Raw genomic sequence first — 104,366 nt, forward strand, 5'->3', positions numbered from 1 at the left:
CGGTCTGGGGGGAAAGCCGAAGGTAGGCTAGGGAAAGCCTCACCCCCCCCCCGCAAAAAAGAAGGGAGGGCTGGTTGCACCCCCCACCTCTCCTTTTTTATCGGCGTCTGCGCGTCACGTTAGTCGTGGCGCGGATATTCCGGGGTGTTGATCCAGGCGTGGTCCTCTTCCCAGGTGAACAGCCATTTCCGATCCGGTCCGGCCATGACGTTCAGATAGTAGCTGTCGTAACCGGCAATTGCCGCCACCGGATGGTAACCGCGCGGCACCATCACCACATCGTGGTTATAGGGCGCCATGCAGGCGTCCAGGCTGCGGTCGTCGGTGTAGACCCGCTGGAAGGCAAAGCCCTGCGGCGGATCGAAGCGGTGATAGTAGGTCTCTTCCAGCTGCGTCTCTTTGCCCGGCTGGGCGGTATCGTGCTTATGCGACGGCCACGAGCTGGTGGCCCCTTCGTCGGTGTAGACCTCGACTACCAGCAGGCAATCCGCCTCGGCGCTGTCCGGCAGAATATTATGCACCCGGCGCTGGTTGCGCCCTTTCCCGCGGTGCTCCACGCCGACGTCTTCCGGCCGAATCAGGCGTGCCGGGAAGCTGCCTTTGCCCGGCGCGCTGCACACCGCCAGCTCCAGATCGGAATCGGCGGTCACCTCGACCCGATCCTGCGGCGGCACGTATACCGACCACGGCGGGGTACGTTCAAACGGCGACATCCGTTTACCGAGATTCGGGAAATCGGCCTGCTGCGTTTTCACCGACGCCAGGCCAGCGACCAGCACCAGGCACAGCTCGCGATCGCCGCTCTCCAGCGTCACAGTCTGCCCTTTTTTCAACATCCAGACATCGAAGCCGATATAGCGCCAACCGGCGCTTTGCGGCGTAATGTGCTGGATCTGTCCCTCTTTTCGCGATTTAGCCAGTAACGACATGGCGCTCTCCTTCGCCGATTAACCTAACGTCGGCATGCTGAATTCAGATACGGTCTGCTGCCCTGCCGGCCAGCGTACGGTGGTGGTCTTCATACGCGTGTAGAAGCGCACGCCGTCCGGCCCGTGGACGTTCAGCGCGCCAAACACTGAGCGCTTCCAGCCGCCGAAGCTGTGGAACGCCATCGGCACCGGGACCGGCACGTTCACCCCGACCATCCCCGCCTGCACGTCGTGGACGAATTCACGCGCGGTGTGGCCGTTGCTGGTGAAGACGGCGCTGCCGTTGCCAAACTCGTGGCTGTTAACCAGTTCGAGGGCGCTGTCATAGTCCGCCGCGCGCACAATCCCCAGCACCGGGCCAAAGATCTCTTCGCGCCAGATGGTCATCTCCGGGGTGACGTGATCGAACAGGGTGCCGCCGACATAATAGCCCGCGTCGTAACCCGGCACGCGCAGTTTGCGGCCATCGACCACCAGTTTTGCCCCTTCGCTTTCGCCTTTATCAATATAGCCGAGCACTTTTTTCTGGTGAGTATCAGACACCACCGGCCCCATCTCGTTCTCTTCCTGGCCGCGCATGCAGCCCGGGCCCACTTTCAGCGCTTCCACCAGCGGCTTCAGGCGAGCGATCAGTTTGTCGGCGGTTTCATCTCCCACCGCCACCACCACCGGCAGCGCCATGCAGCGCTCGCCTGCGGAACCGAAGGCGCCGCCCATAATGGCGTTAACGGTGGCGTCGAGATCGGCATCCGGCATCACTATCGCGTGGTTTTTGGCGGCGCCGAAGGCCTGCACGCGCTTGCCGTGGGCGCTGGCGGTCTTATAGATATACTCCGCCACGCCGGAGGAGCCGACGAAGCTCACCGCCGCAATGCGCGGGTCAGTGTACAGCTGCTCGGCATCTTCATTGCTGCAGTGCACGACGTTAAACACGCCGTCCGGCAGACCGGCCTCTTTCAGCAGCTCTGCCAGACGCACGGCGGCCGTCGGCGCCAGCGCCGGCGGCTTGAGGACGAAGCTGTTGCCGCAGGCCAGCGCCAGCGGGAACATCCACATCGGCACCATCGCCGGGAAGTTGAACGGGGTGATCCCGGCCACCACGCCCAGCGGCTGCATCAACGAGTAGCTGTCGACGCCGGTGCCGACGTCAGAGGAGTATTCGCCTTTAATCAGGTGCGGGATCCCGCAGGCGAATTCGACCACTTCCATGCCACGGGTCAGCTCGCCCAGCGCATCCGACCACACTTTGCCGTGCTCGCTGACGATGATCCCCGCCAGCTCTTCCACGTGCTGTTCCAGCAACATTTTAAAGTTGAACAGCACGCGGGCGCGGCGCAGCGGCGTGGTGCGAGACCAGCTGTCAAACGCATCGCGAGCAACCTGAATCGCCTCAGAGACTTCCTGCGCGGTCGATACCGTGACTTCGCGCACCGCTTTGCCCGTCGCCGGATCGTACACCGGCATCGTTTCGTTGCTGCTGCTGATAACGGTTTTCCCGCCAATAAAGTTTCCTGTGATCGTCATGTTCTCGCCTCATAGTGAAGAGGGCCAGCGCACGCCGGCCCGTCGCTGATTCTGCTGTGCTATAACCGTAGTAAAATGAAATTTATATTTCAACATTGTTGTGAAATGAAATTTCATTTTGGTGATAACAGTCGCATTTTGCGCTCACGCATCGCTTACGCGCTTCCCCCATCGAGCCGCGCCGCCTCGCGATACCTGGCTTCCGGTCCCGGTCGCTCCCGCCGCGGCAGCCGGGAATATTTTGCGAGGCAGCTCAAACAATCATCATTTTCATTCTTGCTTATTTTGGAATAAACGTTTTGACTGTTAGCCAATTGAACGAACCCAACCCTCTTCCGTCAGGAGTGTCCTATGGCCATCGCAATGCAACGTTTTTGTATTAACCGCAAAATCGCGCCAGCGCTCAGCATTGAAGCGTTTTTCCGTCTGGTGAACCGTCTGGGCCTGAATAAAGTCGAGCTGCGCAACGATTTACCCAGCGGGAAAGTGACCGACGATCTGAGCCATCAGCAGGTGCGCGAGCTGGCGGCGCGTTACCACATCGAGATCCTGACGATTAACGCGGTCTATCCCTTTAACCGCCGTAGCGAAGAGGTGCGGCAGCTGACCGAGTCGCTGCTGAAAGAGGCCCAGGCCATCGGCGCCAAATCGCTGGTGCTCTGCCCGCTCAACGACGGCAGCGAGGTGCCGGCCAGCGATACCCTGAGCGCCCTGCGCGACCTGGCGCCGCTGTTCGCCTTCTACGGCATCCACGGTCTGGTGGAGCCGCTGGGCTTCCCGCAAAGCTCGCTGCGATCGGCGCACCAGGCGCAGACGCTGATCCATGACGCCCGCGTGCCGTTTAAGCTGCTGATCGACACCTTCCATCACCATCTCTACCCGCAGGCGGCGGACGAGTTCAGCCAGGTGGAGGTGGCGGACATCGGTCTGGTGCACCTCTCCGGGGTGGACGATACCCGTCCGCGCGAGCAGCTCACCGATGCCGAGCGCATCATGCTGACGCCGCAGGATCGCCTCGGCACCTGCGAGCAGGTTAAAGCGCTGGAAGCCCGCGGGTATCAGGGGGTATACGCTTTTGAACCCTTCGCTCCCGAGCTGGCGCAGTGGAGCGAAGCGGATATCGAGCGCGAAATTGAGCAGAGCATTGCGCTTATCCAACGCCACTGCGCCTGAGGCCTCTCGCGACAGCGTGCGCGGCGCGTGACGATTTCCCCAACGCCGGACGACGAGGTTGCCTATAATCGTCGCAGGATAAATGGAGGAATCGATCATGAGCTCACCCCTGTTGATTGCGCGCACGCTGGATAACGCGCTCTATTTGCTGCCCGCGATGGCCAACCGCCATGGGCTGATCACCGGTGCGACCGGCACCGGTAAAACCGTCACCCTGCAAAAGCTGGCTGAGTCGTTCTCGGAAATTGGCGTGCCGGTATTTATGGCGGACGTCAAGGGCGACCTGACCGGCATTGCCGCCGCGGGGCAGAGCTCAGAGAAACTGCAGGCGCGGCTGGAGAAGATCGGCGCCAGCGACTGGGAGCCGCACGCCAACCCGGTGGTGCTCTGGGATATCTTTGGCGAGAAGGGCCACCCGGTTCGGGCGACGGTCTCCGATCTTGGCCCCCTGCTGCTGGCGCGCCTGCTCAATCTCAATGAGGTGCAGAGCGGCGTGCTGAACATTATTTTCCGCATCGCGGACGACCGCGGTCTGCTGCTGCTTGACTTCAAAGACCTCCGCGCCATCACCCAGTTTATCGGCGACAACGCCAAATCTTTCCAGAACCAGTATGGCAATATCAGCAGCGCCTCGGTCGGCGCCATCCAGCGCGGACTGTTGACCCTGGAGCAACAGGGCGCCGGGCACTTCTTCGGCGAGCCGATGCTGGATATTGCCGACTGGATGCGCGTCGATGCCAGCGGCAAAGGGATAATCAATATCCTCAGCGCCGAAAAGCTCTACCAGATGCCGAAGCTCTACGCCGCCAGCCTGCTGTGGATGCTCTCCGAGCTGTACGAGCGTCTGCCGGAGGCGGGCGATCTCGACAAGCCCAAACTGGTATTCTTCTTCGATGAGGCGCATCTGCTGTTCAACGACGCGCCGCAGGTGCTGCTGGATAAAATCGAACAGGTGATCCGTCTTATTCGCTCCAAGGGCGTCGGCGTCTATTTTGTCTCGCAGAACCCGGCGGATATACCCGACGCCGTGCTCGGCCAGCTGGGCAACCGCGTACAGCACGCGCTGCGCGCCTTTACGCCGAAGGATCAGAAAGCGGTGAAAACCGCCGCCCAGACCATGCGCGCCAACCCAGCCTTCAGTACCGAGCAGGCGATCCAGGAGCTGGGCACCGGCGAGGCGCTGATCTCCTTCCTCGATGAGAAAGGCAGCCCCTCGGTGGTCGAGCGGGCGATGGTTATCGCCCCCTGCTCGCGAATGGGGCCGGTCAGCGATGATGAGCGCAATGGCCTGCTGAATCACTCGCCGCTGTACGGCAAGTATGAAGAAGAGGTGGACCGCGAGTCGGCCTTCGAAATGCTGCAGCAAGGGGTGCAGGTCACTACCGAGCAGCAGTCGGCTCCGCCGGCGAAGGGTCAGCAGAGCGGGGATGACGATGGGCTGCTCGGCGGCCTGAAAGAAATCCTGTTCGGCAGCACCGGCCCGCGCGGCGGCAAACGCGACGGTATCGTGCAGACCGCGGCGAAAAGCGCGGTTCGCCAGGTCACCAATCAGATCGTCCGCGGCATGCTGGGCAGTCTGCTGGGCGGCCGCAAGCGCTAAAAAAAAGCCCCCTCATCGTTGAGGGGGCTTACGTTCCGTAGCCGGGTCCGCTAGGCCTTGCGCATCATCAGCCAGAGGCTTATCAGGAAGAAGCTGGCGCTTGGCAACAGGGCGCCGATGATCGGCGGTATGCCGTACACCAGGGTCAGCGGGCCGAAAATCTGATCCAGCACGTAGAAGATAAAGCCGAAGCTAATCCCGGTCACCACCCTGACGCCCATCGGCACGCTACGCAGCGGGCCAAAGATAAACGACAGCGCCATCAGCATCATCACCGCCACCGACAGCGGCTGGAAGATTTTGCTCCACATATTGAGCTGGTAGCGTCCCGGATCCTGGCCGCTGGACTTCAGGTATTTCACATAGTTGTGCAGCCCGCTGATCGACAGCGCGTCCGGATCCAGGGCTACCACGCCGAGCTTGTCCGGCGTCAGGTTGGTTTTCCAGGTGCCGCTCACCATCTGCGACCCGGTCACCTGCTTCGGATCGGTCAGATCGGATTCATCCACCTGCGACAGGCGCCACACTTTATTCTCGCTATCGAATTTTGCCGAGGCGGCATAGCGCACCGACTGTAAACGACGCTCCGGGTTGAAGGCATAAATGCTGACGCCCCCCAGCTCATCGTTACCTTTTACCCGTTCGATATAGACAAAGTTATGGCCATCTTTCGCCCACAGCCCCTGCTGGGTGGAAAGCAGCGAACCGCCGTACATCTGCTGAGCGCGGTAGTTGCGCGCCATCTGTTCGCCCTGCGGCGCCACCCACTCGCCGATCGCCATGGTCAACAGCACCAGCGGGATCGCGGTTTTCATCACCGCCAGCGCCACCTGCAGCCGGGTGAAACCGGACGCCTGCATCACCACCAGCTCGCTGCGCTGGGCCAGCATCCCCAGCCCCAGCAGCGCGCCAAGCAGCGCGGCCATCGGGAAGAAGATCTGGATGTCTTTCGGCACGCTGAGGATGGTGTAGAGGCCAGCGCCCAGCGCATCGTAACTACCCTGCCCGGACTTTTTCAGCTGATCGACAAACTTGATAATGCCGGAGAGCGACACCAGCATGAACAGGGTCATCATGATGGTGTTGAAAATCGTCTTACCGATATAACGGTCAAGTACGCCAAACGCCTGCATCAGGCCGCTCCTTTATTAAAACGGGCGCGGAAGCGGCGCATCGGCACCGTGTCCCACAGGTTTAACAGCACCGCCAGCGCAAAATAGAGCAGGTTAATCGCCCACATCCAGATAGCCGGGTCCATTTTGCCTTTGCCGCCGTTCGACTTAATCGAGGTCTGCAGCAGGAAGAACACCAGGTAGAGCAGCATCGCCGGCAGCATCGACAGCACGCGGCCCTGGCGCGGGTTGACCACGCTGAGCGGCACCACCATCAGCGCCATAATGAAGACGGTCGCCACCAGCGTGAAGCGCCAGTGCAGTTCGGCGCGCGCACGATCGGTGTGGGTCTGCCACAGGGTGCGCATATCCATCTGTTCGGTGTCGTCCGGATCGGCGGCCACCGCCTGGTGGCCGATAATGGCCTGATAGTTATTGAAGTCGGTGATGCGGAAGTCGCGCAGCATCGCGGTGCCTTCAAAGCGGGTGCCCTTATTGAGGGTCACCACCTGCGAACCGTCTTTCTGCTGCGACAGCTCGCCGGAATCCGCCACCACCACGGAGGGGCGCGCGTTGCCTTTCGGGCGCAGCTGGGCAAGGAAGACGTCATGGAAGCGGTTGCCGTTCACGCTCTCGATAAACATGACCGCGTTACCATCGCTGGCCTGCTGGAACTGGCCCTGGGCCAGCGCGGCCATGCCGGGGTTGGCCTTGGCTTCCGCCAGCACTTCATCCTGATGGCGCGACGACCACGGCCCCGCCCACATCACGTTGACCGCCGCCACCGCGCCGGTGAACAGCGCGAGGATCATCGCCGCCTTGATCAATACGGCTTTACTCAGGCCGCAGGCGTGCATCACCGTAATTTCGCTTTCGGTGTACAGCTTGCCGAGGGTCATCAGCAGGCCAAGGAACAGACTTAACGGCAGGATAAGCTGCGCCATCTCCGGGATGCCGAGCCCCAGCAGCGAGAGCACCAGATTGGTTGGGATATCGCCATCCACCGCAGCGCCGAGGATCCTGACTAATTTCTGGCAAAAGAAAATCAGTAACAGGATGAATAGGATCGCCAACTGGCTTTTCAGCGTCTCACGAACCAGATATCTTATGATTATCACTATAAATACGCCCGTAAAAACCCGTTTTAGTGCAGGAAAATTGCTTGTTTCATGGCTTAAACGTCATTTATTCTCTTTGGTCGTCGAAAACGTCGCTAAGATTAAATGACTCATCGGTTCTGCATGTCAGGATCTTTTCTGACGAACCCAGGCCTTATTAACGTTAAGATTAACACGAAGTCACCGCAACAGCGGACATGAGTTACGAAAGCTTGCAATTATATACTCAATGGATTTCGAGTTGTAAGAAGGCAGCAGGGCTGTGGCCCCTGGCGCGCACAATGTGCCACGTCAGGGTAAGCAGGCGCAGCCGGCGCATCTGCAACTTGAAAGGCGACGAGTATAGCCGTAGCCACCACTGTTGTCTTTAAGATTCAGGAGCATAGTGCATGGAGTTCAGTGTAAAAAGCGGTAGCCCGGAGAAGCAGCGGAGCGCCTGTATCGTGGTCGGCGTTTTTGAACCACGTCGCCTCTCCCCCATCGCCGAACAACTCGATAAAATCAGCGACGGCTACATCAGTGCCCTGCTGCGTCGCGGCGAGCTGGAAGGCAAACCTGGCCAGACGTTATTGCTGCACCATGTGCCGAACATTCTGTCTGAGCGCATTCTGCTGATTGGCTGCGGCAAAGAGCGCGAACTGGATGAGCGTCAGTACAAGCAGGTCATCCAGAAAACCATCAATACCCTGAATGATACCGGTTCAATGGAGGCAGTCTGCTTCCTGACCGAGCTGCACGTCAAGGGTCGTAACAACTACTGGAAAGTTCGCCAGGCGGTGGAAACCGCCAAAGAGACGCTGTACAGCTTCGACCAGCTGAAGACCAACAAAAGCGAGCCGCGTCGCCCGCTGCGTAAAATGGTCTTTAACGTGCCGACCCGTCGCGAGCTGACCAGCGGCGAACGCGCCATTCAGCACGGGCTGGCGATCGCCGCCGGCATCAAAGCGGCGAAAGATCTCGGCAACATGCCGCCGAACATCTGTAACGCCGCCTATCTGGCCTCCCAGGCGCGCCAGCTGGCCGATACCTATAGCAAAAACGTTATCACCCGGGTGATCGGCGAACAGCAGATGCGCGAGCTGGGAATGAACGCCTACCTCGCCGTCGGCAACGGTTCGCAGAACGAGTCGCTGATGTCGGTCATCGAGTATAAAGGCAACCCGTCGGAAGACGCGCGCCCTATCGTGCTGGTCGGTAAAGGCCTGACCTTCGATTCCGGCGGTATCTCCATCAAGCCGGCCGAAGGCATGGACGAGATGAAGTACGACATGTGCGGCGCCGCGGCGGTGTACGGCGTGATGCGGATGGTTGCTGAGCTGCAGCTGCCGCTGAACGTGATCGGCGTGCTGGCGGGCTGTGAAAACATGCCTGGCGGTCGCGCTTATCGCCCGGGCGATGTTCTGACCACCATGTCCGGCCAGACGGTGGAAGTGCTCAACACCGACGCCGAAGGCCGTCTGGTGCTGTGCGACGTGCTGACCTACGTTGAGCGCTTCGAGCCGGAAGCGGTTATCGATGTCGCGACGCTGACCGGCGCCTGCGTGATTGCCCTCGGCCATCACATCACCGGCCTGATGTCGAACCATAACCCGCTGGCCCATGAGCTGATCGGCGCCTCTGAACTGGCGGGCGACCGCGCATGGCGTCTGCCGCTGGCCGACGAGTTCCAGGATCAGCTGGAATCCAACTTTGCCGATATGGCGAATATTGGCGGCCGTCCTGGCGGCGCGATCACCGCCGGCTGCTTCCTGTCGCGCTTCACCCGCAAGTACAACTGGGCGCACCTCGACATCGCCGGCACCGCCTGGCGTTCCGGTAAGGCCAAAGGCGCCACCGGTCGTCCGGTCGCGCTGCTGTCGCAGTTCCTGCTCAATCGCGCGGGTTTTAACGGCGAAGAGTGATTGCCGTCTGATGCCCGGTGGCGCTACGCTTACCGGGCCTACGGAAAGATGCCGTTTGTAAGCCGGGTAAGCGTAGCGCCGCCCGGCTTTACATTTAAATCCACAACAAGAAGCCCCATATATGAAAAACGCAACGTTCTATCTTCTGGACAACGAAGACACCGTCGATGGCCTGAGCGCCGTCGAGCAGCTGGTGTGTGACATTGCCGCAGAACGTTGGCGCAACGGCAAGCGCGTCCTGATCGCCTGTGAAGATGAGCAGCAGGCGATTCGTCTCGATGAGGCGCTGTGGTCGCGACCACCGGAGAGCTTTGTGCCGCACAATCTGGCGGGCGAAGGCCCGCGAGGCGGCGCGCCGGTAGAGATTGCCTGGCCGCAAAAGCGCAACAGCAGCCCGCGGGATATTCTGATCAGCCTGCGGCTTAACTTTGCAGATTTTGCCACCGCTTTCACAGAAGTGATAGACTTTGTCCCTTACGAAGAAAATCTGAAACAACTGGCGCGCGAACGCTATAAGGCGTACCGCATGGCTGGTTTCAACCTGAACACGGCAACCTGGAAATAATGGAAAAGACATACAACCCACAAGATATCGAACAGCCGCTTTACGAGCACTGGGAAAAGCAGGGCTATTTCAAACCGAATGGTGATGAAAGCCAGGAGAGCTTCTGCATCATGATCCCGCCGCCGAACGTCACCGGCAGTTTGCATATGGGTCATGCCTTCCAGCAAACCATCATGGATACCATGATTCGCTACCAGCGCATGCAGGGCAAAAACACCCTGTGGCAGGCGGGGACCGACCACGCGGGTATCGCTACCCAGATGGTGGTTGAGCGTAAGATTGCCGCTGAAGAAGGGAAAACCCGTCACGACTACGGCCGCGATGCCTTTATCGACAAAATCTGGCAGTGGAAAGCGGAATCCGGCGGCACCATTACCCGTCAGATGCGCCGTCTCGGCAACTCCGTTGACTGGGAGCGCGAGCGCTTCACCATGGACGAAGGCCTTTCCAATGCCGTGAAAGAAGTCTTCGTTCGCCTGTACAAGGAAGACCTGATCTACCGCGGCAAACGCCTGGTTAACTGGGACCCGAAACTGCGCACCGCCATTTCCGACCTCGAAGTGGAAAACCGCGAATCGAAAGGCTCCATGTGGCATATCCGCTACCCGCTGGCCGATGGCGCGAAAACCGCTGACGGTAAAGACTACCTGGTGGTCGCCACCACCCGTCCGGAAACCCTGCTGGGCGATACCGGCGTGGCCGTTAACCCGGAAGATCCGCGCTACAAAGATCTGATTGGCAAATTCGTGGTGCTGCCGCTGGTTAACCGCCGCATCCCGATCGTGGGCGACGAACACGCCGACATGGAGAAAGGCACCGGCTGCGTGAAGATCACCCCGGCGCACGACTTTAACGACTACGAAGTGGGTCGTCGTCACCAGCTGCCGATGATCAACATCCTGACCTTTGACGGCGACATCCGCGAAAGCGCGGAAGTGTACGATACCAAAGGCAATGAATCCGACGTCTACTCCAGCGATATCCCGGCGGAGTTCCAGAAACTGGAACGCTTCGCGGCGCGTAAAGCCGTCGTTGCGGCGGTTGACGCCCTCGGCCTGCTGGAAGAGATCAAACCGCACGACCTGACCGTCCCTTACGGCGACCGCGGCGGCGTGGTTATCGAACCGATGCTGACCGACCAGTGGTACGTGCGCGCGGACGTGCTGGCCAAGCCGGCGGTGGAAGCCGTTGAAAACGGCGACATTCAGTTCGTGCCGAAGCAGTACGAAAACATGTACTTCTCCTGGATGCGCGACATTCAGGACTGGTGTATCTCCCGTCAGCTGTGGTGGGGTCACCGCATCCCGGCATGGTATGACAACGACGGCAACGTTTACGTGGGCCGCACCGAAGACGAAGTACGCCAGGAAAATAACCTCGGCGCCGACGTGGCGCTGCGCCAGGACGAAGACGTGCTGGATACCTGGTTCTCCTCCGCGCTGTGGACCTTCTCCACTCTCGGCTGGCCGGAAAACACCGACGCCCTGCGTCAGTTCCACCCGACCAGCGTGATGGTCTCCGGCTTCGACATCATCTTCTTCTGGATCGCCCGCATGATCATGATGACCATGCACTTCATCAAAGATGAAAACGGTAAACCGCAGGTGCCGTTTAAGACCGTCTACATGACCGGTCTGATCCGCGATGACGAAGGCCAGAAGATGTCCAAATCCAAGGGTAACGTTATCGACCCGCTGGATATGGTTGACGGCATCACCCTGCCGGAGCTGCTGGAGAAACGTACCGGCAACATGATGCAGCCGCAGCTGGCGGAGAAAATCCGTAAGCGCACCGAGAAACAGTTCCCGAACGGCATCGAGCCGCACGGCACCGACGCCCTGCGCTTCACCCTGGCGGCGCTGGCCTCTACCGGCCGCGACATCAACTGGGATATGAAGCGTCTGGAAGGTTACCGTAACTTCTGTAACAAACTGTGGAACGCCAGCCGCTTCGTGCTGATGAACACCGAAGATCAGGATTGCGGCTTCAACGGCGGTGAAAGGGTGCTCTCTCTGGCCGACCGCTGGATCCTCGCGGAATTCAACCACACCGTCAAAGCGTATCGCGAAGCGCTGGATAACTTCCGCTTCGATATCGCCGCCGGCATCCTGTACGAGTTCACCTGGAACCAGTTCTGCGACTGGTACCTGGAACTGACCAAGCCGGTGATGAACGGCGGCAGCGAAGCGGAACTGCGCGGCACTCGCCATACGCTGGTGACCGTGCTGGAAGGTCTGCTGCGCCTGGCGCATCCGATCATTCCGTTCATCACCGAGACCATCTGGCAGCGCGTGAAGGTCATCTGCGGGATCACCGCCGACACCATCATGCTGCAGCCGTTCCCGCAGTATGATGCCTCTCAGGTGGATGACGCGGCGCTGGCCGACACCGAATGGCTGAAGCAGGCGATCGTCGCCGTACGTAACATCCGTGCGGAAATGAACATCGCCCCGGGCAAACCGCTGGAACTGCTGCTGCGCGGCTGCAGCAAAGAGGCCGAGCGTCGCGTGAACGACAACCGCAGCTTCCTGCTGAATCTGGCGCGTCTGGAAAGCATTACCGTGCTGCCTGCCGATGATAAAGGTCCGGTCTCCGTGACCAAGATCGTCGACGGCGCCGAGCTGCTGATCCCGATGGCGGGCCTCATCAACAAAGAAGATGAGCTGGCGCGTCTGGCGAAAGAAGTGGCCAAAATCGAAGGCGAAATTGGCCGCATCGAAAGCAAGCTGGCTAACGAAGGCTTTGTCGCCCGCGCGCCGGAAGCGGTGATCGCCAAAGAGCGCGAGAAGCTTGAAGGCTACGCGGAAGCGAAAGCGAAGCTGATTGAGCAGCAGGCGGTGATCGCCGCGCTGTAATTGCTCGCGATAGAAAAAAGGCCGGAGCTTGCTCCGGCCTTTTTACATTACAGGAACGGCAGCATCGGAAAAAAACCGCCGCATAGTTTGTCAGATACCGTCGGCTGCGGTGGTGCCGCCGGCTGCAGATCGAGCGAATCGAACTCACCGACCATCGTCGTGTTTTCAGCAATATAGCGTAGCAAATCAATCTTGAACCAGGGATAGGCCAGCCCCAGCGTCAGCGGCGTGAGAAACGTCAACGCCAGTAAACGCGGAGCAAGACCGAAAAACGTCAGGGTGGAACGAAAATGAACGCTGTCCCCCAGCACCAGGTTATTCATCGCGTGATTACGTAAAGCCACACGAAGGTATGCCATGGATAACACGATACCGATAGTGAGGAATATATATCCCCCTAATATCGCCCCAAGATGCCGCAATGCCATAAACAGTGCCGAACCTTCACTGCACAGACCAAACATACAGCCCGTCAGCAGTTGAGCGAATGCGGAAAATAAAAAGCCAATAAAAATGACGATAAACGGCAACAAAATCGCCGTTGCCCATAAAAAAATCACCACACAACGCTTAGTACTCACATAAATATTAAATTTATTTTTGCCAAAGGTTGCGCCTTTGCCGATGAGATCAAGCCAGTGGCTGTAAACCACACCGCTGGTTATTGCCATAATAACTAGCGCCAGCAAAAGCAGAACAACGATCCCCAGCAGCATGCTATTTAGGCCATTGTAAAAGAGCCGACTTCCCAGCATGGCGAACACCACCGCTGTTAGCACGTATATCAGCAAAGGTAAGCCGAGCATAATCCACCATCCGCGCAGCAGATGACACTGAACCCCAAAGCGAATATTCGCGAAAGAGGTCATCGTCGCATGGTAGCTTAACCCCTTAATTATCATTACCGGCAGCAGGATAAGAAATGCCAGCGTCTCCAGCCCTTCGCTACCGGGAGAGAAAATGGCAAGCGCTAAGCTGAGTAAAACCAGCACGACAAATATCAATAGCCAGCTGAGTAAAATCGTGATACCGCGCCCGTGATAGGCAAAGCGGGCGCCATTAACCTCCATATTCTCACAAAGATAACGGCGACTCCGTACCCATGCCCATGGAATAAATAACCCACAAGTTATTACAGAAAAAATAATATTAACCAGACAAATAATAAAATAGCGCCCGGCCTGACCATGAAAAATAAAAGAATGGCCAGAACGCTGCAATTGCCCTGAAATCATACTCATAAAAAAGTCGTCCTTGTACTTTAAATCATATATAAAAATAATAAATAATGCGCATCGGCATTAAGAGAGCAGAATATATTATTTTGAATTTTCCCGGCAATACATTTCACGCGCACCTTGCGCCTGTAAACGAATAATGGTATTAAAGAAATATATGGTTATTTAAGCTAAAATTGAGTGATTCTATGAATCTTGCCGCGCCACAGACCTTTACTTTACGCCGTATCGCGGTACAGGATAACGCTGCGATAGCGGCCGTCATCCGCCAGGTATCCGCAGAATATGGCCTGACCGCCGATAAAGGCTATACGGTCGCCGACCCGAATCTCGATGAACTGTATGAGCTGTACAGCCAGCCAGGCTCGGCCTACTGGGTGGTGGAGAAAGAGGGAGAAGTGGTTGGCGGCGGCGGCGTCGCGCCGCTCGCCTGCAGCGAGCCGGATATCTGCGAGCTGCAGAAAATGTATTTCATGACCAGCGCCCGCGGCCAGGGGCTGGCGAAGAAGCTGGCGCTGCTGGCGCTGGACTACGCCCGCGAGCAAGGGTTTAAACGCTGCTATCTGGAAACCACCGCCTTCCTGACGGAGGCGATCGGCTTATATGAGCATCTTGGCTTCGAACATATTGACGGTCCGCTGGGCTGCACCGGCCACGTGGACTGCGAAGTGCGGATGTTGAAAATGCTGTAACGCCTCGATATCGCAGGCGTCCCCGGTAGCGCTACGCTTACCGGGGCTACAGTTCGGTAGCCCGGCTAAGCGTAGCGCGAGCCGGGGTATGTCCCGGATGGCACCGCTAGCACCTTACCCGTGCTCGCGGTGCCGTTTTTTTGTCGGGTGGCGGCTAACGCCTTACCCGACCTACGGCCCGTACCATGGCGAGCTGAAGCTCTCAACGCTATCTCTCTCCCCATGGCTACTGAGACTGCCGGCGTGAGTGGCGACCGGGGCGACGGGAGCCGAACAGCGTGGGCTACGCCGCCGCCGGCACGCCGCTGTGAAAGCGGAACTCGGCCTCCGGACGGAGGATCAGCGCCGCTTCCGCCTCGCCGAGCTGGCGGACCCGTTCGCTGATATCTTCTCCGGCAATCTTCTGCGCCAGATCCAGGTAGTCCTGATAGTGACGCGCTTCCGAGCGCAGCAGCGACAGATAGAACTTCTGCAGATCGTCGTCCAGCCACGGCGCCAGCGCCGCAAAGCGCTCGCAGGAGCGGGCCTCGATATAGGCGCCGCAGATAAGCTTATCGATCAGCATCACCGGCTCATGTGAGCGCACCTCCCGTCGCATGCCGCGGGCATAGTTGCTGGCGGTGATTTTGACGTAGGGGATATCGCGCGCCAGCATCATCTCCCGCACCTGCCAGAAGTGATGCAGCTCCTCTTTAATCAGCAAAATCATGCTGTCCAGCAACTGACGGCCCCACGGGTCGTCGGTCTGCGGCATGGCGCTTTTGTTGATCCGCTTATGCAGAGCGACAAAATCCGGCTCTGGCCCCCGGCGGTAGGTGAAGTCTTCATACGGCTTCAGGCAGGCCAGCAGCTCGTCGGCGTCGGCTTTATCCGCGACGTAGCGACGCACCAGCAGCATGGCGTTCTGCGCCGCTTTCAGTTCGCACACCATATGGTCGGTCAGCAGCAGCGGCAGGTTTTCCGGCTTGCGGGCTTCGTCAATCCACGCCTGCGGCGTCGGGCAGTGCAGGAAGTTGATAATCGGGGAGAGTATCTGCGGGTAATCCATGGAGGTTCCTTGCTATACGGCGGCTGGCGCCGCCGTATCATCTACATCTTCTGCGACTTAGTGACGAACACCATCGTCGTCTTCATCGACAAAATCTTCGTCATCCTCGCCGTCTTCTTCACCGTTCGGGTCCTCATAGTAGGTGCCCCAACCGTCATACTCGACGTCAAATTTTTCTGCCAGCGTCATCAGCTGTTCCACCTGGGCATCGATCAGTTCTGCGTTCAGGGCGCATTCGCTCAGAATATCGCAGCAGATGACCACTTCACCCTCTTCCACTTCCAGCTCTTCGGGCTCGGTCACTTCGTAGCCCAGCTTAAACGCTTCCACCGCCACTTTCTCCAGGGTTTCGAAATCGTCTGCAGAGAGGTGATGCTCAATCGTGTACAGTGCGTCCGGATCGCTGCCATCTTCCAGCAGCTCTTCGATAATCAGACGCGTCTCTTCACGCTGTTCTTCCAGGTGTTCCGGGTTTGCCATGGCTCGTTCCTCATAATGTGCGGCAGTTATCCCTATTGTCACATACCGCCGTCATTGCCTCCACTTCTCAGTGAAAGATTTCGATCACAGACTTGCAAATGAATATTCATACATATAAATTGAATTTTAATTCAATTAGTGGCCTATGCCAGGTGAGGGAACCATGTCTGCGTTTTACCAGAAGCATTTTTTAAAGTTACTCGATTTTACGCCTGCAGAAATCACCGCCCTGCTCGAGCTGGCGGCAAAGCTGAAAGCCGATAAGAAAAACGGTATCGAAGTCCAGAAACTGGCAGGGAAAAACATCGCGCTCATCTTCGAAAAAGACTCAACCCGTACACGATGCTCTTTCGAAGTTGCCGCATACGATCAGGGCGCCCGCGTGACCTACCTGGGGCCCAGCGGCAGCCAGATTGGCCATAAAGAGTCGATCAAGGACACCGCCCGCGTGCTCGGACGGATGTACGACGGCATTCAGTACCGCGGCCACGGCCAGGAAGTGGTGGAGACCCTGGCGCAATACGCCGGCGTGCCGGTGTGGAACGGCCTCACCAACGAGTTCCACCCTACCCAGCTGCTGGCGGACCTGCTGACCATGAAAGAGCACCTGCCGGGCAAAGCCTTTAACCAGATGACGCTGGTCTACGCCGGCGACGCGCGCAACAACATGGGTAATTCGATGCTGGAAGCCGCGGCGCTGACCGGTCTGGATCTGCGCCTGGTGGCGCCCTCGGCCTGCTGGCCGGAGGCCGCGCTGGTGGAAACCTGTACCGCGCTGGCGAAACAGCAGGGCGGCAACATCACCCTGACGGAAGATATCGCCGCGGGGGTGCAAGGCGCCGATTTTATCTATACCGACGTCTGGGTCTCAATGGGCGAGGCGAAGGAAAAATGGGCCGAACGTATCGCCCTGCTGCGCGACTATCAGGTTAACAGTGCGATGCTGGCGCTGACCGGCAACCCGCAGGTCAAATTCCTCCACTGCCTGCCGGCGTTCCACGACGACCAGACCACGCTGGGCAAACAGATGGCTGCCGATTACGGCCTGCACGGCGGCATGGAGGTGACTGACGAGGTGTTTGAGTCGGCGGCAAGCGTGGTCTTCGACCAGGCGGAAAACCGGATGCACACCATCAAAGCGGTGATGGTGGCGACGCTGAGCAAATAGTCTACGCTCGCCGTCAAATCCCGGATCGCTCGGCGCGTATCCGGGATACCGCTCGTCAGGGCGCTTTGTCACGCCATCAGCATCTTCACCACCGCTTTGCGCACCTTCGCCGGGGCGCCCGCGGCGCACAGCGGTTTATGCACTTCGCCGGGATAAAACACCACAAAGTCCCCTTCGTTAAGGATCACCGTTTGCTCCTGCGCCCCCTCCGCCAGGAAAGCGATGTCTTTCTCCGCCAGCCAGTCGGTCTGCGGCTCTCCAGCCGGCAGGGTGCTGAAGGTCATCCCCTCGCTGCCGCGGAGCACAATCTGGATATCGAGATAGCGGGCATGGTATTCCGCGCGGCGCGCGGCCTGCGGCTCGGTGGTGTCTTCGGAAATCAGATAAAACAGGTTGTTGCCGTCGATATCATGTTTACCCAGCGGCGTCGCCTCGCTGACATGGGCGATAACGTGTTCGATAGCCTCGCGCAGCGCGGCAGGCAGCCATGGCTGCAGATGGTGGATATTGCCAATAATCATCGCTTACCTCAAATATAAAACAACATTTCATTTTTGCGTTTTATACCCCCATCGTCGCTGCCATACCAGTGCAGTTTCACGGTTCTTTGCGCTGGCGCACTTTTCTGCAGGCAAACGATTACCTGTTTGTGAATGAATCGCTTGATCGCCATAACGGTCTGCGTATAATGCCAGTCGTTTTGCCGGGAGGAAGCATGGCCAATTGCGTACGACATTCTGTCTTAGCGCGTCTCAATGCAGACGCTGGCCTGCCGTTTTTCTTTCCGTTGCTCATTGGATTCCCGAAGCCCCTTATTTAAGGGGCTTTTTTTTTGCCCAGGCGTCAGGAGATAAGCATGGCTAACCCGCTATATCAAAAACATATCATTTCCATAAACGATCTCAGCCGCGAAGACCTCGAACTGGTGCTGGCGACGGCGGCAAAGCTGAAAGCTAATCCACAACCCGAGCTGCTGAAGCATAAGGTTATCGCCAGCTGTTTCTTTGAAGCCTCGACCCGCACCCGCCTCTCTTTTGAAACCTCGATGCACCGCCTGGGGGCCAGCGTGGTCGGCTTCTCCGACAGCGCCAACACCTCGCTGGGCAAAAAAGGGGAAACGCTGGCGGATACCATCTCCGTCATCAGCACCTACGTTGACGCCATCGTGATGCGTCATCCGCAGGAGGGCGCCGCCCGTCTGGCGACCGAATTCTCCGGCGGCGTGCCGGTACTGAACGCCGGCGACGGCGCCAACCAGCACCCGACCCAGACCCTGCTCGACCTGTTCACCATTCAGGAGACCCAGGGCCGCCTCGAAAACCTCAACGTGGCGATGGTCGGCGATCTGAAGTATGGCCGTACCGTCCACTCCCTGACCCAGGCGCTGGCCAAATTCAGCGGCAACCGCTTCTACTTTATCGCCCCGGACGCGCTGGCCATGCCGCAGTACATCCTCGATATGCTGGATGAAAAAGGTATCGCCTGGAGCCTGCATAGCGCCATCGACGACGTGATGGCGGAAGTGGATATTCTCTACATGACCCGCGTGCAGAAAGAGCGTCTGGATCCGTCGGAATACGCCAACGTCAAAGCGCAGTTCGTCCTGCGCGCCGCCGACCTCGAAGGGGCGCGCGCCAATATGAAGGTGCTGCACCCGCTGCCGCGCATTGACGAAATCACCACCGATGTCGATAAAACGCCGCACGCCTGGTACTTCCAGCAGGCCGGTAACGGCATCTTCGCCCGCCAGGCGTTACTGGCACTGGTACTGAATAGCGAGCTGGCACTGTAAGGGGAAATGAGAGATGACACACGACAATAAACTGCAGGTAGAAGCGATCAAACGCGGCACCGTGATCGACCACATTCCGGCGCAGGTCGGCTTTAAGCTGCTCACCCTGTTCAAACTGACCGAAACCGACCAGCGCATCACCATCGGCCTGAACCTGCCCTCCGGCGAGATGGGCCGCAAGGATTTGATTAAAATCGAGAACACCTTCCTGACCGACGAGCAGGTTAACCAGCTGTCGCTGTACGCCCCGCAGGCGACGGTAAACCGCATTGATGATTACGAAGTGGTGGGCAAATCCCGCCCGAGCCTGCCGGATCGCATCGACAGCGTGCTGGTCTGCCCGAACAGCAACTGTATCAGCCACGCCGAACCGGTTTCTTCCAGTTTTGCAGTGAAAAAACGCGCTGATGACATCGCACTCAAATGTAAATACTGCGAAAAAGAGTTTTCTCATTATGTGGTGCTGGCCAACTAAATGCGGTTGGTATTGGTGGTAGGCCTCCCTATAATGGCTACCACCCTACGCTTCGTCCTTCAGGCGGCGTCTGCGCCCGGCGACACAGCGCTTACCGCCTGGCGGCCACCTGAATGATTTTGCGTAACATTACTCAGTTCATCTGGAGATAACATGAGCAAAACTATTGCGACGGAAAATGCACCAGCAGCGATTGGCCCCTACGTTCAGGGCGTTGACCTGGGCAGCATGATCATCACCTCTGGCCAGATCCCGGTCGACCCGAAAACCGGCAGCGTTCCGGAAGACGTATCCGCGCAGGCGCGCCAGTCGCTGAACAACGTGAAAGCCATCGTTGAAGCCGCAGGCCTCACCGTCGGCGACATCGTCAAGACCACCGTTTTCGTCAAAGATCTCAACGATTTCGCTACCGTTAACGCCACATACGAAGCGTTCTTCACCGAGCACAACGCCACCTTCCCGGCGCGCTCCTGCGTTGAAGTGGCGCGTCTGCCGAAAGACGTGAAGATCGAGATCGAAGCCATCGCCGTGCGTCGCTGATCGCGAACTCCGGCATGAAAAAAGGCAGCCCGCAGGCTGCCTTTTTTACGGGGGTCATCCGCAAACCTTCCCCTCACTGCCAGCCGTAGCGGCGGCTGTAGAAGCCTTTGACCGTTTGGGTCAGCACCATATAGCCCGCCAGGATCGCCACCAGCCATGGGAAGTAGCTCAGCGGCAGGGCCTGTAGCTGCAGATAGCCCGCCAGCGGCGAGAACGGCAGCGCGATCCCCACCGCCATCACCACCAGGGTCATGGCGAACAGCGGCCAGGCGGCGCGGCTCTGGACGAACGGAATGCGCCGGGTGCGGATCATGTGCACGATCAGCGTTTGCGACAGCAGCCCTTCAATAAACCAGCCGGACTGGAACAGGGTCTGCATCTCCACGGTATTGGCGTGGAACACCCACCACATCAGGCCGAAGGTGAGGATGTCGAAAATCGAGCTGATCGGGCCGAAGAAGACCATAAAGCGTCCGAGGTCGGCCGGGTTCCAGCGCTGCGGCTTGCGGATCTGTTCATCGTCGACATTATCGAACGGGATCGCCACCTGGGAGACATCGTACAGCAGGTTCTGAATCAACAGGTGCAGCGGCAGCATCGGCAGAAACGGCAGGAAGGCGCTGGCCACCAGCACGCTGAAGACATTGCCGAAGTTGGAGCTGGCGGTCATTTTGATGTACTTAAGCATGTTGGCGAAAGTGCGGCGGCCTTCGATCACCCCCTCCTCCAGCACCATCAGGCTTTTCTCCAGCAGAATGATATCCGCCGCCTCGCGGGCGATATCCACCGCGCCGTCGACCGAGATGCCGATGTCCGCCGCGCGCAGCGCCGGGGCGTCGTTGATGCCGTCGCCCATAAAGCCCACCACGTGGCCTTCGCGTTTCAGCAGCGTCACGATGCGCTCCTTATGCAGCGGCGCCAGGCGGGCGAAGAGCGTGGTGCGTTTCGCCAGCGCCGCCAGCTCGTCGTCGCTCATGGCTTCAATCTGGCTGCCAATCACCACTTCGCCGGCATCCAGCCCCACTTCATGGCACACCTTCGCCGCCACCAGCTCGCTGTCGCCGGTGAGGATCTTCACCGTGATGCCGCTGGCTTTTAACGCTTTCAGCGCCGGGGCGGTGGTCTCTTTCGGCGGATCGAGGAAGGCGATGTAGCCTTCAAGGATCAGGTCCGACTCATCGGCGCGCTGGTAGTTGCCTTCGCGGGCCGGCAGGTACCTGGTCGCCACCGCCACCACCCGCAGCCCCTGTCGGTTGAGGGTGTCAGTGACCCGGCGGATGCGGCGCAGCATGGTGTCGTCCAGCGGCACGATATCGCCGTTGTAGCGCACCTGGGTTGAGACGTTGAGGATCTCCTGCAGCGCCCCTTTGCAGATCAGCTGATGCGCGGCGTCCTCCTCTTTCACCACCACCGACATGCGGCGGCGTTCGAAATCGAAGGGGATCTCATCCACTTTCTGCCAGCGCGCCGCCAGCCCGCGGGCGGCCTCCAGCTCAACGCCCTCCAGCACCGCGGTGTCGAGCAGATTTTTCAACCCGGTCTGGTAGTGGCTGTTCAGCCAGGCGGCATGCAGTACGCGCTCGCTGACCTTGCCGGAGACGTCGGTATGGTTCTCCAGCACAATCTTATCCTGAGTCAGGGTGCCGGTTTTATCGGTGCAGAGGATGTCCATCGCGCCAAAGTTCTGAATGGCGTCGAGGTGCTTCACGATGACCTTTTGCTTCGACAGCTTTACCGCCCCGCGCGCCAGCGTCGAGGTGACGATCATCGGCAGCATCTCCGGCGTCAGGCCGACCGCCACCGACAGCGCGAACAGCGCCGCCTCCCACCAGTCGCCTTTGGTGTAGCCATTGATCAGCAGCACCACCGGGGCCATCACCAGCATAAAGCGGATCAGCAGCATACTCACCCGGCTGATGCCTTTCTGGAAGGCGTTCGGCTCGCTCTCCTGTTCGCTGACGCGGCCGGCCAGTTGACCAAACCAGGTGTGGCCGCCGGTGGCGAAGACGATGGCCTGCGCCGAACCGCTCACCACATTGGTGCCCATAAAGCACAGGGTGTCGCACTCCAGCGGGTTCTGCTGCAGCGGATCGCGGCTGCGGGCCACTTTCTCCACCGGCAGCGATTCGCCGGTCAGCGAGGCCTGGGCGACGAACAGATCCCGCGCCTGCAGGATACGCAGGTCCGCCGGGATCATGTCCCCCGCCGACAGCCGGATGATGTCGCCCGGCACCAGCTGGTCGATAGGCAGCTCCAGCCAGCGGCTCTCCCCCTGTTCGTTGACCACCCGCAGCACGGTGGCGGTATTGCTCACCATCGCCTTCAGCGCATCCGCCGCTTTGGTCGAGCGCGCCTCCTGGATGAAGTTGAGCAGCGTCGAGATCCCAACCATCAGGGCGATCACCCCGGCGGCGAACAGATCTTCGGTGGAATAGGAGACGATGCCCAGCACCGTCAGCAGCAGATTGAACGGGTTGCGGTAGCAGGTCCACAGATGCACCCACCACGGCGAGGGCTTCTGCGCCGGGATCTGGTTGTCGCCGTGTTTAAGGATTTTCGCCGCCACTTCGCCTTCATTGAGCCCTTCAGGGTGGCTGTCAAACGCGCGCCAGATCTCCTGGTCGTCCATCGCCGCCACGTCCAGGCACTGTTTGCCCAGCGACTCAGGAATGGGGCCGCTCGCCAGATGGCGGGCGTCCGGCAGCGGATCGCGCTGGACTAAACGGCGTGGCAGATGGCGGCTAAGCTGTGCGAACAGCTGCCGGGTATAATTTTTCAGCATAAACAGTCCCTCCGCGCTCGCGCAAGCGAACGCAGCGTTGCCGACGGGCGTAGCAAAACCTACCTGTCAGGCATGTTATTTTTATGGCAGGGACATCAAGGACGTCACTGCTTTACGCTTTCCGGTAAAGCAGTGTTAAACAGGCTTACCGGAAAGAAAGGTTGCTCCATCGAGGATGAGGAGTGGGATCGGGGTCCATAACTATCTCCGGTAAGTGAATTTAAACGGCGCGGATTATAGCGCCCTCGTTGAGGATTGTGTGGCAATAATGGCGATGATAAACCCGCGCAACTAAACCGAACGTAAACCAGACTTTGCTCATTGCGGTTTGGTTGAGTAGCATTAGGCTCACTTCTACCCACCCTGACGAGAATTCCGCATGCAGAACCGGCTGACCATCAAAGATATCGCGCGCTTAAGCGGCGTAGGGAAATCAACGGTATCCCGCGTCCTCAACAACGAGAGCGGGGTCAGCGAACGGACCCGCGAGCGCGTCGAAGCGGTGATGCAGCAGCACGGTTTCTCGCCCTCCCGCTCCGCCCGCGCCATGCGCGGCCAGAGCGATAAAGTGGTGGCGATTATCGTCACCCGTCTCGATTCGCTGTCGGAAAACCTCGCCGTGCAGACCATGCTGCCCGCCTTTTATGAGCAGGGTTACGACCCGATTATGATGGAGAGTCAGTTCTCCCCTGGGCTGGTGGAGGAGCATCTCGGCATGCTCGCCCGGCGTAATATTGACGGCGTGGTGCTGTTCGGTTTTACCGGCATCGACGAGGCGATGCTCGCTCCCTGGCGCGACACCCTGGTGCTGATGGCCCGCGACGCCCCCGGCTTCGCCTCGGTGTGCTATGACGACGAGGGGGCCATCACGCTGCTGATGCAGCGGCTCTACGAGCGCGGACATCGCCACATCAGCTTCCTTGGCGTACCGCACAGCGACGTCACCACCGGCGAACGCCGCCATCTCGCCTACCTCGCCTTCTGTAAAAAGCATCGCCTGACGCCCACCGCCGCCCTGCCGGGGCTGGGCATGAAGCAGGGGTATGACACCGTCGCCAGCGTGCTGACGGCCGAGACCAGCGCCCTGGTCTGCGCCACCGATACCCTCGCCCTCGGCGCCAGCAAATATCTCCAGCAGCAGGGCCGCGATGCGCTGCAGCTCGCCAGCGTCGGCAGCACGCCGCTGATGAAGTTTCTCCACCCGGAAATATTGACCGTCGATCCTGGCTATGCCGAGTCCGGACGCCGGGCCGCCCGGCAGTTGATCGAGCAGATCGCCGGCAGCGTCGATCCCCGCCAGATCATCATTCCCGCCGCCCTCAATTAATCTCGTTCGGGCAATTTATGTGATCGTCGCCGGGTTTCGGGAACGTTCCCATTTTGCAAATCAAGCGGAACGGTTAGGATGCCCTCAAGGTAAAAACGGCATCTCTCCCCTCTGTTTTTGAGGCTTCATCATGAGCAAAGTAAACCAGCAGGACATCGATAAACTGATCGAACTGGTGGGCGGGCGCGGCAATATCGCCACCGTCAGCCACTGTATTACCCGTTTGCGCTTTGTGCTGAACGACCCGGCCATCGCCAGACCAAAAGAGATTGAGCAGCTGCGCATGGTGAAGGGATGCTTCACTAACGCCGGTCAGTTCCAGGTGGTCATCGGCACCGAGGTGGGTGATTACTACAAGGCCCTGCTGGCGACCACCGGTCAGACTTCCGCCGATAAAGAGCAGGTCAAACAGGCCGCGCGGCAAAATATGAAGTGGCATGAACAGCTGATCTCGCACTTCGCCGAGATCTTCTTCCCGCTGCTGCCGGCGCTGATCAGCGGCGGTCTGATCCTCGGTTTCCGCAACGTCATCGGCGACTTACCCATGAGCAATGGCCAGACGCTGGCCCAGATGCACCCGTCGCTGAAAACCATCTATGACTTCCTGTGGCTGATTGGCGAGGCGATCTTCTTCTATCTGCCGGTGGGGATCTGCTGGTCGGCGGTGAAGAAGATGGGCGGTACGCCGATCCTCGGTATCGTCCTGGGCGTGACCCTGGTGTCCCCGCAGCTGATGAACGCCTATCTCCTCGGCCAGCAGGTGCCGGAGGTGTGGAACTTCGGCCTGTTTACCATTGCTAAAGTCGGCTACCAGGCGCAGGTCATCCCGGCCCTGCTGGCGGGCCTGACCTTAGGCTTTATCGAGACGCGCCTCAAGCGCATTGTGCCTGACTACCTCTATCTGGTCATTGTGCCGGTCTGCTCGCTGATCCTCGCGGTATTCCTCGCGCACGCCATTATCGGTCCGTTCGGCCGCCTGATCGGCGACGGCGTAGCCTTCGCAGTGCGCCATCTGTTAACCGGCAGCTTCGCGCCGATCGGCGCCGCGCTGTTTGGCTTCCTCTACGCGCCGCTGGTGATTACCGGCGTCCATCAGACCACCCTCGCCATCGATATGCAGATGATCCAGAGCATGGGCGGGACCCCGGTGTGGCCGCTGATTGCGCTGTCCAACATTGCCCAGGCGTCGGCGGTGGTCGGCATCATCATCGCCAGCCGCAAGCAGAATGAACGTGAAATCTCAGTACCGGCGGCGATCTCCGCCTATCTCGGGGTCACCGAGCCGGCAATGTACGGTATCAACCTGAAGTACCGCTTCCCGATGCTGTGCGCAATGATCGGCTCCGGCCTCGCCGGCCTGCTGTGCGGCCTGAACGGCGTGCTGGCGAACGGCATCGGCGTCGGCGGCCTGCCGGGGATCCTCTCCATCCAGCCGAGCTACTGGCAGGTGTACGCCATGGCGATGGCCATCGCGGTGGTGGTGCCGATTATCCTCACCACCGTGGTGTATCAGCGCAAGTACCGTCAGGGCACCTTGCAGATTGTCTAACTTCTTCTTTCGGGGCGCCTTTGGCGCCCCTCGTTGCAGCAGGAAAGTACTATGAATCATCTCCCCCACTGGTGGCAAAACGGCGTTATTTATCAAATCTATCCGAAGAGTTTTCAGGATACCACCGGCAGCGGCACCGGCGACCTGCGCGGCGTCACCTCCCGCCTCGACTATCTGCAAAAGCTTGGGGTCGACGCCATCTGGCTGACGCCGTTCTACGTTTCACCGCAGGTGGATAACGGCTACGACGTGGCAAACTACACCGCCATCGATCCCTCCTACGGCACGATGGACGATTTTGACGCCCTGGTGGCGGAAGCGAAGGCCCGCGGGATCCGCATCGTGCTGGATATGGTGCTGAACCATACCTCGACCGAGCACGAGTGGTTCCGTCAGTCGCTGAATAAGGAGAGCCCCTACCGTCAGTTCTATATCTGGCGCGACGGCGAACCGGACGCCCTGCCGAACAACTGGCGCTCCAAGTTTGGCGGCAACGCCTGGCAGTGGCATGCCGACAGCGGCCAGTATTATCTGCACCTGTTCGCCATTGAGCAGGCGGATCTCAACTGGGAGAACCCGGCGGTGCGCGCCGAGCTGAAAAAGGTCTGCGAATTCTGGGCCGACCGCGGCGTCGACGGCCTGCGCCTCGACGTGGTCAACCTGATCTCGAAAGATCAGGCCTTTCCCGGCGATGCGGACGGGGATGGTCGCCGCTTCTACACCGACGGCCCGCGGGTGCATGAGTTCCTGCAGGAGATGAGCCGCGATGTCTTCACGCCACGTCATCTGATGACCGTCGGCGAGATGTCTTCCACTTCGCTGGAACACTGCCAGCAGTACGCCGCGCTGGACGGCCGCGAGCTGTCGATGACCTTTAACTTCCACCATTTAAAAGTCGATTATCCCGGTGGGGAGAAGTGGACCCTCGCCCGCCCGGACTATGTGGCGCTGAAGGCGCTGTTCCGCCACTGGCAGCAGGGGATGCACAACCGGGCGTGGAACGCGCTGTTCTGGTGTAATCACGATCAGCCGCGCATCGTCTCGCGCTTTGGCGACGAAGGCGAGTACCGGGTGCCGGCGGCGAAGATGCTGGCGATGGTGCTGCACGGCATGCAGGGCACGCCCTATATTTATCAGGGCGAAGAGATCGGTATGACCAATCCGCACTTCAACAGCATCAGCGATTATCGCGACGTCGAGAGCCACAATATGTTTATCGAACGCGCGGCGCAGGGGCAAAGTCCGGACGAACTGCTGGCGATCCTTGCCAGCAAGTCGCGCGACAACAGCCGCACGCCGATGCCGTGGCATGGTGGCGAGAACGGTGGCTTTAGCGATGGCGAACCGTGGATCGGCCTTGGCGATAACTACCGGGAGATCAACGTCGAGGCGGCGCTGGCGGACCCTGATTCGGTGTTTTATGCCTATCAGCAGCTGATTACGCTGCGTAAAACCCTGCCGCTGCTGACCTGGGGCGATTATCAGGATCTCCTGCCTGACCATCCGTCGCTGTGGTGCTATCGCCGTCAGTGGCAGGGACAAACGCTGGTGGTCGCCGCCAACCTGAGCCGCGACCTGCAGGCCTGGCAGCCTGAGGACGCCCCGGGCGAGTGGAAGATGATCATCAGCAACTATGCCGAGACCACGCCCCGCCCAACCGGGCTGACGCTGCGGCCGTTCGAAGCGGTATGGTGGCTGCAGGCGTAAGGTACTTCTTGCCCGACAGAAACCGGAGCGTAATGCCTGGCATCGGAGGTGGATGCCAGGCATTTTTGCTTATTTTCCAGCCAGATAAATTTACATTTATCGCCAGCGCCCATCATCCGTACTCTCACCTTTTTACCTTGTTCTGGGTCAATAAAATCGCAAACATCTTTGATGCAAATCACTACATATAGAACTTAAAATGCGTCCCGGCCCTACATGTTGTATTAATCGTCTATTATGTCACCATATCTTGTCGATGTCTGGCGGTGATGAGATGTGGATAAAACGGGCCGGATCTGAAGGCAAACAGCACGAGCCGTAGCGTACAGCGCCTTCGGGATAACCTCCGCCTCTGTGGATAACCTGTTCTATATATGGAGTGATCATGACACCGCATGTGATGAAACGTGATGGCTGTAAAGTGCCGTTCAAGTCAGAGCGCATTCAGGAAGCAATTCTGCGTGCAGCTAAAGCAGCGGGAGTCGATGACGCAGACTATTGCGCCACCGTCGCAGAAGTCGTTAGCCAACAAATGCAGGGCCGCGCCCAGGTCGACATCAACGAGATCCAGACCGCCGTGGAAAACCAGCTGATGTCCGGCCCCTATAAGCAGCTGGCGCGCGCCTACATTGAGTATCGCCATGACCGCGATAGCCAGCGTGAGAAGCGCGGCCGCCTCAATCAGGAGATCCGCGGCCTCGTCGAGCAGACCAACTCCGCGCTGCTCAACGAAAACGCCAACAAGGATAGTAAAGTCATCCCGACCCAGCGCGACCTGCTGGCCGGTATCGTCGCCAAGCACTACGCCCGACAGCACCTGCTGCCTCACGATGTGGTGATGGCCCACGAACGCGGCATGATCCACTATCATGACCTCGATTACTCGCCCTTCTTCCCGATGTTTAACTGCATGCTGATCGACCTGAAAGGCATGCTGACCCAGGGCTTTAAGATGGGCAACGCGGAGATCGAGCCGCCGAAATCTATCTCTACCGCCACCGCGGTGACCGCGCAGATCATCGCCCAGGTCGCCAGCCATATTTACGGCGGCACCACCATCAACCGTATCGATGAAGTGCTGGCGCCGTTCGTCAGCGAAAGCTTTAACAAGCATCGTAAAATCGCTGAAGAGTGGCAGATCCCGGATGCCGAAGGCTATGCCCGCGCCCGTACCGAAAAAGAGTGCTACGACGCCTTCCAGTCGCTGGAGTATGAGGTTAACACGCTGCATACCGCCAACGGCCAGACGCCGTTCGTCACCTTCGGGTTCGGTCTCGGCACCAGCTGGGAATCGCGGCTGATCCAGCAGTCGATTCTGCGCAACCGCATTGCCGGCCTCGGTAAAAACCGTAAGACCGCGGTGTTCCCGAAACTGGTGTTCGCGATCCGTGACGGCCTGAACCATAAGTTCGGCGACCCGAACTACGACATCAAACAGCTGGCGCTGGAGTGCGCCAGCAAGCGCATGTACCCGGATATCCTCAACTACGACCAGGTGGTGAAGGTTACCGGGTCGTTCAAAACGCCGATGGGCTGCCGCAGCTTCCTCGGGGTGTGGGAAAACGAGAACGGCGAGCAGGTGCACGATGGGCGCAATAACCTCGGCGTCATCAGCCTCAACCTGCCGCGCATCGCCCTGGAAGCGAAAGGCGACGAAGCCGCCTTCTGGGCGCTGCTGGACGAGCGCCTGCAGCTGGCGCGCAAAGCGCTGATGACCCGCATTGCCCGACTGGAAGGGGTAAAAGCGCGCGTGGCGCCGATCCTCTATATGGAAGGGGCCTGCGGCGTGCGGCTGAAAGCCGACGACGACGTCTCCGAGATCTTTAAAAACGGCCGGGCGTCGATTTCGCTGGGCTATATCGGTATCCATGAAACTATCAATGCGCTGTACGGCAACCAGCATATGTACGACAGCGAGGCGCTGCGCGAGAAGGGTGTGGCCATCGTCCAGCGCCTGCGCGACGCCGTCGATTTGTGGAAAGAAGAGACCGGCTACGGCTTTAGCCTGTACAGCACGCCGAGCGAAAACCTGTGCGACCGCTTCTGCCGTCTCGACACCGCCGAGTTTGGCGTGGTGGAGGGCGTGACCGACAAAGGTTACTACACCAACAGCTTCCACCTCGACGTGGAGAAGAAGGTCAACCCGTACGACAAGATCGATTTTGAAGCGCCGTATCCGCCGCTGGCTAACGGGGGCTTCATTTGCTACGGCGAATACCCAAACATCCAGCACAACCTGAAGGCGCTGGAAGACGTATGGGATTACAGCTATCAGCATGTGCCGTACTACGGCACTAACACGCCGATCGATGAGTGCTACGAGTGCGGTTTCACCGGCGAGTTCGAGTGCACCAGCAAGGGCTTTACCTGCCCGAAATGCGGTAACCACGACGCCTCCCGCGTTTCCGTTACCCGCCGGGTGTGCGGCTACCTCGGCAGTCCGGACGCGCGTCCGTTCAACGCCGGCAAGCAGGAAGAAGTGAAGCGCCGCGTGAAGCACCTGGGCAACGGGCAGATCGGTTAATTCCAGCTGGTTTAGCCCCTCCCCCTCTCCCCAACGGGGAGAGGGAACCGGCCCCGTAGCCGTTTGGCCACTAAGGCGCCGTTCCCGGATCGCGGCGCAAAGCGCCTTATCCGGGCTACAACCGCGTATGCGGCTTTTCGTAGCCCGGGCGAGCGCAGCGACGCCGGGAGCCGTTCCCTTTACAAATGCACAGCACCTCCGTTTTCGCAAAGCCATTAGCGTCAGAGCAAGGCGGCAAACGAGGGAATCCCAAACAGCCAGGTGGGTTTCCTCAAATCAGTTGGCGTTGTAGCAAGGCGGCAAACGAGTAAGTCCCGGGGAGCTTACTGGAGTAAGTGACCCGGGCGAGCGAGCGCAGCCAACGCCGCTACATCGGCAAATGAGAAGAGGAAACAATGAATTACCATCAGTACTACCCGGTAGATATTGTCAACGGCCCCGGCACCCGCTGCACCCTGTTTGTCTCTGGCTGCGTCCATGAGTGCCCCGGCTGCTACAACAAAAGCACCTGGCGGGTGAACTCCGGCATGCCGTTTACCGCTGAGATGGCCAACCGCATCATTGCCGATCTCAACGATACCCGCATCAAACGCCAGGGGATTTCACTCTCCGGCGGCGATCCGCTGCATCCGCAGAACGTCGCGGAGATCCTCAAACTGGTTCAGCGCGTGCGTGCCGAATGCCCCGGCAAAGATATCTGGGTCTGGACCGGCTATAAACTGGATGAGCTGAATGAGGCGCAGATGCAGGTGGTGAACCTGATCAACGTGCTGGTCGACGGTAAGTTTGTGCAGGATTTAAAAGACCCGGCGCTGATCTGGCGCGGCAGCAGCAACCAGGTGGTACATCATTTGCGATAGCGTTTAGAGCCGTTTATTCGCCTGATGATAAACGGCCGCTTTCTCTCTTTAGCCAATGGCAATAACGTAAACCACCACCACACTATCCCGTACTTGATACACCAACCGATAACCTGACGCCTTAAGCTTGATTTTGTAGCAATCCGGTAAATCACTCAGACTGGCCGATGCAATTCGCGGATTCTGCACAACCTGCTGGAGCTTATTTTTGAACTGTTTTTTGATCGTCTCGCCAAGCTTCTGCCATTCGCGCCAGGCACGCGGATCAAACGCCAGTTCATAGGTCATCCAGACTCACCTTCACCTCCGGCTGCGGGTTTTCCAGCCGCTCGCGGACGGTGCGTAATAATGCCGCTTCGCTATCGCTGATAGTCATACTTTTCACTGGCATGCGGCCATTTTCCGCAATGTATTGAAACAGCAGGCGCACCGCCTCCGTTGGCGTCATATCGAGTTTCTCCAGCACGGCATAAGCCTCTTTTTTGAGTTTAGCGTCCAGTCGAACGTTGAGCGTGGCCATTATGCCTCCAGAAAGGGATATTTTGTAATGCATTATAGCATTACATTTACATTACACTCGAATCTGGAAAACGCCTCTCAAAACCGGCTGACGCACTCCATCGCCACCGTTTTAAACTCATCGAAGCTGCGGGTCGCGGCGAGGCGGCTCATGGCGCGCTCGCGAAGGAAAGTCACGAAAATATCGTAGATCGCCATCGCCTCTTCATACTCGCGCTTGCTGATAGCGAGCAGGAAGATGATATGGGCGGTTTCATCACCCCAGGCGATGCCCTGCGGGGCAATGACGGTATAGACCACCGTCTTTTTCGCCAGTAGCCCCAGGGAGTGCGGCAGCGCAATGCCATCGCCGAGCATGGTGCTGACAATCGCTTCACGCTCCACCACCGAAGCATGAAACTCGGCGTCAACAAAGCCTTCCTCCAGCAGCTGCTGGCACAGCTCGGCGAACAGCGTTTGCTGATCCATCGGCGTATCGACCACCCGGAAGTGGGCGGCATCGAAGTACTTATTCAGCATCCATGGACGGGTACGGTCCACCAGCACCAGCTTGCCGATCTGATCCAGTTGATAGTCAGTGGGGAACGGCGCGATGGTCACTACCGGCTTGTCTTTTTCGCTGATCCGCACCGTGGAGATAACAAAATCCGCCTCGATCGCGTCCCGCTGTTCGTATTCGCGCTGGGAAATGGTGGCGGCGATCTCCAGCTGCGGATATTTGCGCTGCAGGATCGCCTCGATCATCCGCACCATCGCATTGCTGGTATCGCACACCAGCAGCACCTGCGGCTGACGCTGGTAGCCGATGTTGTAGTGGCGCTCCAGCCCGACGCCGATATGCAGCACCAGAAAGCCGATTTCGTTTTCGCTGATGGTGTACGGAGTATATTTGCCCCAGCTGGAGACCGCGGCGAGGGTCATATCCCAGGCCATCGGGTAGTGCTGTTTGATGTTATCCAGCAGCGGATTGGGGATCATGATCTGGTAGCGTACGCGGGTGATCATGGTCTTTATGTGGGTCAGCAGATCGGCGTGCAGCTGGGCATCGTCCAGCAGGTTGTAGTTATACTGGCTGTTGATGTAGCGCAGGATGTAGTTGACCAGCGCTTCGTCATCGTCGGCGCTGATGGTTTCCGGGTCCACGTCCTGTACCTGACGGGCGGCGATATGCACGCACAGCCACTCTTCTTCCGCGGGCGATAAAGGTTTACCGGCCAGCCGCTGCAGTTCGCCCGCCAGATCGCGCGCGGCATCGCGGACGTTCTGCGCCACATCTTCAGCACTAAAATCCGCCAGCGGGTAGCCTTCGCTGACGCGACGCACCACCACCGCCCCGTACAGGCAGATAAAGCGCTCGCCGACGTCGGTGAGACGAATATGGTGGCGCGTGAGCGTCTCCTGCAGCACCGGCTCCAGCAGCGCAGGCACCTCCTCTGCAAAGGCCTCGGCGCCGATCGGCGGCGCGATACCGCCCTGCTGGGTTAGCTCCCACAGCAGGTCGGTGAGGCAGGCGCGAACCGATACCTCGCTACCGAACAGCTTCATGCCGTGGCGCGGGCGGGTTTCAAGGGTTAGCTGATAGCGCTGGAAGCGCTCGCGCACCTCGACCATATCGTTTTGCAGCGTGGCGCGGCTGACGAACCACTCATCCGCCAGGTCTTCCAGCTTGATCGAGAACGCCGACGTCAGAAAACGCACCAGCAGGAAAGTGATGCGATCCTGGGCGGTACGCGGGACATGCTGCGCCTTCGGCGCCGTCTCCTCCAGCGCCTGAAAGCTCGCCGGGTTATCAATTTTCAGCTGATAACCGCTGCCGCGGTTAAGGATAAACTGCGCGCCATACTGCGCCAGTAGCGCATTCAGGGCGGTAATATCGGCGCGCACGGTACGAGTGGAAACCGACAGGCGTTGCGCCAGCTCATCCTGCGGCAGCGTTTCATTCCGCAGCAGGGTGAAGAGTTGCGCTAAGCGTTGGTTGGGAAATCGCATGTCAGTTCCTTGTGGTTACGGCTCAGGGTTGGGCGGAAATCACCATCTGCGATGGACTGCCGACCGGCGTGTAGTCTGAGACAAAGGTCAATTTGCCATCCTTCGGCGCCACGCTGAAGCGGGTAATATTATCGCTACGCTGGTTCATGACGTACAGCCACTGCCCCTGATTATCCAGGGTCAGCGTGCGGGGGTAATCTCCGCGCGTCCAGATATCCTCCTGGTGGCGCAGGCGGCCGTCGGCCTGCACCGTAAAGTGGGCGATGCTGTTATGCAGACGGTTGGCGACGTACAGCTGTTTGCCGTCGTTGCTCAGCGCCAGGCCGGCGGCAAAGCTGGTGCCCTTATACTCTTTCGGCAGCGCGGAGACGGTTTTGCCTTCGCGCAGCAGGCCGCTTTGCTGATCCAGATGATAGAAGGTCAGCGTCGACGCTTCCTCGTTAATCAGCCACAGACCGTCGCCCTTTGGCGTGAAGACGAAGTGGCGCGGGCCGGCTCCCGGCGACGAGGCGGCGATAAACGGCGGATCGTTCGGCGTCAACTTGCCGCTGGCGCTATCCAGCCGATATTGATAGATCCGATCCAGCCCCAGATCGGTGGAGTAAACAAATTTCCCGCTGGGATCGGCGGCGATCATATGGGCGTGCGGGCCATTGTGATCGCTGATGGCGAAGCTGCCCTCGACGGCCGCCGCCGGGCGTTCGGCCCCTGCCGGGCCTTCATCCTGATGCCTGTCCACCGCCTCACCCAGGCTACCGTCTTCTTTCACCGGTAGCACGGCGATGCTGCCGCTGACGTAGTTGGCCACCAGCAGCTGTTTACCGTTCGGCGTCAGGGAGAGATAAACCGGACCGGCGCCGCCGGAGGCGACCTGATTGAGTGCGGTCAGCTCGCCGTTCTTCTCAATGCGCCACGCCTGCACCACGCCTTTCTCCACTTCGCTGGCGGCATACAGCGTCTTGCCATCGCGCGAGACGGTCAGCTGCGCGGCGTTCGGCAACGAGCTCACCAGCGTCCTGTCACGTAGCGCGCCGGTTTGGCTATCAACGGTAAAGCGGTACAGACCTTCGCCATTGGGATTATAGGTGCCTACCCAGGCATAGTGAGTTTGCGCGGCGGCGGCGGCGGCAAACAGGGACAGTGAAGCGACAAGCAGATGACGAGCGACAGGCATAGCAACTCCTTGATGGTTCAGTGGGATAAGCTGCCCCTCACCCTTTGAGGGTGAGGGGCAAGGGCACTACTTCACTAACTGTTTGGTCATCTCCAGCAGCTGGCGAACATCGGCCGGGCGGGTGTTGCCGCTGGCCTTATCGATAATCGAGCTGTAGATATGCGGGATGATTTTGCTCACCCCGGCATCGAGGGCGATCTTCAGGATCGCGCTGTAGTTTTCCAGATCGATACCGCCGGTCGGCTCCAGCCAGAAATCGTGCGCGGCGCAGGCTTTGGCCACCGCCTCGAACTCGTTGCGGTGCTTCAGGCCGCCCATCGGGAAGTATTTGATGGAGCTGCCGCCCATATCTTTTAACAGCGCGATGGCGGTTTCCAGCGGCACAATCCCATCCGCCGCGCCGCTGCTCAGCGGGCCGGTGGAGATCTTCACCATACCCGGGGTGCCGGTGGGCGAGACCAGGCCGTTGACCACCGTTTCGTTCTGCCCGAGCAGCGCGCGGCTGGTGGCCACGCCGGTGAAGACCTGATTGACGTGCTGCGGCTGCACCTGGCGCGAAATCTCGCTTACCATCGCCGACTGATTCGGATCCCCTGCGCCCAGCCCGACGGAGAGGGCGTTATCAATCAGCTTCGCGTAGTCGCGCATATCGGCCACCGCGCTGGCGACGTCCGGGTAGTTTTTGGAGAGCACGCCGACCAGGACATGACCTTCCGCCGCGTCGTAGATTTCCCGGGCGTTGTCTTTGCTACCCGCCAGGACGTTCAGGCACACGCGGTCACGGTAAAAGTTTGGGGTCAGTTTCATGCTTGTTTCTCCTTGTTCAGAACTTCCGCGATACGGCGGGCGACTACCGCCAGCTGCTGGGCGTCAACGCTGCGGACATCGGCTTCGATAATGCCTTCATTCGCTTTATAGCCGCGGAAGTAGATGGCGTATTCGCCCTGCTTCAGCGCGTTAACCAGATCGCCGGTCTTCACGCCGGTCACCGCTTCGTCGAATTTGATTTCGGCGCGGGCGATATCGCGGCCGGCGCTGTCCCATACCACGCGGGCAGTGACGCCGTTGAGGGTATTGAGCTGTTCGATAAACGGCGTCATCTTCGCCACCATCTCTTCACCGCTCTCTTTGCTTGCCGTCAGGTAGTGTTCAATGGCGCAGGTCAGGCCGAGGATCCCCTCTTTACCCACTTTCATCGCCCGGCCAATCCCCATCGACTGGCGTTTAACCCACTCGACGTACTGCGTTTTGCCGATCACCAGCCCGCTGGTCGGCCCTTCAATCGCTTTCGCGCCGCTGTAGATCACCAGGTCGGCGCCCATGCGGTAGTAGCCCTGCAGATCTTCCTCCGCCGCCGCGTCGACGATCAGCGGTAAATGATGCTGACGCGCCACTTCCGCGGCCTGCGCCACGTTGAGCATGCTTTTCTGCACGCAGTGGTGGGATTTGATGTAGAGGATCGCCGCGGTGCGCGGGGTGATCGCCGCCGCCAGCTGTTCGGCAGAGCATTCGTTGGCGTAGCCCGCTTCCACCAGCCTGCCGCCGCCCAGCGCCACCATGGTGCCGACCGGCGCGCCGAAGTTGACGTTGTGGCCCTTCGGCAGGACGATTTCGTTATGCTCTATCGGCGTGACGTGCAGGTTCTCCAGCAGCCAGTCGCTGTCTTTCACCAGCACCGCCGCCACCGACTGGGCAATCCCTGCCGAGGCGCAGGAGACCACGGTCGCCCCTTCCACGTCCAACAGCCTGGCGATGTACTCGCCGGTTTTATTCACCAGATCTTTCATTTCAAAGTACTGGTTCATGCCGGCCATCGCGGCGTCCACCACTTCCGGACGCGGCGTGGAAACGCCCAGCGCCGTCATCCGGCCGGAAGTGTTTATAACTTGTTTTAAATGGTATTTTTCAAAAATCGAAGGCATGTTCCGCGCTCCCTTGTTCGGTCAGATAGCCTTTGCCCGCGCGGATCGCGGCCAGCGGCACCAGAATGTTGTCTGCCTGGAGGCTCTCTTTTTCGGCATCCACCAGCAGCGTTGGCTGGCGCTCCAGGCGAAATAGCGTGAGATCGGCGTCGAAACCCACTTCCAGCCGCCCTTTATGCGACAGGCGCAGCCCCTCGGCAGCGCTGACGGTCACGCAGGCAATCACCTGCGGCAGGGTCATGCCAATGGCGAGAAATTTCGACATCACCAGCGCCAGCGAACGCACCGGGCCGTCGATGCGGTTACGGCAGTAAATATCCGAGCTGATGGTGTGCGGCAGAATGCCCAGCGCAATCGCCCGGCGCGCCACTTCAAAGCTGAAGCTGGCGGTACCGTGGCCGACGTCGAGGCGCACGCCGCGCTGCAGGGCGCGAGTAATCGAACTGCGCAGTTCGCCGGCAGGATTCAGAATGCGGTTCGGTTTGCCGTTATAGCAGTGGGTAATGATGTCGCCGCGGCTCAGCAGATCGGCGATTTCATCGAGGTTCGGCGGATTGTTGCCAATGTGCACCATCAGCGGCAGATCGCCGTTTTCCTGCTGAATCGCCTTGGCGCGCGCCAGCGGCGTAATGCCGTTTTCTCCCACCACGCTGCTGCTCATCCGCGCCTTCAGACCAACGATAAAATCGGGATGACGCTGCACCGCCTGCTTCACCGCCTCGGCGTCAATATTGGTCATATTGGCCAGCTCATTCTGGGCAATCAGCCCGACGCGGGAGATATTGAGCAGGGCATAGACTTCCGTCGCCGCTTTACGGGTCAGTTGATAGAACTCATCGACATCGTCGGCGCCGGTGCTGCCGGCATCAATCACGGTGGTGACGCCGGTGGCGATACCGACGCTGTCCGGCTCATCGTGATAAATTGGCGAATTCGGGTAGCAGTGAACGTGGGAGTCAATCCAGCCGGCGCTGACGTAGCTGTTGCCCTGCAGATCGAGGGTTTTGCGGGAGGGCGCGCTAATCTCGCCCAGCGCCGCGATTTTCCCGTCCTGAATGGCGATATCAGTCAGGGTATCGTCGACGAGGCGCGCGCGGCGCAGGAGTAAATCAAACATAGCTATCTCCTGATGAAAGAGTGTATCTGTTGCCGGATGGCGGCGTACCGCCTTATCCGGCCTACCAATCGCGCTGACGTGTAGGCCCGATAAGCGCCGCGCCATCGGGCGATTAGCTAATCGCCACCGGGAAAATGGAGCCGAGGATCATCGCGCCGAGGATGGCGCCGCCGGTGATCGGTTTCTGCCAGATGTAGAACAGCAGGGCGCCAACCAGCGAGCCGATCCCGATAGGAATCGAGGCGGTCATTGCGCTGAGGATGATCAAGGGGCCGAGGAAGCGGCCGGAGGCATTACCGGCCCCCATCATCACGTCGGCGCCGTAGGTGGAGTCGCTCTGGTTGATGGTGAACTTACGCGCCAGAATGATGATGTAGCCCACCGCCAGGCCGAGGATCAGGCCGGTTGCCAGCGAGGCGGCGAAGTTCGCCACCGGGAAGACAAAGCCTGCGCCGAGCAGCAGCGCCGGGACGCCAAGACCGATCCCGGTCTGAATAGCGCCGCCGATATCGAGGATCCCCACCAGCGACCCTTCGATGATGCGGGCGAACAGGAAGCTGGCGCCAAACGCCGCCACCGCGCCGTAAACGCCGGTATCAATCCCCGACTTCAGCATCGCCACGAAGGCGACTTCGTTAAAGGCGCCGATGCCGTACAGGTAGTACATGTGGGTCCCGGCGAAGACGCCGGAGGAGAGCAGGCCAACGAAGATCGGGAACGACCAGTCGGCATACCAAAAACCTTTATTCTGTTCCATTATCAGGCTCCCGTTACTTGCCGCTGAGTGAGTTGTGGATCATGTCCAGCCAGTTCGGCACGGTCAGATGGAAGGATTCGATCATCTTCATGTCGAAGCCGCGGAAGAAGCCGCTGAGGACGAACAGGGCGACAATGGCCACCATCATCACTTTGGTGACCCGGTTCCAGCCGCTCTCTTCAACGCCTTTGCCGATCAGGATGCCCAGCACCAGCCCCGGTACGGCGTTGCCCATAATCAGCTGCGCCGCGCCGCCGAAGATGGTCGCCCAGAAGCCTGATTTTTTACCGGCGTCGATCGCCGCCAGCCAGAAGATCACCGGCATCACGGTGTTCACCAGCAGGTTTGCCGCCGGGACCAGTACCTTAACCGCGGTCACCTGCAGCGCTTCCGGTACGGACGAGGCGGTGAGGTTAAGGAAGGCGACGACGATCATGCCGATGATGCCGCAGGAGATGGCCATTTTTTTCGGATCGTGCAGCGTTTCGCCGACGTTACGATTTTTCAGCATCAGCGCCGCCGCGCCCCAGTTGGGGATAATGCGGTGGTCAACATCCTGGGTGAAGGAGCCTGCTGCAACGGAAGAGGCCCAGGCGTTAAAGAAGAAACCGAGGCCAAAGGAGAAGTGGGAAGCCGGATCGCCCTCACAGGAGTTCAGCTCGCCCAGGGTTCGAAACGCCCCCATCCCCTGGGTGGTAGGGGCATGAAACATGCGTGCCGCTCCGGCGCCCACGCCGACGCCGACCAGGCCGCCGATGATAAGCGATTTTATTAATATTATCAGGAACATAGTCAGACCCTTTGCTAACAATCAGGTTTGCGTGACGAAATCCACTTTATCGAGATCGATGGCGGTCACGTTGACGGTGACGTCCAGCTCCACGCTGTAGGTCCGTCGTTCACGGCGCAAAAAGAAAAACAGGAAGGCCTCTTTTCGTACCGCTTCGCGCGCATGAACAACCGTCACGTCCTGTGGCTCAATACGCAGCAGAATGTGCGATGACGTTTTCATCACCGCAGCCTGCACATGGTTCAGGGCATCGGCGAAGGCCCGTGATTTGCTTTCGCCTTTGCCGGCAACCCTCACCGTGGTGGTGAATTGCTCTTTCATACTTATGCGCCGTATTTCTTTTTCCAGGCCTCTACCAGCCGCTCGCCCAGCTCTTCTTTATCCATAAAGCCGAAGCCCAGCACGTTGCAGCCTTCGTTGATGGCGGTGACGCCCTCTTCCACGGAACGCATGCCGTATTTCGCTTTGTAGCCGTGTTTGGTCTGGGCGGTGATGGCGCCGGCGCCGCCGCTGCCGCAGAAGGAGATGCCGAAGGTGGCGTTTTCCGCTTTCATCATGTCGCCAAGCTTCATGTCGGCAGCAACGCCAGGGACGACCACTGCACGTGCGCCGGCTTTCTCTGCGCCTGCGGCGACTTTTTGGCCTTTACCCAGACGGTCGCCAATAACTACGGTGATTTGTTCCATGTTTTGCTCCTTACAGGTTTTCTTTTGCGACTTCGAAATGGACGGAGAGCAGCCAGGCCTCTTCATCAGGCAGGTTGCCGAACTGCGCGACCACTTCGCGGGCCAACGTCATTGAATCTGGTGAAATCTCTTCGAACAGGCTGGCATCCACTTCCGGCAGCGGTTCCCCGCTGATTGACCGGTGGGCCATCGCCCGCACGTGGGAGGTCAGCATTTGCTCCTGAACGTCGTTAGGGACGATGCCGTGACGGCTTAACAGGGCAAAAACCTGCTGCAGCATCTTGTCAGCCAGGCGTTCGGTCTGCGCTGCCTGCTCCCCTACGTCGTGTATTACCGCTCCGTTATTCACTTCTGATACCCCGCTGATGTCTCTGGGAATCAAAGTAGCGCCGGGGGATGGGAGTTTGTAGCGAGTTGTTTTCCACTTCGAAGTGGAAAGGGAGACGGCAGGCGTGATCGACCCCACACATTCACTGGAAAAATGAAAAAACAGCAATTATGGCGTGAGACGTATCACAACAATGCGCGTGAATGCGCAGCCCGCGGCTGCGGAAAGGCCGGAAAAAGAGATCGAAAAGTGTGATATCGGTAGGCTTTGAGGCGGGAGACATCGGCTGAGGCCTCCCGAAAACGGCAGTTAGCGGTACTTCTTATGGTAGGTGTTGCGGGTGGTTTTAAACTCCTCCGCGGCGGCCTGCGCCTCTTTCACCTTGCCTTCATTCGCCAGCTTCAGCGCGCCGTCGATCTGGCCGATCAGAATATCCAGACCGTGACGGTAATCTTTCATCTCAGCGCTGTCGGCCGCTTTGCCTTCCAGCTTCGGCGGCGTCTCTTTCTGGGCATCAACCGCGGCGGTACGCATCTTATTCAGCGCCGCTTTCAGTTCGCCGGCGTCGGAGGTTTTCTGTACCACTTGCAGATTTTCTGCCAGAGTGTCCATGTCTTCGCCCAGGTCGGCAAAGGCCGAGGCTGAACCGAGCGCAAAAGCAGAGACAGCCAGCATCGCTAACAGTTTTTTACGCATTGCTCACTTCCTTTTTATTATTTAAGCAAACAGGTGTTATTGCCCGGCGATTTTCATCTCCGGCAGCAGCACAGAACCGCACTGAATGTTGCTGCGCGTTTCAATATCATCGCCGATGGTCACGATATTACGCCACATTTCTTTCAGATTTCCTGCAATGGTGATCTCACTGACAGGATATTGAATTTCGCCATTTTCTACCCAGAAGCCGGATGCGCCGCGTGAGTAGTCGCCAGTGACGCCACTGACACCCTGCCCCATCAGTTCGGTAACCACAAGACCGGTGCCCATCTCTTTAAGCATCTTTGCAAAACTCAGGCCGCGGCCGTTGATGCGCCAGTTATGGATGCCGCCGGCGTGGCCGGTGCTTTTCATCCCCAGCTTGCGGGCGGAGTAGTTGGTCAGCAGCCACTGGGTCAGCACGCCGTCTTTGACGATATCGCGACGCTCGGTGCGCACGCCTTCGCTGTCGAACGGCGTGGAGGCCAGTCCTTTACGCAGGTGCGGATGCTCTTCAATGGTCAGCCACTCCGGCAAAATTTGTTTGCCCAGCGAATCGAGCAGGAAGGTGGATTTGCGGTATACCGAACCACCGGCAATCGCTCCGACCAGGTGGCCAAACAGCCCGGTCGCCACTTCATTGGCGAAAATCACCGGCGCCTTCATGGTCGATAGCTTACGCGGCGCGAGGCGCGACAGGGTGCGGCGGGCGCACTCTTCCCCGACCCATTCCGGGGACTGCAGATCCTCGATCGCCCGGCCAATGGTATAGGCGTAGTCGCGTTCCATGTCGCCGTCATCTTCCGCGATCACGCAGCTGGAAAGGGAGTGGCGAGTCGAACAGTAGCTCTGCAGCATGCCATGGCTGTTGCCGAACACTTTGATGCCGTAGTGGCTGTTAAAGCTGCCGCCTTCGGTGTTGGTGATGCGTTTATCGGCCTTCAGCGCCGCTTGCTCTGCGCGGGCGGCCAGTTCGATGGCCTCATCCGGGGAGACCTCCGCCGGGTGGAACAGGTCCAGATCCGGGGCGTCAAAGGCCAGCAGCTCTTTATCCGCCACGCCGGCGAAGGGATCCGGGGAGGTGTAGCGGGCGATATCCAGCGCCGCCTGCACGGTGCGGGCGATGGCGTCCGGGCTGAGATCGGTGGAAGAGGCGCTGCCCTTGCGGTTCTGGTGGTAAACCGTGATGCCTAACGCCCCATCGCTATTGAATTCTACATTCTCCACTTCGCCATAGCGGGTGCTGACGCCGATGCCCGTCGTCTTGCTGACGGAGACTTCCGCGCCATCGGATTTACCTGCCGCCAGTTCCAGCGCCGTGGTCACGGCCTCTTCCAGCGTCTTACGTTGCTGGGCAACTTGAGAGATCACTTTCATTGCTAATGCCATAATGTAAGAAGGAGTTAACTGAAGTCTAACAGAGAACCGTTTTTCAGTGCGCGCCTTAACTGGTAACATTAGCCTCTTTTTTTAAGGAGCCTGAGATGACAAAGCAGCCCGAAGACTGGCTCGACGACGTTCCCGGTGATGATATCGAGGATGAAGACGATGAAATTATCTGGGTCAGTAAGAGTGAAATTAAGCGCGACGCGGAAGAACTGAAGCGTCTTGGCGCGGAACTCGTTGACCTGGGGAAAAACGCGCTGGATAAAATTCCGCTGGATACTGACCTGCGCGACGCCATCGAACTCGCCCAGCGAATCAAAAAAGAGGGTCGCCGCCGCCAGCTGCAGCTTATCGGTAAGATGCTGCGCAATCGCGATGTCGATCCGATTCGTCAGGCGCTGGATAAGCTGAAAAACCGCCACAACCAGCAGGTTGCGCTGTTCCACAAGCTGGAGCAGATCCGTGACCGACTGATTGACGACGGGGATGACGCCGTAGCTGAAGTGCTGAACCTGTGGCCAGATGCTGACCGTCAGCAGCTGCGTTCCCTGATCCGCAATGCGAAGAAAGAGAAAGAAGGCAACAAACCGCCGAAATCCGCGCGCCTGATCTTCCAGTATCTGCGTGAACTGGCGGAAAACGAAGGCTAATTCCCGCCGCATTTGCCGCACAAGTCACCCGGATGGCGGCGCGCTGCGCCTTATCCGGGCTACTCCGCTTTGTCTGGGGGTGGCTACGCCTTATCCGGCCTACGGAAGGCTGCTGAACCTGAGTTATCAAACAGTTGCTCAACTCCGCAGGCCCGCGCAAGCGCCGCGCCGCCGGGCAGGCTATATCCAACGCCGTTCCCGTCGTTGTGCCGGATGGCGGCTACGCCTTATCCGGCCTACGGAAGGCTGCTGAACCTGAGTTATCAAACAGTTGTTCAACTCCGCAGGCCCGCGCAAGCGCCTCGCCGCCGGGCAGGCTGTATCCTACGCTATTCCCGTTGTTGTGCCGGATGGCGGCTACGCCTTATCCGGCCCACCTTCCCCTTCTTCAACGCAAGCATCGCGCCAGCAGGGGGTTCCCCTGAACCCCCAAGTCCACACAACGAGACTGTCGTTTATTGCCTTCTCTAAAGCTGAATCGTTAAAGCTAAAAGCAATGCAGATCACATCTTGTGGTGATAATTAAGCATGGTTTATCACAATAATACGACGCCTATCGCATTTAACATCTTAAAAACGGCCACTTTCTCACCAGGTGAGGCGCTTCACATTTTAATCACCCCCATGCCGGTAGATTTCACACGTCAATGACACAATCGATTCAGCAAAAAGGGAATAAAAATGAAAAAGACACTGGTTCTGACGGCTATCGCTCTGCTGGTTTCTGGCTCCGCCGCGGCAAAAACATGGGTGCTGACGAATGCTGAAGAGGGCATGGATAAGGGAAACTGGCAGATCGGCAGCGATCAGCTGAAGGTGAAAGACCATGCGTTCAGCATTGAGCAGAAAGTCCTGCACGGCGGCAAGCAGGAAGGCAGCAAAATCCTCACCATTCGCAGTAAAGACGGCCTGACCATCACCCTCAGCCCGACGCGCGGCATGAACTTGCTGCGAGTGGAAGGCTTCGGCAGCCGGATGGGTTGGGATTCGCCGGTCAAAGAGGTTGTTAACCCGGCCTTTATCAACCTGGAGAGTCGCAACGGGCTCGGCTGGCTGGAAGGGTTCAACGAAATGATGGTCCGCTGCGGCTACGAGTGGACCGGCCATCCGGTGACTGCGGACGGGCAAATTTATACCCTGCACGGCAAGGCAGGCAACACGCCGGCCTCTCTGGTGGAGGTAGAGGTGGCCGACAGCGCGCCGTATGAAATTCGCGTCCGCGGGCTGGTGAAAGAGAGCACCTTCAAAAAAGCCGATCTGCAAACCATGACTGAGCTGCGCTATATCCCGGGCAGCAACAGCTTCAGCCTGCACGATGTCTTAACCAATCACGCCGACTATCCGCATGATTACCAGATCATCTACCACAGCAACTTCGGCACCCCGATCCTGGAAGAAGGCGCGCGTTTCCTCGCCCCGATGTCCAGCATCAGCCCGTTCAATGATTACGCTAAGAGCGGATTAAAAACCTGGCAAACCTATCAGGGGCCGACCAAAGACTTTGACGAGATGGTGTTTAATATTCAGCCGCTGGCCGATGAAAATCACCAGACGCTGGCCGCCGTGGTCAACAAAGCGGGCGATAAAGGAGCCTCCATTCAGTTCGACACCCGCCAGCTGCCGGTCCTGACGCTGTGGAAAAACACCGACACCGTCAAACAGGGCTATGTCACCGGTATCGAGCCGGGGACCAGCTACGCCTATCCGGTGACCATTGAACGCGAGCAAAAACGCGTAAAACAGCTGCAGCCGGGCGCCAGCGCGCAGTTTGATCTGACCTACACCCTGCTGCATGACAGTGCCCAGGTGGCCGCCGTCGAGCAGAAAATCGCGCAGATTCAGGGCGACAATAAAGTGGCGGAGAACGACACGCCGATCGCCAAAGAGTAAACATACCCCAGCCGAACGCCCGGAGCGGTACGCCGCGCCGGGCTACGCCCACCCCATCACCTCGCGCCCGAGATCCCGGGCAAACTGCTGATACTGTCGCTCATCGATCGGCTGCGGGTAGCTCAGCACCAGCAGTTCATGATCCGCGATGCCCTGATGATAGGTCGGATGACGATGCGCCCAGGGGTTAGCGTGGAATCCCATCGACTGATAAAAGCGCAGCCGTTTATGGGCGATCTCGCTGCTCAGCGGATCGATTTCCAGAATGCTCAGCGGCGCGCGCGTCAGGATCTGCGCCAGCAGCTGTTTACCATAGCCGCGGGAGCGCAGCGTATCGTCGATCGCCAAATGTTCGACATAACAGTAGCCGGCAAACTGCCAGCAGCCGCTGAGGCCGATAAATACGTCCTCATCGAACCACGCCTCCAGCGCGTAGTGCGCGTTGCTCAGTGCCTGACGCTTGGCCTCGCTTTCGCGCTGCTCGTGCCAAGGAAAGGCGCGCGCGTAGAGCGCGTCCAGCATGGCGAAATGGGGCGAGTCGGTAGAAAGTACGCTTTCGCGGGTAAGCATCACACCATCCCTGTAGGTAAAAACAAAACTGCCCTCACGCGGAGGGCAGTGACCGGAGGCGGGACGTTACTCTGTCGCGGCCGCTTTTTGCGCCAGTTTATCCAGCAGCTTTTGATGAATGCCGCCGAAGCCGCCGTTGCTCATCACCAGGATATGGTCGCCAGGATGGGCGGTTTTGACCACCATCTCCGCCAGGGTATCGACGTCGGCGCTCCAGTGAGCCGGCTGGACGCAGGCTTCCGCCACTTCCGCCACCTGCCACGGGATATGCTGCGGCTGCAGGAGGAACACCTCATCGGCGCGGCCAAGAGACGGCGCCAGATCGTCCTTGCAGACGCCCATTTTCATGGTGTTAGAGCGCGGCTCCAGCACGGCGAGAATGCGCGCGGTGCCGCCCACTTTGCCGCGCAGCGCCTGCAGCGTAGCGAGAATGGCCGTCGGATGATGAGCGAAATCGTCATACACGGTGACGCCGTTGGCTTCGCCGCGCAGCTCCAGGCGACGGCGGGCGTTGATAAAGCTGCCCAGCGCGTTCGCGGCATCCGCCGGCAGTACCCCGACGTGACGCGCCGCGGCAATGGCCATCAGGCCGTTATGCATATTATGCTCGCCGACCAGCGCCCATTTCACCTCGCCGACCTTTTCACCGTCGAACAGCACTTCCCACTGCGAGGCGTCAGCGTTCAGCTTCCTCGCCTGCCAGTGGCCCTGCTCGCCCACCAGCTCCTGCTCGCTCCAGCAACCCATCGCCATCACCTGCTTCAGGTTGATGTCGTTCTCCGGCAGGATAATTTTGCCTTTGCCCGGCACGATGCGCACCAGATGGTGGAACTGCTTCTGAATCGCCTTCAGGTCGTCAAAGATATCCGCGTGGTCGAACTCAAGGTTGTTGAGGATCAGCGTCCGCGGGCAGTAGTGAACAAATTTGGAGCGCTTGTCGAAGAAGGCGCAGTCGTATTCATCCGCTTCAATGACGAAGAAAGGGCTGTCGCCCAGGCGCGCAGAGACGTCAAAATTGCCCGGCACGCCGCCGATCACGAAGCCCGGCTGGTAACCGCAGGCTTCAAGGATCCAGGTCGCCATGCCGGCGGTGGTGGTTTTGCCGTGGGTCCCGGCGACGGCCAGCACCCAGCGATCGCGCAGCACGAAGTCGTGCAGCCACTGTGGACCGGACATATAGGGAATATTGTTTTCCAGCACCGCTTCAACGCACGGGTTGCCGCGAGTCATGGCGTTACCGATGATCACCAGATCCGGCCGGGGCTCCAGCTGGCTGGGGTCATAGCCCTGAATTAAATCAATCCCCTGGTTTTCCAGCAGGGTGCTCATCGGCGGATAGACGTTAGCATCCGACCCCGTTACCTCATGACCGAGGGAGCGCGCCAGCATGGCCAGGCCCCCCATAAACGTGCCACAGATTCCTAAAATATGAATGCGCATTCGTCATTTCCTTCTCTTATCCGGGGCACATTTTACCCATATCCCGGGCCCTGGCGAAATGCATTTCAGGCGAATCTGTATTTTGCTGGCGCGATTCACTAGTGCGCACTTTTTTGATTCTTTGTTAAGATTGTTGCGTTCGTTTTACTCAACATAAAAATGCAGGGAACGAGTTATGAAAACGTTAGGTGAGTTTATTGTTGAAAAGCAGCACGAGTTCTCCCACGCCACCGGTGAGCTGACTGCTTTGTTGTCAGCAATAAAGTTGGGCGCCAAGATCATCCACCGCGATATCAACAAGGCCGGTCTGGTCGATATCCTGGGTGCCAGCGGTGCTGAAAACGTTCAGGGCGAGGTGCAGCAAAAACTCGATCTGTTCGCGAATGAAAAATTAAAAGCCGCACTGCGAGCACGCGATATTGTTGCCGGGATCGCCTCTGAAGAAGAAGATGAGATTGTCGTCTTCGAAGGGTGTGAACACGCCAAATACGTGGTGCTGATGGACCCTCTGGATGGCTCCTCTAACATCGACGTTAACGTCTCTGTTGGTACGATCTTCTCTATCTACCGCCGCGTGACGCCTGTTGGCACGCCGGTGACAGAAGAAGATTTCCTGCAGCCGGGCAACAAACAGGTGGCAGCGGGCTATGTGGTCTATGGCTCTTCGACGATGCTGGTGTATACCACCGGCTGCGGCGTCCACGCCTTCACCTACGACCCGTCCCTCGGCGTCTTCTGCCTGTGCCAGGAGCGCATGCGCTTCCCGGAGAAGGGCAATACCTACTCCATTAACGAAGGCAACTACATCAAATTCCCGCAGGGCGTGAAGAAGTACATTAAGTACTGCCAGGAAGAGGACAAAGCGACGCAGCGTCCTTATACCTCACGCTATATCGGCTCGCTGGTGGCGGACTTCCACCGCAACCTGCTGAAAGGCGGCATCTACCTCTATCCAAGCACCGCCAGCCACCCGGACGGCAAGCTGCGCCTGCTGTATGAATGCAACCCGATGGCCTTCCTCGCCGAACAGGCGGGCGGTAAGGCCAGCGATGGTAAAGAGCGTATTCTGGATATTGTTCCGGAAAGCCTGCACCAGCGCCGCTCCTTCTTCGTCGGCAACAACCACATGGTGGAAGACGTCGAGAACTTTATTAAGTCGTTCCCGGACGCCTAAGCGCCCTGCCCGCTCCTCCCGCGCCTGCGGGAGGAGCCTCTCTTTTAGCGACTCCCCGCCCCGCTCACCCGCGTGACCGCCGCATTCTGCCGGTTTTCCCACAGCACGGTCAGCCCACGCTGCAGCGCGATAAAGATAAACAGCAAAATGCCGATGGCGATTTTGGTCCACCATGAGCTGAGGGTGCCGTCGAAGTTGATGTAGGTCTGAATCAGCCCCTGGATCGCCACCCCGAACAGGGTTCCCAGCACAGTGCCGACGCCGCCGCTGAGCAGCGTGCCGCCGATCACCACCGAGGCAATGGCGTCCAGCTCCACGCCGACGCCCGCCAGCGCATAGCCCGCCTGGGTATAAATGGAAAAGACGATCCCGGCCAGCGTCGCCAGCCCGGTGGAGAGCATATAGATACGGATCGTGGCGCTGCGGGTGGAAATCCCCATTAAATTCGCCGACGTCGCGTTGCCGCCAATGGCATACACCTGGTTGCCGAAGCGGGTGCGGTGGGCGACAAAAATACCGGCCACCACCACCAGCAGCATCAGCAGCCCCATGGCGCTGAGGCGTCCGCCGCCGGGAATGGTCCATGCCAGCCCGGACAGGGTGTCGTACACCGGGTGGTTAATCGGAATCGACTCCTCTGACACCAGATAGCTCACGCCGCGCAGGAAGAACATGCCGGCGAGGGTGATGATAAAGGCCGGGATCTTCAGGGCGTCAATCAGCAGCCCCATAAACGCGCCGAAGGCGCAGCCCATCACCAGCACCAGCGGAAACGCCACCAGCGGTGATATTCCCCAAAAGCCAATCGCTTTGGCGAGAAAGACGCCGGTAAAGGCGATCACCGACCCGACAGACAGATCGATCCCGCCGGAGAGGATCACGAAGGTCATGCCCACGGCGATGATCCCGAGGAAGGCGTTATCCGTCAGGATATTGCAGATCACGCGCGTCGAGGCAAAGCCGGGGAATTGCGTCAGGCAGTAGAGATAGCCCAGCACAAACACCGCGAGGGTGATCATCAACGGTAAATTACGTTTTATCATGGCCGCGTACCCCTTTCAGTAAACCGATAAAGCGCGGCGACTGGACAATCAGTACGCACAGCACCACCACCGCTTTCACCACCTGGTTGAGCTCCGGCGGGAAGCCGGAGAGCAAAATCCCGGTGTTCATTCCCTGGATAATCAGCGCCCCCACCACCGACAGCAGCAGGTTGAAGCGCCCGCCCATCAGCGAAGCGCCGCCGATGACCACCGCCAGAATGGCGTCCAGCTCAAGCCATAGCCCGGCGTTATTGGCATCCGCGCCGCGAATGTCCGCCGCCACGATGATCCCGGCGATCGCCGCGCAGACGCCGCTCAGGACATAGGCCAGCATCACCACGATGCGGGTATTGACGCCGGCGTTTTTCGCCGCGCGGATATTGATCCCTACCGCTTCGATAAACATGCCCAGCGCCGTTTTGCGGGTAAACAGCCAGAACAGCAGCAGGGTCGCGGCGGCGATGATCACCGGCGTCGGAAACAGGAGGAACGATCCGCTGCCGAGCCACGCCAGCGCCGGGGAATCAAAGGTGACGATCTGCCCGGCGGTGATCAACTGCGCCACCCCGCGTCCGGCCACCATCAGGATCAGCGTCGCCACAAAGGGCTGGATCTTAAGGACCGCCACGAGAATGCCGTTCCACAGCCCGGCCAGCGCGCCCGCCGCCAGCGAGGCCAGCAGCACCACCGGCAGGCTGTGACCGGCGACGGTCATCGAGGCGGCCGTCGCGCCGGCTATCGCCATCACCGCCCCCACCGACAGGTCGATGCCGCCGGTGGCGATCACCAGCGTCATGCCGATGGCCAGCAGCGCCACCGGGGCGGCGCGGTTGAGAATATCGATTGGGCTGCCAAACAGGCGGCCATCCTGGAGCACCACCTGATAAAAATGGGGCGCCACCAGGCTGTCGACCAGCAGAACCAGCAGCAGGGCAATGATCTGCGGGGTGCCCTTCGGCCAGGTGAAGCGTCGCTTCTCCGGGCCGGTTTGCGAAAGAGATCGAGGCATCATGGGTTACTCCTTATGCCGCAATTGCGTTCATGATCGCCGGTACAGAGAGCTCGGCGAGCGGGATCTCGGCCACCTGCCGGCGATCGCGCATGATAATGACCCGATCGGCGTAACCCACCAGCTCCTCCAGTTCAGAGGAGATGACCAGCAGCGCCAGGCCATCGGCGCAGAGGGTTTCAATCAGGCGAATGATTTCCGCATGGGCGCCAACGTCGATGCCGCGGGTCGGCTCATCGAGGATCAGGAACTGCGGTTTGGTCAGCAGCCAGCGCGAAAGCAGCACCTTCTGCTGGTTGCCGCCGGAGAGAAACTCGATCGGCTGCTCCGCGCTGGGGGTGCGGATCCCCAGCTGGCGAATAAAGCGCTCGGCGATCTCGTTCTGTTCGCGCCGGGGTATCGGCCGCAGCCAGCCGCGCTGCGCCTGCAGAGCGAGGACGATATTTTCCCGCACCGAGGCGGCGGCGATAATGCCGTCGGTTTTGCGATCCTCCGGACAGAAGCCGATCCCGAGGCAGGAGGCCTGATGCGGAGAACGCAGGGTTTGCGGTTTGCCTTTGATCCACGCCTTCCCGCTGTCCGCCGTTTTAATACCGAAGATCACCTCGGCGGTTTCCGTGCGGCCGGAACCCAACAGGCCGGCGAGGCCAACGATTTCGCCCGGACGCACCTGCAGGTCGAACGGGGCGATGGTGCCTTTTTTACCGTAGCCTTCAAATGCCGCCACCGGCTTATCGCTCAGCAGGGTTCGGCCCGCCCGCTGCAGGGCGTTGTGGTCCAGTTCGCGGCCCAGCATCATTTTCACCAGCTCAATCTGCGGCAGTTCGCGGGTCTCGCGGCAGCCGACGAAGCTGCCGTTGCGCAGCACGGTAATGCGGTCGCTGACCGCATAGACCTGGTCGAGAAAATGGGTGACGAAGATCAGGCTGACGCCGTTATCCCTGAGCTGGCGCATCAGGGTAAACAGCATCTCCACCTCCTGGGTATCGAGGCTGGCGGTGGGCTCGTCGAGGATCAGCACCTTGGCCGACAGGTCGATGGCCCGGCAGATAGCGACGATCTGCTGCATCGCCACTGAAAAGCGGTTCAGCGGCTCGCGCACATCGAGGGAAAAGCCGTAGGAGGCCATCAGCGCCGTCGCCCTGGCCTCCATCTCTTTCCGCCGCAGCAGGCCAAACCGCCGCGGCTCACGGCCGATGAACAGGTTATCCGCCACCGACATATTGGGCAGCAGGTTCACTTCCTGGTAGACAGTGCCGATCCCCAGCTGCTGGGCATGGGCGGTATTTTTCGGGGAAATGGTCTGGCCTTCCAGCCAGATAGTGCCGCGATCGGCATGGTAAACGCCGGTAAGCGCTTTGATCAGCGTCGATTTCCCGGCGCCGTTTTCGCCCAACAGGGCCATGATTTCGCCGCGCCGCAGGCTAAAGTTGACGTTATCCAGCGCCTTAACGCCGGGGAAGAATTTACTGAGTCCTTCGGTGCGAAGGATCTCCTGGTGTGCCTCGGCGCTCATAATCGATATCACCTTCAAATGATGTCAGGTTGCCCCGGTTCGCGCTGTGCTTGCCGGGGTTGCTGGAACGCTGCCTGTTACCCTCTCCGGCTGAGGAGAGGGTCGGGATGAGGGGCTATTCACTCAGTAGCCCATATTTTTCTTCTTCTCTAACTCTTCTTTCGCCGTATCCGGCAGATACAGCGTCGATTTGGTAATGGTCAGCTTCTCCGGCAGGGTGCCGTCTTTTTTGTATTTCTCCAGCGCATCAAACGCCGGGCCGGCCATATTTGGCGTCAGCTCGACGCTGGCGTTGGCTTCGCCGGCGATCATCGCTTTATAGATATCCGGCACGCCGTCGATGGAGCCGGTCAGAATATCTTTGCCCGGCTTCAGGCCAGCTTCTTTAATGGCCTGGATGGCGCCGATGGCCATATCGTCGTTATGAGCGAATACCATGCAGATGTTTTTGCCGTTATTCTCAGCCTTGATAAAGCTCTCCATAACCTCTTTCCCTTTGCTGCGGGTGAAGTCGCCGGACTGAGAGCGGATGATTTTGATATTCGACGCTTTGGCGATGGCGTCAGCGAAGCCTTTCTTACGGTCGATGGCCACGCTGGCCCCGACGGTGCCCTGCAGTTCCACGACGTTACACGGCTTACCGTCGACAGTTTTCACCAGCCAGTCGCCAATCAGCTGACCTTCCAGTACGTTGTTGGCGGTCACGGTGGTCATGTAGAGATCTTTATCTTTCACATCAATAGAACGGTCGAGGAGGAAGACCGGGATTTTGGCCTCTTTCGCCTCTTTCAGTACCGGCTCCCAGCCTGTAGCCACTACCGGTGCAATGAAGATCGCGTCTACCCCCTGGGCGATAAAGGAGCGCACCGCTTTGATCTGGTTTTCCTGTTTTTGCTGACCATCGGCGATCTTCAGCGTGATACCGCGCTTGGCGGCTTCCTCTTTCGCGACGCTGGTTTCTGCCGCACGCCAGCCGGATTCAGAACCGACCTGCGAAAAACCTACGGTTAGCGGGGCAGCTATCGCCATAGACGACATAGCTGCGGAAACTGCTGTGACAAGAAGTAAGCGCTTCCACATAAGGGTATCCTCGTAGGGTTATTGTTGGTTAAAGTCTCACCTGCGGACAAACTATAGACAATCGGTGATGTAACTGAATGCGTTACATCACACTTCAAAAAAGTAAATGAGATGTTAATGACGGCCCCGTTGCCCAGCGGAGAGCCGATAAGGCTTCGCAGGGAGCGCGGCTGTTGCGGTTTATGACGTTTTTTTAAGCGGTTTGATAAATCAATCACATGCAATGAAAACGGTTACATAAATTTATTCATGATGTGGCTATGTTTATGGATTTTCATGCCATTATTGCGCGCAAAATTCAGAGCACTCCACGGCGAGATCGGGAAAAAGAAGCGAAGACATTCGATGTGAGTTGGCTATAATACCGAGCACTTGTTTGCCATACATTTTAAAGGAAACAGACATGAGCTTACTCAACGTACCTGCGGGCAAAGATCTGCCGGAAGACATCTACGTCGTGATCGAGATCCCGGCGAACGCAGATCCCATCAAATACGAAGTCGACAAAGAGAGCGGTGCACTGTTCGTTGACCGTTTCATGTCCACTGCGATGTTCTATCCGTGCAACTACGGCTACATCAACCACACCCTGTCCCTGGACGGCGACCCGGTTGACGTGCTGGTCCCGACCCCGTACCCGCTGCAGCCGGGCTCCGTGATCCGCTGCCGTCCGGTTGGCGTTCTGAAGATGACCGACGAATCCGGTGAAGATGCGAAACTGGTTGCGGTACCGCACACCAAGCTGAGCAAAGAATACGATCACATCAACGATGTGAACGACCTGCCGGAACTGCTGAAAGCCCAGATCACTCACTTCTTTGAGCACTACAAAGATCTGGAAAAAGGCAAGTGGGTTAAAGTCGACGGTTGGGACAACGCAGAAGCGGCGAAAGCTGAAATCGTTGCCTCTTTCGAGCGCGCTAAGCAGAAGTAATTCTGTCTCAGGCAGGGTCATACCCTGCCTGATTGCGGCACGGATAGCCGCGATAACACCATGGAGGGTGTCCCGTGAAAAGCGTTCGCTATTTCACTCTTAACTTTTCTGGCTTCACAACCGCCGCCTCTGAAAAACAGGGGTATCTGCGCCTTATCGCCGGCGACCATGTCTTTTATACCGATAAACGCTACTTTAACGACCCCTCGCTTTTTGACCGCCTGAAGACCCATCAGCCTCTGTATCTCGGCGCCCGCCGCCTGGACAACGGCAGTTACTGGATCCACTGGCTCAGCGATGGCGAAACGCTCCTTGAGCCCAGTCAACGCGTCAAGCGCTGGGCCCGGCCGCTGCTGATTATCAGCCTGCTGACCCTCATCGTCTCCCTTATTCCGCTCCTGGTGAGCGCCTCAGAATGGGCAAAGTTCGGCTGCGGCATTATCGCGGTACTGGCCTTCATCGCGCTGTTAACCGGGCTCTGCGAGCGGCTGTTCCACCCGGCGCTAAAACGGCACCCCGCGATGCGCGATCTGCTGGCGAAGATGGCGCAGGCCCGCCGCCGCGACTTTTCTTTTTGCCAGCCCCTACCCGCAACGCCGCGGGCCGTCCGCCGGTCGGTGATGCCTTTTACGCATGCCCTGCCGGAACGCTATGCGGTTAAAACCGACATCATCACCGATACCCACTTTAAGAAGTGGTATGCGGGCAATCCTACGCGGGAATATCACGGCCTCGGGATACAATGCGGTTCCCTGCCGCTGGCCTTCTGGTGGCAGGCTGGCTGCGCTAATTTCGCGCTGCATCCTGTTCTCTATCGTCGTCAGCCACCGTTTCTTGCCACTGGCGATCGTATCGTCGCCGTATACGAGCGCGACAGCCGGGCGATCCATGCGCTATACAATGCCAGCGACGGCGCGGCTTATGTAAAAAACCATCCGCTCTATCCTGGACGCAGACAGCTGTCGCTGCTTTATTACCTGTTTTACGGCCTAGCGCTGGTGATGTATCTGCTATTTCTCGGGGTAGAAATCATCAGCGCCCTTCAGTCAGGCCGACGCGTCTGGTGGCAGGTTCAGGATTCACTGGACATGCTGTCCTTATTGTTACTCTGCTTTGGCGGGATACTGGCGGTACTGGAGCTGATTGGCCCAACGGCCTGGTTATTGTCACACCGGGTGGCTGACTGGCTGAAGCTGCGATCGGCGATGCGGCGTTACCTGCGGGAGGCAGCCCCCCAAACCACGCCCGAGGAGGTCATGTAATGTTCAGCACCCCAACACGACGATTATTATTCCTCGCGCTGACGACGCTGGCTTCCACGATGTGGCTGGCGAGAGATTATCTGCCGCTCTGGTAAGAGGCGGGCGCAGAAAAAACAACGCCACCCGAAGGTGGCGCTGTCGTGGTTAATACTGGTCGCGATCCAACCAGTTGCCGTTCGCTATCAACGTACAACCCTCAACGGAACGTTGATAGACATACATCCATGCGCTGCCGTAAGGCGTCTGAATCAGGTGGCGCGCATACTCGCCCCCCTTGGTGCGGAGCGCATCCAGTTCGGCCAGCGTCGATGCATCAATACGATAAACTTCACCATGTACTGTGCCTTCGCCGGGCACCGCGCCTGGATAGTGGCCCAGGCTGTACAGCTGATAATCGTCGACACTATGAGCGCCCAGCCACTGGGCGTTGGTCATCCAGTGGCTGTTGCCTTGTTTGCGTCGTAAACTGCCGTAAACAAATATTCGCATTGCTAAAACTCAAACTGATAGAGCAAATCGAGCGCCTGGTCGATGCCAGACACCGCTTCCACATATAGCTTAGGCATCAGGCGATAACGTAAAGTCAGCGTCGCCAGGGAATCGAAGATACCGACCCCGTATTTTACCTGCAGACCCGGCAGTACATAGCCGCTGACCACCACCTGGGAAGAGTCGCCTACCCCTTCGGTGTCCAACGCCAAATTGCTTACGCCAAACGTCTCGCCGATTTTACCCACAACCTGACCACTTTGTGCAACCCCCATACCAATAAGCATTGAGGTCATCGCGGCGCTATCGCTCTGTCCGCTGCTCAAACCCTGGCCGCGCAGCAGATAAGACAGCGCTTCCTGCTGGGACATAACCGGGTCGGAGAAGATCTCCGCTTTCGGCTGATCGGCGGAGCCGGTGACGCGAACGCCGGCGATCACGTCGTCTTCGGTGGCATCCGGGTTACGAATCGCTTCGATATTCAGCAACGGCTGATCCGGCGGACCGGAGAACAGCAGCTCCCCTTTGCGCACAATCAAATCCTGGCCATAGGCGTGGAAGCGGCCGTCCGGAATATTGATCTGCCCGTTGAGTCCCAGCCCCTGCTTGTCCTGCGCCACTTTCAGATCGCCGGTCAGACGCGCTTTCAGACCGAAGGCTTCCAGACGAACGTTGTTGCCGACGTGGATCGTCAGGTTGCTGTTGATCGGGATCCCGGCGCTCTGCTGCTTAATCGGCTTGAGGTTTTTGTCGAGCATCACTTCGTCCGACGACACGCCGACCGCGCTCTCCGGCACCTCGTTGACCACGATCCGCGCCCAGGGCACATCCACCTTGCCATCGAGGTTGAACAGGCTTGGCGTGGCGGTAAACACCACGTCCGGCGATACATCGAGACGGACCATCGGCGGCACGGTGATCCGCACCCGGCTGCCCTTCGCCGCAATCTGCGCCCGCCAGTTATCGATCTGCGTCCAGTCGGCGTTCCCGCTAAGGGCGATTTGCCCCTGACGGGTGTTCACCGTCCCCTGCAGGGTCGAGCGCGTACCGTTGAAGTTCATCGCCAGCTGGCTCGGCTGCATATCAAACGGCATAAAGTTGCCGTCGATATCCACCCCGCTTAGCTGCATCTGGCCGAACAGCTGTGGACTTTTCACGTTGCCGCCCAGGCGCAGACGGGCATTGAGCCGTCCCTCCGCCTTTTCACCGCGGGCGAAAATCGGGTTGATCATCGCCAGCGAGAAGTTGCTGATATTGACGTTGCCGCCGAGGTTACGCCGCCCCTGCGGGTCGGTGACCTGCACCTGCCCATCCAGCTGGCCATTGTTGGTCAGGCGGATAAGCCAGCCCAGCTCCGCGCGATTGTTGTGCAGATCGGCGCTGAGGTTCAGCGTATCGAACGCCACCGGCAGCGGGGCGTCATTGACCACCTGGGTCACTTTGACGTTGCGCCCGCTGAGGGTCACTTTGCCCTGCGGCAGCCCCTCTTTGGTGGTGTCCCAGCTGACATCGGCATTACCGGTAAACACGCCGCTGGCCTGGGTCGCCTCCGGCATAAACGGCTTAAGCATCGCCAGGTCGAAGCGGTTGAGATTCACCCGCGCCCGCCCGCTGGCGCCCGCGTCAATGGTCTCAGGCACGCAGAGCTCGGCGTTCGGGTTGGTCCAGCAGTGTGGCCCGATGCTGATTTTCTGCTCCTGGTTACGGTAGTCCAGCGCAATACTGCGCGTCAGCGCTACCGGCCCCACCGGCGTCTGGAAGCGGGTATCGCTTAGCGCGCCTCTCCAGCGCTCGGCCTGACGATCGAAGCTGCCCGCCAGCGCCAGCTGGCCGGAAACCGGATCGCCCTGCACCCGCAGCCGCAGCTCATGCTGCTTCTCAGTGCCTTTGGCATTGAGCTGCACCAGGCTGATATTCACCCCCGGCTGGCTGATGCGATCCACCCGCACGTCCAGGTTGCCGCCAATCTGATCGGTGGATTTCACATCCCCTTTGACGTTGACCTGGGCGATGCTCAGCTCCTGCCAGCGCAGCGCCCGGGCGGTGATGTCCGCCAGCAGCTGCGGCGCATCGACAGTGCCGCGCACTTTCACCAGCCCCTTCGCCGTCCCGCCGAGCCCCGGCAGCGCATTATCCAGGTGCGGCGCATCGATGGTGGCGTCGAGATTCAGATCCTTCACCCCCAGCTCGCCTTTGATATCGGCGCTGTTCGGGCCTAACGCCAGATGCAGCCCCGGGATCTTCCACTGCAGATAGCTGTTGCCCTGCAGCGAGCCGGAGACATCCACCTTGTTCTGTTTCACGTTGCCGGTAATTTTCAGCTCCGGCACCGACATCTGCCAGCTGCCGCCGTACAGGCTGCCCTGGGTCTTGATCCTGCCGTTGAGCTTCGACGGCCAGTCCGGCGCCTCTTTGGCGGTGTTGATGCCGTCGAGGGTCAGCTCGCCGCGCCAGCTGATCGCCTGCTGCCAGTCGAGGAGCGCCTTCAGCTCGGTTTTCCCTTCCAGGGCATTGACCGTCAGCTTGTCGAGATTGATCTGCCGCTCATTGCCTTTGGCGTTGAGGGCGATTTTCGCCGGCGGCAGCGACTGGCCTTTCACCGCGGTGGAGAAGGCCAGCGCGTAGTCGGTCATTTTGCCGCTGAACTTCAGCTGGACGTCGTCGGCCTGGAACTGCTTCTCGCCGCTGAACGGCCAGGCGAGCTGCTTGCTCTTCAGCTCCATATTGAGCGGCAGCCCGGCCTCCGCCAGCTGCGCGTCCGCCCGCAGCGTGGCCGCTACCGGCCCGCTTAAGTCCACCCCGACCTTAAGCGTTTTACGTATCTCGCCGCCCACCTTCAGCTGCACTTTCTCCCCTTTCATCGGGTCGACGTTCAGCGTTCCGGCGAGGGTGATGTCTACCGGCCAGTTATCCTGCAGCTGGGCGCTGCCCGAGGCGGTGACTTTGCCCTGATCGGAGTCGATATCGAGGGCGTCGAGCTTCATCTGCCCGTCGATACTGCTGACTTTCAGCAGCAGGTTGTACACGGTGATATCGGTATCGCCGGTGAGGCGCAGCTGCTCGCCGCGGAACGCCTCAATATTGAGGTTCAACGGCAGATGGACGTCGGTCATCGCCGGCAGCACCGGCTGCGAGAAGAGGTCGGTCATCGTCTCGCCGAGCGGTTTTTCCTGCGGCTGCGGGTTGTCGATTTTCGGTTCAACCACCTGCTCCTGCGCCACTTTCGCCACCTTCGGCAGGGCAATCAGCAGCCCTTGCAGCGAGGTCGGCGTCAGGGTCAGGTTTTTCTCCTGCCAGTTCAGGCCGGTGGAAAAATCGCGCACAGAGACCGCGGTATCGTCGATTTTGACGTTGACGTTATGCAGCGCGACGCGGCTGAGGGCGATCGGATAAGGGGTGGAGAGATTCAGCGGCCCGCTGTCCTCTTCCTCGACCGGCGCAGAGGGCGGCATCTTCTTCGTATCGACGGCGACGTAAATATCACGCAGCGAGATGTCGTTTACGCACAGACTGCTGTCCCACAGGCAGCGCAACCTGACGCTGAGATGAAACTGGCCGGCGGTGACCGCCACGCCGGGCTGCTCATAGCGGACATTATCGAGGGTTAAATCACGCCAGCCGCCGGTCACTTTGCCGATTTCCAGCCCCGGTACCCAGCGATCCGCCGCTTTGAACACCAGATGCAAGCCGGTGGTAGTGCCCACCAGGAACCCGACGGTGCCCAGCAGGAGGACCAACACGATTAAGACGCCGAGGCTTATCTTCTTCCATAAACTCATAATTCAGGCCCCAGACCGATGTAAAACTGTAAACCATGCTCTTCTTTGTCGCCGATTGGCCGGGCGATATCCAGCTTGATCGGCCCCACCGGCGACTGCCAGCGCACGCCCACCCCGGCGCCGGTTTTAAAATCACTTTCGCGAATATCGCTGACCGCTTCGCCGCTATCGACAAACACGGCGCCCCACCATTTGCCGCTGACGTTGTACTGATATTCCAGCGAGCCGGTGGCCAGCTTCGAGGCCCCGATCAGCTTGCCGTCATCGTCCTTCGGCGAGATGGATTTGTATTTATAGCCGCGAATACTGCGATCGCCCCCGGCGAAAAAGCGCAGGTCCGGCGGCACCTTGTCAAAGTTGTCCGCTTCGATCCAGCCCAGGTTGCCGCGCACCACAAAGCGGTGGCGGTCATAGAGGGTACGGATCCAGACGTCCTGGGCCTGCATCACGATGAAGTTGATGTCCGAGCCCCACATGGTGTTGGAGTAGTCCACCGAGTAGCGCTGGGAATCGCCCCAGGTGGGCATCAGGCCGCCGCGGGAGCGAGTGCGGTTCACCGAGACCCCGGGGTAAATCAGCATGGTGGTGTTGGTGACGTTCGCCTGGGTAAAGTGGTCCAGGCTCCAGCGCAGGTTGATCGCCCGCTGCCAGCCGCTCGACATCTCCCAGAAACGCGACAACCCAAGGGTGGTGGAGTCAGCCTGGGTGTCATTGAGATCGGTACGCTTAAAGCCGCCCTGCATCAGATAGTACTGCTCGAGCGGGCTCTTGAGCAGCGGGACTTTATAGGTGAAGTCGAACTGCTGCTCCGGGGCGGAGAGGCTGACGCTGGAGGTCAGGCTGTGGCCATAGGAGTTCATCCACGGTTTTTTCCACGTGGCTTTTACCCGCGGACCGACGTCTGTGGAGTACCCTACCCCGGTTTCCACGGTGTTCTCTTTGCGTGGCGAGACAACGCCCTGCAGAGGCAGCACCTTGGTTTTCCGTGACTTAGCAAAATCAGGCGCCACCACCACCGAACTGAACCACCCGGTCGCCGCCAGGCGGCGGTTTAGCTCGGCCAGGTCCTGAGAGGTGTAGTAGTCGCCCTCTTTAAACGGTACGAGGTTTTGCAGGTATTCATCACGAATTTGCGATCCGGAGAAGGTGACGTGGCCAAAGCGATAGCGTTCGCCGCTGTCGTAATCGATATCCCAGAACGCCTGATGGCGATCGAGGGAGACCCCCAGCTGGCTTTTATTGAACTCGCTGTCAAAGTAGCCTTTGCGCAGGGCGACGCGGGTCAGGGAGCTCTTGAAACCGTCGTAATCGCCGTGGTTGAGCACCGTCCCGATGGCCGGGCGGGTTTTCAACAGCGCCAGATAGTCGCTGTCGGTGCGGGCGCCGCCGCGCAGAATCACCTCGGTGCCGCCAATGTGCACCGGCTCACCCGGGGTCACTTTGGCGATCAGCACCTGACGGCCCCTTTTCGGCGGCGGACGAAGATCAAATTCAATCGTCGGCTCGTAATACCCCAGCGCTTTCAGACCTTCGCGAATGGCGTCATCGACGCGCGCGCGAAAGCGACGATCCGGCGTGACCTCATCACTCTGGATGGTGGAAAGCTGGGCGCGAACGTTTTTCTCCAGCTCCCCGGATAATCCTTCAACCTGCAAACGCACATTCGCTGCGCTGGCGATCCCGCTGACCAGCAAAAGGCTGGTGACACATAACTGGCGGATTTTTAGCACATTTTCTCCTGAATATCCCTGTTTCCCCCTACAGGAAACACTGGCGCCGCTCCACGGCTTAACAAAACCCTAACAACGTAGGGTTGAAAAAGTGGCAATAACCCAAATAATTCTTATGTATTAATCTAGACGTATTACGCGTATTTATTGTGTTAAAAGACACGCTTCGTTACAACCTTAACGACGATTTCTGTATTGAGAGGCCCACCGTGAGTCTATTTGATAAAACGCATCTTGTCGCCCAGGCGGATGCGCTGCCTGGACGCAATACCCCGATGCCAGTGGCGACGCTCCACGCAGTTAACGGCCACTCGATGACCAACGTCCCGGCGGGGATGGAAGTCGCGCTGTTCGCCATGGGCTGCTTCTGGGGAGTTGAACGTCTGTTCTGGCAATTGCCGGGGGTTTACAGCACCGCCGCCGGCTACACTGGCGGCTATACGCCCAATCCGACCTATCGCGAAGTGTGCAGCGGCCAGACCGGTCACGCGGAAGCGGTGCGCGTGGTCTACGATCCGCAGGTCATCAGCTATGAGCAGTTATTGCAGGTGTTCTGGGAAAATCACGACCCGGCGCAGGGAATGAGACAGGGTAACGACCACGGCACCCAGTACCGCTCGGCGATTTACCCGTTGACGCCGGAACAGACGGAAGCGGCAAAGGCCAGCCTCGCGCGCTTCCAGGCAGCGATGAACGACGCGCACGATACCCGGCACATCACCACCGAGATCGCCACCGCCAAACCGTTCTACTATGCCGAGGACGATCACCAGCAGTATCTGTATAAGAACCCGCACGGCTATTGCGGCATCGGCGGCATTGGCGTCTGCCTGCCGCCTCAGGCGTAATTCTGATTTCCGCCTCAACAGCGAGGCGGTTAATGAACGCTCTGGCGGCTTTACATTCCCTTACGCTATACTACCCAGTGTGACAGCCGGTCCAGCGCCTTCGGACCGGTTTTTTATGTATTCCACATTTGAGTTATCAACTTCCCTTCCGAGGATCTGACCTCAACGGTCAGAAAAGATATGTTAAACAGTATTTTAGTAATACTCTGTCTGATAGCCGTCAGTGCCTTTTTTTCGATATCGGAAATCTCACTGGCCGCCTCACGTAAAATCAAACTGAAACTGCTGGCCGATGAAGGCAACGTCAACGCACAGCGGGTGCTGAAGATGCAGGAGAACCCGGGCACCTTCTTTACCGTTGTGCAGATTGGCCTTAACGCCGTCGCCATTCTGGGCGGTATCGTGGGCGACGCGGCCTTCTCCCCGGCGTTTTATAGCCTGCTCAGCGGGTATATGTCACCGGAGCTCTCCGAGCAGCTGAGCTTCATCATCTCTTTTACCCTGGTCACCAGCTTGTTCATCCTGTTTGCTGACCTGACTCCGAAACGCATCGGTATGATTGCGCCCGAAACCGTGGCCCTGCGCATCATCAACCCGATGCGCTTCTGCCTGTTAGTCTTCCGCCCGCTGGTGTGGTTGTTTAACGGCATGGCTAATATGATCTTCCGCATCTTCAAACTGCCGATGGTGCGGAAAGACGATATCACCTCCGACGATATCTATGCCGTGGTTGAGGCCGGCGCGCTGGCCGGGGTGCTGCGCAAGCAGGAGCATGAGCTGATTGAGAACGTGTTCGAGCTGGAGTCCCGCACCGTTCCTTCCTCCATGACCCCGCGTGAAAGCGTCATTTGGTTTGATTTGCATGAAGACGAGCAGAGCCTGAAGAATAAAGTGGCCGAGCATCCGCACTCGAAGTTCCTCGTCTGTAATGAAGATATCGACCATATTATCGGCTACGTCGATTCCAAAGATCTGCTGAACCGCGTGCTGGCGAACCAGAGCCTGGTGCTGACCGGCGGCGTGCAGATCCGCAACACGCTGATCGTCCCGGATACCCTGACCCTCTCCGAAGCGCTGGAAAGCTTCAAAACCGCCGGGGAAGACTTCGCGGTGATCATGAATGAATATGCGCTGGTGGTCGGGATCATCACCCTCAACGACGTGATGACGACTTTGATGGGCGACCTCGTCGGCCAGGGGCTGGAAGAGCAGATCGTCGCTCGCGATGAAAACTCGTGGCTGATCGATGGCGGTACGCCGATTGATGACGTGATGCGCGTGCTGGATATCGACGAGTTTCCGCAGTCCGGGAACTACGAGACCATCGGCGGCTTTATGATGTTTATGCTGCGTAAAATCCCCAAGCGCACCGACGCGGTGAAGTTCTCCGGCTATAAGTTCGAGGTCGTGGATATCGACAACTACCGTATCGACCAGCTGCTGGTGACCCGCATCGATAACAAGCCAACGGTGCTGGTGCCCAAGCAGTCGGAAGCGGCGGAAAGCCAGAACGCCTGAGCGTCATCTTTTCTCTCTCTTAAGGGCGGATGATCATCCGCCCTTTTTATTGCCCGAATGTGAAGCGGCTCACGCCCCTCTGCCGATAGCAGATTATTACTGCTCCATAGCGAAACGTTCATGACTCCCCCGTGCGCAAAAAGGTAACGTTGCTCGCGTCTACACGATCATATTCCTGAATAAAGGAAGCGAGGGTTACCATGATAACGTCGAATAAAAATTACTTTATCAGCTGTCTGTTTTTCCTGTTTTTCTTTATAGGCTGGGGATGCTGCTACCCCTATTTATCACTGTGGTTAACGGAAACCATCGGTATTAACTACACGGACGTCGGTCTGGTTTATTCTTTCACCGCCATTGTGGCCGTCTGCGTTCAGCCATTATTCGGTTTTATATCGGATAAGCTGGTGTATCGTAAGAATTTGATGTGGATGCTGGCGATCATTATCACCTTATTCGCCCCATACTGGATCTATGTCTTCGCGCCTCTGTTAAAAATAAATGTGTTCCTCGGCGCACTGGCTGGCGGCCTCTATATTGGCATGGCCTACGGCGCAGGCTGCGGGATTTGCGAAGCCTACATCGATAAGGTCAGCCGCGCCTCCGGCTTCGAATTTGGTCGGGCGAGGATGTTCGGCGGCATCGGCGCCGCGATCGGCACCTTTGCGGCAGGAAAGCTCTACGGCATCGATCAGAACATGATTTTCTGGCTGGCCAGCGCGGCAGGTGTCTGCCTGCTGGTGATTGTCTGGAAAATGCAGATCAGCACCCATCAGCAGCAGGGGCTACTGTCTGGCAAAACGTCTCCGGTCACCCTCCGCGATGCCGCCTCGCTGCTGAAAATTAAAAAATTCTGGTTCTTCGCGCTCTATGTGATTGGCGTGGGCGCGGTCTATGAAACCTATGACCAGCAGTTCGCTATCTACTACAGCCATTTTTTTGAGAGTAAAGCCCGGGGCGCAGAAGTCTTCGGTTATTTAACGACAGGACAGATTTTCCTTGATGCCGTCGTCATGTTCTTTGCGCCGTGGTTTGTGAATAAAATCGGCCCCAAAAATGCGCTGTTATACTGCGGGCTGATTATGAGCTTGCGCATTATCGGTTCCGCGTGGGCTATTGGCCCGATATCCATCAGCCTGATTAAACTTCTCCATGGATTTGAAAGCTCGGTGTTACTCGTCGCGGCGCTTAAATATATTACCGCTAACTTTAACCCCCTGCTTTCAGCGACGGTTTACTTAATTGGCTTTCAGTTTTCAAAAAGCTTTAGCTCTATTTTCCTCTCCACCGGCATCGGCCATATGTACCAGAGAATGGGCTTTACCAGCAGCTATATCGTGCTGGGAAGTATCGCCCTGTGCTTCACGCTCATTTCGTTTATCACGCTGGATAAAGCGCGCGTGTTCTCTTCACAACCTGTGCCCGCGAATTAATGTCAGGAGGTAGTCTGCATGTCTCAGTTATTTTATGGCGTGGCGTATTACGATGAATATATGCCGGAAGATCGGCTGGCCAAGGATATTGCCTTAATGCGCGAAACCGGCATTAACGTGGTGCGTATCGCCGAGTCCACATGGAGTACGCTGGAGCCCGAAGAGGGCCAGTACAATTTCTACCATATCGACCGGGTGCTGGCGGCGATGCATGAGGCCGGCATCGCGGTCATCGTCGGGACGCCGACCTACGCGGTCCCGGCCTGGCTGGCGGCGAAACATCCCGATATTCTGGTCACCACCGTCACAGGGCAGCAAAAGTATGGCCCACGGCAGATCATGGATATCGTCAACCCGACCTTTCGCCGCTATGCCGAAAAAATTATCCGCACGCTGATGGCGCATGTGCAGCACCATCCGGCAATTATCGGCTGGCAACTGGATAACGAAACCAAGCATTACGACAATATCGGCCGCTATATGCAGGAGGGCTTTGTGCGCAGCCTGCAGGAGAAATATCCTGACCTCCGGCAGCTAAATCACGATTTCGGTCTGGATTACTGGAGCAACCGCATTGACCGCTGGCAGGATTTTCCGCCGGTGGAAAATACCATCAACGCCAGCCTCGCCTGCGCCTTTTTCCGTTATCAGCGCCAGCAGGTCACCGAGTATCTGGCCTGGCAGGCGGAGATCGTGCGCGAGTACGCCCAGCCGCACCAGTTCGTCACCCACAACTTCGATTTTGAATGGCGCGGTTACTCTTACGGCGTGCAGCCCCGGGTCGACCATTTTGCGGCAGCGCAGGCACTGGATATCGCCGGTGTTGATATCTATCACCCGAGCCAGGCGCACCTGACCGGGCGGGAAATCGCCTTCGGCGGCGCCATCACCCGCTCGCTTAAGCCGGGCCAGAACTACTTCGTGCTGGAAACGCAGGCGCAGGGTTTCGCCCAGTGGACTCCCTTCCCGGGCCAGCTGCGCCTGCAGGCGTTCAGCCATATCGCCTCCGGCGCCGCCATGGTCTCCTACTGGCATTGGCATTCAATTCATAACGCCTTCGAAACCTACTGGAAGGGGCTGCTCAGCCACGACTTCTCGCGTAATCCGACCTGGCAGGAGGCCACCACTATCGGGGCTGACTTTGCCCGCCTGTCGCCGCAGCTGGCGGAGCTGAAGGCCGAAAACGACGTTGCGCTGCTGATAAGCAATGAGGCAATGGACGCCCTTAACCAGTTCCGCCCCGGCGACGCCGAGGGCAATATTTATAACGATATTTTCCGCCGCTTCCACGATGCGCTGTATGACCACAATATCAGCCTCGATATCATCCACGACGTCAACGAGGAGACGTCTCGCTACCGGGTGCTGATCGTTCCCGGCCTGTACGCTGCCGATGATGGCCTGCTGGCGCGTATCAACCACTATATCGCCGAGGGCGGCAGAGCGCTTATCGGCTTTAAATCGGGCTTTAGCGATGAAAACGTCAAAGTGCGCCGCAGCGCGCAGCCTGGGATCCTGCGGCAGAGCTGCGGCGTCAGCTACAGCCAGTTCACCCTGCCGGAAGGGACAACGGTAAGCTCATGCTGCGCGGATATTGATTGCCGCAACGACAATCAGGCGGAGCTGTGGATGGAGCTGCTGACGCCCGATGCCGGGACCCGCACTCTGCTGCGCTATCAGCATCCGGCATGGGGCGAGTACGCGGCCGCCACCGAAGCGGATTATGGCCGGGGACGAGCGATGTACGTTGGCTTCCTGCCGCAGAAGCGATTGATTAGCCAGCTGTTTGATGTACTCACTGCCGATCTCGCATTGCGCTCGCGCACTTCCGCCTATCGCTACCCATTAGTGGTCAAAAAGATGCGTAATCGCGCCGGGAAAACCATCCACTTCCTGTTCAATTACTCTGGCGAGACGCTCGATTTCGGTAGCGAAACGGCGGGGAACGACCTGCTGAGCGGGGAAACAGTGCGCTGCGGCCAGCCGTTGCGCCTCAGGGCATGGGAATTTACTATCATCGAAAGGTAATGACGCTGCGACGCTCAGGTGGGAGAGAGAATGGAACTTGATATCAATGAGCTACTCAATTTCTCGCCATTGATGAAAACCTTTACCTTCAATGCCTGGGTTGTCGCGGGCTTCACGCCGATAACCCGCGGCTCCAAACTGGACTACTACATTAATCGTCCGCAGGGGATGAAAGGTTACATCATCAATCTGACCCTGCGTGGCCAGGCGCGGGCGAAAGCGGGCGATGGCTTTCTTCTGTGTCGGGAAAACGATCTGCTGCTGTTTCCCCCCGGCGTGCCTCATCATTACGGCAGAGACGAACACAGCGAGTATTGGGACCATCTCTGGATCTACTTTATTCCCCGCCCCTACTGGATAGACTGGCTAAAATGGGACCAAACCACGCACGGCATCGGCAAAACGACCGTTGCTGACCCCGACCAGCTCCAGCACCTGCGCGATCTGTTCCATGAAGTGATACGCCACCACTCGGCCTCCGCGCCGCTGTCGGAAGCGCTGGCGATGAACGCCCTGGAAAGGTTGATCCTCCGCTGTTTTCAGCAACAGCCCATCAGCAACCGCCACGCCCACGATCCGCGAATTAACGCCGTCTGCGACTACCTTAACGCCCATATCGCGCAAGAGGTAAAAATCGAGACCCTGGCGGCGATGGTATTTATCTCTCCTTCACGTCTGGCGCACCTTTTCAAAAATGAGCTGGGGCAGACGGTTTACGCCTGGCGGGAAGCTCAGCGCATCAACCGCGCCAGGTGGCTCATTCAGAGCACCACACTCCCGCTTAACAAGATTGCCTTATCGGTGGGTTACAGCGATCCGGTCTATTTCACCCGCTTGTTCCGTAAACATAACGGCATTCCACCGGGGGAGTATCGCAAACGCTATGCGGAGATGAAGGGCTGAAAACATCAACGGCCCCCATCGGGAGCCGTCTTTTACCTACTACGTACTGCTACGTGTCAGGTTATGCCATCTCAGTTTGCAGACGCAACACCTGACGATTGACTTCGGACATCACTGACAGATGCAGCTTGTCCTTTACCTTCGGGATAAGGATTTTGCCCTTATCAAATTCAAATGCGCCAACGTCCTTGATGTACAACCGTCCACGAAACAGGATCTTCACGTACTTCGCCACTTGCAGCGGATTGTAGCGTTGGAAAATTTTCATTCTTCTCTCCTGCCAGGGTTACGCTCCTGTGGTGCCACAGTTAGCCCACGTATCGGGAGCGCAAATTTTAATGCCCTAAAACTATAGTCCAGAATCTCAGAGGGACCCAGTGTGTATAAGTTTATTTACCGTTTGATGACAATAATTCAGAATTTTCGTTTCGGACATACGATGAAGTAAGTATAAGTCGCCGTTTTTCGACTAATTTGTGCGTCAACACGCAAACTGGCATCCTCATTGCGGGTAATCGTCGCCAATCGCACTTATCATTAAACGAGACCAAGTGGTCGGATCACCTGCACAAAAATGATTAAGGATTCCGCATGACCCTACGTAGCATACTGGCCGCCTCGTTACTCCTCTTCCCGCTGCTGGCCTCAGCGCATAACTTTGTCGACGGCCAGCGCGTGGCGCCGGTCGGCGTCGCGGATCGGGGCGAACTTATTCTGGATAATGATAAGTTTAGCTATAAAAACTGGAATAGCTCGCAGCTGGTGGGAAAAGTGCGAGTCATCCAGCACATCGCTGGACGCTCGTCAGCAAAAGAGAAAAATGCCAACCTGATCGAGGCGATTAAAGCGGCGAGCTTCCCACACGATCGCTATCAGACCACCACCATTGTCAATACCGACGATGCCATCCCGGGCACCGGCATGTTCGTGCGCAACAGTATCGAGAGTAATAAACAGCTCTTCCCGTGGTCGCAATTTATCGTCGACAGCAACGGGCTGGTGCGGAAAGCCTGGCAGCTGGACGAGAAGAGCTCCGCGATTGTGGTGCTGGATAAGAGCGGGCGCGTACAGTGGGCCAAAGACGGCGCGCTCACCCAGCAGGAGGTGCAGCAGGTGATCGACCTGCTGCGTAAGCTGCTTAATAAATAGAGACCCGGAAGCCGGGGTTGAGGAAGGATTCACGCGGCGTGTAGTCGAGGGTTTTCCCCTGCCAGTCGTGAACATGCGCCCCGGCGGCGACCGCGACCGCATGGCCGGCGGCGGTGTCCCAGGTGCTGGTCGGCCCGAAGCGCGGATAGAGCTGGGCCTGACCTTCCGCCACCAGGCAGAACTTCAGCGAGGAGCCGATAGAGGTGGTCTGGTGCTCGCCCAGCTGCTCAAGGTACTCCTGCAGCTCCGGATCGTTGCCATGGGAGCGGCTGATCACCACCAGCGGCGGACGGGCATCGCGGACCTGGATCTGCTTGCGCACGCCGCACTCTTCTTTCCAGGCTTTGCCTTTTTCCGCGCTGTACATCACCTTCATCACCGGCGCGTAGACCACGCCCAGCGTCGGCTTGCCGTTTTCAATCAGCGCGATATTGACGGTGAACTCGCCGTTACGCTTAATAAATTCTTTGGTGCCGTCCAGCGGGTCGACCAGCCAGTAGCGCCGCCAGTGCTGACGCACTTCCCAGGCCGGCGGGTCCTCTTCCGACAAAACAGGAATGGTGGCATCCAGCGCCTGCAGGCCGCTGACAATGACTTTATGCGCCGCGATATCCGCCGCCGTGACCGGAGAATCATCTTTCTTGCTGGCGACGTTGATCGGTTGGTTTCCATCGTAAACTTCCATGATGGCATCGCCCGCGTTCCGTGCAAGCTGACATACTTGTTCTAACATTCTCCACCTCGTCTGGTTACAGTGGCGTTAACTCGTTGTTTTATTTATATCGCATCACCGCAAGTTCCGCTATCTGTGATAACGATGGCGGTTTCGCTGCCCACTTTTCTGGCAAGATTCACATTTCTGTAAGCAACAGAATATAAATACATTTTCTTCTGTGCTATCGCTCATAAAAAAAGGACGCCTCTGATGATTAAGTTTAGCGCAACGCTCCTGGCCACGCTGATCGCCGCCAGCGTCAGCGCCGCAACGGTCGACCTGCGGATCATGGAAACCACCGATCTGCACAGCAATATGATGGACTTTGACTATTACAAAGATGCCGCCACGGAGAAATTCGGCCTGGTGCGTACCGCCACCCTGATCGAACAGGCGCGGGCAGAAGCGAAAAACAGCGTACTGGTAGATAACGGGGATGTGATCCAGGGGAGCCCGCTGGGCGACTACATGGCCGCTAAGGGGCTAAAAGAGGGCGATGTTCATCCGGTGTATAAGGCGATGAACACCCTGAATTATGCCGTCGGCAACCTGGGCAACCATGAATTCAACTACGGCCTCGACTTCCTGCACAAAGCGCTGGCCGGGGCGAAATTCCCCTACGTGAACGCCAATATCATCGATGCCAAAACCGGCAAACCGCTGTTCACCCCCTACCTGATTCAGGATACCCCGGTTCAGGACAGCGACGGTCAATCCCACACCCTGCGCATCGGCTATATCGGCTTTGTGCCGCCGCAGATCATGACCTGGGATAAAGCCAATCTTAGCGGCAAAGTGACGGTCAACGACATTACCGAAACCGCGCGCAAATATATCCCGGAGATGCGGGCGAAAGGCGCTGACGTGGTCGTAGTGGTCGCGCACTCCGGCCTCTCTGCCGACCCGTATCAGGCGATGGCCGAGAACTCGGTCTACTACTTAAGCCAGGTGCCCGGCGTTGACGCCATCATGTTCGGCCACGCCCACGCGGTGTTCCCCGGCAAAGACTTCGCCAACATTAAAGGCGCGGATATCGCCAGAGGGACGCTGAACGGCGTGCCGGCGGTAATGCCGGGAATGTGGGGCGATCACCTCGGGGTGGTCGATCTGGTGCTGAACAACGACAGCGGAAAATGGCAGGTGACTCAGAGTAAAGCGGAAGCACGGCCAATCTACGACGCGGTGGCGAAGAAATCGCTGGCGGCGGAAGACGGCAAGCTGGTGGCGGTGCTGAAAGCCGATCACGACGCCACTCGCGAGTTCGTCAGTCAGCCGATCGGCAAGTCCGCCGACAACATGTACAGCTATCTGGCGCTGGTGCAGGACGACCCGACGGTGCAGGTGGTCAACATGGCGCAAAAAGCCTACGTCGAACACTACATTCAGGGCGACCCGGACCTGGCGAAACTGCCGGTGCTCTCCGCCGCCGCGCCGTTTAAAGTCGGCGGGCGTAAAAACGATCCGGCGAGCTTCGTGGAAGTGGAAAAAGGCCAGCTCACCTTCCGCAACGCCGCCGACCTCTATCTCTACCCCAACACCCTGGTGGTGATGAAGGTCAGCGGGAAGGAGGTCAAGGAGTGGCTGGAGTGCTCGGCCGGGCAGTTTAACCAGATAGACCCAGCCAGCAGCAAGCCGCAGTCGCTGATCAACTGGGACGGCTTCCGCACCTATAACTTCGACGTGATTGACGGGGTGAACTACCAGATCGACGTCAGCCAGCCGGCCCGCTACGACGGCGAGTGCCAGATGATCCATCCGCAGGCAGAGCGCATCAAGGGCCTGACCTTCAATGGCAAACCGGTCGATCCGCAGGCCACTTTCCTGGTCGCCACCAATAACTATCGCGCTTACGGCGGTAAATTCGCCGGCACCGGCGAAAGCCATATCGCCTTTGCCTCACCGGATGAAAACCGTTCGGTGCTGGCGGCGTGGATTGGGGCGCAATCGAAGAAGGATGGCGCGATCCATCCGGCGGCGGATAACAACTGGCGCCTGGCGCCGATCCACAGTAAGACGCCGCTGGATATTCGTTTTGAGACCTCGCCTGGCGACAAAGCCGCGGCGTTTATCAAAGAGAAAGCCCAGTATCCGATGCGCCAGGTGGCCGCCGATGATATCGGCTTCGCCATTTATCAGCTGGATTTGAGTCAGTAATGCCTGTTCCCCGGTGGCGCTGCGCTTACCGGGGCTACAAACCGGAGCTGACGGGTAGCCCGGATAAGGCGCCAGCCGCTATCCGGGTACATCTCCCCGGTGGCGGGGCTACAGGGAGTGATACATTTTCACTCCCCGTGGCTCGCCAGCACCGCGGGCAGATTAACCTCGATCCAGTCCGCCAGGGCGGCCACCTTATCGCTCACCTGCAGACCGAGCGGCGTCAGGCTATATTCAACGTGCGGCGGCACCACCGGATAAGAGACGCGGTCGATAAAACCATCCTGCTCCAGGGCCTGCAGCGACTGCGCCAGCATCTTTTCGCTGACCCCGCCCATTTTGCGCCGCAGATCGCTGAAGCGATGGGTCCCCTCGCGCAGCGCCACCAGAATCAACACGCCCCAGCGGCTGGTGACATGTTTAAGCACATCGCGCGACGGGCACTGTTCCGCAAACAGATTGCCGTTGCGCAGTTTATCGCTCAGCGTCGGTTCGGCCATTTTCATACTTACCTTTTTGTACGTACTTACTAAAAGTTAGTTAAGGTGTTAGCTTACCACAACTGCCAATAAACACGAAGGAGAAGCCCCATGATCGCCCTTACCGGTGCCACCGGCCAGCTTGGCCACTACGTTCTGCAAGACCTGCTTAAAACCGTTCCTGCCAGCCAGATTGTGGCGATTGTCCGCAACCCGGCCAAAGCCCAGGCGCTCAGCCAGCAGGGCGTCGTCGTCCGCCAGGCCGACTATAGCGACGAAGCGGCATTGACCGCCGCGCTGCAGGGTGTGAATAAACTGCTGTTAATCTCCTCCAGCGAAGTCGGCCAGCGTGCCGTACAGCACCGTAACGTCATCAACGCCGCCAAAGCCGCTGGGGTGACATTCATCGCCTATACCAGCCTGCTGCACGCCGACACTTCGCCGCTGGGCCTGGCCGCAGAGCATATTGAAACCGAGCAGATGCTGGCCGACTCTGGCATCGCTTACGCCCTGCTGCGCAATGGCTGGTATACCGAAAACTATCTGGCCAGCGCGCCGCCGGCGCTGGAGCACGGCGTGTTTATCGGCGCCGCCGGCGAAGGTAAAATTGCCTCCGCTACCCGCGCGGATTATGCCGCCGCGGCCGCCCGCGTTATCGCCGGTGAAGGCCATGCAGGGAAAATTTACGAACTGGCGGGCGATAACGCCTGGACGCTGAGCGACCTGGCTGCCGAGCTGAGCACGCACAGCGGGAAAAACGTGGTCTATCAGAACCTCAGCGAAGCCGACTTCGCCGCCGCGCTGAAAAGCGTCGGCCTGCCGGCGGGTCTGGCGGATATGCTGGCGGACTCCGACGTCGGCGCCTCGAAAGGCGGGCTGTTTGACGACAGCCACACCCTGAGTACATTGATCGGCCGTCCGACCACTTCCCTTGCCGAAAGCGTGAAAGGCATGCTGTAACCGCCCCTCTCAGCTTTTGCGGTTGCGTCCCGGCGGTTCCTCTCTCATATTGAAGAGATCAACCGTCGGGAGGCAGGCATGCAGGGCGTACCACCCCAATTTAGTGATGAAAAAGATCGTGCGCGCTTTCGCCATCTCGAACAGCTTCCCGGGGTGGAGCTTTACCACGCCCATATCTCCCGCTACGCCTTTGAACCCCATACTCACGAAGCCTTCGGCATCGGCGTGATTGAGCAAGGCGCCGAGCGCTTTCGCTACCGTGGCAGCCAGCATATCGCCGCCGCCAACGCTATTGTCACCATGAATCCCGACGAGCTGCACACCGGCGAAGCGGAAACCGCCGACGGCTGGCGCTACCGGATGATTTATCTGGAGCCGGACCGTCTGGAAGCCATCACCGGGGTGCGCGACTGGTGGTTCAGCGAGGTGGTCCGCGAGGATCCCCTGCGGTCCCGGCGGATTGGCCAGCTAATATATGGCCTGTGGCACAGCGACGATGCGCTGGCCCAGCAGGGAATGCTGCTCGACCTCATCGACACCTTCCGCCCTCTGGCCCACCATGCCTCGGCGCAGGGCGAGACAGGACATCGCTTCGACCGCGTGCGCGACTACCTGCGCGATAACTATATGCGCCCCATCACCCTCGACGAGCTGGCTCAGGTGGCGGCGCTTAGCCCGTACCACTTTCAGCGCCAGTTTAAAGCCCACTATCATGTGACGCCCCATCAGATGTTGATGGCCATCCGCCTGTGGCGCGCCAAGGCGTTTCTCACCCACGGCATGCCCGCCGCCGAAGTGGCGATAGCCGTCGGCCTTACCGACCAGTCTCACCTGACCCGCGCCTTCACCCAGCGTTACGGCATTACGCCGGTACGCTATCAGAAGCAGGTCGCCAGGCGCTGATGCGCAATCTCATACAATATTCCCGCCCGCCCTCCTTCTACACTGCAGACAACCGTGATGACAATGGATGCAATGATGATTAGTGGTGTGTTGTACGCTCTGCTGGCGGGGCTGATGTGGGGATTAATCTTTGTCGGGCCTTTGCTGGTGCCCGAGTATCCGGCGATGCTCCAGTCGATGGGACGCTATCTGGCGCTGGGTCTGATCGCCCTGCCGCTGGCATGGCTCGGGCGCGCGCGTTTGCGCCAGCTGAGCCGGAACGACTGGTGGACCGCGCTGGGTCTGACGATGATGGGAAATCTTATCTATTACGTCTGTCTGGCCAGCGCCATTCAGCGCACCGGGGCGCCGGTCTCCACCATGATTATCGGCACGCTGCCGGTGGTATTGCCGGTCTTCGCCAATCTGCTCTACAGCCAGCGCGACGGAAAGCTGCCGTGGCGGCGCCTGTTTCCGGCGCTGGTCTGCATCGCCGTCGGCCTGATCTGCGTTAACGTCGCGGAACTGCGCCAGGGGTTGCCTGATTTTAGTCCGTGGCGCTACGGCTCCGGCATTGCGCTGGCGCTGGGGTCGGTGGTCTGCTGGGCCTGGTATGCGCTGCGCAACGCCCGCTGGCTGCGGGAGAATCCGCATCAACCGCCGATGATGTGGGCTACCGCTCAGGCGCTGGTGACGCTTCCGGTTTCGCTGGCCGGTTATCTCGCCGCCTGCGCCTGGCTGCACGGTCAGCAGGCCGGGTTCCCCCTGCCCTTCGGCCCGCGCCCGGCGGTGTTCATTACGCTGATGCTGGCTATCGCGGTGCTCTGCTCATGGGTCGGCGCGCTGTGCTGGAATATTGCCAGTCAACGGTTGCCGACGGTGATCCTCGGGCCGCTTATCGTTTTCGAAACCCTGGCCGGGCTACTGTATACCTTTCTGTTGCGGCAAAGTTTACCACCGCTGCTGACCCTGAGCGGTATCCTGCTGCTGGTGCTCGGCGTGGTCTCCGCCGTACGCGCCAGGCCGGACAAACCGACGTTGCAACCGCTGACGCACGAAAAAAAGTAGCTGGGCCCTCTTAAGGGGTATTCCCTCGCCATAAAGATGCATTTAAAATACATCTTATATTCCTGATGACGAGGTAACTGCTATGGCTTTCCGTGACCAACCTTTAGGCGAGCTGGCGCTGACCATCCCCCGCGCCTCCGCCCTGTTCCGTCAATACGATATGGACTACTGCTGCGGCGGCAAACAGACGCTGGCGCGCGCCGCATCGCGTAAAGCGCTGGATGTCGCGGTGATCGAAGCCGAGCTGGCGAAACTGGCCGAGCAGCCCGTCACCCACGACTGGCGCGCGGCGCCTCTCGCGGAGATTATCGACCATATCATCGTTCGCTATCATGATCGGCACCGCGAACAGCTGCCGGAGCTGATCCTGCAGGCCACCAAGGTGGAACGGGTCCATGCCGATAAACCGAACGTGCCGAAAGGGCTGACGAAGTACCTGACCATGCTGCAGCAGGAGCTCTCCAGCCACATGATGAAAGAGGAGCAGATCCTGTTCCCGATGATCAAACAGGGGATGGGCGCCCAGGCCGGGGGCCCCATCAGCGTGATGGAAAGCGAGCATGACGAAGCGGGTGAACTGCTGGAGGTGATCAAACATATCACCCATAACGTGACGCCGCCGCCGGAAGCGTGCACCACCTGGAAAGCGATGTATAACGGTATCAACGAGATGATTGACGATCTGATGGAGCACATCAGCCTGGAAAATAACGTGCTGTTCCCGCGTGCCCTCGCAGGAGAATAACGAAAAAGGCGCCCGCAGGCGCCCTCGACATTGTCCGTCTTATTTGGCCACTCCGGGTGGCCTTTTTTATGACGGTCCGTTGCAAGCAACGTTAAAATGCTCTTTTATTTCGCCAGACGTTTTTTGCCGGCAAACAGCCAGCCCGCACCCAGCAGAACGAACCACAGCGGGGTGACCATCAGCGCTTCACGGGTGTCATCTTCGAGGGTCAACAGCACCAGTACGAAGACGAAGAAGGCCATGCACACCCAGCACATTAATTTGCCCAGCGGCATCTTATATTTGGACTTCTCGTGCAGCTGCGGACGCTTTTTACGGTAGACCAGATAAGAGCAAAGGATGATGGTCCAGACGAACATGAACAGGATCGCCGACACCGTGGTGATCATGGTGAACGCGGCGATCACGCTCGGGTTGACCATCAGCATCACCACACCGCCCAGCAGGCACATGCAGGAGAAGGTTAAGCCCTTCGCCGGCACCGCACGCTTCGACAGCTTGGCGAACATCTTCGGCGCCTGACCATCCTGCGCCAGACCGAACAGCATACGGCTGGTGGAGAAGACGCCGCTGTTGGCTGAGGAGGCTGCGGAAGTCAGCACCACGAAGTTAATCAGGCTCGCCGCCGCCGGCAGACCGACCAGCACGAACAGCTCAACGAACGGGCTCTTGCTCGGCACCACGGAGCTCCATGGCGTCACCGACATAATCACAATCAGCGCGAAGACGTAGAACATAATGATACGCAGCGGGATGGAGTTAATCGCCCGCGGCAGGGATTTTTCCGGGTCTTTGGTTTCGGCCGCGGTGGTACCGACCAGCTCAATCCCCACGAAGGCGAATACCGCAATCTGGAAGCCGGCGAAGAAGCCGCTCAGCCCTTTCGGGAACCAGCCGCCGTCATTCCACAGATGCGCGAAAGAGGCTTCGATGCCGGTCGGCGATTTAAAATGCATCATGACCATCACCAGGCCGACCACGATCAGCGCCACGATGGCGACGATTTTGATCATCGCGAACCAGAACTCCATTTCGCCAAACATTTTGACGGTGGCAAGGTTCAGGCCCAGCAGCAGCAGGATCACCGCCAGCGACGCGACCCAGTCGGAGAGTCCGGGAAACCAGAACTGCGCGTAGGCGGTGATCGCCACCACGTCCGCCATCCCCGTCACCACCCAGCAGAACCAATAGGTCCAGCCGGTAAAGTAGCCCGCCCAGGGGCCCAGCAGATCGGCCGCAAAGTCGCTGAAGGATTTATATTCGAGGTTCGACAGCAGTAATTCGCCCATGGCTCGCATAACGAAAAACAGCATAAAACCGATAATCATATAAACAAAAATAATGGATGGCCCGGCAAGGCTGATGGTTTTGCCAGAACCCATAAATAATCCAGTGCCGATCGCCCCGCCAATTGCAATCAGCTGAATATGTCGGTTTGTGAGATTTCGCCGTAGCGACTGTTCAGTCGGCTCCTGCTCGACAGCAGCGACTTTAACCTGATCTACCATGTGATTTCTTCCTGTTGTACCTGTCTGTGTTGTTCAGGCTCTGATGGCCTGTCGTCTGTCATTAACCCCAGCAAGGGCTAGTCGATATTAGGTAAGAATCGGAGGGATGAATACTATGATTTAGATATAATGTTAATTTTATGTTTAAAGTGAGTGTTATATCACTCATCTAACGCGAAATAGCTCACAAAAATACACCCATACGCGATGAATGCAAAACATAATTCCAATTAATTTTTAACTTAAGGATTTTACGCTATTTTTGTGGCTTCCCCCGCCGCCGGGGAAGAGGAAGCCTCTGCTGTTTAGATAATATCCAGCAGTTCAACTTCGAAGATCAGAGTGCTGAACGGAGGAATCGACGCGCCAGCGCCGCGCTCGCCGTAGGCCAGGTTGTGCGGGATGGTCAGTTCCCATTTGGAACCTACCGGCATCAGGGTCAGCGCTTCAATCCAGCCGCCGATTACGCCGGTCACCGGGAACTCTGCCGGTTCGCCGCGGGCGACGGAGCTGTCGAAGACGGTGCCGTCGATCAGTTTACCGGTGTAGTGCACGCGTACGCGGTCGGTACGGGCCGGGATCGGGCCTTCGCCCTGGGTCAGCACGCGGAACTGCAGACCGGACTCGGTGCTGTTCACACCCTCTTTCTCGCGGTTTTCATCAAGGTATTTCTGGCCGTCAGCGGCCATCGCCTGGAAACGCTCGCGACGCACGGCGTCGGCGCGCTCGTGGATTTCACGCAGCGCACGGTGGACGGCTTCTACCGGCACCTGCGGCTGGTTACCTTCCAGCGCATCGGCGATACCCGCCACCAACGCTTCCGGCAGCAGCCCCTGCAGGCCGGATTCGCTCAGCTGTTGTCCAACCTGCAAGCCGATACCGTAACTTGCCTGCGCTTCGATAGTGTCAAAAGTTGGGGTTGCCATCTTTGTTCCTTTTTTGGGTGATAAACATCAAGAGAAAAGCGTCCGGAAGCATAACAGCCATAGCGAAATGGGTAAAACTTTGTCGGCGGATGATGACAAATCTCAGCGAAAAAGAAACAATAGGCGGCATCAGGTTAACTTCACTTTGTTCCGGTCATCAGGACGTTAGCCATCTATACTCATAGGCAGGATAAAAATATGCGGAGCAGGAGGAAAGCCATGCCCGGGCGCTTTGAACTGACATCTACCCTGGCGAAAATCTGGCACGCCCCGGATCATTTTCGCCTCCTGGACCCACTGCCCCCGATGCACCGCCGGGGAATTATCGCTGGCTTCCTGTTGGTGATTATCGGCATTCTGCTTCCCTCAGACGATAGCCAAAACCCGGCGTCCACCAGCCGTGAAGCAAACCTGAATCTGCAGTCGCAGTCCCAACCGCAAGCTGGCGGCAATCAGGCCGTTCCGCTGCCGCCGATCACCAATACGCCTACCGTGAGCGATGCCGACCAGATGGCGCCGGTCGCCCCGGAGCCGATTCAGGATGAGCAGCCGGATCAGGCGCAGACGCAGCAGCCCGCCGCCTCCCAGCCCTATCAATCCTCATCGCAGCAGTCCGCGCCGGGTATTGAACAGCAATGGCGGACCTATCGCATCGAGTCAGGCAAAACCCTGGCCCAGCTGTTCCGCGATCATGGGCTGCCGGCCACCGACGTTTACGCCATGGCGCAGGTTGAAGGCGCAGGTAAACCATTAAGCACGTTGCAGAGCGGACAGACGGTGCAGATTCGGCAGAACGCCAACGGCGTGGTCACCGGGCTCACTATTGATACCGGCAACGGACAGCAGGTGCTGTTTACCCGCCAGTCGAACGGCAGCTTTGTGCGCGCGCGCTAGCAGCGAAGACGACAGCGAGCGTTACGCCGCCGCAAAATGAAAGGCGCTAAAAAGCAAAACGCCGGCACAAGGCCGGCGATTTGTTGTTACCAGAACGTCAGAGGCCGATTACTCAGCAACCACGTTGATGATAACTTTAGCGAAAACTTCGCTGTGAACCTGGAAGTCCACTTCGTGCTCGCCAACGTTACGCAGAACGCCGTTCGGCAGGCGAACTTCGCTCTTAGCAACTTTAACGCCTGCTGCAGTGACAGCGTCAGCGATGTCGCGAGTACCGATGGAACCGAACAGTTTACCTTCGTCGCCAGCTTTAGACGCGATGGTTACGGATTCCAGGGCGTTGATCTGCGCAGCACGAGCTTCAGCAGCTGCCAGAACGTCAGCCAGTTTGGCTTCCAGTTCAGCGCGACGTGCTTCGAAGAATTCAACGTTTTTCTTGGTAGCAGGAACAGCTTTACCCTGCGGGACCAGGAAGTTACGAGCATAGCCCGCTTTAACGTTAACCTGATCACCCAGGCTACCCAGGTTTGCTACTTTATCAAGCAGAATAACTTGCATTACCTTATCCTCTCAAAGTCGTATTAATGGACCGTGACCGATTACTGATGACGATCAGTGTACGGCAGCAGGGACAGGTAGCGAGCGCGTTTGATAGCGCGAGCCAGCTGACGCTGGTATTTTGCACGGGTACCGGTGATACGGCTCGGGACAATCTTACCGCTTTCGGTGATGTAGTTTTTCAGCGTAGCGATATCTTTATAGTCGATCTCTTGAACGCCTTCCGCGGTGAAACGGCAGAACTTGCGACGACGGAAATAACGTGCCATATGGCTAGTCTCCAGAATCTATCAATTCAATCTGCTCGGCATGCAGAACCATTTTGCTCAAGCCGTTCTTTGCCTTATGGCAAGAGATGAACCCTCGAACGGTTACTGCGCTACCGACCGTTATACTGTGAGTAATGGCCTGGTTCTCGTGACCGCTAATAATAACGGGCATCTGACACCATGCCTGCCGGTGAAAACCGGCTTCCTCCTGCACTGAACGATGCTCAAGCACGAACTGGCAGTGAGGAATTCCTGACGGGCTGACCTTACGAAGTGGAGTCCTGCAAATAATGCCGGACAGCTCCAGACGGTTGGTCATCAGGATTACTCTTCAGAATCCCCAGCTTCAGAATCATCTGCGGTTTCGTTGGCGAAATCTTCGCGACGCTCACGGCGCTCGTCTTTCGCTTTAACCATCGGAGATGCTTCGGTAACAGCGTGCTTAGTACGCATTACCATGCTGCGGATAACGGCGTCGTTGAAGCGGAAGTTAGTTTCCAGCTCATCGATCGCTTCCTGCGGCGCTTCAACGTTCAGCAGAACGTAGTGAGCTTTGTGCAGTTTGTTGATCGGATAAGCCAGCTGACGGCGGCCCCAGTCTTCCAGACGGTGGATCGTACCTGCTGCTGCAGTGATTGCACCAGTGTAACGTTCGATCATGCCCGGAACCTGTTCGCTCTGGTCAGGATGGACCATAAAAACGATTTCGTAATGACGCATCGAATTGCTCCTTACGGATTATTCAGCCTCCTGTCTGGGTCAGCCGCGGCCCATGGAGGCAAGGAACGTGTTAAAGGGCGGCTGAAAAATTGACGCGTCATTCTAATGGCGCCCCCCCAGGAACACAAGCGCATTTGCACAAATAATTCGCACTAAGCGCCAAGTGGCGCTAAGTGGGTGATTTAAAATTAACCAGCAAAGGAAGCGGCATTTTTTTGAACAACTGCATCAGAAAAGGTCGCGATACGCCGTTCAATCAGCGATTACACTTAAATCAGAACCCCAATGACCACAGGAGAGCCCCGAGTCAGCGTCAGGACTGTCAGTCAGGAGCGTAGTATATGAAACTGAAAATCATCGCCATGATGGCTGCGCTTTTCTTCAGCGCCAACGCGTTGGCAGCTATCCAAATCACCGAACGACAGGCTCGCAACATGGACGATGTGCAGAGCCTCGGCGTTATCTATATCAATCACAATATGGCCACTGAGCACGAGGCCGAACAGGCCCTTAGCCAGTTGAGCGATGCGCAGGGGGCGAAATATTTTCAGCCCATCCTGATGCACGAACCAGAAACCAACGGCCCGCTTCGCGCCAGCGCGGTGATTTACCGCTAATGTCGGGCCCATTCTTCGCCTCTCCTCACGAGGGGCGAAGCAAGGCCAGCGGCTAAACGCAATTGAGAATAATTTTATAAATCAACTTATCAGCGTCATCGCAACCTGATTTAATCATCAGTCTATTTTTTGATAATCAGGAGTAATGGATGGTTCCGCGTTTCGCCACCTTAGGCCGCATCCCCAAAGGCGTTTGGGTGCTCGGCGGCGTCAGCCTGCTGATGGATGTGTCGTCCGAGATGATCCACAGTCTCTTACCGCTGTTTATGGCCACCACCCTCGGCGCCAGCGTGATTATCATCGGTCTTATCGAGGGGCTGGCGGAAGCCACCGCCCTGATCCTGAAAATCTTCTCCGGCGCGATCAGCGACTACGTCGGTAAGCGCAAAGGGCTGGCGCTGCTGGGCTACGGCCTGGGCGCGCTCAGCAAGCCGCTGTTTGCCATCGCCCCGACCGCCGGCGTGGTGTTTAGCGCCCGCATGATCGACCGCGTAGGCAAAGGCATTCGCGGCGCGCCGCGCGACGCGCTGGTCGCCGACGTCACCCCACCGGAGATCCGCGGCGCCGCCTACGGGCTACGTCAGGCGCTGGATACCGTTGGCGCCTTTCTCGGCCCGCTGCTGGCGGTGCTGCTGATGTTTATCTGGGCCAACGATTTTCACGCTATATTCTGGGTGGCGGTTATTCCCGCCGTGCTCTCTATTCTCCTGCTGGGTTTTGGCCTGCAGGAGCCAAAATCCGCCATCGACCATCAACGCAGTAATCCGCTGAAGCGCGAAAATCTGCAAAAGCTCTCCGCCGCCTACTGGTGGGTGGTCGCCATCGGCAGCATCTTCACCCTCGCCCGCTTCAGCGAAGCCTTTCTGGTGCTGCGCGCCCAGCAGATGGAGATCCCGCTGTTTACCATTCCGCTGGTCATGGTGGCGATGAACCTGGTCTACAGCGTTACGGCCTACCCGTTCGGCAAGCTCTCTGACAGCATGAGCCACAGCAAACTGCTGCAGTGGGGACTGCTGGTGCTGATCCTCGCCGATATCGTGCTGGCTCTCAGCGCCCACTGGAGCACGCTGCTGGTCGGGGTCGCGCTGTGGGGAATTCATATGGGGATGACCCAGGGGCTGCTGGCGGCGATGGTCGCCCATACGGCGCCGCCGGCGCTACGCGGCACGGCGTTCGGTATGTTCAACCTGATGAGCGGCCTGGCGCTGTTGCTGGCCAGTACCGGCGCAGGCGTGCTGTGGGAAACCTTCGGCGCCGCTTCGACGTTTTACGCTGGCGCGATAATTTGCGTGGTCACGCTCATCGGCATGCGCGCTATGCCGTCGGCTTATCGTCAGGGCTAAAAACGGCTCCGGGGCCAGACCAGTTGCTTCACCGTGACGGTGAAAGCCCCGGAGCGCGTCGTTTACTTCTGCCCGTAGTAGGCGTTCGGCCCGTGTTTACGCAGAAAATGTTTTTCCATCAGCCAGCTGTCAATCGGCTGCAGCCGCGGATTAATGCCGCGGGCAATCCACGCCATGCGCGCCACCTCTTCCATCACCACCGCATTGTGCACCGCCTCGTGGGCGTCTTTCCCCCAGGAGAACGGCCCATGCTGATAGACGACGATCCCCGGCGTATGCAACGGGTTTGCCTCGCCCAGCGTTTCGATAATCACCTTCCCGGTGTTCAGCTCGTAGCCCTCATCCACCTCCTGCGCGCTAAGCGCCCGGGTGCAAGGGATATCACCGAAAAAGTAGTCCGCATGGGTGGTGCCGAGCGCCGGGATCGCCAGCCCCGCCTGCGCCCAGGCGGTAGCGTGCGTCGAATGGGTATGCACTACCCCGCCAAGGCCGGGATAACGGCGATAGAGCGCCAGATGGGTAGCGGTATCAGAGGAGGGGCGTCAGCGTGATCCGCGTTTAAAGATGCTGCTGGAAAAAGGCGACCGTCGTGGCCAGCGCCTCCGGGGTGATGCGATGGCGGACGCCTTTCTGCCAGACGCAGGTCAGCCTGGCGGCAAGATCGCTCTGCCTGAGCGCCTGCTCAAGCCGGAAGGTCTCTGCCGGCGGCACCACGTCGTCGGCATCGCCATGCCAGAGCAGCAGCGGCCGCCGGGCGAGCGACGCCAGCTGATGACTGACATCCCACTCGCTGAGGCTGTCGCCATCAAAGCCAGGCGAGGGAAACAGGGTTTGCGACAGCGAACGAAAATAACCCGACCCCATCAGGCAGGCGACGCTGTTCAGCTCGGGATGATGCGTCATGATACCCAGGGCCGTCATTCCCCCCATCGACGCCCCCGCCACCGCCAGTCGCTCTCCTTCCAGCCAGCCTTCGGCGATAATCGCCTCGCGCAGCGCGGGAAACTCTCTGAAATTCTGCTGCAGGATCGGCCAGAAGCGCTGCATCCGCCCGGTCTCATCACCGTGATAGCGCGCGCCATGCTCCGGCGCGTCCGGCATAATCACCCGGAAACCCGCCTGGGCCAGCGCCACTGCAAAGTAGCTGTAAACCAGTTTTGACGAGGTAAAGCCATGATAAAAGACGATACAGGGCAGTGGCTTATCCAGACTCTCCTGCGGGCAGGCATGCAAAATTTCGCCACCGCCGAGGTTGCGCATTTCGAGTGCAATCATTTATCGTCTCCCTTCTCTATTGTGGTTAGGCGGCATGGGAAAATGCATTCACCAGGCAACCCCGTTTGCTACGATTCATAATGTTGAGAACCCGGTTACGCTTTCACAACATTTTCATTCGAAAATCGCGTCAGAGATAACAGTTCGGGAACATTCCCCGGAAATCCTGTTAAGGCTACCACTACACTATCACTATCAGGAAACGAGATATGGTTATGCGCAGGTTTTGTCCGTGGTTACTGGCTATCGTCCTCAGCGGGTGTAGCGCTCTGCAGGGAACGCCGGAAGCCCCGCCGCCCGCCACCGACCATCCGCAGGAGATCCAGCGCAACCAGACGGCTGGCCTGCAGAAAATGGCCACGGTGAGCGTACTGATGTACGGTTCGCCGATGGATGTCGAAGCGGCGCTGAAGGCCAAAGCAGAAGCGGCCAAAGCCGATTACTACGTCATCATCATGATCGATGACACCATGGTACCCGGCCAGTGGTATTCGCAGGCGATCCTCTATCGTCGATGACGAGACGGCGTCTTTAAATCTGCTTTACACAGCTTTGCGTCCATTCACGTTCTCCTGTGCATAATAACGTTCGGCCAGCCACCTGGCAGGACGTTAGCAACGGACTGCCCTTGGGACTACGTGAAATGGAGCTGACGATGAAACGATCTTTTACCCTATCCAGCCTGCTGTTAACCACTGCGACGGCCAACACCTCCGCGCAGTCAGCCGAATTCGCCAGCGCGGATTGCGTCACCGGCCTGAATGAAATCGGTCTGATCTCCGTCGCTAATCTTTCCGGCAGCCAACAGGATGTGGAGCACGCCATTGCCCGCAAAGCGGACGAGCAAGGCGCCTCCTGGTATCGCATTATTCAGATGTACGAGGAACAACAGCCGGACAGCTGGCGCGTGCAGGCCATTCTCTACGCCTGAGGCGCCTGGCGCCCCCGCCCCATTGCCCGCAGCAGCAGGTCGTCGAGGGTCGGCGCGTCAAGACGTATGCCGCCGCGCGTGTCGAGCATCATCCGGCACCAGGCTTCGGCCAGCGGCGGCGAAGCGAAACGCAGCATCTGCGCCCCCGCCCCCAGACGATAGACCAGCCGGGCAATCTCTCTGCCCTGCTCTTCGGCGGGTCGTTTCAGCAATTGCTGCAGCTGACGCCATGCGCGGTCGAGATGGCGGTTCTGTCCTTTCACCTCCGCACACTCCGCGGCCAGCAGCTCCATCGCCGCCGGCTGCTTGCTCAGCACCCGCATCACATCGAGGCACATAATATTGCCGGAGCCTTCCCAGATGCTGTTGACCGGCATCTCGCGATACAACCGCGGCAGCTCACTCTCCTCGCAATAGCCGATCCCTCCCAGGACTTCCATCGCCTCAGCGACGAACGGGATGCCGGCCTTGCAGATGGCAAACTTGGCCGCAGGCGTAAACAGACGCGCCCAGGCGCTTTCCCGGGCATCATCCCGACGGTCCCAGGCCCGCGCCAGACGAAACAGGAACGCGGTTTGTCCTTCAAGACGGAGCGCCATTTGCCCCAGCAGCTGGCGCATCATCGGTTGATCGACCAGATTTTTACCGAACGCCTGGCGCTGTAACGCATGATACAGCGCCACCGAGAAGGCCCGGCGCATCAGGGCATGGCTACCCAGCGCGCAGTCAAAGCGGGTCAGGCCGCCCATCCTGAGGATCTGCCGCACGCCGTCGCCCTCGTCGCCCACCAGCCAGCCGCAGGCGTCATAAAACTCCACTTCGCTACTGGCATTGGAGCGGTTGCCGAGCTTTTCTTTTAAGCGCTCCAGCCGCACGCCGTTGCGCTGTCCGTCGGGCAGCAGGCGCGGCACAAAGAAGCACGACAGGCCCGCAGGCGCCTGGGCCAGCACCAGGTGGGCATCGCTCTGCGGCACCGAGAAGAACCATTTGTGTCCCACCAGCCGGTAAAACCCTTCCGCCGTTTTCTCCGCGCGGGTGGTATTGCTCAGCACATCGGAGCCCCCTTGCTTCTCGGTCATCCCCATGCCAATCAGCAGGCCGCGCTTCTGGCCGCCCGGCGCGAGGTGGGGATCGTAACGGTCGCTCAGCAGCGGCGACAGCCAGTCGCCAAAAGGCGCAGGCAGGGCGCGCTGCAGCAGAGGCGTCGCGGCGAAGGTCATGGTAATCGGACACAGCGTTCCGGCCTCTACCTGGGCGTGGAGCAGAAAGCGAGCGGCGCGCGCGACAAACGCGCCTTCACGGGCCTCCTCCTGCCAGGCGAGATTATGCACCCGGTTCGCACACAGCCCCTGCATCAGCAGGTGCCAGGCGGGGTGGAAGCGAACGTCGTCCAGTCGGGCGCCGGTGGCGTCATAGCGCAGCAGCTCCGGCGGGTTGCTGTTGGCCAGGCGTCCCAGCTCCAGCGATTCTGCGGTCCCCAGCTGCTGGCCAATGCTGGCGAGCAGATCGCCATCCCAGCCGGCGCCTTCACGGACCACCGCTTCACGCAGGGCGGTATCAGACAGGAACAGATTGCTGTTATTCAGCGGGGTCGGTTGATTAAAAACGGTGTGCGTTTGCCAGTGCATCGTGTCTCCCTCCATCAATGGCGATAACCATAAGTATGGTTATCCGGGGAGATACTCGCCCGCGAGAGCGGTCACAAAAAAGCCATCCCGGAGGATGGCTTTTCAGTTCCGTCAGCGGATCAGCTTAGCTGCGCTGGCGTACCGCCTCAAACAGGCAGATACCAGTGGCCACCGAGACGTTCAGCGAGGAGACGCTGCCCGCCATCGGGATGCTGATCAGCTCATCACAGTGCTCGCGGGTCAGGCGGCGCATACCTTCGCCTTCCGCGCCCATCACCAGCGCCATCGGCCCGGTCATTTTGCTCTGGAACAGCGTATGGTCGGCTTCACCTGCGGTTCCGACGATCCAGACGTTCTCCTCCTGCAGCAGGCGCATGGTGCGCGCCAGGTTGGTGACGCGGATCAGCGGGACGTTCTCCGCCGCGCCGCAGGCCACTTTCTTCGCCGTCGCATTCAGCTGCGCGGAACGATCTTTCGGCACAATCACCGCGTGCACGCCGGCAGCATCGGCGCTGCGCAGGCAGGCGCCGAGGTTATGCGGATCGGTCACGCCGTCAAGGATCAACAGGAACGGCTGATCGAGCTGCGCCAGCAGATCCGGCAGATCGTTCTCCTGATACTGACGCCCCGGCTTCACACGGGCAATGATCCCCTGGTGTACCGCGCCTTCGCTCTTCTCATCGAGGAACTGGCGGTTGGCCAGCTGAATCACCACGCCCTGCGCTTCCAGCGCGTGGATCAGCGGCAGCAGGCGCTTATCCTCACGGCCTTTCAGAATATAAACTTCCTGAAAACGCTCAGGTGCGCGCTCCAGCAGTGCCTGCACCGCATGGATGCCGTAAATCATTTCACTCATTGATGTACTCGTTTTAGGTTCTGTAATCCGCCCTTCACCCCGTTCTGCGTCAGCAGACTTCAGAGTGAAGGGTGGTCAATCACTCGGCGCTCTTCTTCTTTGCCGCGCGCTTGGCTTTGGTCGCGGCGGCGATTTTCTGCGTTTTCGCCGACGGTTTTTTCGCTTTCTTCTCGCCTTTCGGCTTCGCTTTCGCCTGGTCTTTTTCTTTGCGGAACGCGCTGTCCGGCTCGAAGTTCACTTGCTTACCAACCTGACGACGACGGCCGCCCGGTTTGCCGGAGGTGCTCTTTTTCGCTTTCTCACGGGCGGTTTTGCCGACATTACGCGGCGCGCGCTCGCTGGAGATCAGGGTAAAGTCGATTTTACGCTCGTCCATGTTGACCGCTTCCACACGGACTTCCACGCGGTCGCCCAGGCGATAGGTCTGCCCGCCGGACTCGCCGATCAGACGCTGCCCCACCTGGTCGAAACGATAGTAGTCGTTATCGAGGGAGGAAACATGCACCAGGCCGTCGATAAACAGATCGTTGAGACGAACGAAGAAGCCAAAGCCGGTTACGCTGGCGATAACCCCGGAGAAGATATTGCCTACCTGATCCTGCATGAAGTCACACTTCAGCCAGTCGGAGACTTCGCGCGTCGCTTCATCGGCGCGACGTTCGGTCATCGAGCAGTGCTCGCCCAGCTGCAGCATCTCTTCCATGCTGTAGTGCCAGCCGCCGGTCTCCGTGCTATTGCCTTTATGCCCCTGCTCTTTAGCCAGCAGATATTTGATGGCGCGGTGCAGCGACAGATCCGGGTAACGACGGATCGGCGAGGTGAAGTGGGCATAGGACTGCAGCGCGAGGCCAAAGTGGCCGCGGTTTTCCGGATCGTAGACCGCCTGCTTCATCGACCGCAGGAGCATCGTCTGCAGCATTTCCGCATCCGGGCGATCGGCGATGGAGGTCAGCAGTTCTGCGTAATCGCGCGGCTCCGGCTTGTTGCCGCCCGGCAGTTCCAGACCCAGCTCCGCCAGCACGCTGCGGAACGCGGTAATCGCCTCGGTGCTCGGCTTATCGTGAATACGGAACAGCGCCGGCTCCTGCGCCTTCTCAACGAAGCGCGCAGCGGAGATGTTCGCCAGGATCATGCACTCTTCAATCAGCTTGTGCGCATCGTTACGCTGGGTCTGTTCGATACGCTCGATACGGCGCTCGGCGTTGAAGATGAATTTAGCTTCTTCACTTTCAAATGAGATACCGCCGCGCTCTTCGCGGGCGCCATCCAGCACCTTGTAGAGGTTATGCAGTTCTTCAATATGCTTCACCAGCGGCGCGTAGTGCTCACGCAGCTCCTGGTCGCCCTGCAGCATATGCCACACCTTGGTATAGGTCAGGCGAGCATGTGAACTCATCACCGCTTCATAGAATTTATAACCGGTCAGACGGCCTTTTGACGAAATCGTCATCTCGCACACCATGCACAGGCGATCGACCTGCGGGTTCAGCGAGCACAGACCGTTAGACAGCACTTCCGGCAGCATCGGCACCACCTGCGACGGGAAGTAGACCGAGGTTCCGCGGCTGCGCGCTTCAGCGTCCAGCGGCGTCCCCGGACGCACGTAGTAGCTGACGTCGGCAATGGCTACCCACAGGCGCCAGCCGCCGCCGCGTTTCTTCTCGCAGTACACCGCGTCATCGAAGTCGCGGGCATCTTCGCCGTCAATGGTGACCAGCGGCAGGGAGCGCAGATCGACGCGCCCGGCTTTCGCCTCTTCCGGCACCTGCTCTTTCAGGCCGGAAACCTGGTTTTCTACCGCCGGCGGCCAGACGTATGGAATTTCATGGGTGCGCAGCGCCATATCGACGGCCATGCCGGTACCCATGTTGTCGCCCAGCACTTCGACGATTTTCCCCACGGCTTTGGTGCGGCGGGTCGGGCGCTGGGTCAGCTCGACCACCACCACGTAGCCCATCCGCGCGCCCATAATCTCTTCCGGCGGGATCAGGATATCGAAGCTCAGGCGACTGTCGTCCGGGACGACGAAACCGACGCCAGCGTCGGTAAAGTAGCGGCCAACAATCTGGCTGGTTTTCGGCACCAGGACGCGGACAATGCGCGCTTCGCGGCGGCCCTTACGGTCCGCGCCCAGCGGTTGGGCCAGCACCTGGTCGCCATGAATACAGGTTTTCATCTGCTCTGACGACAGGTAGAGATCGTCTTTGCGCCCTTCAACGCGCAGGAAACCATAGCCATCGCGGTGGCCGATAACGGTACCTTTGAGGAGATCAAGGCGCTCCGGCAGCGCATAGCACTGACGGCGGGTGAAGACCAGCTGACCGTCGCGCTCCATCGCGCGCAGGCGGCGGCGCAGCGCTTCGGTTTGCTCTTCGCCCTCGATATTTAACTCGATGGCCAGCTCATCGCGGCTGGCAGGCTTTTCCCGTTTGGTTAAATGTTCGAGGATAAATTCCCGGCTCGGGATTGGGTTCGCGTACTTCTCAGCTTCGCGTTCCTGGAATGGATCTTGTGACATATCGGTTCCTCCGTTGTCATCTCCGGCAGAGTGGCGTCACTCCACCAGCAATAATTTATAAAGCGGTTGATTCTTCTCAACCAAATCAGCCAGCGTATAGTTATCCAGTTCCTTGAGAAAACTCTGCGCGGCTTCAGCTAGCGCCTGTTTCAAACGACAGGCTGGTGTAATGTGGCAAAACTCGCTGCTGCAGTTGACCAGCGATAAGGGTTCAAGGTCGCGCACCACGTCACCGACGCGGATCTGTCCTGCTGGTTTGCCGAGGCGAATGCCCCCGTTCTTCCCCCGCACGGCAGTTACATAGCCCATGCGACTTAACTGATTGATTATTTTAACCATATGATTACGGGAGACGCCATAGACCTCGGTCACTTCCGAGATACTGGTCATCCGTCCTTCCGGCAGCGACGCCATATAAATCAGCGCCCGTAGTCCGTAATCGGTGAAACTCGTTAACTGCACATAAACCTCAGGGAAAAGAAAACAGGGTATGTCGAGCGACATCATTATTATTGATGATAAACCAGCCAGCGCTCAGGCCGCTAATTTATTTAAAATGGGGCGGGCGAACAGCAAAAACAAGGGCGCCCGAACGGCGCCCCTTGCGAGTGATTATGCGTCGAACGGGTCGCGCAGAATCATGGTCTCGGTACGGTCTGGACCGGTAGAGATGATATCAACCGGAACGCCGGTCAGCTCTTCAATACGCTGGATGTAGTTCAGCGCTGCCTGCGGCAGGCCGCTGCGCTCTTTCACGCCGAAGGTGGTTTCAGACCAGCCCGGCATGGTTTCGTAGATAGGCTCGATACCTTCCCAGTTGTCGGCTGCCAGCGGAGTGGTGGTCACTTCGCGGCCATCCGGCATACGGTAGCCAACGCAGATTTTCACTTCTTTCAGGCCGTCGAGGACGTCCAGTTTAGTCAGGCAGAAGCCGGACAGGGAGTTAATCTGCACCGCGCGACGAACCGCGACGGCGTCCAGCCAGCCGGTACGACGACGACGACCGGTGGTGGCGCCGAATTCGTTACCCTGCTTGCAGAGGAACTCGCCGGTTTCATCAAACAGCTCGGTCGGGAACGGACCCGCGCCTACGCGAGTCGAGTAAGCTTTGATGATACCCAGAACGTAATCCACATAACGCGGGCCCAGGCCGGAGCCGGTCGCCACGCCACCGGCGGTGGTGTTGGAAGAGGTTACGTACGGATAAGTACCATGGTCGATATCCAGCAGCGTGCCCTGCGCGCCTTCGAACATCACGAAGTCGCCACGTTTACGCGCCTGATCCAGCAGGTCGGAAACGTCCACCACCATGCCGGTCAGGATGTCGGCAATCGCCATCACATCGTCCAGCACTTTCTGGTAGTCAACGGCTTCTGCTTTGTAGAAGTTCACCAGCTGGAAGTTGTGATATTCCATCACTTCTTTCAGTTTATCGGCGAAGGTTGCTTTATCGAACAGATCGCCAACGCGCAGACCGCGACGAGCGACTTTATCTTCGTAAGCCGGGCCGATGCCGCGACCGGTGGTGCCGATCGCCTTCGCGCCGCGCGCTTTTTCACGTGCCACGTCCAGCGCCACGTGATAGTCAAGGATAAGCGGGCAGGCTTCAGAGAGCAGCAGACGCTCGCGAACCGGGATACCACGGTCTTCCAGGCCCTTCATCTCTTTCATCAGCGCAGCCGGAGACAGCACGACGCCGTTACCGATGATGCTGGTGACGTTTTCACGCAGAATGCCTGATGGAATAAGATGGAGAACGGTTTTTTCACCGTTGATTACGAGAGTATGGCCGGCGTTGTGACCACCCTGGTAGCGCACAACATATTTAGCCCGTTCTGTCAGGAGATCGACGATCTTCCCTTTACCTTCGTCACCCCATTGGGTGCCCAGTACGACGACGTTGTTACCCATTTTTCAAAATCACCGTTTGCTTAAAAATGGATTCTACCATCGCTTTTTCAGAGTTACAGCACTTTTTGCATCCAAAATAAGGCAAATCCGACCACTTTTTGATCAGCCAATCGATTTCCTCAACATGTAGTAGATCACAATCCCGGCAACCACAAGTCCGCCGCCAAAGCGCCGCAATAAATTATCCGGGAGCTGGCTCAGGCTGGCGACCATCTTGCGCCAGGCGCGCGGATAAAGTAGCGGGCCAAGCCCTTCGAGTACTAAAACCAGCGCCAGCGCCAGCCAAATGGTGGAGTTCATCGTCAACCCTAATTGAAAAGTATCATCGCCGCCTTCGCAGGCGTCATCGGCCAGCACAGTGAATTCATTCACTCATTTCACATTGTCCCGTATTTCAGCTTCATTATGAACCAGCAAAGTGAAACATAATTCACAACTAATTGTATTGATGGATATTTTTTAAACTGTAACTATGCCGTCGCGTACTACAACCCGGTACGTCTACATAATCAGGAAGATTATCATGAGAGAATTAACCGCATTTGAAATCGAAAATGTGAGCGGCGCAGGTTGGTTACAGGATGGCCTGGCCTCCTTAGGTAGTAAGGTCGGCGCCGCCGTATGGACGATGGGCACCGATGCCCTGAGCATCAACCTGCCGCTGCTTGGCACCATTAATCTGGCCGATCTGGCGCCGGACCTGGGCAAAACCCTGGGCGAAAGCGTTGGCTCATCTATCGGCGGCACCATCGAGAGTACGCTGGCGAGCCTGCCGGTGATCGGTGGCCTGCTGAACAAGCTGCTCGGCAACTAATTCACGCCGTCGTAGCATAAAAAAAGGCGCCTGTCTCAGGCGCCTTTTTGCATTAACCACTGTAGGTTACTGTCATCTTCGACTTATTTACGCACCGAATCCGGTGAACGCATATAGCGGAAGAAATCGCTATCCGGGCTCAGGACCATGACATCCTGATTGCTCTGGAAGCTCTTCTCATAGGCGCGCAGGCTACGAATAAAGGAATAGAAGCCCGGATCCTGGCTGAACGCGTCGGCAAACAGTTTTGCCGATTCCGCATCGCCTTCACCACGCAGGATACGGCCCTGGCGCTCGGCTTCCGCCAGCGTCTTGGTGACTTCATAGTCCGCGGTCGCGCGCAGTTTTTCCGCCTCTTCCTGACCCTGTGAACGGTGGCGACGAGCAACCGCTTCACGCTCCGCGCGCATACGGTTGTAGATCGCTTCCGACACTTCCGCCGGCAGGTTGATCTGCTTGATACGCACGTCGACGACTTCAATACCCAGCGCCGCCATACTGTTCGGGTTGATCACCTGCACTTTGCCGTTGGTTTCAGCTTCCACGCGCTCTGCCGCTTTGGCAATCGCGTCGTCAGCTGCCGGCGTGCTAACCTCGTCTTCCGTACCGGCCGACCCTGAGTTCAGCGCATCACGCACTTCCAGCGTCAGACGGCCACGGGAGTCGGTGACGATGTCTTTCACATCCAGACGGCCGATTTCAGAACGCAGACGGTCCGAGAATTTACGCTTCAGCAGCACCTCTGCCTGGGAGACGTCGCCGCCGCCGGTGGCCAGGTAGTAACGGCTGAAGTCGCTGATGCGCCATTTAATATAGGAGTCGACGATCAGGTCTTTCTTCTCTTTGGTGACAAATCGGTCAGCCTGGTTATCCATGGTCTGAATACGCGCATCCAGCATTTTCACCGATTCGATAAACGGGATCTTGAAGTGCAGGCCTGGCGCATATACCAGCGGCTTGTTTTCGTCGTCACGCAGAACTTTACCGAAACGCAGCGTGATACCGCGCTCGCCCTCCTTCACGACAAAGACTGACATGTAGAGCACTACCAGCACGATGACAATGATCGCGATAACAGATTTACGCATCGTTATTCCCCCTGACGCTGGTAGTCGTTACGCTGCGCGTTAGCGCGGCGTTGGTCCATAATGCTACCCCCGGTTGAGCTCGAGGTTGATGAGGTGCTGGCGCTGCCAGTGCTGGATGCAGGCGGCAGACGCAGCAGATCGCTGGCGTCACTGCTATCGCTCTTTGCTGCCGGCGCAGCGGCGCCTTTCAGCATCTGGTCCAGCGGCAGAACCATCAGATTGCCGTTTTTGCTGTCATTAACCAGCACTTTACGGGTGTGGCTCAGCACTTTTTCCATCGTTTCGATGTACAGACGCTCGCGGGTAATCTCCGGCGCGGCTTTGTATTCCGGCAAGATCTTAGCAAAGCGAGCCACTTCACCCTGGGCTTCCAGGACGGTCTGGGTCTTATAGGCGCGTGCCTCTTCGAGGATACGCTGCGCCTGACCATTCGCGCGCGGCTGGACTTCGTTGGTGTAAGCCTCCGCTTCACGAATGTACTGCTGTTCGTTCTCACGCGCGGCAATGGCATCGTCAAACGCGGCTTTCACCTCTTCCGGCGGACGTGCCGTCTGGAAGTTGACGTCCAGCAGAGTGATGCCCATGTTGTACGGGCGAATCGTCTCTTCCAGCTCACGCTGAGTATCGCTACGGATCACGGTACGACCTTCGGTCAGAATGCGATCCATGGTGTATTTACCGATCACCCCGCGCAGCGCGCTGTCGGTGGCCTGACGCAGGCTGTCGTCCGCGCTGGTGACGCTAAACAGATAGCGCTCCGGATCGGTGACGCGGTACTGCACGTTCATCTCAACGCGCACCACGTTTTCGTCAGAGGTCAACATGACGCCGGACGCCGCCAGTTCACGTACCGACTCCACGTTTACTGCCTGCACGTTATCGATAAAGGTCGGCTTCCAGTTCAGGCCCGGCTCAACCAGATGGCTGAACTTACCAAAACGGGTGACCACGCCGCGTTCGGCTTCTTTAATAGTATAGAAACCGCTGGCCGCCCAGATAATCACTGCCGCCGCGGCAACGATGCCGACAATACGCCCGCCCATCGGTCCGCGAGGTCCCTGCGCGCTATTGCCGCCGCCCAGTCCGCCCTTGCCGCCGCCGAGCCCGCCAAGTTTTTTACTTAACTTGCGGAAGATATCATCCAGATCCGGCGGCCCCTGCTCGCGACCGCCTTTGTTGCCATTTCCCTCAGAGTTGCCGCCAGGTTTGCTGCTCCCCCACGGGTCGCGGTCCTGTCCGTTATTACCGGGCTGATTCCACGCCATGTATATGCTCCATATTTGTTTTTGATATCCCCACAGGGGTCAATATCTTCAGGCAAGCTGCAAGGTCAAACCACATAGTCAACAAGCGTTGGCTCTTGCTTACAGAGGCGCCGCCAGTCAACGATCGGCATGCGCACCTGCAGACTCACGCTGCCGTCATCCTCCATCCACTCTTTTTCTATCGCCTGAAGCTGATAGAAACGGCTTCTCAGTCGCCCTTCTTTCGGCGGTAAGCGCAGCGTATGCTGGGCCACTTCACCGGAAAGGCGCTCCGTTAACGCCTGAAAAAGCAGTGGTACGCCAACCCCGGTCTGAGCGGAAAGCCAGACCCGAATCGGTTTATTTTCATCGTCGCGATCGATGCGCGGTTCAAAATCGTCCAGCATGTCGATTTTGTTCATCACCAGCAGCGCCGGGATCTCATCGGCCTCAATTTCAGCGAGAACCGTATTTACCGCATCAATGTTTTCCTGCACGCGGACATCCGCCGCGTCAATCACATGCAGCAGCAGCGTCGCCTGACGCGTCTCCTGCAACGTCGCTTTAAACGCGGCCACCAGATCGTGCGGCAGGTGGCGAATAAAGCCGACGGTATCGGCCAGCACCGTTTCGCCGACGTCAGGGACGTCAATGCGGCGCAGCGTCGGGTCCAGGGTCGCGAACAGCTGGTTCGCGGCATAGACCTCGGCGGCGGTGATCTGGTTAAAGAGCGTTGATTTTCCGGCGTTGGTGTAGCCCACCAGCGACACGGTTGGAATATCGGCTTTCGCGCGCGACCGCCGCCCCTGCTCACGCTGCTTTTCGACTTTTTCCAGCCGCGACAGGATCTGCATGATGCGGTTACGCAATAAACGACGGTCAGTTTCGAGCTGGGTTTCACCCGGGCCACGCAAACCGATCCCGCCCTTTTGTCTTTCAAGGTGGGTCCAGCCGCGGACAAGGCGGGTCGCCATATGGCGCAGCTGCGCCAGCTCGACCTGCAGTTTCCCTTCATGGGTGCGCGCGCGCTGAGCGAAAATATCTAAAATAAGACCGGTACGATCGATAACCCGGCATTCGCACAGGCGTTCCAGGTTGCGTTCTTGCGCCGGACTCAGGGCATGATCGAAGAGCACGACCGAAGCGCCGGTCGCTTTAACGGCTTCCGCAATTTCGACTGCCTTACCTTCACCAACAAAATACTTCGGGTGCGGTGCTTTACGGCTACCGGTAATCACCTGCATTGCTTCGACACCGGCGGAAGAGGCCAGAGTTTCAAACTCCTGGAGGTCTTCCATATCTTTGTCTTGCGAAAAATAGATGTGTACCAGTACCGCCTGCTCACCGGCGTCATAACGGTCAAACAAGCGTAAACCCCTTATAAAATACCAGCGGGGAACGCAGAAAACCTGGCTCCCCGGCGTGGAAAAACAGCACTAGCCTTATTCGGCGTCGTCGCTGTCTTGTTGTGGCGCAGAAGAGCCCTGCGCGCTACCACCGTGGTGATAGTTACTGGAACCGCCGCCAGCATTGTTGCTGTGGTGAGACACCGGGCGAGACGGGACAACAGTAGAAATTGCGTGCTTATAGACCATCTGGCTGACCGTGTTCTTCAACAGGATCACGAACTGATCGAAAGACTCAATTTGCCCTTGCAGCTTGATACCATTCACCAAATAAATAGAAACCGGAACGCGTTCCCGACGCAAAGCGTTCAGGAACGGATCTTGTAAAGATTGCCCCTTAGCCATTCTCTCTTTTCCTTATATGTATGCTTGTTTTGTACTCAGAACCTTACGATTCTCAAAAAAAATTACGCACGATACCGTTTAATTGTACACGTTCAGTTCTGGCTCGCACCAACAACCTGTAATACTTTGTTGAGCGCTTGTTCAGGTTGTTCACTGTCTAACCAATGCACACCTTCCCAACCGCGCAGCCAGGTGACCTGACGTTTGGCTAACTGTCTCGTGGCGCAAACACCTCGATAAACCATCTCATCATATGGGATCTCGCCATTGAGATATGACCACATCTGGCGGTATCCGACACAACGGATGGAAGGCATATCCGTATGCAAATCTCCGCGGGCAAAAAGCGCCCGTACTTCTGCTTCAAAACCTGAAGCTAACATCTGATGAAAACGCTGTTCTATGCGTTGATGGAGCAGTTCACGGCTCGCCGGGGCGATGGCGAACTGATGCACCTGATATGGCAGAGCGTCTCCTGACGTTTGCGTCAGTTCCGTTAAAGTTTTACCCGAAATGAAAAAAACTTCCAGTGCCCGGGAAAGCCTTTGCGGATCATTTGGATGAATACGCGCAGCCGCCACGGGATCGATCTCCTGTAACTGCTGATGTAACGCGTTCCACCCCTGCTCTGCGGCCTGCCGCTCAATCCGCGCTCTGACCTCTGGGTCAGCGGACGGTAAGGGCGACAATCCTTCCAGCAACGCTTTGAAATACAACATCGTCCCGCCGACTAACAGCGGAATTCGCCCGGCGGCGACAATTTCCGCCATCGCCGCCAGCGCATCGCGGCGAAAATCCGCCGCGGAATAGGCCTCTGCAGGATCCAAAATATCCAGCAGCCGGTGCGGCGCGGCGCTCAGCTCTGCGGCATCCGGTTTGGCGGTGCCAATATCCATTCCCCGATAAATGAGGGCGGAATCAACACTAATCAACTCTACTGGCAAAACTTTACGTAAGGCTATCGCCAGCGCGGTTTTGCCGGAGGCCGTCGGGCCCATTAAAAAAATTGCCTTGGGCAGGCTCGCCTCGGTTACATCATTCATCTTTCAGGGCATTCATCGCCGAATGGAGATCTACAGGTTGTAACAGGCCACCCGGCGGCGTTCTCACCAGCTGCGGGCAAAGACGCTCAACGTCCGCCAGCAGCGCAATCGCCTGCGCCATATTCCATGACGTCTGTTCGCTCGTCAGATTACGCGCCATCCATTGGGCGATATTGCCGACGTCGAATGCGTTTTGCTGCGCCAGGTAGCCTATCAGTTCAGGAATCAAGATTTGTAAATTTTGTTGTCTTAAGGGTAAAGGGACCGCGCGCACCGTCACGTGCAGGGCATCGGTATGCATATCGATCCCCAGCTGCGTCAGCGCCGACTGCGCGGCGGCCAGCGCCTGTTTTTCCCCTTCCGTCACTTTTAACCGCAGGGGGATCAACAGCGGCTGGGCACAGACGGCCTCTGCTCCCGGGGTTAACTGCGCCTGGCGCAGCCAGCGCTCGGCAACGGTCAACGACAGCAGCGCCAGGCCGCCCTCGCGCTCGAGCAGCGCGCAGTCGCGGCTCACAATCGTCAGCACTCTGCCAAAGCTCTGGCTGTGACCGGCCAGTTCCGCCGTGCCCGGAGTCTGTAACGCGGGCTTTGGCGCCGTTGGCGTGTCGAGCAACTGACGATAAAGCGCCCCTTGCTGCTTCTGGTAACCCGGCTGCGCGTGCGGCCAGCTCGCGCCGCCCGGCCTGCCGCTGGAGGCCGCAGGCTCACGCGATGGCGTGATGCTGAAACGGGTTGCCGGTTCACGCGCTTCCGACGGCCGCGCAAACTGGTTGCCGCCCGCCGCGATCCGGTTCTCCGGCATCGCACGGGGCGCCGGCGGGTCGTCTTTTTCCGCCTGCGGCGCGTCAAGTTGCTGCTGCAGCACGCTCAGTACGCCCTGGTAGATAAAGTCATGCACCAGGCGCGACTGATGGAAACGCACCTCATGCTTGGCCGGGTGGACGTTCACATCCACCTGATGGGGATCGATCTCCAGATACAGCACAAACGCCGGCTGCTGATCGGCCCCCAGCTTGTCTTCACAGGCCTGGCGGATAGCGTGGTTGATCAGCCGGTCGCGCATCATCCGCCCGTTAACGTAGCAATACTGAATTTCCGCCAGCGCAGGGGTGGTATGCAGCGGATCGGCGACCCAGCCGCGCAGAGTCAGATCGCCATGCTGCCACTCAATCGCCAGGGCATGTTCAAGAAAGGCGGCGCCACAGATGGTTCCCAGCCGCCGCTCCCGCTGGCCATCCTGAGCGACTGCCCGATACTGGCGCATCACCTTGCCGTTATGGCTGAGGTTGATGGTGACGTCGAAGCGCGCCAGCGCAATGCGGCGGACCACCTCGTCAATGTGGCCGAACTCGGTCTTTTCGGTGCGCATAAATTTGCGCCGCGCCGGGGTGTTGTAGAACAGATCGAGGACTTCCAGGGTGGTGCCGACCGGATGCGCCGCCGGCTTCACCGTCACCGCCTGATCGCGGCCTTCGGCATACGCCTGCCAGGCTTCCTGCTGTTCCGCCGTGCGCGAGGTGAGCGTCAGGCGCGCCACCGAGCTGATACTGGCCAGCGCTTCGCCGCGAAAACCGAGGCTGATAATGGCTTCGAGATCGTCGAGCGAGGCGATTTTGCTGGTCGCGTGGCGAGCCAGGGCCAGCGCCAGCTCGTCTTTTTTGATGCCGCAGCCGTTATCGCGAATGCGAATGAGCTTCGCGCCGCCGCGTTCGATATCAATATCAATTCGCGTGGCGCCCGCATCAAGGCTGTTTTCAACCAGCTCTTTCACCACCGACGCGGGCCGTTCCACCACTTCGCCGGCGGCAATCTGGTTGGCGAGCTGCGGCGGCAGAACCTGAATCGGCATCCCCTGCTCCTTAGTTAATCAACATCCCGCCTGGCGCTGCGGCGCTGGCGGTCTGCGCCGCCTCGCCGCGAGGCGCAGACTGCAGCGGATGCTGCATAAAGTAGTTGCGCAGACCGTTGTAAATCGCCTCCGCAATCTGCTCCTGGTAATCATCGCTCCCCAGTAGCCGTTCTTCCCCGTTGTTACTGATAAAGCCTGTTTCCACGAGGATCGACGGAATGTCCGGCGAGCGCAGTACGCCGAGGCTGGCATGCTCAGGACGGCGCTTATGCAGATTGCCAATCCGCTGCAGCTGGCTGAGTACGTTGGTCGCCACATCGTAGCCGACGCGCTGGGAGTGACCGAACTGCAGATCCAGCACCGCCTGGCTCAGGTAGGGATCGGCCTGGCTGTTCGCCAGCACATCGCCCGCGCCGCCGAGCAGTTCAGACTGCTTCTCATGCTGCTCCAGCCAGCCGGCCATTTCACTGTTGGCGCGACGGTTCGAGAGCACCCATACCGAGGCGCCGGTGGCATCGCGGTTTGGCGCGGCGTCGGCATGGATTGAGACGAGGAAGTTGGCGTTTTGCTTACGCGCCACATCCGAGCGCCCCATTACCGAAATAAAGTAATCCCCGTCACGGGTCAGCACCGGTTTAAACTGCGGATCGGCGTTCAGCAGCGCCCGCAGCTTGCGCGCGATAGCGATAGTCACGTTCTTCTCTTTGGTGCCATTCGGACCAATCGCGCCAGGATCCTGACCGCCGTGCCCGGCGTCGATGGCGATAATCACCTTATCCTGCGCCGACACCGTGCGGGCCGCCGGACGGGTCACGGTCTGATTGTTGGTCATCGCCGGCTGAGAGGGGGTCATCACCGTCTGCCGATCGTGGCCCGACGAGCTAAACGGATTGCGTCCCGCCGTCGCCGTCCGGGAAGGCATTACCGGCGGCGGGTCGGCCCGTTTCACCACCACAGGAGGCGGCGGCGGTGGCGGTGGCGGCGCGTCGGCGTTGATGGTAAAGACCACCGTGTAATTCGCCCCGTTCTGCTGCTTCACCGCCCGGGTTTTGCCATCTTCCGTCAGATCCACCAGCAGACGCAGCGTCTGCGTATCCTGCGGCGTACCGGCGCGAATACTCTTCACCAGGTTGCTGCCGCTAAATTTCAGCGGCAGTCCCTGCAATACGCCGGTCTGCTTGATATCCAGCGCCACCAGTCGTTTGCCCTGCGGGGTAAAGGAATACTCCGGTTCACCGACAAAGCTAAGAGTAATACGGGCCTGCTGGTCTCCGTTGGAGACCTGGATATCGGATAAACTCGCCGCAGTGGCGTGAAGACTCGACAGCATCAGCGCAGCGGCAAGCCAGGTGGTTATGCGATACTTCATCCCGTCATCCTTCAGGCTAAATGGCTAAACGCGCCAGTAAAGATTCACCCCGTGAGGAGATCGCGGTCATGCGCGCCTCACGCCCTTGTGCCTGGTAATCAAGGTGAATTTCAACGTCCGGGTCAGGCAGGACACCTGCGCCTTGCTGCGGCCATTCCACCAGGCAGATGGCATCGTCGGCAAAATAATCGCGGATCCCCATAAATTCCAGCTCCTCAGGATCCGCCAGGCGGTAGAGATCGAAGTGATACACCATCAGTTTGTCGAGGGTGTACGGCTCCACCAGGGTATAGGTTGGGCTTTTGACATTGCCGCGGTGACCGAGCGCCTGTAAAAAGCCGCGGCTAAAGGTGGTTTTCCCCGCGCCTAAGTCACCATACAGGTAAATCACGGTGGCGCCGGTACAGGCCTGCGCAATACGGTCGCCCAGGGCCAGCGTGGCCTGCTCATCGGGTAAAGGAATCACTCGGTTAATCATGGTCTACGTCAATCACATCCGGGTTAACAACACGCCTGAGCGTGGAAAAGAGATCGGTCGCCAGCATGCCGCGGGTGCCCTCGCGGGCGGCCAGTCGGTCGGCGGCATCGCCATGCGCGACGCACCCGGCACAGGCAGCATCATACGGCGTCAGGTGCTGTCCTAACAATGCGGCGATAATGCCAGTGAGCACATCGCCCATTCCGCCGCTGGCCATCCCGGCATTGCCGGCGTCGATAATGCCCATCGCCCCGCTTTCACTGGCCACCACCGTGCCCGCGCCTTTCAGCACGACCACGCCGCCATACCGTTTTACCAGACGCTGCGCAGAAAGTAAGCGATCGCTTTCAATTTCTGCCACGCTGACGTTCAGCAGACGGGCCGCTTCGCCGGGGTGCGGCGTCAGCACGCGATTGTGACGTTTATCGGGATTGAATGCCAGCAGGTTCAGCGCGTCTGCGTCCCAGACCATCGGTTTGTTAACACTTTCCACCATGCGCAGGGCGCTGCGTCCCCACTCGTTCTGCCCCAGGCCCGGGCCAATCGCCACCACATCCGCCCATTCCAGCGCGGCTTTCAGGGTCTGCGGCGTCAGTTCATCCACCATTAATTCCGGCCGGGCGGTGACAATGGGCGCCACGTTCTCAGGGTGAGTGAGTACTCGCACCAGTCCTGCGCCGGCGCGTAAAGCCGCTTCACCGCACATGCGAATCGCGCCTGCCGTGCCGCGATCGCCGCCGACGATCGCCAGCTTGCCGTGATCGCCCTTATGGGAGGTAGCCCGGCGCGGCGGCAGCCAGTCGGCAAGGTGGGCGGCGCAAAACCGCGTCAGGGGAGTACTTTGTCCGGCGAGCCAGCGCTCAAGCCCCAGCGCATGATGGTGGAGCTGCCCGACGACATCCCGCGCCTTGCCGGTCAGCAGCCCCGGCTTGAGGGCAATAAACGTCAGCGTATGGTCGGCCTGAATGACCGCCCCCGGCGTCGCGCCGGTCTGCGCATTCAGGCCGGAAGGGATATCCAGAGCCACCACAGGCGCAGGATGGTGGTTCGCCTGGTGGATGAGCGCCGCGATGGATTCGCGCGGCGCACTGCGCAACCCGGTGCCAAGCAGGCCGTCAATAATCAGTGAGATATCGTCTGGCCAGGGGACAGTGTCCGCATGGATCACGCCGCCGGCGTTAAGCCATGCCTCCCGCGCCGCCTGCGCCTCTTCCGGCAGCGGGTTGTCACTCTCCACCGCCAGCAGCGTCACCCGCCGCCCGGCGGCCTGGGCCAGACGCGCGACGACATATCCGTCGCCGCCGTTGTTGCCATGCCCGCAGAGGATCAGCCAGTGCGCGCTGTCAGGAAAAGCGCGGCTGGCCAGCTGGAACGCCGCCTCGCCCGCGCGCTGCATCAGTTCAAACAGCGTCAGTCCCAGGCTGTCCGCCGCCTCTCGTTCGGCCAGGCGCAGCGCCTCCGCAGGCCAAATGTTGTATGGTATACTGTCAGGGTTTTTCGTCATTGTATGGTCCATCATGTCACAGCCCCTCGATCTCGTTCAGTTAGCGCAACAAATCAAACAATGGGGCACAGAGCTCGGGTTCCAGCAGGTCGGTATCGCCGATACCGACCTTAGCGCCAGTGAACCCAAACTGCAGGCATGGCTGGATAAACAATACCACGGCGAAATGGAGTGGATGGCCCGTCACGGTATGATGCGCGCCCGCCCCCACGAACTGCTGCCCGGTACGTTACGCGTCATCAGCGTGCGGATGAACTATCTGCCCGCCAACGCCGCCTTTGCCCGCACCCTGAAAGATCCCGCGCTGGGTTACGTCAGCCGTTATGCCCTTGGGCGTGATTATCATAAGCTGCTACGTAATCGCCTGAAAAAACTGGGTGAGAAGATTCAGGAACAGTGTGCTTCGCTCAATTTTAGACCTTTTGTCGATTCCGCGCCTATCCTGGAGCGGCCCATCGCAGAAAAAGCGGGCCTTGGATGGACAGGTAAGCACTCACTTATCTTAAGCCGCGACGCCGGCTCCTTCTTTTTCCTCGGCGAACTGCTGATTGACCTGCCCCTGCCGGTCGACAGCCCGGTCGCGGAGGAGTGTGGACGCTGCGTCGCCTGCATGACCATCTGCCCCACCGGGGCCATCGTCGAGCCCTATACCGTCGACGCCCGCCGCTGCATCTCCTATCTCACCATCGAACTGGAAGGCGCGATCCCGGAGGAATTCCGTCCGCTCATCGGCAACCGGATCTATGGCTGTGACGACTGCCAGCTCATCTGTCCGTGGAACCGTTTCTCACAGCTCACCGATGAAGAGGATTTCAGTCCGCGCCAGGCGCTGCATGCCCCGCCGCTGGTGGAGCTGTTCGCCTGGAGCGAAGCGTGGTTTCTGAAGGTGACCGAAGGGTCGGCGATTCGTCGCATTGGTCACCTGCGCTGGCTGCGTAATATCGCCGTCGCGCTGGGTAATGCGCCCTGGGATGAAGCCCATCTTCGCGCGCTGGAGAGTCGCCTGGGCGAGCACCCGCTTCTCGACGAACACATTGAGTGGGCGATGGCCCAGCAGCTGAAAAAACGGAGCGCCGACGCCGTTGAAGTACAGCTGCCGAAAAAATTACGTCTGGTCAGGGTGGTAGAGAAAGGGCTGCCGCGCGACGCCTGATTCATTCACAGGCTGTGAATAAAATCTAAAACACATTGCGTTTCAAGGCGCAGACCGAGGTCAAGTGATCGGATTAACATTTCGAAATGAAATTTAATTGTTAAATTTCAATTAGATATAAAGATATTATTTACAAAGCGAAGCATTTACGCCGTCAGAGACGAAACGACAACCTGTGGATAACTCTGTTCACAGTATTTCTGCAGACCAAACGAAAATCATCCCCGGCGCTGGATTGCACTGTGGATAAATAAGAGATGGAAGAAAATTTGGAGCGGGAAACGAGACTCGAACTCGCGACCCCGACCTTGGCAAGGTCGTGCTCTACCAACTGAGCTATTCCCG

General features: G+C 58.7%; 98 protein-coding genes and 1 pseudogene. 40 read left to right on the forward strand and 59 right to left on the reverse strand.

Going from position 1 to position 104,366, the window contains the following annotated elements; all coding sequences use genetic code 11:
- Window positions 1-119: 119 nt before the first annotated feature.
- Window positions 120-929, reverse strand: coding sequence for a 5-deoxy-glucuronate isomerase (iolB, locus tag K5R89_RS17140; RefSeq protein ID WP_023291777.1), 810 nt, complete (start codon window positions 927-929; stop codon window positions 120-122).
- 18 nt (window positions 930-947) lie between these two features.
- Window positions 948-2,453 (reverse strand): CoA-acylating methylmalonate-semialdehyde dehydrogenase, encoded by a 1,506-nt coding sequence (locus K5R89_RS17145; RefSeq protein WP_217259432.1) that lies wholly within the window; start codon window positions 2,451-2,453, stop codon window positions 948-950.
- Between the two features lie 351 nt (window positions 2,454-2,804).
- On the opposite strand from K5R89_RS17145, the gene K5R89_RS17150 reads away from it, so the two are divergent.
- Together K5R89_RS17150 and K5R89_RS17155 are read left to right on the forward strand one after the other, a co-directional pair.
- Window positions 2,805-3,626, forward strand: a complete 822-nt coding sequence (locus K5R89_RS17150) for a TIM barrel protein (protein WP_044525212.1) — start codon at window positions 2,805-2,807, stop codon at window positions 3,624-3,626.
- A 97-nt stretch (window positions 3,627-3,723) separates the two neighbouring features.
- Window positions 3,724-5,226: a helicase HerA-like C-terminal domain-containing protein gene (locus K5R89_RS17155; protein WP_044525211.1), complete on the forward strand. Its 1,503-nt coding sequence runs from the start codon at window positions 3,724-3,726 to the stop codon at window positions 5,224-5,226.
- Window positions 5,227-5,276: 50 nt separating this feature from the next.
- Here K5R89_RS17155 and lptG read toward each other — a convergent pair whose 3' ends face one another.
- Together lptG and lptF are read right to left on the reverse strand one after the other, a co-directional pair.
- Entirely contained in the window at window positions 5,277-6,359 is a 1,083-nt protein-coding gene (lptG, locus tag K5R89_RS17160) for an LPS export ABC transporter permease LptG (RefSeq protein ID WP_002886956.1), read from the reverse strand.
- Window positions 6,359-7,456, reverse strand: coding sequence for an LPS export ABC transporter permease LptF (gene lptF / locus K5R89_RS17165; RefSeq protein ID WP_023291773.1), 1,098 nt, complete (start codon window positions 7,454-7,456; stop codon window positions 6,359-6,361). The genes lptG and lptF overlap by 1 nt, the downstream gene beginning before the upstream one ends.
- A gap of 389 nt (window positions 7,457-7,845) precedes the next feature.
- Here lptF and pepA point away from each other — a divergent pair, with 389 nt between their 5' ends.
- The 3 genes from pepA to K5R89_RS17180 all read left to right on the forward strand — a co-directional run bounded on the left by pepA (window position 7,846) and on the right by K5R89_RS17180 (window position 12,777).
- Complete coding sequence (gene pepA / locus K5R89_RS17170) at window positions 7,846-9,357, forward strand: leucyl aminopeptidase (protein ID WP_004206531.1); 1,512 nt, start codon at window positions 7,846-7,848, stop codon at window positions 9,355-9,357.
- A gap of 121 nt (window positions 9,358-9,478) precedes the next feature.
- Window positions 9,479-9,922, forward strand: coding sequence for a DNA polymerase III subunit chi (gene holC, locus K5R89_RS17175; protein WP_004206530.1), 444 nt, complete (start codon window positions 9,479-9,481; stop codon window positions 9,920-9,922).
- Window positions 9,922-12,777, forward strand: a complete 2,856-nt coding sequence (locus K5R89_RS17180) for a valine--tRNA ligase (RefSeq protein WP_101976688.1) — start codon at window positions 9,922-9,924, stop codon at window positions 12,775-12,777. The genes holC and K5R89_RS17180 overlap by 1 nt, the downstream gene beginning before the upstream one ends.
- A 47-nt stretch (window positions 12,778-12,824) precedes the next feature.
- Here the strand turns inward: K5R89_RS17180 and K5R89_RS17185 are convergent, their stop codons facing one another.
- Window positions 12,825-14,018, reverse strand: a complete 1,194-nt coding sequence (locus K5R89_RS17185; protein ID WP_217259431.1) for a YjgN family protein — start codon at window positions 14,016-14,018, stop codon at window positions 12,825-12,827.
- Window positions 14,019-14,203: 185 nt separating this feature from the next.
- Between K5R89_RS17185 and K5R89_RS17190 the strand changes: the two genes are divergently transcribed.
- Complete coding sequence (locus K5R89_RS17190; RefSeq protein ID WP_023291770.1) at window positions 14,204-14,707, forward strand: GNAT family N-acetyltransferase; 504 nt, start codon at window positions 14,204-14,206, stop codon at window positions 14,705-14,707.
- Window positions 14,708-14,990: 283 nt separating this feature from the next.
- Here the strand turns inward: K5R89_RS17190 and miaE are convergent, their stop codons facing one another.
- Window positions 14,991-15,755 (reverse strand): tRNA isopentenyl-2-thiomethyl-A-37 hydroxylase MiaE, encoded by a 765-nt coding sequence (gene miaE, locus K5R89_RS17195; RefSeq protein ID WP_023291769.1) that lies wholly within the window; start codon window positions 15,753-15,755, stop codon window positions 14,991-14,993.
- A 57-nt stretch (window positions 15,756-15,812) separates the two neighbouring features.
- A complete protein-coding gene (gene rraB, locus K5R89_RS17200; RefSeq protein WP_023291768.1) occupies window positions 15,813-16,235 on the reverse strand; it encodes a ribonuclease E inhibitor RraB in 423 nt (140 codons plus the stop codon).
- Window positions 16,236-16,398: 163 nt separating this feature from the next.
- Between rraB and argF the strand changes: the two genes are divergently transcribed.
- Window positions 16,399-17,403 carry an ornithine carbamoyltransferase gene (argF, locus tag K5R89_RS17205; RefSeq protein ID WP_048296511.1) on the forward strand — a complete coding sequence of 335 codons (1,005 nt, stop codon included), beginning with the start codon at window positions 16,399-16,401 and terminating at the stop codon, window positions 17,401-17,403.
- A 68-nt stretch (window positions 17,404-17,471) separates the two neighbouring features.
- On the opposite strand, the gene K5R89_RS17210 is transcribed toward argF, so the two are convergent.
- Window positions 17,472-17,924, reverse strand: a complete 453-nt coding sequence (locus K5R89_RS17210; RefSeq protein WP_217259430.1) for a YhcH/YjgK/YiaL family protein — start codon at window positions 17,922-17,924, stop codon at window positions 17,472-17,474.
- Between the two features lie 194 nt (window positions 17,925-18,118).
- Here K5R89_RS17210 and K5R89_RS17215 point away from each other — a divergent pair, with 194 nt between their 5' ends.
- The 5 genes from K5R89_RS17215 to ridA all read left to right on the forward strand — a co-directional run bounded on the left by K5R89_RS17215 (window position 18,119) and on the right by ridA (window position 20,210).
- Complete coding sequence (locus tag K5R89_RS17215; protein WP_002886930.1) at window positions 18,119-18,223, forward strand: pyrBI operon leader peptide; 105 nt, start codon at window positions 18,119-18,121, stop codon at window positions 18,221-18,223.
- Window positions 18,198-18,257 (forward strand): pyrBI operon leader peptide, encoded by a 60-nt coding sequence (locus tag K5R89_RS27485; RefSeq protein ID WP_227650304.1) that lies wholly within the window; start codon window positions 18,198-18,200, stop codon window positions 18,255-18,257. The genes K5R89_RS17215 and K5R89_RS27485 overlap by 26 nt, the downstream gene beginning before the upstream one ends.
- 2 nt (window positions 18,258-18,259) lie before the next feature.
- Window positions 18,260-19,195, forward strand: a complete 936-nt coding sequence (pyrB, locus tag K5R89_RS17220; RefSeq protein WP_004206522.1) for an aspartate carbamoyltransferase — start codon at window positions 18,260-18,262, stop codon at window positions 19,193-19,195.
- A 13-nt stretch (window positions 19,196-19,208) separates the two neighbouring features.
- Entirely contained in the window at window positions 19,209-19,670 is a 462-nt protein-coding gene (pyrI, locus tag K5R89_RS17225; protein WP_002886927.1) for an aspartate carbamoyltransferase regulatory subunit, read from the forward strand.
- A 153-nt stretch (window positions 19,671-19,823) separates the two neighbouring features.
- Window positions 19,824-20,210 (forward strand): 2-iminobutanoate/2-iminopropanoate deaminase, encoded by a 387-nt coding sequence (ridA, locus tag K5R89_RS17230; protein ID WP_002886926.1) that lies wholly within the window; start codon window positions 19,824-19,826, stop codon window positions 20,208-20,210.
- Window positions 20,211-20,283: 73 nt separating this feature from the next.
- Here ridA and mgtA read toward each other — a convergent pair whose 3' ends face one another.
- Both mgtA and mgtL read right to left on the reverse strand, forming a co-directional pair.
- Entirely contained in the window at window positions 20,284-22,992 is a 2,709-nt protein-coding gene (gene mgtA / locus K5R89_RS17235) for a magnesium-translocating P-type ATPase (protein ID WP_217259429.1), read from the reverse strand.
- 145 nt (window positions 22,993-23,137) lie between these two features.
- Entirely contained in the window at window positions 23,138-23,191 is a 54-nt protein-coding gene (gene mgtL, locus K5R89_RS27865) for a mgtA regulatory leader peptide MgtL (protein ID WP_219340445.1), read from the reverse strand.
- Window positions 23,192-23,371: 180 nt separating this feature from the next.
- Between mgtL and treR the strand changes: the two genes are divergently transcribed.
- The 5 genes from treR (at window position 23,372) to nrdG (ending at window position 30,959) form a co-directional block, all read left to right on the forward strand.
- Entirely contained in the window at window positions 23,372-24,319 is a 948-nt protein-coding gene (gene treR, locus K5R89_RS17245; protein WP_217259428.1) for a trehalose operon repressor TreR, read from the forward strand.
- Window positions 24,320-24,449: 130 nt separating this feature from the next.
- Window positions 24,450-25,868: a PTS trehalose transporter subunit IIBC gene (gene treB, locus K5R89_RS17250; protein ID WP_023291762.1), complete on the forward strand. Its 1,419-nt coding sequence runs from the start codon at window positions 24,450-24,452 to the stop codon at window positions 25,866-25,868.
- 51 nt (window positions 25,869-25,919) lie between these two features.
- Window positions 25,920-27,575, forward strand: coding sequence for an alpha,alpha-phosphotrehalase (treC, locus tag K5R89_RS17255; RefSeq protein ID WP_072422313.1), 1,656 nt, complete (start codon window positions 25,920-25,922; stop codon window positions 27,573-27,575).
- 385 nt (window positions 27,576-27,960) lie between these two features.
- Window positions 27,961-30,099, forward strand: a complete 2,139-nt coding sequence (gene nrdD, locus K5R89_RS17260; RefSeq protein ID WP_004206513.1) for an anaerobic ribonucleoside-triphosphate reductase — start codon at window positions 27,961-27,963, stop codon at window positions 30,097-30,099.
- A 395-nt stretch (window positions 30,100-30,494) separates the two neighbouring features.
- Entirely contained in the window at window positions 30,495-30,959 is a 465-nt protein-coding gene (gene nrdG / locus K5R89_RS17265) for an anaerobic ribonucleoside-triphosphate reductase-activating protein (protein ID WP_124074388.1), read from the forward strand.
- A gap of 48 nt (window positions 30,960-31,007) precedes the next feature.
- On the opposite strand, the gene K5R89_RS17270 is transcribed toward nrdG, so the two are convergent.
- The 14 genes from K5R89_RS17270 to pmbA all read right to left on the reverse strand — a co-directional run bounded on the left by K5R89_RS17270 (window position 31,008) and on the right by pmbA (window position 42,326).
- Window positions 31,008-31,247, reverse strand: a complete 240-nt coding sequence (locus tag K5R89_RS17270; RefSeq protein WP_023291758.1) for a type II toxin-antitoxin system RelE/ParE family toxin — start codon at window positions 31,245-31,247, stop codon at window positions 31,008-31,010.
- Window positions 31,237-31,479 (reverse strand): type II toxin-antitoxin system RelB/DinJ family antitoxin, encoded by a 243-nt coding sequence (locus K5R89_RS17275; protein ID WP_217259427.1) that lies wholly within the window; start codon window positions 31,477-31,479, stop codon window positions 31,237-31,239. The genes K5R89_RS17270 and K5R89_RS17275 overlap by 11 nt, the downstream gene beginning before the upstream one ends.
- Window positions 31,480-31,556: 77 nt before the next feature.
- On the reverse strand, window positions 31,557-33,467 hold the full coding sequence (locus K5R89_RS17280; RefSeq protein ID WP_032454658.1) for a transcription antiterminator: 1,911 nt from the start codon (window positions 33,465-33,467) through the stop codon (window positions 31,557-31,559).
- A 22-nt stretch (window positions 33,468-33,489) separates the two neighbouring features.
- Window positions 33,490-34,641, reverse strand: a complete 1,152-nt coding sequence (locus tag K5R89_RS17285; protein WP_023291755.1) for a lactonase family protein — start codon at window positions 34,639-34,641, stop codon at window positions 33,490-33,492.
- Window positions 34,642-34,707: 66 nt separating this feature from the next.
- Window positions 34,708-35,448: a KDGP aldolase family protein gene (locus tag K5R89_RS17290; protein ID WP_217259426.1), complete on the reverse strand. Its 741-nt coding sequence runs from the start codon at window positions 35,446-35,448 to the stop codon at window positions 34,708-34,710.
- Window positions 35,445-36,563, reverse strand: coding sequence for a DgaE family pyridoxal phosphate-dependent ammonia lyase (locus K5R89_RS17295; RefSeq protein WP_032454655.1), 1,119 nt, complete (start codon window positions 36,561-36,563; stop codon window positions 35,445-35,447). Before K5R89_RS17295 ends, K5R89_RS17290 begins: the two co-directional genes overlap by 4 nt.
- Window positions 36,547-37,680: an amidohydrolase/deacetylase family metallohydrolase gene (locus K5R89_RS17300; RefSeq protein ID WP_049013642.1), complete on the reverse strand. Its 1,134-nt coding sequence runs from the start codon at window positions 37,678-37,680 to the stop codon at window positions 36,547-36,549. The genes K5R89_RS17295 and K5R89_RS17300 overlap by 17 nt, the downstream gene beginning before the upstream one ends.
- 112 nt (window positions 37,681-37,792) lie before the next feature.
- The gene (locus tag K5R89_RS17305) at window positions 37,793-38,437 is read right to left on the reverse strand and encodes a DUF4310 family protein (RefSeq protein ID WP_004206504.1); all 645 of its coding nucleotides are present in this window, start codon (window positions 38,435-38,437) and stop codon (window positions 37,793-37,795) included.
- Between the two features lie 13 nt (window positions 38,438-38,450).
- Window positions 38,451-39,227: a DUF4311 domain-containing protein gene (locus K5R89_RS17310; RefSeq protein WP_002886897.1), complete on the reverse strand. Its 777-nt coding sequence runs from the start codon at window positions 39,225-39,227 to the stop codon at window positions 38,451-38,453.
- A gap of 21 nt (window positions 39,228-39,248) precedes the next feature.
- Window positions 39,249-39,548, reverse strand: a complete 300-nt coding sequence (locus tag K5R89_RS17315) for a DUF4312 family protein (protein ID WP_004206503.1) — start codon at window positions 39,546-39,548, stop codon at window positions 39,249-39,251.
- A 2-nt stretch (window positions 39,549-39,550) separates the two neighbouring features.
- The gene (locus K5R89_RS17320; RefSeq protein WP_032454653.1) at window positions 39,551-39,913 is read right to left on the reverse strand and encodes an SFCGS family glycine-rich protein; all 363 of its coding nucleotides are present in this window, start codon (window positions 39,911-39,913) and stop codon (window positions 39,551-39,553) included.
- A gap of 10 nt (window positions 39,914-39,923) precedes the next feature.
- Window positions 39,924-40,262, reverse strand: a complete 339-nt coding sequence (locus K5R89_RS17325) for a PRD domain-containing protein (RefSeq protein WP_004206500.1) — start codon at window positions 40,260-40,262, stop codon at window positions 39,924-39,926.
- 288 nt (window positions 40,263-40,550) lie between these two features.
- Entirely contained in the window at window positions 40,551-40,937 is a 387-nt protein-coding gene (gene cybC, locus K5R89_RS17330) for a cytochrome b562 (protein ID WP_002886893.1), read from the reverse strand.
- A 36-nt stretch (window positions 40,938-40,973) separates the two neighbouring features.
- The gene (pmbA, locus tag K5R89_RS17335) at window positions 40,974-42,326 is read right to left on the reverse strand and encodes a metalloprotease PmbA (RefSeq protein WP_032429082.1); all 1,353 of its coding nucleotides are present in this window, start codon (window positions 42,324-42,326) and stop codon (window positions 40,974-40,976) included.
- A gap of 95 nt (window positions 42,327-42,421) precedes the next feature.
- Here pmbA and yjgA point away from each other — a divergent pair, with 95 nt between their 5' ends.
- Window positions 42,422-42,973 (forward strand): ribosome biogenesis factor YjgA, encoded by a 552-nt coding sequence (gene yjgA / locus K5R89_RS17340; RefSeq protein WP_004206498.1) that lies wholly within the window; start codon window positions 42,422-42,424, stop codon window positions 42,971-42,973.
- 681 nt (window positions 42,974-43,654) lie between these two features.
- Entirely contained in the window at window positions 43,655-44,863 is a 1,209-nt protein-coding gene (locus K5R89_RS17345) for an aldose 1-epimerase family protein (protein WP_023291750.1), read from the forward strand.
- A gap of 42 nt (window positions 44,864-44,905) precedes the next feature.
- Here the strand turns inward: K5R89_RS17345 and K5R89_RS17350 are convergent, their stop codons facing one another.
- Together K5R89_RS17350 and mpl are read right to left on the reverse strand one after the other, a co-directional pair.
- The gene (locus tag K5R89_RS17350) at window positions 44,906-45,433 is read right to left on the reverse strand and encodes a GNAT family N-acetyltransferase (RefSeq protein ID WP_217259425.1); all 528 of its coding nucleotides are present in this window, start codon (window positions 45,431-45,433) and stop codon (window positions 44,906-44,908) included.
- Window positions 45,434-45,499: 66 nt separating this feature from the next.
- Window positions 45,500-46,873, reverse strand: a complete 1,374-nt coding sequence (gene mpl / locus K5R89_RS17355) for a UDP-N-acetylmuramate:L-alanyl-gamma-D-glutamyl-meso-diaminopimelate ligase (protein ID WP_044525197.1) — start codon at window positions 46,871-46,873, stop codon at window positions 45,500-45,502.
- 175 nt (window positions 46,874-47,048) lie between these two features.
- Here mpl and fbp point away from each other — a divergent pair, with 175 nt between their 5' ends.
- Window positions 47,049-48,047 carry a class 1 fructose-bisphosphatase gene (fbp, locus tag K5R89_RS17360; RefSeq protein WP_004206493.1) on the forward strand — a complete coding sequence of 333 codons (999 nt, stop codon included), beginning with the start codon at window positions 47,049-47,051 and terminating at the stop codon, window positions 48,045-48,047.
- Window positions 48,048-48,091: 44 nt separating this feature from the next.
- Here the strand turns inward: fbp and yjfF are convergent, their stop codons facing one another.
- From yjfF to ytfQ, 4 genes are all read right to left on the reverse strand, one after another.
- Window positions 48,092-49,090 carry a galactofuranose ABC transporter, permease protein YjfF gene (gene yjfF, locus K5R89_RS17365; RefSeq protein WP_002886825.1) on the reverse strand — a complete coding sequence of 333 codons (999 nt, stop codon included), beginning with the start codon at window positions 49,088-49,090 and terminating at the stop codon, window positions 48,092-48,094.
- A complete protein-coding gene (ytfT, locus tag K5R89_RS17370; RefSeq protein WP_023291747.1) occupies window positions 49,077-50,102 on the reverse strand; it encodes a galactofuranose ABC transporter, ATP-binding protein YtfT in 1,026 nt (341 codons plus the stop codon). The genes yjfF and ytfT overlap by 14 nt, the downstream gene beginning before the upstream one ends.
- Window positions 50,103-50,112: 10 nt before the next feature.
- Window positions 50,113-51,615, reverse strand: a complete 1,503-nt coding sequence (gene ytfR / locus K5R89_RS17375; RefSeq protein WP_032736727.1) for a galactofuranose ABC transporter, ATP-binding protein YtfR — start codon at window positions 51,613-51,615, stop codon at window positions 50,113-50,115.
- 123 nt (window positions 51,616-51,738) lie between these two features.
- On the reverse strand, window positions 51,739-52,695 hold the full coding sequence (gene ytfQ / locus K5R89_RS17380) for a galactofuranose ABC transporter, galactofuranose-binding protein YtfQ (RefSeq protein WP_002886769.1): 957 nt from the start codon (window positions 52,693-52,695) through the stop codon (window positions 51,739-51,741).
- A 403-nt stretch (window positions 52,696-53,098) separates the two neighbouring features.
- Here ytfQ and ppa point away from each other — a divergent pair, with 403 nt between their 5' ends.
- Together ppa and K5R89_RS17390 are read left to right on the forward strand one after the other, a co-directional pair.
- Window positions 53,099-53,629, forward strand: a complete 531-nt coding sequence (gene ppa, locus K5R89_RS17385) for an inorganic diphosphatase (protein ID WP_002886766.1) — start codon at window positions 53,099-53,101, stop codon at window positions 53,627-53,629.
- Window positions 53,630-53,703: 74 nt separating this feature from the next.
- Entirely contained in the window at window positions 53,704-54,891 is a 1,188-nt protein-coding gene (locus K5R89_RS17390; RefSeq protein ID WP_217259424.1) for a hypothetical protein, read from the forward strand.
- A gap of 144 nt (window positions 54,892-55,035) precedes the next feature.
- Here K5R89_RS17390 and K5R89_RS17395 read toward each other — a convergent pair whose 3' ends face one another.
- Genes K5R89_RS17395 through tamA form a run of 3 tightly spaced genes read right to left on the reverse strand, consistent with a single transcriptional unit; the run spans window position 55,036 to window position 60,889 of the window.
- The gene (locus tag K5R89_RS17395) at window positions 55,036-55,380 is read right to left on the reverse strand and encodes a gamma-glutamylcyclotransferase (protein ID WP_002886724.1); all 345 of its coding nucleotides are present in this window, start codon (window positions 55,378-55,380) and stop codon (window positions 55,036-55,038) included.
- A 2-nt stretch (window positions 55,381-55,382) separates the two neighbouring features.
- Window positions 55,383-59,159: a translocation/assembly module TamB domain-containing protein gene (gene tamB, locus K5R89_RS17400; RefSeq protein WP_217259423.1), complete on the reverse strand. Its 3,777-nt coding sequence runs from the start codon at window positions 59,157-59,159 to the stop codon at window positions 55,383-55,385.
- Entirely contained in the window at window positions 59,156-60,889 is a 1,734-nt protein-coding gene (gene tamA, locus K5R89_RS17405; protein WP_217259422.1) for an autotransporter assembly complex family protein, read from the reverse strand. Before tamA ends, tamB begins: the two co-directional genes overlap by 4 nt.
- Window positions 60,890-61,098: 209 nt before the next feature.
- Here tamA and msrA point away from each other — a divergent pair, with 209 nt between their 5' ends.
- From msrA to araC, 5 genes are all read left to right on the forward strand, one after another.
- On the forward strand, window positions 61,099-61,737 hold the full coding sequence (msrA, locus tag K5R89_RS17410) for a peptide-methionine (S)-S-oxide reductase MsrA (protein WP_002886721.1): 639 nt from the start codon (window positions 61,099-61,101) through the stop codon (window positions 61,735-61,737).
- A 180-nt stretch (window positions 61,738-61,917) separates the two neighbouring features.
- Window positions 61,918-63,255 (forward strand): hemolysin family protein, encoded by a 1,338-nt coding sequence (locus tag K5R89_RS17415; protein WP_023291742.1) that lies wholly within the window; start codon window positions 61,918-61,920, stop codon window positions 63,253-63,255.
- 200 nt (window positions 63,256-63,455) lie between these two features.
- The gene (locus K5R89_RS17420) at window positions 63,456-64,688 is read left to right on the forward strand and encodes an oligosaccharide MFS transporter (RefSeq protein WP_032454642.1); all 1,233 of its coding nucleotides are present in this window, start codon (window positions 63,456-63,458) and stop codon (window positions 64,686-64,688) included.
- A gap of 18 nt (window positions 64,689-64,706) precedes the next feature.
- Window positions 64,707-66,716 carry a beta-galactosidase gene (locus tag K5R89_RS17425; RefSeq protein ID WP_217259421.1) on the forward strand — a complete coding sequence of 670 codons (2,010 nt, stop codon included), beginning with the start codon at window positions 64,707-64,709 and terminating at the stop codon, window positions 66,714-66,716.
- Window positions 66,717-66,746: 30 nt separating this feature from the next.
- Window positions 66,747-67,619: an arabinose operon transcriptional regulator AraC gene (araC, locus tag K5R89_RS17430; protein WP_023291739.1), complete on the forward strand. Its 873-nt coding sequence runs from the start codon at window positions 66,747-66,749 to the stop codon at window positions 67,617-67,619.
- Window positions 67,620-67,680: 61 nt separating this feature from the next.
- Here the strand turns inward: araC and K5R89_RS17435 are convergent, their stop codons facing one another.
- Window positions 67,681-67,887, reverse strand: coding sequence for a DUF1107 domain-containing protein (locus tag K5R89_RS17435; protein ID WP_002886707.1), 207 nt, complete (start codon window positions 67,885-67,887; stop codon window positions 67,681-67,683).
- Between the two features lie 323 nt (window positions 67,888-68,210).
- Between K5R89_RS17435 and K5R89_RS17440 the strand changes: the two genes are divergently transcribed.
- Complete coding sequence (locus K5R89_RS17440; RefSeq protein WP_023291738.1) at window positions 68,211-68,768, forward strand: YtfJ family protein; 558 nt, start codon at window positions 68,211-68,213, stop codon at window positions 68,766-68,768.
- On the opposite strand, the gene cysQ is transcribed toward K5R89_RS17440, so the two are convergent.
- Window positions 68,758-69,501, reverse strand: coding sequence for a 3'(2'),5'-bisphosphate nucleotidase CysQ (cysQ, locus tag K5R89_RS17445; protein WP_217259420.1), 744 nt, complete (start codon window positions 69,499-69,501; stop codon window positions 68,758-68,760). The genes K5R89_RS17440 and cysQ overlap by 11 nt on opposite strands.
- A 192-nt stretch (window positions 69,502-69,693) precedes the next feature.
- On the opposite strand from cysQ, the gene cpdB reads away from it, so the two are divergent.
- A complete protein-coding gene (gene cpdB / locus K5R89_RS17450; RefSeq protein ID WP_105491309.1) occupies window positions 69,694-71,637 on the forward strand; it encodes a 2',3'-cyclic-nucleotide 2'-phosphodiesterase in 1,944 nt (647 codons plus the stop codon).
- A gap of 128 nt (window positions 71,638-71,765) precedes the next feature.
- Here the strand turns inward: cpdB and K5R89_RS17455 are convergent, their stop codons facing one another.
- A complete protein-coding gene (locus K5R89_RS17455; protein WP_032429258.1) occupies window positions 71,766-72,137 on the reverse strand; it encodes a helix-turn-helix domain-containing protein in 372 nt (123 codons plus the stop codon).
- Window positions 72,138-72,227: 90 nt separating this feature from the next.
- Here K5R89_RS17455 and K5R89_RS17460 point away from each other — a divergent pair, with 90 nt between their 5' ends.
- The 4 genes from K5R89_RS17460 to ytfE all read left to right on the forward strand — a co-directional run bounded on the left by K5R89_RS17460 (window position 72,228) and on the right by ytfE (window position 75,771).
- Window positions 72,228-73,076 carry an SDR family oxidoreductase gene (locus K5R89_RS17460; protein ID WP_049014182.1) on the forward strand — a complete coding sequence of 283 codons (849 nt, stop codon included), beginning with the start codon at window positions 72,228-72,230 and terminating at the stop codon, window positions 73,074-73,076.
- 78 nt (window positions 73,077-73,154) lie between these two features.
- Complete coding sequence (locus K5R89_RS17465; RefSeq protein ID WP_217259419.1) at window positions 73,155-73,979, forward strand: AraC family transcriptional regulator; 825 nt, start codon at window positions 73,155-73,157, stop codon at window positions 73,977-73,979.
- Window positions 73,980-74,054: 75 nt separating this feature from the next.
- Window positions 74,055-75,026 (forward strand): DMT family transporter, encoded by a 972-nt coding sequence (locus K5R89_RS17470; protein ID WP_044525189.1) that lies wholly within the window; start codon window positions 74,055-74,057, stop codon window positions 75,024-75,026.
- 82 nt (window positions 75,027-75,108) lie between these two features.
- Entirely contained in the window at window positions 75,109-75,771 is a 663-nt protein-coding gene (ytfE, locus tag K5R89_RS17475; protein ID WP_032454637.1) for an iron-sulfur cluster repair protein YtfE, read from the forward strand.
- Between the two features lie 104 nt (window positions 75,772-75,875).
- Here the strand turns inward: ytfE and cycA are convergent, their stop codons facing one another.
- A complete protein-coding gene (cycA, locus tag K5R89_RS17480; protein ID WP_217259418.1) occupies window positions 75,876-77,279 on the reverse strand; it encodes a D-serine/D-alanine/glycine transporter in 1,404 nt (467 codons plus the stop codon).
- A gap of 305 nt (window positions 77,280-77,584) precedes the next feature.
- Window positions 77,585-78,205, reverse strand: a complete 621-nt coding sequence (gene fklB, locus K5R89_RS17485; RefSeq protein ID WP_002886687.1) for an FKBP-type peptidyl-prolyl cis-trans isomerase — start codon at window positions 78,203-78,205, stop codon at window positions 77,585-77,587.
- Between the two features lie 219 nt (window positions 78,206-78,424).
- Between fklB and K5R89_RS17490 the strand changes: the two genes are divergently transcribed.
- A complete protein-coding gene (locus K5R89_RS17490; RefSeq protein ID WP_023291729.1) occupies window positions 78,425-79,099 on the forward strand; it encodes a LysM-like peptidoglycan-binding domain-containing protein in 675 nt (224 codons plus the stop codon).
- Between the two features lie 108 nt (window positions 79,100-79,207).
- Here the strand turns inward: K5R89_RS17490 and rplI are convergent, their stop codons facing one another.
- Genes rplI through rpsF form a run of 4 tightly spaced genes read right to left on the reverse strand, consistent with a single transcriptional unit; the run spans window position 79,208 to window position 80,646 of the window.
- On the reverse strand, window positions 79,208-79,657 hold the full coding sequence (rplI, locus tag K5R89_RS17495) for a 50S ribosomal protein L9 (protein WP_004206464.1): 450 nt from the start codon (window positions 79,655-79,657) through the stop codon (window positions 79,208-79,210).
- Between the two features lie 41 nt (window positions 79,658-79,698).
- A complete protein-coding gene (gene rpsR, locus K5R89_RS17500) occupies window positions 79,699-79,926 on the reverse strand; it encodes a 30S ribosomal protein S18 (RefSeq protein ID WP_000135199.1) in 228 nt (75 codons plus the stop codon).
- A gap of 4 nt (window positions 79,927-79,930) precedes the next feature.
- Entirely contained in the window at window positions 79,931-80,245 is a 315-nt protein-coding gene (priB, locus tag K5R89_RS17505) for a primosomal replication protein N (protein WP_002885722.1), read from the reverse strand.
- Window positions 80,246-80,250: 5 nt separating this feature from the next.
- Complete coding sequence (gene rpsF / locus K5R89_RS17510; protein ID WP_008807174.1) at window positions 80,251-80,646, reverse strand: 30S ribosomal protein S6; 396 nt, start codon at window positions 80,644-80,646, stop codon at window positions 80,251-80,253.
- A gap of 341 nt (window positions 80,647-80,987) precedes the next feature.
- On the opposite strand from rpsF, the gene K5R89_RS17515 reads away from it, so the two are divergent.
- The gene (locus K5R89_RS17515; RefSeq protein WP_004206463.1) at window positions 80,988-81,263 is read left to right on the forward strand and encodes a DUF1471 domain-containing protein; all 276 of its coding nucleotides are present in this window, start codon (window positions 80,988-80,990) and stop codon (window positions 81,261-81,263) included.
- A 149-nt stretch (window positions 81,264-81,412) separates the two neighbouring features.
- Window positions 81,413-82,606, forward strand: coding sequence for an MFS transporter (locus K5R89_RS17520; protein ID WP_023291728.1), 1,194 nt, complete (start codon window positions 81,413-81,415; stop codon window positions 82,604-82,606).
- A gap of 62 nt (window positions 82,607-82,668) precedes the next feature.
- Here K5R89_RS17520 and K5R89_RS17525 read toward each other — a convergent pair.
- Window positions 82,669-83,148: pseudogene (locus tag K5R89_RS17525) on the reverse strand (L-ribulose-5-phosphate 4-epimerase); the annotation flags it as partial.
- A gap of 16 nt (window positions 83,149-83,164) precedes the next feature.
- Window positions 83,165-83,881: an esterase gene (yjfP, locus tag K5R89_RS17530; RefSeq protein WP_023291719.1), complete on the reverse strand. Its 717-nt coding sequence runs from the start codon at window positions 83,879-83,881 to the stop codon at window positions 83,165-83,167.
- 209 nt (window positions 83,882-84,090) lie between these two features.
- On the opposite strand from yjfP, the gene bsmA reads away from it, so the two are divergent.
- Together bsmA and yjfN are read left to right on the forward strand one after the other, a co-directional pair.
- Complete coding sequence (gene bsmA / locus K5R89_RS17535; RefSeq protein WP_023291718.1) at window positions 84,091-84,399, forward strand: biofilm peroxide resistance protein BsmA; 309 nt, start codon at window positions 84,091-84,093, stop codon at window positions 84,397-84,399.
- Between the two features lie 137 nt (window positions 84,400-84,536).
- A complete protein-coding gene (gene yjfN, locus K5R89_RS17540; RefSeq protein ID WP_004206450.1) occupies window positions 84,537-84,812 on the forward strand; it encodes a DUF1471 family protease activator YjfN in 276 nt (91 codons plus the stop codon).
- On the opposite strand, the gene K5R89_RS17545 is transcribed toward yjfN, so the two are convergent.
- The 6 genes from K5R89_RS17545 to K5R89_RS17570 all read right to left on the reverse strand — a co-directional run bounded on the left by K5R89_RS17545 (window position 84,803) and on the right by K5R89_RS17570 (window position 92,025).
- Window positions 84,803-86,440 carry an isovaleryl-CoA dehydrogenase gene (locus tag K5R89_RS17545; RefSeq protein ID WP_050533661.1) on the reverse strand — a complete coding sequence of 546 codons (1,638 nt, stop codon included), beginning with the start codon at window positions 86,438-86,440 and terminating at the stop codon, window positions 84,803-84,805. The genes yjfN and K5R89_RS17545 overlap by 10 nt on opposite strands.
- A 124-nt stretch (window positions 86,441-86,564) precedes the next feature.
- Complete coding sequence (rlmB, locus tag K5R89_RS17550; protein WP_002885669.1) at window positions 86,565-87,296, reverse strand: 23S rRNA (guanosine(2251)-2'-O)-methyltransferase RlmB; 732 nt, start codon at window positions 87,294-87,296, stop codon at window positions 86,565-86,567.
- A 79-nt stretch (window positions 87,297-87,375) separates the two neighbouring features.
- Entirely contained in the window at window positions 87,376-89,814 is a 2,439-nt protein-coding gene (rnr, locus tag K5R89_RS17555) for a ribonuclease R (protein ID WP_023291716.1), read from the reverse strand.
- Between the two features lie 36 nt (window positions 89,815-89,850).
- A complete protein-coding gene (nsrR, locus tag K5R89_RS17560) occupies window positions 89,851-90,276 on the reverse strand; it encodes a nitric oxide-sensing transcriptional repressor NsrR (protein ID WP_002885667.1) in 426 nt (141 codons plus the stop codon).
- A 150-nt stretch (window positions 90,277-90,426) separates the two neighbouring features.
- Window positions 90,427-91,725 (reverse strand): adenylosuccinate synthase, encoded by a 1,299-nt coding sequence (locus K5R89_RS17565; RefSeq protein WP_012543110.1) that lies wholly within the window; start codon window positions 91,723-91,725, stop codon window positions 90,427-90,429.
- A 102-nt stretch (window positions 91,726-91,827) separates the two neighbouring features.
- Entirely contained in the window at window positions 91,828-92,025 is a 198-nt protein-coding gene (locus K5R89_RS17570; RefSeq protein WP_002885664.1) for a DUF2065 domain-containing protein, read from the reverse strand.
- A 223-nt stretch (window positions 92,026-92,248) separates the two neighbouring features.
- Here K5R89_RS17570 and K5R89_RS17575 point away from each other — a divergent pair, with 223 nt between their 5' ends.
- Window positions 92,249-92,539, forward strand: coding sequence for a hypothetical protein (locus K5R89_RS17575; RefSeq protein ID WP_023291715.1), 291 nt, complete (start codon window positions 92,249-92,251; stop codon window positions 92,537-92,539).
- A gap of 83 nt (window positions 92,540-92,622) precedes the next feature.
- Here the strand turns inward: K5R89_RS17575 and hflC are convergent, their stop codons facing one another.
- The 9 genes from hflC to nnr form a co-directional block, all read right to left on the reverse strand.
- On the reverse strand, window positions 92,623-93,627 hold the full coding sequence (gene hflC, locus K5R89_RS17580; RefSeq protein ID WP_004192484.1) for a protease modulator HflC: 1,005 nt from the start codon (window positions 93,625-93,627) through the stop codon (window positions 92,623-92,625).
- A gap of 2 nt (window positions 93,628-93,629) precedes the next feature.
- A complete protein-coding gene (hflK, locus tag K5R89_RS17585; RefSeq protein WP_004206443.1) occupies window positions 93,630-94,892 on the reverse strand; it encodes an FtsH protease activity modulator HflK in 1,263 nt (420 codons plus the stop codon).
- Window positions 94,893-94,957: 65 nt separating this feature from the next.
- Window positions 94,958-96,238, reverse strand: coding sequence for a ribosome rescue GTPase HflX (gene hflX / locus K5R89_RS17590; protein ID WP_004146725.1), 1,281 nt, complete (start codon window positions 96,236-96,238; stop codon window positions 94,958-94,960).
- Window positions 96,239-96,313: 75 nt separating this feature from the next.
- On the reverse strand, window positions 96,314-96,622 hold the full coding sequence (gene hfq / locus K5R89_RS17595) for an RNA chaperone Hfq (protein ID WP_002885659.1): 309 nt from the start codon (window positions 96,620-96,622) through the stop codon (window positions 96,314-96,316).
- 92 nt (window positions 96,623-96,714) lie between these two features.
- Window positions 96,715-97,665 carry a tRNA (adenosine(37)-N6)-dimethylallyltransferase MiaA gene (gene miaA, locus K5R89_RS17600; RefSeq protein WP_044525187.1) on the reverse strand — a complete coding sequence of 317 codons (951 nt, stop codon included), beginning with the start codon at window positions 97,663-97,665 and terminating at the stop codon, window positions 96,715-96,717.
- Window positions 97,658-99,517: a DNA mismatch repair endonuclease MutL gene (gene mutL, locus K5R89_RS17605; RefSeq protein WP_135732771.1), complete on the reverse strand. Its 1,860-nt coding sequence runs from the start codon at window positions 99,515-99,517 to the stop codon at window positions 97,658-97,660. Before mutL ends, miaA begins: the two co-directional genes overlap by 8 nt.
- A 10-nt stretch (window positions 99,518-99,527) precedes the next feature.
- Complete coding sequence (gene amiB, locus K5R89_RS17610) at window positions 99,528-100,886, reverse strand: N-acetylmuramoyl-L-alanine amidase AmiB (protein ID WP_044525185.1); 1,359 nt, start codon at window positions 100,884-100,886, stop codon at window positions 99,528-99,530.
- 16 nt (window positions 100,887-100,902) lie between these two features.
- The gene (gene tsaE, locus K5R89_RS17615; RefSeq protein ID WP_032454629.1) at window positions 100,903-101,364 is read right to left on the reverse strand and encodes a tRNA (adenosine(37)-N6)-threonylcarbamoyltransferase complex ATPase subunit type 1 TsaE; all 462 of its coding nucleotides are present in this window, start codon (window positions 101,362-101,364) and stop codon (window positions 100,903-100,905) included.
- On the reverse strand, window positions 101,357-102,868 hold the full coding sequence (gene nnr / locus K5R89_RS17620) for a bifunctional ADP-dependent NAD(P)H-hydrate dehydratase/NAD(P)H-hydrate epimerase (protein WP_023291710.1): 1,512 nt from the start codon (window positions 102,866-102,868) through the stop codon (window positions 101,357-101,359). Before nnr ends, tsaE begins: the two co-directional genes overlap by 8 nt.
- A gap of 13 nt (window positions 102,869-102,881) precedes the next feature.
- On the opposite strand from nnr, the gene queG reads away from it, so the two are divergent.
- Window positions 102,882-104,021, forward strand: a complete 1,140-nt coding sequence (gene queG / locus K5R89_RS17625; RefSeq protein WP_032454627.1) for a tRNA epoxyqueuosine(34) reductase QueG — start codon at window positions 102,882-102,884, stop codon at window positions 104,019-104,021.
- Window positions 104,022-104,366 lie beyond the last annotated feature (345 nt).

It is taken from the genome of Klebsiella sp. TF21-TM (assembly GCF_019753495.1).
GTDB lineage: Bacteria > Pseudomonadota > Gammaproteobacteria > Enterobacterales > Enterobacteriaceae > Klebsiella > Klebsiella quasipneumoniae.

Bases quoted from the DNA above. Each gene is read 5' to 3' on its own strand.
- iolB (WP_023291777.1), bottom strand. From the start codon at position 929: ATGTCGTTACTGGCTAAATCGCGAAAAGAGGGACAGATCCAGCACATT.
- K5R89_RS17145 (WP_217259432.1), bottom strand. From the start codon at position 2,453: ATGACGATCACAGGAAACTTTATTGGCGGGAAAACCGTTATCAGCAGC.
- K5R89_RS17150 (WP_044525212.1), top strand. From the start codon at position 2,805: ATGGCCATCGCAATGCAACGTTTTTGTATTAACCGCAAAATCGCGCCA.
- K5R89_RS17155 (WP_044525211.1), top strand. From the start codon at position 3,724: ATGAGCTCACCCCTGTTGATTGCGCGCACGCTGGATAACGCGCTCTAT.
- lptG (WP_002886956.1), bottom strand. From the start codon at position 6,359: ATGCAGGCGTTTGGCGTACTTGACCGTTATATCGGTAAGACGATTTTC.
- pepA (WP_004206531.1), top strand. From the start codon at position 7,846: ATGGAGTTCAGTGTAAAAAGCGGTAGCCCGGAGAAGCAGCGGAGCGCC.
- holC (WP_004206530.1), top strand. From the start codon at position 9,479: ATGAAAAACGCAACGTTCTATCTTCTGGACAACGAAGACACCGTCGAT.
- K5R89_RS17180 (WP_101976688.1), top strand. From the start codon at position 9,922: ATGGAAAAGACATACAACCCACAAGATATCGAACAGCCGCTTTACGAG.
- K5R89_RS17185 (WP_217259431.1), bottom strand. From the start codon at position 14,018: ATGAGTATGATTTCAGGGCAATTGCAGCGTTCTGGCCATTCTTTTATT.
- K5R89_RS17190 (WP_023291770.1), top strand. From the start codon at position 14,204: ATGAATCTTGCCGCGCCACAGACCTTTACTTTACGCCGTATCGCGGTA.
- miaE (WP_023291769.1), bottom strand. From the start codon at position 15,755: ATGGATTACCCGCAGATACTCTCCCCGATTATCAACTTCCTGCACTGC.
- rraB (WP_023291768.1), bottom strand. From the start codon at position 16,235: ATGGCAAACCCGGAACACCTGGAAGAACAGCGTGAAGAGACGCGTCTG.
- argF (WP_048296511.1), top strand. From the start codon at position 16,399: ATGTCTGCGTTTTACCAGAAGCATTTTTTAAAGTTACTCGATTTTACG.
- K5R89_RS17210 (WP_217259430.1), bottom strand. From the start codon at position 17,924: ATGATTATTGGCAATATCCACCATCTGCAGCCATGGCTGCCTGCCGCG.
- K5R89_RS17215 (WP_002886930.1), top strand. From the start codon at position 18,119: ATGGCCAATTGCGTACGACATTCTGTCTTAGCGCGTCTCAATGCAGAC.
- pyrB (WP_004206522.1), top strand. From the start codon at position 18,260: ATGGCTAACCCGCTATATCAAAAACATATCATTTCCATAAACGATCTC.
- pyrI (WP_002886927.1), top strand. From the start codon at position 19,209: ATGACACACGACAATAAACTGCAGGTAGAAGCGATCAAACGCGGCACC.
- ridA (WP_002886926.1), top strand. From the start codon at position 19,824: ATGAGCAAAACTATTGCGACGGAAAATGCACCAGCAGCGATTGGCCCC.
- mgtA (WP_217259429.1), bottom strand. From the start codon at position 22,992: ATGCTGAAAAATTATACCCGGCAGCTGTTCGCACAGCTTAGCCGCCAT.
- treR (WP_217259428.1), top strand. From the start codon at position 23,372: ATGCAGAACCGGCTGACCATCAAAGATATCGCGCGCTTAAGCGGCGTA.
- treB (WP_023291762.1), top strand. From the start codon at position 24,450: ATGAGCAAAGTAAACCAGCAGGACATCGATAAACTGATCGAACTGGTG.
- treC (WP_072422313.1), top strand. From the start codon at position 25,920: ATGAATCATCTCCCCCACTGGTGGCAAAACGGCGTTATTTATCAAATC.
- nrdD (WP_004206513.1), top strand. From the start codon at position 27,961: ATGACACCGCATGTGATGAAACGTGATGGCTGTAAAGTGCCGTTCAAG.
- nrdG (WP_124074388.1), top strand. From the start codon at position 30,495: ATGAATTACCATCAGTACTACCCGGTAGATATTGTCAACGGCCCCGGC.
- K5R89_RS17270 (WP_023291758.1), bottom strand. From the start codon at position 31,247: ATGACCTATGAACTGGCGTTTGATCCGCGTGCCTGGCGCGAATGGCAG.
- K5R89_RS17275 (WP_217259427.1), bottom strand. From the start codon at position 31,479: ATGGCCACGCTCAACGTTCGACTGGACGCTAAACTCAAAAAAGAGGCT.
- K5R89_RS17280 (WP_032454658.1), bottom strand. From the start codon at position 33,467: ATGCGATTTCCCAACCAACGCTTAGCGCAACTCTTCACCCTGCTGCGG.
- K5R89_RS17285 (WP_023291755.1), bottom strand. From the start codon at position 34,641: ATGCCTGTCGCTCGTCATCTGCTTGTCGCTTCACTGTCCCTGTTTGCC.
- K5R89_RS17290 (WP_217259426.1), bottom strand. From the start codon at position 35,448: ATGAAACTGACCCCAAACTTTTACCGTGACCGCGTGTGCCTGAACGTC.
- K5R89_RS17295 (WP_032454655.1), bottom strand. From the start codon at position 36,563: ATGCCTTCGATTTTTGAAAAATACCATTTAAAACAAGTTATAAACACT.
- K5R89_RS17300 (WP_049013642.1), bottom strand. From the start codon at position 37,680: ATGTTTGATTTACTCCTGCGCCGCGCGCGCCTCGTCGACGATACCCTG.
- K5R89_RS17305 (WP_004206504.1), bottom strand. From the start codon at position 38,437: ATGGAACAGAATAAAGGTTTTTGGTATGCCGACTGGTCGTTCCCGATC.
- K5R89_RS17310 (WP_002886897.1), bottom strand. From the start codon at position 39,227: ATGTTCCTGATAATATTAATAAAATCGCTTATCATCGGCGGCCTGGTC.
- K5R89_RS17315 (WP_004206503.1), bottom strand. From the start codon at position 39,548: ATGAAAGAGCAATTCACCACCACGGTGAGGGTTGCCGGCAAAGGCGAA.
- K5R89_RS17320 (WP_032454653.1), bottom strand. From the start codon at position 39,913: ATGGAACAAATCACCGTAGTTATTGGCGACCGTCTGGGTAAAGGCCAA.
- cybC (WP_002886893.1), bottom strand. From the start codon at position 40,937: ATGCGTAAAAAACTGTTAGCGATGCTGGCTGTCTCTGCTTTTGCGCTC.
- pmbA (WP_032429082.1), bottom strand. From the start codon at position 42,326: ATGGCATTAGCAATGAAAGTGATCTCTCAAGTTGCCCAGCAACGTAAG.
- yjgA (WP_004206498.1), top strand. From the start codon at position 42,422: ATGACAAAGCAGCCCGAAGACTGGCTCGACGACGTTCCCGGTGATGAT.
- K5R89_RS17345 (WP_023291750.1), top strand. From the start codon at position 43,655: ATGAAAAAGACACTGGTTCTGACGGCTATCGCTCTGCTGGTTTCTGGC.
- K5R89_RS17350 (WP_217259425.1), bottom strand. From the start codon at position 45,433: ATGCTTACCCGCGAAAGCGTACTTTCTACCGACTCGCCCCATTTCGCC.
- mpl (WP_044525197.1), bottom strand. From the start codon at position 46,873: ATGCGCATTCATATTTTAGGAATCTGTGGCACGTTTATGGGGGGCCTG.
- fbp (WP_004206493.1), top strand. From the start codon at position 47,049: ATGAAAACGTTAGGTGAGTTTATTGTTGAAAAGCAGCACGAGTTCTCC.
- yjfF (WP_002886825.1), bottom strand. From the start codon at position 49,090: ATGATAAAACGTAATTTACCGTTGATGATCACCCTCGCGGTGTTTGTG.
- ytfT (WP_023291747.1), bottom strand. From the start codon at position 50,102: ATGATGCCTCGATCTCTTTCGCAAACCGGCCCGGAGAAGCGACGCTTC.
- ytfR (WP_032736727.1), bottom strand. From the start codon at position 51,615: ATGAGCGCCGAGGCACACCAGGAGATCCTTCGCACCGAAGGACTCAGT.
- ytfQ (WP_002886769.1), bottom strand. From the start codon at position 52,695: ATGTGGAAGCGCTTACTTCTTGTCACAGCAGTTTCCGCAGCTATGTCG.
- ppa (WP_002886766.1), top strand. From the start codon at position 53,099: ATGAGCTTACTCAACGTACCTGCGGGCAAAGATCTGCCGGAAGACATC.
- K5R89_RS17395 (WP_002886724.1), bottom strand. From the start codon at position 55,380: ATGCGAATATTTGTTTACGGCAGTTTACGACGCAAACAAGGCAACAGC.
- tamB (WP_217259423.1), bottom strand. From the start codon at position 59,159: ATGAGTTTATGGAAGAAGATAAGCCTCGGCGTCTTAATCGTGTTGGTC.
- K5R89_RS17415 (WP_023291742.1), top strand. From the start codon at position 61,918: ATGTTAAACAGTATTTTAGTAATACTCTGTCTGATAGCCGTCAGTGCC.
- K5R89_RS17420 (WP_032454642.1), top strand. From the start codon at position 63,456: ATGATAACGTCGAATAAAAATTACTTTATCAGCTGTCTGTTTTTCCTG.
- K5R89_RS17425 (WP_217259421.1), top strand. From the start codon at position 64,707: ATGTCTCAGTTATTTTATGGCGTGGCGTATTACGATGAATATATGCCG.
- araC (WP_023291739.1), top strand. From the start codon at position 66,747: ATGGAACTTGATATCAATGAGCTACTCAATTTCTCGCCATTGATGAAA.
- K5R89_RS17435 (WP_002886707.1), bottom strand. From the start codon at position 67,887: ATGAAAATTTTCCAACGCTACAATCCGCTGCAAGTGGCGAAGTACGTG.
- K5R89_RS17440 (WP_023291738.1), top strand. From the start codon at position 68,211: ATGACCCTACGTAGCATACTGGCCGCCTCGTTACTCCTCTTCCCGCTG.
- cysQ (WP_217259420.1), bottom strand. From the start codon at position 69,501: ATGTTAGAACAAGTATGTCAGCTTGCACGGAACGCGGGCGATGCCATC.
- cpdB (WP_105491309.1), top strand. From the start codon at position 69,694: ATGATTAAGTTTAGCGCAACGCTCCTGGCCACGCTGATCGCCGCCAGC.
- K5R89_RS17455 (WP_032429258.1), bottom strand. From the start codon at position 72,137: ATGGCCGAACCGACGCTGAGCGATAAACTGCGCAACGGCAATCTGTTT.
- K5R89_RS17460 (WP_049014182.1), top strand. From the start codon at position 72,228: ATGATCGCCCTTACCGGTGCCACCGGCCAGCTTGGCCACTACGTTCTG.
- K5R89_RS17465 (WP_217259419.1), top strand. From the start codon at position 73,155: ATGCAGGGCGTACCACCCCAATTTAGTGATGAAAAAGATCGTGCGCGC.
- K5R89_RS17470 (WP_044525189.1), top strand. From the start codon at position 74,055: ATGATTAGTGGTGTGTTGTACGCTCTGCTGGCGGGGCTGATGTGGGGA.
- ytfE (WP_032454637.1), top strand. From the start codon at position 75,109: ATGGCTTTCCGTGACCAACCTTTAGGCGAGCTGGCGCTGACCATCCCC.
- cycA (WP_217259418.1), bottom strand. From the start codon at position 77,279: ATGGTAGATCAGGTTAAAGTCGCTGCTGTCGAGCAGGAGCCGACTGAA.
- fklB (WP_002886687.1), bottom strand. From the start codon at position 78,205: ATGGCAACCCCAACTTTTGACACTATCGAAGCGCAGGCAAGTTACGGT.
- K5R89_RS17490 (WP_023291729.1), top strand. From the start codon at position 78,425: ATGCCCGGGCGCTTTGAACTGACATCTACCCTGGCGAAAATCTGGCAC.
- rplI (WP_004206464.1), bottom strand. From the start codon at position 79,657: ATGCAAGTTATTCTGCTTGATAAAGTAGCAAACCTGGGTAGCCTGGGT.
- rpsR (WP_000135199.1), bottom strand. From the start codon at position 79,926: ATGGCACGTTATTTCCGTCGTCGCAAGTTCTGCCGTTTCACCGCGGAA.
- priB (WP_002885722.1), bottom strand. From the start codon at position 80,245: ATGACCAACCGTCTGGAGCTGTCCGGCATTATTTGCAGGACTCCACTT.
- rpsF (WP_008807174.1), bottom strand. From the start codon at position 80,646: ATGCGTCATTACGAAATCGTTTTTATGGTCCATCCTGACCAGAGCGAA.
- K5R89_RS17515 (WP_004206463.1), top strand. From the start codon at position 80,988: ATGAAACTGAAAATCATCGCCATGATGGCTGCGCTTTTCTTCAGCGCC.
- K5R89_RS17520 (WP_023291728.1), top strand. From the start codon at position 81,413: ATGGTTCCGCGTTTCGCCACCTTAGGCCGCATCCCCAAAGGCGTTTGG.
- yjfP (WP_023291719.1), bottom strand. From the start codon at position 83,881: ATGATTGCACTCGAAATGCGCAACCTCGGCGGTGGCGAAATTTTGCAT.
- bsmA (WP_023291718.1), top strand. From the start codon at position 84,091: ATGGTTATGCGCAGGTTTTGTCCGTGGTTACTGGCTATCGTCCTCAGC.
- yjfN (WP_004206450.1), top strand. From the start codon at position 84,537: ATGAAACGATCTTTTACCCTATCCAGCCTGCTGTTAACCACTGCGACG.
- K5R89_RS17545 (WP_050533661.1), bottom strand. From the start codon at position 86,440: ATGCACTGGCAAACGCACACCGTTTTTAATCAACCGACCCCGCTGAAT.
- rlmB (WP_002885669.1), bottom strand. From the start codon at position 87,296: ATGAGTGAAATGATTTACGGCATCCATGCGGTGCAGGCACTGCTGGAG.
- rnr (WP_023291716.1), bottom strand. From the start codon at position 89,814: ATGTCACAAGATCCATTCCAGGAACGCGAAGCTGAGAAGTACGCGAAC.
- K5R89_RS17565 (WP_012543110.1), bottom strand. From the start codon at position 91,725: ATGGGTAACAACGTCGTCGTACTGGGCACCCAATGGGGTGACGAAGGT.
- K5R89_RS17570 (WP_002885664.1), bottom strand. From the start codon at position 92,025: ATGAACTCCACCATTTGGCTGGCGCTGGCGCTGGTTTTAGTACTCGAA.
- K5R89_RS17575 (WP_023291715.1), top strand. From the start codon at position 92,249: ATGAGAGAATTAACCGCATTTGAAATCGAAAATGTGAGCGGCGCAGGT.
- hflC (WP_004192484.1), bottom strand. From the start codon at position 93,627: ATGCGTAAATCTGTTATCGCGATCATTGTCATCGTGCTGGTAGTGCTC.
- hflK (WP_004206443.1), bottom strand. From the start codon at position 94,892: ATGGCGTGGAATCAGCCCGGTAATAACGGACAGGACCGCGACCCGTGG.
- hfq (WP_002885659.1), bottom strand. From the start codon at position 96,622: ATGGCTAAGGGGCAATCTTTACAAGATCCGTTCCTGAACGCTTTGCGT.
- miaA (WP_044525187.1), bottom strand. From the start codon at position 97,665: ATGAATGATGTAACCGAGGCGAGCCTGCCCAAGGCAATTTTTTTAATG.
- mutL (WP_135732771.1), bottom strand. From the start codon at position 99,517: ATGCCGATTCAGGTTCTGCCGCCGCAGCTCGCCAACCAGATTGCCGCC.
- amiB (WP_044525185.1), bottom strand. From the start codon at position 100,886: ATGAAGTATCGCATAACCACCTGGCTTGCCGCTGCGCTGATGCTGTCG.
- tsaE (WP_032454629.1), bottom strand. From the start codon at position 101,364: ATGATTAACCGAGTGATTCCTTTACCCGATGAGCAGGCCACGCTGGCC.
- nnr (WP_023291710.1), bottom strand. From the start codon at position 102,868: ATGACGAAAAACCCTGACAGTATACCATACAACATTTGGCCTGCGGAG.
- queG (WP_032454627.1), top strand. From the start codon at position 102,882: ATGTCACAGCCCCTCGATCTCGTTCAGTTAGCGCAACAAATCAAACAA.